The 113683-nt window shown below is 71.8% G+C and carries 105 protein-coding genes and 1 pseudogene (1 of these 106 cut by a window edge); 68 read left to right on the forward strand and 38 right to left on the reverse strand.

The window, feature by feature from the left end; all coding sequences use genetic code 11:
* The first annotated feature begins 555 nt into the window (after nt 1-555).
* The 5 genes from AB0958_RS01115 (at nt 556) to AB0958_RS01135 (ending at nt 6399) form a co-directional block, all read left to right on the forward strand.
* Nucleotides 556-2178 (forward strand): ABC transporter substrate-binding protein, encoded by a 1623-nt coding sequence (locus AB0958_RS01115; RefSeq protein WP_366888178.1) that lies wholly within the window; start codon nt 556-558, stop codon nt 2176-2178.
* A 149-nt stretch (nt 2179-2327) separates the two neighbouring features.
* Complete coding sequence (locus AB0958_RS01120) at nt 2328-3254, forward strand: ABC transporter permease (RefSeq protein ID WP_366888179.1); 927 nt, start codon at nt 2328-2330, stop codon at nt 3252-3254.
* A complete protein-coding gene (locus tag AB0958_RS01125; protein WP_366888180.1) occupies nt 3247-4185 on the forward strand; it encodes an ABC transporter permease in 939 nt (312 codons plus the stop codon). Before AB0958_RS01120 ends, AB0958_RS01125 begins: the two co-directional genes overlap by 8 nt.
* Before the next feature lie 11 nt (nt 4186-4196).
* Nucleotides 4197-5258 carry an ABC transporter ATP-binding protein gene (locus tag AB0958_RS01130; protein ID WP_366888181.1) on the forward strand — a complete coding sequence of 354 codons (1062 nt, stop codon included), beginning with the start codon at nt 4197-4199 and terminating at the stop codon, nt 5256-5258.
* The gene (locus AB0958_RS01135) at nt 5251-6399 is read left to right on the forward strand and encodes a dipeptide ABC transporter ATP-binding protein (RefSeq protein ID WP_366888182.1); all 1149 of its coding nucleotides are present in this window, start codon (nt 5251-5253) and stop codon (nt 6397-6399) included. Before AB0958_RS01130 ends, AB0958_RS01135 begins: the two co-directional genes overlap by 8 nt.
* Before the next feature lie 293 nt (nt 6400-6692).
* Here the strand turns inward: AB0958_RS01135 and AB0958_RS01140 are convergent, their stop codons facing one another.
* From AB0958_RS01140 to AB0958_RS01160, 5 genes are all read right to left on the reverse strand, one after another.
* Complete coding sequence (locus tag AB0958_RS01140; protein ID WP_366888183.1) at nt 6693-7691, reverse strand: ABC transporter ATP-binding protein; 999 nt, start codon at nt 7689-7691, stop codon at nt 6693-6695.
* Nucleotides 7688-8686, reverse strand: coding sequence for an ABC transporter ATP-binding protein (locus tag AB0958_RS01145; RefSeq protein ID WP_366888184.1), 999 nt, complete (start codon nt 8684-8686; stop codon nt 7688-7690). The genes AB0958_RS01140 and AB0958_RS01145 overlap by 4 nt, the downstream gene beginning before the upstream one ends.
* A complete protein-coding gene (locus AB0958_RS01150; RefSeq protein ID WP_366888185.1) occupies nt 8683-9597 on the reverse strand; it encodes an ABC transporter permease in 915 nt (304 codons plus the stop codon). Before AB0958_RS01150 ends, AB0958_RS01145 begins: the two co-directional genes overlap by 4 nt.
* Nucleotides 9594-10640: an ABC transporter permease gene (locus AB0958_RS01155; RefSeq protein WP_366888186.1), complete on the reverse strand. Its 1047-nt coding sequence runs from the start codon at nt 10638-10640 to the stop codon at nt 9594-9596. The genes AB0958_RS01150 and AB0958_RS01155 overlap by 4 nt, the downstream gene beginning before the upstream one ends.
* Nucleotides 10641-10916: 276 nt before the next feature.
* Entirely contained in the window at nt 10917-12788 is a 1872-nt protein-coding gene (locus tag AB0958_RS01160) for a peptide ABC transporter substrate-binding protein (protein WP_366888187.1), read from the reverse strand.
* A gap of 246 nt (nt 12789-13034) precedes the next feature.
* On the opposite strand from AB0958_RS01160, the gene AB0958_RS01165 reads away from it, so the two are divergent.
* Genes AB0958_RS01165 through AB0958_RS01185 form a run of 5 tightly spaced genes read left to right on the forward strand, consistent with a single transcriptional unit; the run spans nt 13035 to nt 18644 of the window.
* Nucleotides 13035-14657, forward strand: a complete 1623-nt coding sequence (locus AB0958_RS01165) for an ABC transporter substrate-binding protein (protein WP_366888188.1) — start codon at nt 13035-13037, stop codon at nt 14655-14657.
* Nucleotides 14658-14662: 5 nt separating this feature from the next.
* Nucleotides 14663-15586: an ABC transporter permease gene (locus AB0958_RS01170; RefSeq protein ID WP_366888189.1), complete on the forward strand. Its 924-nt coding sequence runs from the start codon at nt 14663-14665 to the stop codon at nt 15584-15586.
* The gene (locus tag AB0958_RS01175; protein WP_366888190.1) at nt 15579-16559 is read left to right on the forward strand and encodes an ABC transporter permease; all 981 of its coding nucleotides are present in this window, start codon (nt 15579-15581) and stop codon (nt 16557-16559) included. Before AB0958_RS01170 ends, AB0958_RS01175 begins: the two co-directional genes overlap by 8 nt.
* A gap of 8 nt (nt 16560-16567) precedes the next feature.
* The gene (locus tag AB0958_RS01180; protein ID WP_366888352.1) at nt 16568-17542 is read left to right on the forward strand and encodes an ABC transporter ATP-binding protein; all 975 of its coding nucleotides are present in this window, start codon (nt 16568-16570) and stop codon (nt 17540-17542) included.
* Nucleotides 17535-18644 (forward strand): dipeptide ABC transporter ATP-binding protein, encoded by a 1110-nt coding sequence (locus AB0958_RS01185; RefSeq protein ID WP_366888191.1) that lies wholly within the window; start codon nt 17535-17537, stop codon nt 18642-18644. The genes AB0958_RS01180 and AB0958_RS01185 overlap by 8 nt, the downstream gene beginning before the upstream one ends.
* A gap of 245 nt (nt 18645-18889) precedes the next feature.
* Here the strand turns inward: AB0958_RS01185 and AB0958_RS01190 are convergent, their stop codons facing one another.
* Nucleotides 18890-21010: a prolyl oligopeptidase family serine peptidase gene (locus AB0958_RS01190; RefSeq protein WP_366888192.1), complete on the reverse strand. Its 2121-nt coding sequence runs from the start codon at nt 21008-21010 to the stop codon at nt 18890-18892.
* Between the two features lie 190 nt (nt 21011-21200).
* Here AB0958_RS01190 and AB0958_RS01195 point away from each other — a divergent pair, with 190 nt between their 5' ends.
* Nucleotides 21201-21395, forward strand: coding sequence for a hypothetical protein (locus AB0958_RS01195; RefSeq protein WP_358986881.1), 195 nt, complete (start codon nt 21201-21203; stop codon nt 21393-21395).
* A 61-nt stretch (nt 21396-21456) separates the two neighbouring features.
* On the opposite strand, the gene AB0958_RS01200 is transcribed toward AB0958_RS01195, so the two are convergent.
* Entirely contained in the window at nt 21457-21669 is a 213-nt protein-coding gene (locus AB0958_RS01200) for a DUF397 domain-containing protein (protein ID WP_366888193.1), read from the reverse strand.
* Nucleotides 21666-22532, reverse strand: coding sequence for a helix-turn-helix transcriptional regulator (locus tag AB0958_RS01205; protein ID WP_366888194.1), 867 nt, complete (start codon nt 22530-22532; stop codon nt 21666-21668). The genes AB0958_RS01200 and AB0958_RS01205 overlap by 4 nt, the downstream gene beginning before the upstream one ends.
* Before the next feature lie 152 nt (nt 22533-22684).
* Between AB0958_RS01205 and AB0958_RS01210 the strand changes: the two genes are divergently transcribed.
* The 9 genes from AB0958_RS01210 (at nt 22685) to AB0958_RS01250 (ending at nt 31702) form a co-directional block, all read left to right on the forward strand.
* Nucleotides 22685-23113 (forward strand): ATP-binding protein, encoded by a 429-nt coding sequence (locus AB0958_RS01210; protein ID WP_366888195.1) that lies wholly within the window; start codon nt 22685-22687, stop codon nt 23111-23113.
* Between the two features lie 17 nt (nt 23114-23130).
* Nucleotides 23131-23511 carry a hypothetical protein gene (locus AB0958_RS01215; RefSeq protein ID WP_366888353.1) on the forward strand — a complete coding sequence of 127 codons (381 nt, stop codon included), beginning with the start codon at nt 23131-23133 and terminating at the stop codon, nt 23509-23511.
* A 99-nt stretch (nt 23512-23610) separates the two neighbouring features.
* Nucleotides 23611-24489, forward strand: a complete 879-nt coding sequence (mshB, locus tag AB0958_RS01220; protein WP_366888196.1) for an N-acetyl-1-D-myo-inositol-2-amino-2-deoxy-alpha-D-glucopyranoside deacetylase — start codon at nt 23611-23613, stop codon at nt 24487-24489.
* Nucleotides 24486-24902, forward strand: coding sequence for a DUF6113 family protein (locus AB0958_RS01225; protein ID WP_366888197.1), 417 nt, complete (start codon nt 24486-24488; stop codon nt 24900-24902). Before mshB ends, AB0958_RS01225 begins: the two co-directional genes overlap by 4 nt.
* A 156-nt stretch (nt 24903-25058) precedes the next feature.
* Nucleotides 25059-27413, forward strand: a complete 2355-nt coding sequence (locus tag AB0958_RS01230) for a hypothetical protein (RefSeq protein WP_366888198.1) — start codon at nt 25059-25061, stop codon at nt 27411-27413.
* Nucleotides 27414-28207: 794 nt separating this feature from the next.
* Nucleotides 28208-29149, forward strand: a complete 942-nt coding sequence (locus tag AB0958_RS01235; protein WP_366888199.1) for an ABC transporter ATP-binding protein — start codon at nt 28208-28210, stop codon at nt 29147-29149.
* Nucleotides 29146-29886: an ABC transporter permease gene (locus AB0958_RS01240; protein ID WP_366888200.1), complete on the forward strand. Its 741-nt coding sequence runs from the start codon at nt 29146-29148 to the stop codon at nt 29884-29886. The genes AB0958_RS01235 and AB0958_RS01240 overlap by 4 nt, the downstream gene beginning before the upstream one ends.
* 5 nt (nt 29887-29891) lie before the next feature.
* Entirely contained in the window at nt 29892-31091 is a 1200-nt protein-coding gene (locus AB0958_RS01245; RefSeq protein ID WP_366888354.1) for a histidine kinase, read from the forward strand.
* Entirely contained in the window at nt 31088-31702 is a 615-nt protein-coding gene (locus AB0958_RS01250; RefSeq protein WP_132888690.1) for a response regulator transcription factor, read from the forward strand. Before AB0958_RS01245 ends, AB0958_RS01250 begins: the two co-directional genes overlap by 4 nt.
* Before the next feature lie 33 nt (nt 31703-31735).
* Here AB0958_RS01250 and AB0958_RS01255 read toward each other — a convergent pair whose 3' ends face one another.
* Both AB0958_RS01255 and AB0958_RS01260 read right to left on the reverse strand, forming a co-directional pair.
* Nucleotides 31736-32593: a transglutaminase-like domain-containing protein gene (locus AB0958_RS01255; protein WP_366888201.1), complete on the reverse strand. Its 858-nt coding sequence runs from the start codon at nt 32591-32593 to the stop codon at nt 31736-31738.
* A gap of 59 nt (nt 32594-32652) precedes the next feature.
* Nucleotides 32653-33672, reverse strand: coding sequence for a GNAT family N-acetyltransferase (locus tag AB0958_RS01260; RefSeq protein WP_366888202.1), 1020 nt, complete (start codon nt 33670-33672; stop codon nt 32653-32655).
* Nucleotides 33673-33812: 140 nt separating this feature from the next.
* Between AB0958_RS01260 and fdxA the strand changes: the two genes are divergently transcribed.
* Together fdxA and AB0958_RS01270 are read left to right on the forward strand one after the other, a co-directional pair.
* Nucleotides 33813-34139 carry a ferredoxin gene (gene fdxA / locus AB0958_RS01265; protein ID WP_046730523.1) on the forward strand — a complete coding sequence of 109 codons (327 nt, stop codon included), beginning with the start codon at nt 33813-33815 and terminating at the stop codon, nt 34137-34139.
* 158 nt (nt 34140-34297) lie between these two features.
* A complete protein-coding gene (locus AB0958_RS01270; protein WP_366888203.1) occupies nt 34298-35392 on the forward strand; it encodes a bifunctional succinyldiaminopimelate transaminase/glutamate-prephenate aminotransferase in 1095 nt (364 codons plus the stop codon).
* Nucleotides 35393-35449: 57 nt separating this feature from the next.
* On the opposite strand, the gene AB0958_RS01275 is transcribed toward AB0958_RS01270, so the two are convergent.
* Nucleotides 35450-35872 carry an ATP-binding protein gene (locus AB0958_RS01275; protein ID WP_366888204.1) on the reverse strand — a complete coding sequence of 141 codons (423 nt, stop codon included), beginning with the start codon at nt 35870-35872 and terminating at the stop codon, nt 35450-35452.
* A 271-nt stretch (nt 35873-36143) separates the two neighbouring features.
* Nucleotides 36144-37142 (reverse strand): heavy metal transporter, encoded by a 999-nt coding sequence (locus tag AB0958_RS01280; protein WP_366888205.1) that lies wholly within the window; start codon nt 37140-37142, stop codon nt 36144-36146.
* 92 nt (nt 37143-37234) lie between these two features.
* On the opposite strand from AB0958_RS01280, the gene dapE reads away from it, so the two are divergent.
* Both dapE and AB0958_RS01290 read left to right on the forward strand, forming a co-directional pair.
* On the forward strand, nt 37235-38314 hold the full coding sequence (gene dapE, locus AB0958_RS01285; RefSeq protein ID WP_366888207.1) for a succinyl-diaminopimelate desuccinylase: 1080 nt from the start codon (nt 37235-37237) through the stop codon (nt 38312-38314).
* A gap of 122 nt (nt 38315-38436) precedes the next feature.
* Entirely contained in the window at nt 38437-39195 is a 759-nt protein-coding gene (locus AB0958_RS01290; protein ID WP_366888208.1) for a TIGR00730 family Rossman fold protein, read from the forward strand.
* A 215-nt stretch (nt 39196-39410) separates the two neighbouring features.
* On the opposite strand, the gene folP is transcribed toward AB0958_RS01290, so the two are convergent.
* Complete coding sequence (folP, locus tag AB0958_RS01295) at nt 39411-40271, reverse strand: dihydropteroate synthase (RefSeq protein ID WP_366888209.1); 861 nt, start codon at nt 40269-40271, stop codon at nt 39411-39413.
* 140 nt (nt 40272-40411) lie between these two features.
* On the opposite strand from folP, the gene AB0958_RS01300 reads away from it, so the two are divergent.
* Together AB0958_RS01300 and AB0958_RS01305 are read left to right on the forward strand one after the other, a co-directional pair.
* The gene (locus AB0958_RS01300) at nt 40412-40771 is read left to right on the forward strand and encodes a DivIVA domain-containing protein (RefSeq protein WP_366888210.1); all 360 of its coding nucleotides are present in this window, start codon (nt 40412-40414) and stop codon (nt 40769-40771) included.
* Nucleotides 40768-41355 carry a DNA-3-methyladenine glycosylase I gene (locus tag AB0958_RS01305; RefSeq protein ID WP_366888211.1) on the forward strand — a complete coding sequence of 196 codons (588 nt, stop codon included), beginning with the start codon at nt 40768-40770 and terminating at the stop codon, nt 41353-41355. The genes AB0958_RS01300 and AB0958_RS01305 overlap by 4 nt, the downstream gene beginning before the upstream one ends.
* 97 nt (nt 41356-41452) lie before the next feature.
* Here AB0958_RS01305 and AB0958_RS01310 read toward each other — a convergent pair whose 3' ends face one another.
* The gene (locus AB0958_RS01310) at nt 41453-42256 is read right to left on the reverse strand and encodes an enoyl-CoA hydratase-related protein (protein ID WP_366888212.1); all 804 of its coding nucleotides are present in this window, start codon (nt 42254-42256) and stop codon (nt 41453-41455) included.
* A 380-nt stretch (nt 42257-42636) separates the two neighbouring features.
* Here AB0958_RS01310 and AB0958_RS01315 point away from each other — a divergent pair, with 380 nt between their 5' ends.
* On the forward strand, nt 42637-42804 hold the full coding sequence (locus tag AB0958_RS01315; protein ID WP_069751535.1) for a DUF3117 domain-containing protein: 168 nt from the start codon (nt 42637-42639) through the stop codon (nt 42802-42804).
* Nucleotides 42805-42885: 81 nt separating this feature from the next.
* Here AB0958_RS01315 and AB0958_RS01320 read toward each other — a convergent pair whose 3' ends face one another.
* Nucleotides 42886-43584: an O-methyltransferase gene (locus AB0958_RS01320; protein WP_132888701.1), complete on the reverse strand. Its 699-nt coding sequence runs from the start codon at nt 43582-43584 to the stop codon at nt 42886-42888.
* Nucleotides 43585-43819: 235 nt separating this feature from the next.
* Between AB0958_RS01320 and sigE the strand changes: the two genes are divergently transcribed.
* The 4 genes from sigE (at nt 43820) to AB0958_RS01340 (ending at nt 47045) form a co-directional block, all read left to right on the forward strand.
* Nucleotides 43820-44536 carry an RNA polymerase sigma factor SigE gene (gene sigE, locus AB0958_RS01325; protein ID WP_358987361.1) on the forward strand — a complete coding sequence of 239 codons (717 nt, stop codon included), beginning with the start codon at nt 43820-43822 and terminating at the stop codon, nt 44534-44536.
* Nucleotides 44533-45483 carry an anti-sigma factor gene (locus AB0958_RS01330; protein WP_366888213.1) on the forward strand — a complete coding sequence of 317 codons (951 nt, stop codon included), beginning with the start codon at nt 44533-44535 and terminating at the stop codon, nt 45481-45483. Before sigE ends, AB0958_RS01330 begins: the two co-directional genes overlap by 4 nt.
* 217 nt (nt 45484-45700) lie before the next feature.
* Nucleotides 45701-46147, forward strand: a complete 447-nt coding sequence (locus AB0958_RS01335) for a sec-independent translocase (protein WP_366888214.1) — start codon at nt 45701-45703, stop codon at nt 46145-46147.
* A 226-nt stretch (nt 46148-46373) separates the two neighbouring features.
* Nucleotides 46374-47045 carry a hypothetical protein gene (locus AB0958_RS01340; protein ID WP_366888215.1) on the forward strand — a complete coding sequence of 224 codons (672 nt, stop codon included), beginning with the start codon at nt 46374-46376 and terminating at the stop codon, nt 47043-47045.
* 187 nt (nt 47046-47232) lie between these two features.
* On the opposite strand, the gene AB0958_RS01345 is transcribed toward AB0958_RS01340, so the two are convergent.
* From AB0958_RS01345 to AB0958_RS01355, 3 genes are read right to left on the reverse strand one after another with little or no spacing between them, the layout of a single operon-like run.
* Complete coding sequence (locus AB0958_RS01345) at nt 47233-48366, reverse strand: Mrp/NBP35 family ATP-binding protein (RefSeq protein WP_366888216.1); 1134 nt, start codon at nt 48364-48366, stop codon at nt 47233-47235.
* Between the two features lie 43 nt (nt 48367-48409).
* Nucleotides 48410-49015, reverse strand: coding sequence for a DUF1003 domain-containing protein (locus AB0958_RS01350; protein ID WP_366888217.1), 606 nt, complete (start codon nt 49013-49015; stop codon nt 48410-48412).
* Nucleotides 48999-50321 (reverse strand): CBS domain-containing protein, encoded by a 1323-nt coding sequence (locus tag AB0958_RS01355; RefSeq protein WP_366888218.1) that lies wholly within the window; start codon nt 50319-50321, stop codon nt 48999-49001. The genes AB0958_RS01350 and AB0958_RS01355 overlap by 17 nt, the downstream gene beginning before the upstream one ends.
* A 199-nt stretch (nt 50322-50520) precedes the next feature.
* Between AB0958_RS01355 and AB0958_RS01360 the strand changes: the two genes are divergently transcribed.
* Nucleotides 50521-51246 (forward strand): hypothetical protein, encoded by a 726-nt coding sequence (locus AB0958_RS01360; protein WP_366888219.1) that lies wholly within the window; start codon nt 50521-50523, stop codon nt 51244-51246.
* Nucleotides 51247-51289: 43 nt separating this feature from the next.
* Here AB0958_RS01360 and AB0958_RS01365 read toward each other — a convergent pair whose 3' ends face one another.
* The 3 genes from AB0958_RS01365 to AB0958_RS01375 all read right to left on the reverse strand — a co-directional run bounded on the left by AB0958_RS01365 (nt 51290) and on the right by AB0958_RS01375 (nt 53255).
* Nucleotides 51290-51811, reverse strand: coding sequence for a hypothetical protein (locus AB0958_RS01365; protein WP_366888220.1), 522 nt, complete (start codon nt 51809-51811; stop codon nt 51290-51292).
* 10 nt (nt 51812-51821) lie between these two features.
* Complete coding sequence (locus AB0958_RS01370) at nt 51822-52952, reverse strand: magnesium and cobalt transport protein CorA (RefSeq protein WP_366888221.1); 1131 nt, start codon at nt 52950-52952, stop codon at nt 51822-51824.
* Nucleotides 52953-53102: 150 nt separating this feature from the next.
* Nucleotides 53103-53255, reverse strand: coding sequence for a hypothetical protein (locus AB0958_RS01375; protein ID WP_366888222.1), 153 nt, complete (start codon nt 53253-53255; stop codon nt 53103-53105).
* A gap of 184 nt (nt 53256-53439) precedes the next feature.
* On the opposite strand from AB0958_RS01375, the gene AB0958_RS01380 reads away from it, so the two are divergent.
* Entirely contained in the window at nt 53440-54036 is a 597-nt protein-coding gene (locus tag AB0958_RS01380) for a suppressor of fused domain protein (protein WP_366888223.1), read from the forward strand.
* A gap of 55 nt (nt 54037-54091) precedes the next feature.
* Here the strand turns inward: AB0958_RS01380 and AB0958_RS01385 are convergent, their stop codons facing one another.
* The gene (locus tag AB0958_RS01385; protein ID WP_366888224.1) at nt 54092-55318 is read right to left on the reverse strand and encodes an MFS transporter; all 1227 of its coding nucleotides are present in this window, start codon (nt 55316-55318) and stop codon (nt 54092-54094) included.
* A gap of 159 nt (nt 55319-55477) precedes the next feature.
* Here AB0958_RS01385 and AB0958_RS01390 point away from each other — a divergent pair, with 159 nt between their 5' ends.
* The 3 genes from AB0958_RS01390 (at nt 55478) to AB0958_RS01400 (ending at nt 57848) form a co-directional block, all read left to right on the forward strand.
* Nucleotides 55478-56119 carry a DUF6758 family protein gene (locus tag AB0958_RS01390; protein WP_366888225.1) on the forward strand — a complete coding sequence of 214 codons (642 nt, stop codon included), beginning with the start codon at nt 55478-55480 and terminating at the stop codon, nt 56117-56119.
* 148 nt (nt 56120-56267) lie between these two features.
* Nucleotides 56268-57125 (forward strand): PHP domain-containing protein, encoded by an 858-nt coding sequence (locus AB0958_RS01395; protein ID WP_366888227.1) that lies wholly within the window; start codon nt 56268-56270, stop codon nt 57123-57125.
* Nucleotides 57126-57242: 117 nt separating this feature from the next.
* Nucleotides 57243-57848, forward strand: a complete 606-nt coding sequence (locus tag AB0958_RS01400) for a MarC family protein (RefSeq protein WP_366888228.1) — start codon at nt 57243-57245, stop codon at nt 57846-57848.
* A gap of 112 nt (nt 57849-57960) precedes the next feature.
* Here the strand turns inward: AB0958_RS01400 and AB0958_RS01405 are convergent, their stop codons facing one another.
* Nucleotides 57961-58113, reverse strand: coding sequence for a hypothetical protein (locus AB0958_RS01405; RefSeq protein WP_165941569.1), 153 nt, complete (start codon nt 58111-58113; stop codon nt 57961-57963).
* A 160-nt stretch (nt 58114-58273) separates the two neighbouring features.
* Between AB0958_RS01405 and AB0958_RS01410 the strand changes: the two genes are divergently transcribed.
* Nucleotides 58274-59176 carry an NYN domain-containing protein gene (locus tag AB0958_RS01410; protein ID WP_366888355.1) on the forward strand — a complete coding sequence of 301 codons (903 nt, stop codon included), beginning with the start codon at nt 58274-58276 and terminating at the stop codon, nt 59174-59176.
* Nucleotides 59177-59212: 36 nt separating this feature from the next.
* Here AB0958_RS01410 and AB0958_RS01415 read toward each other — a convergent pair whose 3' ends face one another.
* Together AB0958_RS01415 and AB0958_RS01420 are read right to left on the reverse strand one after the other, a co-directional pair.
* On the reverse strand, nt 59213-60079 hold the full coding sequence (locus AB0958_RS01415) for an alpha/beta hydrolase (protein ID WP_366888229.1): 867 nt from the start codon (nt 60077-60079) through the stop codon (nt 59213-59215).
* 77 nt (nt 60080-60156) lie between these two features.
* Nucleotides 60157-60774, reverse strand: coding sequence for a TetR-like C-terminal domain-containing protein (locus AB0958_RS01420; RefSeq protein ID WP_366888231.1), 618 nt, complete (start codon nt 60772-60774; stop codon nt 60157-60159).
* 67 nt (nt 60775-60841) lie between these two features.
* Here AB0958_RS01420 and AB0958_RS01425 point away from each other — a divergent pair, with 67 nt between their 5' ends.
* A complete protein-coding gene (locus AB0958_RS01425) occupies nt 60842-62176 on the forward strand; it encodes an alpha/beta hydrolase (protein WP_366888232.1) in 1335 nt (444 codons plus the stop codon).
* A 199-nt stretch (nt 62177-62375) separates the two neighbouring features.
* Here the strand turns inward: AB0958_RS01425 and AB0958_RS01430 are convergent, their stop codons facing one another.
* Nucleotides 62376-65165 (reverse strand): DEAD/DEAH box helicase, encoded by a 2790-nt coding sequence (locus AB0958_RS01430; protein ID WP_366888234.1) that lies wholly within the window; start codon nt 65163-65165, stop codon nt 62376-62378.
* Between the two features lie 574 nt (nt 65166-65739).
* Between AB0958_RS01430 and AB0958_RS01435 the strand changes: the two genes are divergently transcribed.
* A complete protein-coding gene (locus AB0958_RS01435) occupies nt 65740-66486 on the forward strand; it encodes a ferritin-like fold-containing protein (protein WP_366888235.1) in 747 nt (248 codons plus the stop codon).
* A gap of 55 nt (nt 66487-66541) precedes the next feature.
* Here the strand turns inward: AB0958_RS01435 and AB0958_RS01440 are convergent, their stop codons facing one another.
* From AB0958_RS01440 to AB0958_RS01455, 4 genes are all read right to left on the reverse strand, one after another.
* Nucleotides 66542-66814 carry a hypothetical protein gene (locus AB0958_RS01440; protein WP_361334590.1) on the reverse strand — a complete coding sequence of 91 codons (273 nt, stop codon included), beginning with the start codon at nt 66812-66814 and terminating at the stop codon, nt 66542-66544.
* A 174-nt stretch (nt 66815-66988) separates the two neighbouring features.
* Nucleotides 66989-67216 carry a DUF3107 domain-containing protein gene (locus tag AB0958_RS01445; RefSeq protein WP_207921709.1) on the reverse strand — a complete coding sequence of 76 codons (228 nt, stop codon included), beginning with the start codon at nt 67214-67216 and terminating at the stop codon, nt 66989-66991.
* Between the two features lie 159 nt (nt 67217-67375).
* Nucleotides 67376-68020 carry a TetR/AcrR family transcriptional regulator gene (locus tag AB0958_RS01450; protein ID WP_358984265.1) on the reverse strand — a complete coding sequence of 215 codons (645 nt, stop codon included), beginning with the start codon at nt 68018-68020 and terminating at the stop codon, nt 67376-67378.
* 179 nt (nt 68021-68199) lie between these two features.
* A complete protein-coding gene (locus tag AB0958_RS01455) occupies nt 68200-68424 on the reverse strand; it encodes a hypothetical protein (protein ID WP_366888236.1) in 225 nt (74 codons plus the stop codon).
* A 221-nt stretch (nt 68425-68645) separates the two neighbouring features.
* Between AB0958_RS01455 and AB0958_RS01460 the strand changes: the two genes are divergently transcribed.
* From AB0958_RS01460 to moeZ, 12 genes are all read left to right on the forward strand, one after another.
* A complete protein-coding gene (locus AB0958_RS01460; protein ID WP_366888237.1) occupies nt 68646-69638 on the forward strand; it encodes an alpha/beta hydrolase in 993 nt (330 codons plus the stop codon).
* Nucleotides 69639-69645: 7 nt separating this feature from the next.
* Nucleotides 69646-71007, forward strand: coding sequence for a DUF3152 domain-containing protein (locus tag AB0958_RS01465; protein ID WP_366888238.1), 1362 nt, complete (start codon nt 69646-69648; stop codon nt 71005-71007).
* Nucleotides 71008-71063: 56 nt separating this feature from the next.
* On the forward strand, nt 71064-71156 hold the full coding sequence (locus AB0958_RS01470; RefSeq protein WP_338059060.1) for an Ms4533A family Cys-rich leader peptide: 93 nt from the start codon (nt 71064-71066) through the stop codon (nt 71154-71156).
* A 166-nt stretch (nt 71157-71322) separates the two neighbouring features.
* Nucleotides 71323-73041: an ABC transporter substrate-binding protein gene (locus AB0958_RS01475; protein ID WP_366888239.1), complete on the forward strand. Its 1719-nt coding sequence runs from the start codon at nt 71323-71325 to the stop codon at nt 73039-73041.
* 4 nt (nt 73042-73045) lie between these two features.
* Nucleotides 73046-74083, forward strand: coding sequence for an ABC transporter permease (locus AB0958_RS01480; protein WP_366888240.1), 1038 nt, complete (start codon nt 73046-73048; stop codon nt 74081-74083).
* Complete coding sequence (locus tag AB0958_RS01485) at nt 74080-75078, forward strand: ABC transporter permease (protein ID WP_366888241.1); 999 nt, start codon at nt 74080-74082, stop codon at nt 75076-75078. The genes AB0958_RS01480 and AB0958_RS01485 overlap by 4 nt, the downstream gene beginning before the upstream one ends.
* Nucleotides 75075-76667 carry an ABC transporter ATP-binding protein gene (locus tag AB0958_RS01490; protein ID WP_366888242.1) on the forward strand — a complete coding sequence of 531 codons (1593 nt, stop codon included), beginning with the start codon at nt 75075-75077 and terminating at the stop codon, nt 76665-76667. Before AB0958_RS01485 ends, AB0958_RS01490 begins: the two co-directional genes overlap by 4 nt.
* 267 nt (nt 76668-76934) lie before the next feature.
* Complete coding sequence (locus tag AB0958_RS01495) at nt 76935-78665, forward strand: DUF3492 domain-containing protein (protein ID WP_366888243.1); 1731 nt, start codon at nt 76935-76937, stop codon at nt 78663-78665.
* Entirely contained in the window at nt 78662-79978 is a 1317-nt protein-coding gene (locus tag AB0958_RS01500; RefSeq protein WP_366888244.1) for a hypothetical protein, read from the forward strand. The genes AB0958_RS01495 and AB0958_RS01500 overlap by 4 nt, the downstream gene beginning before the upstream one ends.
* Before the next feature lie 169 nt (nt 79979-80147).
* Nucleotides 80148-81107, forward strand: a complete 960-nt coding sequence (locus AB0958_RS01505) for an NAD-dependent epimerase/dehydratase family protein (protein WP_366888245.1) — start codon at nt 80148-80150, stop codon at nt 81105-81107.
* Nucleotides 81095-81844, forward strand: coding sequence for a spherulation-specific family 4 protein (locus AB0958_RS01510; protein WP_366888246.1), 750 nt, complete (start codon nt 81095-81097; stop codon nt 81842-81844). Before AB0958_RS01505 ends, AB0958_RS01510 begins: the two co-directional genes overlap by 13 nt.
* A gap of 63 nt (nt 81845-81907) precedes the next feature.
* Nucleotides 81908-83086 (forward strand): adenylyltransferase/sulfurtransferase MoeZ, encoded by a 1179-nt coding sequence (gene moeZ, locus AB0958_RS01515; RefSeq protein ID WP_366888247.1) that lies wholly within the window; start codon nt 81908-81910, stop codon nt 83084-83086.
* Nucleotides 83087-83148: 62 nt separating this feature from the next.
* Here the strand turns inward: moeZ and AB0958_RS01520 are convergent.
* From AB0958_RS01520 to AB0958_RS01530, 3 genes and pseudogenes are all read right to left on the reverse strand, one after another.
* Nucleotides 83149-83253 (reverse strand): annotated as a pseudogene (locus AB0958_RS01520) (alpha/beta hydrolase); the annotation flags it as partial.
* Between the two features lie 114 nt (nt 83254-83367).
* On the reverse strand, nt 83368-84912 hold the full coding sequence (locus AB0958_RS01525; RefSeq protein ID WP_366888248.1) for an alpha/beta hydrolase: 1545 nt from the start codon (nt 84910-84912) through the stop codon (nt 83368-83370).
* A gap of 92 nt (nt 84913-85004) precedes the next feature.
* Complete coding sequence (locus tag AB0958_RS01530; protein WP_366888249.1) at nt 85005-87743, reverse strand: lysylphosphatidylglycerol synthase domain-containing protein; 2739 nt, start codon at nt 87741-87743, stop codon at nt 85005-85007.
* Nucleotides 87744-87904: 161 nt separating this feature from the next.
* On the opposite strand from AB0958_RS01530, the gene AB0958_RS01535 reads away from it, so the two are divergent.
* The 6 genes from AB0958_RS01535 (at nt 87905) to AB0958_RS01560 (ending at nt 98786) form a co-directional block, all read left to right on the forward strand.
* The gene (locus AB0958_RS01535) at nt 87905-88291 is read left to right on the forward strand and encodes an MGMT family protein (RefSeq protein WP_366888250.1); all 387 of its coding nucleotides are present in this window, start codon (nt 87905-87907) and stop codon (nt 88289-88291) included.
* A gap of 275 nt (nt 88292-88566) precedes the next feature.
* Entirely contained in the window at nt 88567-92007 is a 3441-nt protein-coding gene (locus AB0958_RS01540) for an ATP-dependent DNA helicase (protein ID WP_366888251.1), read from the forward strand.
* A gap of 45 nt (nt 92008-92052) precedes the next feature.
* A complete protein-coding gene (locus tag AB0958_RS01545; protein ID WP_366888252.1) occupies nt 92053-95661 on the forward strand; it encodes a UvrD-helicase domain-containing protein in 3609 nt (1202 codons plus the stop codon).
* A gap of 10 nt (nt 95662-95671) precedes the next feature.
* Nucleotides 95672-97075 (forward strand): dipeptidase, encoded by a 1404-nt coding sequence (locus AB0958_RS01550; RefSeq protein ID WP_366888253.1) that lies wholly within the window; start codon nt 95672-95674, stop codon nt 97073-97075.
* A gap of 150 nt (nt 97076-97225) precedes the next feature.
* Nucleotides 97226-98170 (forward strand): NAD(+) diphosphatase, encoded by a 945-nt coding sequence (nudC, locus tag AB0958_RS01555; RefSeq protein ID WP_366888254.1) that lies wholly within the window; start codon nt 97226-97228, stop codon nt 98168-98170.
* 13 nt (nt 98171-98183) lie between these two features.
* Complete coding sequence (locus tag AB0958_RS01560) at nt 98184-98786, forward strand: class I SAM-dependent methyltransferase (RefSeq protein WP_366888255.1); 603 nt, start codon at nt 98184-98186, stop codon at nt 98784-98786.
* Nucleotides 98787-98836: 50 nt separating this feature from the next.
* On the opposite strand, the gene AB0958_RS01565 is transcribed toward AB0958_RS01560, so the two are convergent.
* Nucleotides 98837-99079: a mycoredoxin gene (locus AB0958_RS01565; RefSeq protein WP_046730473.1), complete on the reverse strand. Its 243-nt coding sequence runs from the start codon at nt 99077-99079 to the stop codon at nt 98837-98839.
* A gap of 201 nt (nt 99080-99280) precedes the next feature.
* Here AB0958_RS01565 and AB0958_RS01570 point away from each other — a divergent pair, with 201 nt between their 5' ends.
* The 5 genes from AB0958_RS01570 to AB0958_RS01590 all read left to right on the forward strand — a co-directional run bounded on the left by AB0958_RS01570 (nt 99281) and on the right by AB0958_RS01590 (nt 103173).
* Nucleotides 99281-101476: an ATP-dependent DNA helicase UvrD2 gene (locus tag AB0958_RS01570; protein WP_366888256.1), complete on the forward strand. Its 2196-nt coding sequence runs from the start codon at nt 99281-99283 to the stop codon at nt 101474-101476.
* 163 nt (nt 101477-101639) lie between these two features.
* Nucleotides 101640-101960 carry a hypothetical protein gene (locus AB0958_RS01575; RefSeq protein ID WP_366888257.1) on the forward strand — a complete coding sequence of 107 codons (321 nt, stop codon included), beginning with the start codon at nt 101640-101642 and terminating at the stop codon, nt 101958-101960.
* 170 nt (nt 101961-102130) lie between these two features.
* The gene (locus AB0958_RS01580; RefSeq protein ID WP_010984500.1) at nt 102131-102499 is read left to right on the forward strand and encodes a WhiB family transcriptional regulator; all 369 of its coding nucleotides are present in this window, start codon (nt 102131-102133) and stop codon (nt 102497-102499) included.
* Complete coding sequence (locus AB0958_RS01585) at nt 102496-102822, forward strand: hypothetical protein (protein WP_132888743.1); 327 nt, start codon at nt 102496-102498, stop codon at nt 102820-102822. The genes AB0958_RS01580 and AB0958_RS01585 overlap by 4 nt, the downstream gene beginning before the upstream one ends.
* A gap of 135 nt (nt 102823-102957) precedes the next feature.
* Nucleotides 102958-103173 (forward strand): hypothetical protein, encoded by a 216-nt coding sequence (locus AB0958_RS01590; RefSeq protein WP_366888258.1) that lies wholly within the window; start codon nt 102958-102960, stop codon nt 103171-103173.
* 37 nt (nt 103174-103210) lie between these two features.
* Here AB0958_RS01590 and AB0958_RS01595 read toward each other — a convergent pair whose 3' ends face one another.
* Both AB0958_RS01595 and AB0958_RS01600 read right to left on the reverse strand, forming a co-directional pair.
* The gene (locus tag AB0958_RS01595) at nt 103211-104614 is read right to left on the reverse strand and encodes an AarF/ABC1/UbiB kinase family protein (protein ID WP_366888259.1); all 1404 of its coding nucleotides are present in this window, start codon (nt 104612-104614) and stop codon (nt 103211-103213) included.
* The gene (locus tag AB0958_RS01600; protein ID WP_366888260.1) at nt 104607-105812 is read right to left on the reverse strand and encodes a TOMM precursor leader peptide-binding protein; all 1206 of its coding nucleotides are present in this window, start codon (nt 105810-105812) and stop codon (nt 104607-104609) included. The genes AB0958_RS01595 and AB0958_RS01600 overlap by 8 nt, the downstream gene beginning before the upstream one ends.
* Nucleotides 105813-106038: 226 nt before the next feature.
* Here AB0958_RS01600 and AB0958_RS01605 point away from each other — a divergent pair, with 226 nt between their 5' ends.
* The 4 genes from AB0958_RS01605 to AB0958_RS01620 all read left to right on the forward strand — a co-directional run bounded on the left by AB0958_RS01605 (nt 106039) and on the right by AB0958_RS01620 (nt 109873).
* Nucleotides 106039-106635 carry a M48 family metallopeptidase gene (locus tag AB0958_RS01605; RefSeq protein ID WP_366888261.1) on the forward strand — a complete coding sequence of 199 codons (597 nt, stop codon included), beginning with the start codon at nt 106039-106041 and terminating at the stop codon, nt 106633-106635.
* Nucleotides 106636-106770: 135 nt separating this feature from the next.
* Nucleotides 106771-108408: a TerD family protein gene (locus AB0958_RS01610; RefSeq protein ID WP_366888262.1), complete on the forward strand. Its 1638-nt coding sequence runs from the start codon at nt 106771-106773 to the stop codon at nt 108406-108408.
* An 11-nt stretch (nt 108409-108419) separates the two neighbouring features.
* Nucleotides 108420-109100, forward strand: a complete 681-nt coding sequence (locus AB0958_RS01615; RefSeq protein ID WP_366888263.1) for an AIM24 family protein — start codon at nt 108420-108422, stop codon at nt 109098-109100.
* A 17-nt stretch (nt 109101-109117) separates the two neighbouring features.
* Nucleotides 109118-109873 carry an AIM24 family protein gene (locus AB0958_RS01620; protein ID WP_366888264.1) on the forward strand — a complete coding sequence of 252 codons (756 nt, stop codon included), beginning with the start codon at nt 109118-109120 and terminating at the stop codon, nt 109871-109873.
* Nucleotides 109874-109964: 91 nt separating this feature from the next.
* Here AB0958_RS01620 and AB0958_RS01625 read toward each other — a convergent pair whose 3' ends face one another.
* Nucleotides 109965-110486: an NUDIX domain-containing protein gene (locus AB0958_RS01625; protein ID WP_366888265.1), complete on the reverse strand. Its 522-nt coding sequence runs from the start codon at nt 110484-110486 to the stop codon at nt 109965-109967.
* Entirely contained in the window at nt 110483-111910 is a 1428-nt protein-coding gene (locus AB0958_RS01630) for a zinc-dependent metalloprotease (RefSeq protein ID WP_366888267.1), read from the reverse strand. Before AB0958_RS01630 ends, AB0958_RS01625 begins: the two co-directional genes overlap by 4 nt.
* Nucleotides 111911-112102: 192 nt before the next feature.
* Here AB0958_RS01630 and AB0958_RS01635 point away from each other — a divergent pair, with 192 nt between their 5' ends.
* Both AB0958_RS01635 and AB0958_RS01640 read left to right on the forward strand, forming a co-directional pair.
* Nucleotides 112103-113215 carry an SDR family oxidoreductase gene (locus tag AB0958_RS01635; protein WP_366888268.1) on the forward strand — a complete coding sequence of 371 codons (1113 nt, stop codon included), beginning with the start codon at nt 112103-112105 and terminating at the stop codon, nt 113213-113215.
* Nucleotides 113216-113331: 116 nt separating this feature from the next.
* On the forward strand, nt 113332-113683 hold the 5' portion of the coding sequence (locus AB0958_RS01640) for a molybdenum cofactor biosynthesis protein MoaE (RefSeq protein ID WP_366888269.1). 110 nt of this gene lie beyond the right edge of the window; only the first 352 of its 462 coding nucleotides appear in the window; its start codon is at nt 113332-113334; the stop codon falls past the right edge of the window.

A 113683-nucleotide genomic window follows, 5' to 3' on the forward strand; every position in this document is an offset into this window, starting at 1 on the left:
GAGCACGAGCGGCGCACGTTCGCGGACGCCGAGGCCGACCGCGAGGAGCGGGCCGAGAACCCCGCACCGCGGGGTGCCCGGCTCTCTTTCCTGGGGCGAGGGTAGGGAAAACCCTCGTTCTGATCGCGGAACCGCGAACAGGGACCCCCGCGGCACTAGGCTTTCTCACAGCGAGTGCTCCCCCCTGCGCCCATGCCGCAGCCGCCGGGATTCTGCAACTGGATTTTCATCCCACTCGCGTTCGGTATACGAACATTCGCGACCGATAGATGTGTAACAAGTCCGTTTCGCAGGGATCTTTCTGCTGACCGTTTGTCCGGATTTTGGAAGATGTACGCCGAAGGTGTGATCGAACCGAGACCTTGTGAGTGTGGTTCGGCCATGGCGGATGGCAGATAGTTAGGCGCGTAGAGCTCGGATCAACGGGTCATGCGCTGGACGTGGCGTCGACTTGCGAGCGCGGGGAGTGCACCTCACGGTTTCAGGCGCCGGTGACGGCGAAGTGTCGTGTGCTCCCCTCCGCGGTGAATCAATGGACTCATGAGGAGGAGCCCCATGCGTGGTGCCAAGAGCGCCAAGTGGGTTGCGATAGCTGCCGTTGTGGCGCTGGGTGCGACGGCCTGTGGTGGCGGCGGGGACGACACCAGCTCGGGCAAGGGCAAGGGCAACGGCGTGGTCTCGGTGGAGATCGGCGAACCGCAGAACAGCCTGGTTCCCACCAACACGTACGAGACCGAGGGCGGCCAGGTCATCAACGCCCTCTTCACGGGTCTGACCAAGCTTGACGCCGACAACAAGGTCGTCAACGCCATGGCCGAGTCGATCGAGACCAAGGACAACAAGGTCTGGACGATCAAGCTCAAGTCCGGCTACACGTTCCACAACGGCGAGAAGGTGACCGCCCAGTCCTTCGCCGACGCGTGGAACTACGGCGCGAACCAGACCAACGCGCAGCAGACCAACCCGCTGTTCAGCCACATCGCGGGCTACGCGGACCTGAACCCGGGCCAGGGCAAGAAGCCCAAGACCGACAAGCTGTCCGGTCTGAAGGTCGTCGACGACAACACCCTCCAGGTCACCCTGAACGGTCCGTTCTCGGCGTTCCCCTCGCAGCTGTCCTTCACCGCGTTCGTCCCGCTGCCCAAGGCGTTCTTCAAGGACCCGAAGGGCTTCGGCGAGGCTCCGATCGGCAACGGCCCCTTCCAGATGAAGGGCACGTTCAAGCACAACGAAGAGATCGACGTCACGAAGTACGCCAAGTACCCGGACGCCTCGAAGATCGAGGTCAAGGGCGTCAACTTCAAGATCTACTCGAACCTGGACACCGCCTACAAGGACGTCGTCGCGGGCAACCTCGACACCCTGCTGACGATCCCCACCTCGGGTCTCCCGACGTACCACAAGGACCTCGCGGGCCGTTACGTCGACCAGCCCGACTCGGCCGTCGGTTACATCGGTTTCCCGATCAAGTACAACAAGGCCTTCCAGAACGCGGACCTGCGCAAGGCCATCTCCATGTCGATCGACCGCAAGACGATCTCGGACAAGGTCTTCCTCGGTTCCCGTACCCCCGCGGACGACTACATCAGCCCGATCATCGACGGCTACCGCAAGGGCGCCTGCGGCGACGCGTGCACCTACAACCCGACCAAGGCCAAGGAGCTCTACAAGCAGAGCGGCGGCCTGCCGGGCAACACGCTGGAGATCGGCTACAACGCGGACGGCGGCCACAAGGAGTGGGTCGAGGCCGTCTCGAACCAGATCCAGCAGGCGCTCGGCGTCAAGGTGACGGCCAAGCCGTTCGAGCAGTTCCAGACGATCCTCAACGCCCTGGACGCCAAGAAGTACCAGGGCGCGTTCCGGATGGCCTGGAGCATGGACTACCCGGACATGGAGGACTACCTCCGTCCGGTCTTCTCCAAGGACGCCATCGCCAACGGCTCGAACTACTCCGGCTACGTCAACGAGAACTTCGAGAAGCTGCTCGTCCAGGGTGACCAGGCCCCGACGCACGAAGAGGCCGTCAAGAAGTACCAGCAGGCCGACGACGTCCTCCTCAAGGACCTGCCGTACATCCCGGTGTACTTCTACACCCTGAACACGGGCTTCAGCGACAAGATCAAGTCGATGAAGATCGCCGGTCACCAGATCCTGTGGGACACGGTCAAGCTCAGCTGACCTGGTTCTGAGCAGTTCTGACACAGAGCGGTACGGGGTGAGCAGGGGGAGGAACGACCTTCCCCTGCTCACTCCTGCTGCCGTCTCCCGTCCGACCGTGCCGATCCCCTCCGGTCGCGGTCGGGTCGAGCACCCCCTCTGGAGTACCCATGGGCCGATACGTCGTGCGCCGCCTCCTGCAGGTGATCCCTGTGGTGATAGGCGTCACGTTCATCATCTTCTGCCTGGTCTTCGCTCTGCCCGGCGACCCGATCCAGGCACTGGCCGGCGACAAGCGCGCCGACCCCAACATCGCGGCGATCATTCGCGCGCACTACCACCTCAACGAGCCGCTGTACCAGCAGTACTGGCACTACATCAGCGGCGTGTTCACCGGCGACCTCGGTGAGACGTACAACGGACGTGCCATCTCGGACATCGTCTCCCAGCGGTTCCCCGTCACCCTGAAGCTGGGTCTGACGGCGTTCGCCATCGAGGCCGTCATCGGCATCCTCGCCGGCATCTTCTCCGCCCTGAAGCGGGGCAAGTTCCTCGACAACGTCGTGCTGATCTCGACGCTCGTCCTGATCTCGATCCCCGTCTTCGTGCTCGGCAGCGTGCTCCAGCTGGAGTTCGGTGTGAACCTCAAGGCCACACCGGTCGCCGGCATCGAGAAGGGCTGGCCGCAGAGCTACATCCTCCCGGCCATCGTGCTCGCCTCGACCTCCATGGCCTACATCGCCCGCCTGGTGCGCACCAGCATGACCGAGTCCAACCGCGCGGACTACGTCCGGACCGCGGTGGCCAAGGGTCTGCCGCGGTGGCGGGTCATCGGTGTGCACTCGCTGCGCAACTCACTGATCCCGGTGGTCACCTTCCTCGGCTTCGACCTGGGCTCCCTCATGGGCGGTGCCATCATCACCGAGCGCGTGTTCAACCTGCCCGGCATCGGCGGTCAGCTGGCCCAGTCCGTGTATCTGCGGGAACGGCCGGTCGTGGTCGGTCTGGTGACCCTGCTCGTCCTGATCTACCTGGTCGCCAACCTCCTCGTAGACCTGCTGTACGCCGTGCTCGACCCGAGGATTCGCTATGAGTGAGAAGACGATAGAGAGGCCCACCACCGACGAGGCCGCCATCGCCAAGGAGATCGAGGCCGAGGAGAAGGCCGCGGCCCGGCAGGCGAGCCTGCTCAAGGACGGCTGGGCGGACCTGCGCAAGCGGCCCATGTTCCTGGTGACGGCCTTCATCATCGTGTGCCTGCTCGCCCTGGCGATCGCGCCCAGCCTGTTCACGGGCCGTTCCCCGTTCTCGGACGGCTTCTGCCAGCTCCAGAACTCCATGAACGGACCGTCGTCCGGGCACCTCTTCGGCTACGACGTCCAGGGCTGCGACATCTACACGCGTACCGTGTACGGCACCCGCAACTCGATCGTCGTCGGTGTGGTCACGACCGTGGTCACCACGCTGATCGGCGGTCTGCTGGGCATGCTGTCCGGTCTGGTCGGCGGCTGGGTCGACGCGCTGCTGTCCCGCGTCACCGAGGTGTTCTCCGCCCTGCCGCTGATCGTCGGCGGTCTGCTGATCATGTCGATCTGGGGCGGCGGCGACGTGTGGTCGGTGTCGTTCATCATGGCGATCCTCGGCTGGCCGCAGGTCTTCCGGATCATGCGCGGCGAGGTCATCGGCAACAAGTACAACGACTACGTGATGGCGGCCAGGGCGCTGGGCGCGGACTCGGGACGGATCGCCTTCCGGCACATCCTGCCGAACACACTCGCCCCCGTCATCGTCATCACCACCATGAACCTGGGCGTCTACATCGCCGCCGAGGCCGCCCTGTCCTACCTGGGCATCGGCATCCAGTACCCGAACATCTCCTGGGGCGTCATGATCAGCGACGCCCAGGACCGGTTCCTGACCAGCCCGCACGCGCTGCTGTTCCCGGCAGGTGCGCTGAGCCTCACCGTGCTGGCCTTCATCGTGCTCGGCGACGTGGTTCGCGACGCCTTCGACCCCAAGATGCGCTGAGGGAGGCGTACGTGACCATCATCGACCCGACGGACGCCGTCCCGGCCCCGCGCCCCGGCGACCCCGAGCGCACCGGCCCCCTGCTCGAAGTGCGTGATCTGCACGTCGAGTTCCAGACCCGCGAGGGCGTGGTCCGCGCCGTCAACGGCGTCAACTACTCCGTGAACTCCGGGGAGACGCTCGCCGTGCTCGGCGAGTCCGGCTCCGGGAAGTCCGTGACCGCGCAGGCGATCATGGGCATCCTCGACATGCCGCCGGCCCGCATCCCCCAGGGCGAGATCCGCTTCTACGGCCAGGACATGCTCACCATGTCCGACGAGGAGCGGCGCAAGCTGCGCGGCGCCCGGATCGCGATGATCTTCCAGGACGCCCTCTCCTCGCTGAACCCGGTGCTCTCCGTGGGCTACCAGCTCGGCGAGATGTTCCGCGTCCACCAGGGCATGTCCAAGAAGGACGCCAAGGCCAAGGCCATCGAGCTGATGGACCGGGTGAAGATCCCGGCCGCCGCGGCCCGGGTGAACGACTACCCGCACCAGTTCTCCGGCGGTATGCGCCAGCGCATCATGATCGCGATGGCGCTCGCCCTGGAACCGGACCTGATCATCGCCGACGAGCCCACGACGGCCCTCGACGTGACCGTCCAGGCCCAGGTCATGGACCTGCTCGCGGAACTCCAGCGCGAGTACCAGATGGGCCTGATCCTCATCACCCACGACCTCGGCGTCGTGGCGGACGTGGCCGACAAGATCGCCGTGATGTACGCGGGCCGGATCGTGGAGACCGCTCCGGTGCACGAGCTGTACAAGCGGCCCGCGCACCCCTACACCCGGGGCCTGCTGGACTCGATCCCGCGCCTGGACCAGAAGGGCCAGGAGCTCTACGCCATCAAGGGCCTGCCGCCCAACCTGCTCAAGGTGCCCAGCGGCTGTGCCTTCAACCCGCGCTGTGACAGGGCGCAGGACATCTGCCGCACGGACCGTCCGCTGCTGGTCCCGGTGACCGAGGCGGACGGCACGGAACTGCCGGGCCGCGCCAGTGCGTGCCACTTCTGGAAGGAGACGATCAGTGGCTGAGTCGACCAAGGCCGGCGAGCCGGTGGACGCGACGCCCAACGTCTCCGACGTGGAGGTCACGGACGTCCACTCCGAGGCCGAGGCGGTGGCCGCCCTGGACGCTCCGGTGGACCGGGGCGAGCCGATCCTCCAGGTGCGCAACCTGGTCAAGCACTTCCCGCTGACCCAGGGCATCGTCTTCAAGCGGCAGATCGGCGCGGTGAAGGCCGTCGACGGCGTCACCTTCGACCTCTACCAGGGCGAGACCCTGGGGGTCGTGGGCGAGTCCGGCTGCGGCAAGTCGACGGTGGCCAAGCTCCTGATGAACCTGGAGCAGGCGACGGCCGGCGAGATCTTCTACAAGGGCCAGGACATCACCAGGCTCTCCGGCCGGGCGCTCAAGGCGGTCCGCCGGAACATCCAGATGATCTTCCAGGACCCGTACACCTCGCTCAACCCCCGGATGACGGTCGGCGACATCATCGGCGAGCCCTTCGACATCCACCCCGAGGTGGCTCCCAAGGGTGACCGGCGCAACCGGGTCAAGGAGCTGCTGGACGTCGTCGGCCTGAACCCCGAGTACATCAACCGGTACCCGCACCAGTTCTCCGGCGGCCAGCGCCAGCGCATCGGCATCGCGCGCGGCCTGGCGCTCAACCCGGAGATCATCATCTGCGACGAGCCGGTGTCCGCGCTGGACGTGTCCGTCCAGGCACAGGTCATCAACCTGATGGAGAAGCTGCAGGACGAGTTCAACCTCTCCTACATCTTCATCGCGCACGACCTGTCGATCGTCCGGCACATCTCGGACCGGGTCGGGGTCATGTACCTCGGCAAGATCGCCGAGATCGGCTCCGACGAGCAGATCTACGAGCACCCGACGCACCCCTACACCCAGGCGCTGCTGTCGGCCGTGCCGGTGCCGGACCCGCAGGACCGTGAGCAGCGCGAGCGGATCATCCTGACCGGCGACGTGCCGTCCCCGGCCAACCCGCCGTCCGGCTGCCGCTTCCGCACCCGGTGCTGGAAGGCCCAGGACAAGTGCGTCGAGGAGGCCCCGCTGCTCGCCATCCCCGAGCGCTTCAAGGGCGTGGACTCCCCGGCGGCCCACGAGTCTGCCTGCCACTTCGCCGAGGAGAAGGACGTCGTCCACGCGGCCTGACACCCCGGCAGCACCGCCACGGTTCCCGGTACCCCCGCAGGGGTACCGGGAACCGTCGTGTTCCGGGCGGCGACCACGGGTGGGGGAGCCATCGGACCGGCGCCGACGCACGCCGTGATCCGGGACGGGGGGCCGGGTGCCGACGCATGCCGGGATCCGGGACGGGGGGCCGGGTGCCGACGCATGCCGTGATCCGGGACGGGGGGCCGGGTGCCGACGCATGCCGTGATCCGGGACGGGGGGCCGGGTGCCGACGCACGCCGGGATCCGGGACCGGGGGGCCGGGTGCCGACTCACGCCGGGTGCCCCGCCCGTGCCCAGTGGCAGGCCGCCCGGTGGGCGCCCGTGCCGGGCAGCACCTCCGGGTCCTCGCCGCGGCAGGCGTCCGCGACGCCCGCGCGGTCCGCCGCGCCGCTCGCCAGGACCTGGCAGCGGGCGTGGAAGCGGCAGCCCGGGGGGATGCGGGAGGGGTCGGGGGGTTCGCCGGTCAGCACCACGGGCTCGCCCGGCGCCTCCGGCAGTACCGACAACAGCGCCTGCGTGTACGGGTGCCGGGAAGCCGTCAGGACCTGTTCGACGTCCCCCGTCTCCACGATCCGCCCCAGGTACATCACCGCGACCCGGTCGGCGATGTTCCAGGCCAGACCCAGGTCGTGGGTGACCACCAGGGCGGCCAGGCCCAGTTCGGCGCGCAGCCGCAGCAGCAGGGCCAGGATCTCGCCGCGCACGGAGGAGTCGAGGGAGGCCACCGGCTCGTCGGCGATGATCAGTTCGGGTGCGAGGACGAGCGCGCCCGCGATCACCACGCGCTGGCGCTGCCCCCCGGACAGCTCGTGCGGGTAGCGCAGGAAGAAGCGTTCCGGCGGCCGCAGTCCCGCGTGGGCGAGGGCCTCGGCGACCGCCGCCCGCTCGTCGCCGGTACGGCCGTGGATCCGCAGTCCCTCGGCCACCGCTTCGTACACCGTGTGCCGGGGATTCAGCGAGCCGGTCGGATCCTGGAGCACCAGCTGGACCCGGCCGCGGTACGCCTTCAGCGCCCTCGTGGAGTACTCCAGGGGCTTGCCCGCGAAGGTGATCCGGCCGTCGGACGGCCGCACCAGGCCGAGCAGCGAGCGCGCCAGCGTCGTCTTGCCGCAGCCCGACTCGCCGACCAGCGCGACGATCTCACCCGGCCGGATGTCCAGTTCGACGCCGTCCACGGCCCGCGCCCCGGGGGCGCCGCGCCGTCCGGGGAAGACCACGTGCAGCCCCTGGGCGCTCAGCAGCGGCGGTGGCGGCGGTGTCGTCGTCATGGAGCGCTCCTCGTGTCCTCGGCCGCCGCGGCCGGTCCCGGCACCGCCGCCCCCACGTGCACACAGGCGGCCCGGCGCTCCGGCCCGGCGTCCCGCAGCGCCTGGTCCCGCGTGGCGCACACGTCCAGCGCCACCGGACAGCGCGGATGGAACGCGCAGCCCGCTGGTGGCGCCGCCGGGTCGGGCGGGTCGCCGGGCAGGCCGCGCGGTGCGAAGCGGGAGGCGGGGTCGCCGATCCGCGGGAACGCCGCCGACAGCGCCCTGGCGTACGGGTGCCGGGCGTCCTCGTACACCCGGCGGGCGGGGCCCTCTTCGACGACGCGGCCCGCGTACATCACCGCGAGCCGGTCGCAGGTGCCGGCGAGCACCGCCAGGTCATGGCTGATCATGATCAGGCCCACGTCCTGCTCCGCCACCAGCTGCTGGATGAGCCGCAGGATCTGCGCCTGCACCATCACGTCCAGGGCGGTGGTCGGCTCGTCGGCGACGATCAGCAGTGGGTCGCACGCCAGCGCCATGGCGATCATCACGCGCTGGCGCTGCCCGCCCGACAGCTCGTGCGGGTACGCGGCCGCCCGGGACGCCGGCAGGCCCACGTGCTCCAGCAGCTCGCCGGCCCGCCGCCGGGCCGCGGCCGCCGTGGCCCCGTCGTGCAGCAGGACCGGCTCGGCGATCTGGTCGCCGACCCGGTGCACCGGGTTCAGCGAGTGCATCGCCCCCTGGAAGACGATCGAGGCACCCGCCCAGCGCACCGCCCGCAGCCGCCCCCAGCGCATGGTCAGCACGTCCTCCCCGTCCAGCAGGACCTGCCCGGAGACACGCGTACCGGCCGGCAGCAGCCTGAGCAGCGCGAGCGCCAGCGACGACTTCCCGCAGCCCGACTCGCCCGCGACGCCGAGCCCCCGGCCCGCCGCCAGCGAGAGGTCCACGCCCCGCACCGCGGCCGCTCCGCCGGGGTAGGTCACCTTCAGGTCCCGGACCTCCAGCAGGGTCAACGGGCCACCTCCAGCCTGGGGTCGAGGACGGACTCCACCGCGCGCCCGCACAGCGTGAACGCCAGCGCGACCGCCGCGATCGCGAGGCCCGGCGGGATCAGGTACCACCAGTCCCCGGCGCTGACCGCGCCCGCCTCCCGCGCGTCCTGCAGCAGCCCGCCCCAGGAGACGACCGTCGGGTCACCGAGGCCGAGGAAGGCCAGCGTCGCCTCGGCCAGGATGGACGAGGAGATCATCAGCGTGGTCTGGGCGAGGATCAGCGGCAGCACGTTCGGCAGCACGTGCCGGGTCATGACGTGCCAGTGACCGCCGCCCAGCGCCCTGGCCCGTTCGATGTAGGGGCGGGACTCCACCGCGAGTGTCTGCGCGCGGACCAGACGGGCCGTCGTCGGCCAGGAGGTGATGCCGATGGCGAGGATCACCGTGCCCAGCGACCGGGACATCACGGTGGCCAGCGCGACGGCGAGGACCAGGGCGGGCATCACCAGGAACCAGTCCGTGATCCGCATCAGCACCGTCGCGTACGCCCCGCGGAAGTGCCCGGCGGTGATGCCGACGACCGCGCCGATCACGACGGACAGCACCGCGGCCAGCAGCCCGACCAGGAGGGAGACCCGCGAGCCCCAGACGACCAGGCCCAGCAGGTCACGTCCGAACCGGTCGGTGCCCAGCGGGAACGCGCCGCTCGGCGCCTGCAGTGGACTGCCCGGCGCGTCGGTCACCCCGGTCACCCCGGACCCCACGGTCAGCGGCGCGGTCAGCGCCACCAGGGCGAACAGGACCAGCGCGGCCAGTCCGGCCAGCCCGGCGCGACGGGTCCGGTACCGCCGGACGAACCGTACGACGGAGCGGCGCCGACGCTGCCGGAGCAGCGCGCGGGAGCCACCGGCGGGCGTGGTGTCGGCCGTCATCGGCCCACCCGGGGGTCGAGCAGGGGGTAGAGGAGGTCGGCCAGCGTGTTCATGATGATCACCGCCGAGGCGAAGAAGAGGAAAAGTCCCTGCACCAGGGGCAGGTCGGGCACGCTCAGCGCCTGGTAGAAGAGGCCGCCCAGGCCGGGCCAGGAGAAGACGGTCTCGACCAGGATGACGCCCGCGACGGTCCGGCCGAGGTTGACGAAGACCAGGGTGACCGTGGGCAGCAGCGCGTTCGGAACCGCGTGCCTGCGGCGCACCAGGTCGTCCCGCAGCCCCTTGGCGCGGGCGGTGGTGAGGTAGTCGCCGCCCATCTCGGCCAGCAGCGCCGAGCGGGTGACCAGCAGCGTCTGCCCGTACTCGACCGCGACCAGGGTGAGCACCGGCAGCACGAGGTGGTGGGCCACGTCCAGGACGCGGGCGAAGCCCTCCGTGCCGCCCGACTCCATGCCGCCCGTCGGGAAGAGCCCCGGAACGGGCCCGAGGCCCACCCCGAACACGATGACGGCCAGCAGGCCCAGCCAGAACGACGGGACGGAGTACAGGGTCAGCGCCAGACCGGTGTGGAGGCGGTCGCCGAGCCGGCCGTGCCGCCAGGCGGAGCGGGTGCCGAGGAACACACCGAGCGCGGTGTAGATCACGAAGGCCGTGCCGGTCAGCAGCAGGGTGTTCGGCAGCGCCTCGCCGATCTTGTCGACCACCGGGGTGTGGAACTGGTACGAGGTGCCCAGGTCGCCGGTGAGCGCCTTGCGGCAGTAGTCCGTGAACTGCTCCCACAACGGCAGGTCGAGTCCGAACTCCTTGCGGTATTGGGCGAGTTGGGCGGCCGAGATCGGCCGGCCGCCCGTCATGGTCCGGACCGGGTCGCCGGGGATCAGCCGGAAGAGGAAGAAGCCGGTGACGAGGACGGCGAGCAGCGACACCACGGCGCCGCCCGCCTTGCCCGCGCCGTAGCGCAGGTACGCGGCGGTCGTGCGCGCCCGCGGTCCGCGCGGCGGCGGACCGGCCGGAACCGGTTCGCCGGACGGCCCGGACGGCACGGACGGCACGGACGGCGTGGGCGGCGTGGGCGGCGTGGGCGGCCCGGACGGCGTGGGCGGCGTGGGCGGCCCGGACGGCGTGGGCGGCACGGACGGCCCGGACGGCACGGACGGCGTGGGCGGCACGGACGGCGTGGGCGGCGTGGGCGGCACGGACGGCGTGGGCGGCCCGGACGGCACGGACGGCGTGGGCGGCGTGGGCGGCCCGGACGGCGTGGGCGGCCCGGATGGCGTGTCGGGAGCGGGCGGCGGGTCGGGAGCGGTCGGCTGCACGGGCTACTCGCGGTCGTCCGCCGTGGCGCGCCGGCGCCTCGCGAGGTACACCCCGCCGCCGGCCAGGACCACCACCCCCGCGACGACCCCGACCACGACGCCGGTCGAGCCGCCGTCCGAGGAGCCCGTGGAGTCGGCCGGCACCGCCGACCACCAGCTCCAGTAGCCGTCCTGTCCGTAGATGTTGCCGGCGGCCCTGGGCATCGTCTCGATCGACTTGATCTGGTCGGTGCGGTAGGCCTCGACGGCGTTCGGGTACGCCATGACGTTGATGTACCCCAGGTCGTACAGCCGTGACTCCATCTGTCTGACCAGGGCGGCCCGTTCGGCGGAGTCGTACGCGGCGAGCTGCCGGGCGTACAGGCCGTCGTACGTCCGGTCGCAGACGAAGTCGTCGGTCGGGCCGGTGTCCTTCGGGGTGGCGGGCAGGGCGCCGCAGGTGTGGATGGACAGCACGTAGTCCGGGTCGGGGTTGACGGACCAGCCGTCGAAGGCGAGGTCGAACCGGCCGGCCAGCCAGGGGTCGGTGACGTTGTCCAGGCAGTCGAGGGTCATGCCGATGCCGAGCTTGGCCCACCACTCCTTGAGGTACTGGCCCACGGCCTTGTCGTTGGGGTCGGTGGCGTGGCACAGAACGCGGTAGTCCAGCGGCCTGCCGTCCTTGCCGACCCGCTTGCCGTCGGCGTTCTTCCGGTAGCCCGCCTGGTCGAGGAGGCGGCCGGCCGCCGCGGGGTCGTAGGCGAGTTCCTGGCGCGCGGACGGCTTCCAGAAGTACGAGGTGAAGCGCGGCGGGATGTAGCCCTGGCCCTCGGCCGCGTGTCCCTGGAACACCTTGTCGACGATGGCCTTCCGGTCGACGGCCATGAACAGCGCGTGCCGCACCCGTACGTCGAGCAGGGAGGGGTCGCCGTCGCCGAACCTCTGGCCGTTCCTCGCGCGGGCGCCGGGGTTGGTGGCGAGGGCGTAGAAGCGGCGGCCGGGGGCGTCGTTGACGTGGATGTCCTTGCGGCCCTGGAGCGAGGACGCCTGGGCGGGCGTCAGGGCCGGTGCGCCCGCGACGAAGGAGACCTCGCCCTTGCGCAGGGCGGCCACGGCGGCGTCCTGGTCCTTGTAGTACCGGAAGACCAACTCGTCGAACTTCGGGGCGCCGCGCCAGAAGTGCTTGTTGGCCCGGAACCGGACGTAGCTGTCGGCCCGGTAGCCGGTGAGGACGAACGGCCCGTCGCCGACGACGGGGAGACCGCTGTCGTTGTTGAACTTCGAGAAGTCCGAGACGTTCTTCCAGATGTGCTCGGGCACGATCGGCACGTCCAGCGCGGTCATCGTGGCCTGCGGCTTCTTCAGCGTGATGACCAGTTCGGTGGGGCTCGGCGCCGTCACCTTGCGGAAGTTGGTGACGAAGTTGCCGTTCGCGGTGGCGGCCGCCGGGTCGGTCATCAGCTTGTCGAACGTCCACGCCGCGTCCTCGGCGGTCACCCGCTGCCCGTCCGACCACCTCGCGTCGGAGCGGATCGTGTACGTCCAGGTGAGCTTGTCGGCGGACGCGGACCACCTGGTGGCCAGACCGGGGACCGGGTGCGCGTCCCCGGGGTCGTAGTCGGTGAGGTACTCGTACATCAGCCGCTGGACGCTGGTGCTGAGCAGCCGCATGGCCAGGAAGGGGCTCAGCGAGTCGACGCTCTGGGCGACCGCGACGGTGAGCACCTTGTCGCCGGTGGCGGCCGACGCCTGTTGGGGTAACGGGTCGAGCGGGGTCGCGAGCACCGCCGAGAAGGTCAGGGCCAGGGCGCCGGCGGCCGCCACCGGCCGGGGCGCACGCAGTCGGGGGCCTATCGGGTGTGAACGTCGTGCGCGGTACTGGGCTTGTGGGCTCATGGGGGGTGACCTCGCGTCATCGCTCGCACAGTTACGGCTCGTTCGGAGTCCGGGTGTGTCTATCAGCGGTCCCGAGGGTGCGTCAACGGCGCGTGGGGCTGGTGTGGCCTGCATAAAAGGCGGCACCACCCCTTCGGGTGGGTCCTGCTGCGGATGGGCGAAGCGAATATGCGGTATGCACCGTTTCTGATGATATTGACCGGTAAGGGAGCGGTAGGAGACCACCCTGCACGGAGGAGGCACGCCATGCGTTCAGCGACGCACGCCCGGGGGGCGGTCTGCGCGGTGGTGGTGGCGCTGACCGCCACGGCCTGCGGGGGCGGCGGCGGTGGCGGCGGCCAGAGCGGCGTGCTGAGCTCCTCCTGGGGTGACCCCCAGAACCCCCTGGAGCCCGCCAACACCAACGAGGTCCAGGGCGGCAAGGTCCTCGACATGATCTTCCGGGGGCTGAAGAAGTACGACCCGAAGACCGGCAAGGCCCAGAACATGCTCGCCGAGAAGATCGACACGAGCGACTCGCAGAACTACACGATCACCCTCAAGGACGGCTGGACCTTCTCCAACGGCGAGAAGGTGACCGCCAAGTCCTTCGTCGACGCCTGGAACTACGGGGCGAGCCTGCGGAACAACCAGAAGAACGCCTACTTCTTCGGCTACATCCAGGGCTACGACAAGGTCCATCCGGACAGCGGCTCGCAGAGCGCCGACACCCTCTCCGGACTGAAGGTCGTCGACGACAGGACGTTCACCGTCAAGCTCAACCAGAAGTTCTCCAGCTTCCCCGACACCCTCGGCTACGCGGCCTTCGTGCCGCTGCCCCGGGCCTTCTTCACCGACCACGCCGGCTGGCTGAAGCAGCCGGTCGGCGACGGGCCGTACGCCATCGAGTCGTACACGAAGGGCTCGCAGATGAACCTGAGGAAGTGGGCCCTGTACCCGGGGGACGACAAGGCGCGGAACGACGGCGTGACCCTCAAGGTCTACACCGACAGCGACACCGCCTACACCGACCTGATCGCCGGCAACCTCGACCTCGTCGACGACGTGCCCGCCACGCAGCTGAAGAACGTCAAGGCCGACCTCGCCGGCCGCTACATCAACACCCCGGCCGGCATCATCCAGACCCTCGCCTTCCCCTACTACGACGGCGCCTGGAACAGGAGCGGCGCGGAGAAGGTCCGCACCGGCCTGTCCATGGCCATCGACCGCAAGCAGATCACCGACACCATCTTCCACCACACCCGCACCCCCGCCAGCGACTGGACGTCGCCGGTGCTCGGCGCCGAGGGCGGCTTCAAGGAGGGGCTGTGCGGGAGCGCCTGCGACTACGACCCGGCCCAGGCCAAGAAGCTGGTCCAGGAGGGCGGGGGGCTGCCGGGCGGCCAGGTCAAGATCACGTACAACGCCGACACCGGTTCGCACAGGATGTGGGTGGACGCCGTGTGCAACTCCATCAACAACGCGCTCGGCAACGACAAGGCGTGCGTCGGGAACCCGGTCGGCACGTTCGCCGACTTCCGCAACCAGATCGGGCAGCACAAGATGAGCGGCCCGTTCCGTGCGGGCTGGCAGATGGACTACCCGCTCATCCAGAACTTCCTTCAGCCGCTCTACTACACCAACGCCTCCTCCAACGACGGCAAGTGGTCCAACAAGGACTTCGACAAGCTCGTCGACCGGGCGAACGCCGAGACCGACACCGCCAAGGCCGTCTCCACCTTCCAGCAGGCCGAGGGGGTCGTCCGGGACAACATGGCCGCCATCCCGCTCTGGTACCAGAACGGCAGTGCCGGCTATTCGGACCGGCTGTCGAACGTCGCGCTCAACCCGTTCAGCGTCCCCGTCTACAACGAGATCAAGGTCAGCTGACCGGCATGGGGCGCTACGTGGTCCGGCGGCTGCTCCAGATGATCCCGGTGTTCGTCGGGGCCACGCTGCTGATCTTCCTGATGGTCAACGTCATGGGCGACCCGATCGCCGGACTGTGCGGCGAGCGCGCCTGCGATCCGGCGACCGCCGCCCAGCTGAAGAAGGAGTTCGGACTCGACAGGCCGGTGTGGCAGCAGTACCTGACCTACATGGGGAACGTCTTCACCGGTGACTTCGGTACGGCGTTCAACGGGCAGCCGGTCACCGAGCTGATGGCCACCGCGTTCCCCGTGACCGTCCGGCTGACGGTCGTGGCCATCGTCTTCGAGGTCGTCATCGGCACCACGCTGGGCGTGCTCACCGGGCTGCGCCGCGGCCGGCCCGTCGACACCGGCGTCCTCCTCGCCACCCTGGTCGTGATCTCCGTACCGACCTTCGTCACCGGCCTGCTGCTCCAGCTCCTCCTCGGAGTGGAATGGGGCTGGATCAGACCCTCCGTCTCGCCGGACGCCGGCTTCGGCGAGCTGATCGTGCCCGGTCTCGTGCTCGCCTCGGTGTCCCTCGCCTACGTCACCCGGCTGACCCGGACCTCCATCGCCGAGAACAGACGCAGCGACTACGTCCGTACGGCCGTCGCCAAGGGCCTGCCCCGGCGCCGGGTCGTCTCCCGGCACCTGCTGCGCAACTCCCTCATCCCCGTCGTCACCTTCATCGGCACCGACGTCGGCGCGCTGATGGGCGGCGCCATCGTCACCGAGCGGATCTTCAACATCCACGGCGTCGGCTACCAGCTCTACCAGGGCATCCTGCGGCAGAACACCCAGACGGTGGTCGGCTTCGTGACCGTGCTCGTCCTGGTGTTCCTGGTGGCCAACCTCCTCGTGGACCTCCTCTACGCCGTACTCGACCCGAGGATCCGCTATGCCTGAGCAGCCGTTCGAGCCCGACCGGGCCATCGCGGGCACCGGCGCGGGCGGGGCGATGGACCTCGCCACGACCGAGGCGCGGACGCTGGAGCGGACACCGGGCGGCCCCCTCGGCACCGGCCCGGCCGCCCGCCCCCGCTCGCTGTGGTCCGACGCCTGGCGGGACCTGCGCCGCAACCCGGTCTTCGTCATCTCCGCCCTGGTCATCCTCTTCCTGGTCGTCATCTCCCTGTGGCCGTCCCTGATCGCCTCCGGCAGCCCCCTCCAGTGCGACCTCGCCAAGGCCCAGGAGGGCTCCCAGCCGGGCGCCCCCTTCGGGTACGACGGACAGGGCTGCAACGTCTACACACGGACCGTCTACGGGGCCCGTACGTCCGTCACGGTGGGCGTCTGCGCCACGCTCGGGGTCGCGCTGCTCGGGTCGGTGCTCGGCGGGCTCGCCGGGTTCTTCGGCGGGGGCTGGGACGCGGTCCTGTCCCGGATCACCGACGTCTTCTTCGCGATCCCGGTCGTCCTCGGCGGTCTCGTCCTGCTGTCCGTGGTGACCAGCAACACGGTCTGGCCGGTCATCGGCTTCATGGTGCTGCTCGGCTGGCCGCAGGTCTGCCGGATCGCCCGCGGCTCGGTGATCACCGCCAGACAGAACGACTACGTGCAGGCCGCCCGCGCCCTCGGCGCCTCCCCCTCGCGCATCCTGCTGCGGCACATCGCGCCCAACGCCGTGGCACCCGTGATCGTGGTGGCGACCATCGCGCTCGGTACGTTCATCGCGCTGGAGGCGACCCTGTCGTACCTCGGCGTCGGCCTGAAGCCGCCGAGCGTCTCCTGGGGCATCGACATCTCCGCCGCCTCCCCGTACGTCCGCAACGCGCCGCACGCGCTGCTGTGGCCCTCCGGGGCCCTCGCGATCACCGTCCTGGCCTTCATCATGCTCGGCGACGCGGTGCGCGACGCCCTCGACCCGAAGCTGAGGTGAGCGCCGCCGTGCTGCTCGAAGTGCGGGACCTGCACGTGGAGTTCCGGACCAGGGACGGGGTCGCCAAGGCGGTCAACGGGGTCTCGTACGCCGTCGGCGCGGGCGAGACGCTGGCCGTGCTCGGCGAGTCCGGGTCCGGGAAGTCGGTGACCGCCCAGGCCGTGATGGGGATCCTCGACATGCCGCCGGGGCGGATCAGCGGCGGCGAGATCCTCTTCCAGGGGCGGGACCTGCTGAAGCTGAAGGAGGAGGAGAGGCGGCGGATCCGGGGCGCCGGGATGGCGATGATCTTCCAGGACGCGTTGTCGGCGCTGAACCCCGTGCTGAGCGTGGGCGACCAGCTCGGCGAGATGTTCGTCGTGCACCGGGGCATGTCGAAGAAGGAGGCGCGGGCCACGGCCGTCGAGCTGATGGACCGGGTGCGGATCCCCGCCGCCGCCCAGCGGGTGCGGGACTACCCGCACCAGTTCTCCGGCGGCATGCGCCAGCGCATCATGATCGCCATGGCGCTGGCCCTGGAACCGGACCTGATCATCGCCGACGAGCCGACGACCGCCCTGGACGTCACCGTGCAGGCCCAGGTGATGGACCTGCTCGCGGAGTTGCAGCGCGAGTACCGGATGGGGCTGATCCTCATCACCCACGACCTGGGCGTGGTCGCGGACGTCGCCGACCGCATCGCCGTCATGTACGCGGGACGGATCGTCGAGTCCGCGCCCGTGCACGACCTCTACAAGGCGCCGGCCCACCCCTACACCCGGGGACTGCTCGACTCGATCCCGCGCCTGGACCAGAAGGGCCAGGAGCTCTACGCCATCAAGGGCCTGCCGCCCAACCTCATGGACATCCCTCCGGGGTGCGCCTTCCACCCGCGCTGCCCCATGGCCCAGGACGTGTGCCGCACCGACGAGCCGCCGCTGTACGAGGTGGACCGGCACCGGGGCAGCGCCTGTCACTTCTGGAGGGAGTGCCTCCATGGTTGACGAGGTGGTGGAGCCGATCCTGGAAGTGCGTGGACTGGTCAAGCACTACCCGTTGACCCAGGGCATCCTCTTCAAGAAGCAGGTCGGTGCGGTCAGGGCCGTCGACGGGGTCGACTTCGTGCTCCACAGGGGAGAGACCCTCGGGATCGTCGGGGAGTCGGGCTGCGGCAAGTCGACCCTCGCCAGGATGCTCGTCCATCTCGAGCGGCCGACGGCCGGGTCGATCCTGTACAAGGGCGAGGACATCACCAGGTTGAGCGGGCGGGCCCTGAAGGCGGTCCGCCGCAACATCCAGATGGTCTTCCAGGATCCGTACACCTCGCTCAACCCCCGGATGACCGTCGGCGACATCATCGGCGAGCCCTACGAGATCCACCCCGAGGCCGCCCCCAAGGGCGACCGGCGCAGACGCGTCCAGGAACTGCTGGACGTGGTCGGCCTCAACCCCGAGTACGTCAACCGCTACCCGCACCAGTTCTCCGGCGGCCAGCGGCAGCGCATCGGCATCGCCCGGGGGCTGGCGCTGCGCCCCGAGGTGATCGTCGCCGACGAGCCCGTCTCCGCGCTGGACGTCTCGGTCCAGGCCCAGGTGATCAACCTGCTCGACCGGCTCCAGAACGACTTCGACCTGTCGTACGTCTTCATCGCCCACGACCTGTCGATCGTGCGGCACATCTCGGACCGGGTCGCGGTGATGTACCTCGGGCGGATCGTGGAGACCGGCAGGGACGAGGAGATCTACGACCACCCCACCCACCCCTACACCCAGGCGCTGCTCTCCGCGGTGCCGGTACCGGACCCCGAGGCGCGGGAGCACCGGGAGCGGATCATCCTGAGCGGGGACGTGCCGTCGCCGACGAACGTGCCCTCGGGGTGCCGGTTCCGCACGCGGTGCTGGAAGGCGCAGGAGCGGTGCGCGCGGGAGGTCCCGGCGCTCGCCGTGCCCGCCGCGTTCCGGTCCGCGTCGGGGCCGGCGGCGCACGACTCGGCCTGTCACTTCGCCGAGGAGAAGAGGGTGGTGCCACCGGAGGAACCAGCAGAGGAACCGGCGGAGGAACCGGTGGAGCGGGCGCCGGACGATCTTGTCGACGGGGGTGCATAGCGGGACGTACGGGGTGCAATCGCGTTAACACACAGGCAACTTGGCCGACCCGGTCCCGATATACGGACGCGGCACGCTGAACAGCGTACGGCCGTGCGGGTGCCGTGAACGGGCCGGGACGCGCCATGTCGTCCCGGCCCGTTACCCTTTTTTGCGCCTAAACCGGCGCCGCTCTCGCGGACCTGGCCGGTGCTTCGTCGTGGTTCCTCAATTATTGGTTGCGGTGCTCGGTGGAGGGTATTCGCTCAGGCCAGTCCGAGAGCGCGCCGGAGGAAGTCCAGCTGGAGCAGCAGCAGGTTCTCCGCCACCTGTTCCTGCGGGGTCATGTGCGTGACGCCCGACAGGGGCAGCACCTCGTGCGGGCGGCCCGCCGCGAGCAGCGCCGAGGACAGCCGCAGCGAGTGCGCCACCACCACGTTGTCGTCGGCGAGGCCGTGGACGACCATCATCGGGCGGTGCGGTTCGGCCGCCTCGGTCAGGCCGTCGTCGTCGATCACCGAGTTGCGGCGGTACACCTCCGGCTGCTCACCGGGGTCACCGAGGTAGCGCTCCTGGTAGTGGGTGTCGTACAGGCGCAGGTCGGTCACCGGGGCGCCGACCACCGCCGCGTGGAAGACGTCCGGGCGGCGCAGGGCCGCGAGGGCGGCGAGGTAGCCGCCGAACGACCAGCCGCGGATCGCGACCCTGGTGAGGTCGAGGGGGAAGTCCGCGGCGAGCGCCTGGAGCGCGTCGACCTGGTCCTGGAGGACGATCGCGGCGACGTCGTCCTTGATGGACTTCTCCCAGGCGGGGGAGCGGCCCGGGGTGCCCCGGCCGTCGGCGACGAGCACCGCGAAGCCCTGGTCGGCGAACCACTGCGAGGTGAGGTGGGCGTTGTGCGCGGCGACCACCCGCTGACCGTGCGGGCCTCCGTAGGGGTCGAGCAGCACCGGAAGGGGAGTGTCCCCGTGGTAGTCCCGTGGCATAAGCACGGCGCACGGAATTCGCCGTGCGCCCCCCTGGGTGAGCGTCACGCGCGGGGACAAACCGGGATCTTCGGCGTACGAGGCGAGAGTCGCCACGTGCTTGCCTTCGCGCAGTACCTGGACACGGGCGCCGGGGCGGTCCAGCGTGGCGGACACCAATACGGTCACGCCCCCGGCGCGAACCGCAGTGTGCACGCCGGGCTCCTGCGACACGCGCTCCACGCCGAGCTCGCTGACCCGGTAGACGTGCACCACGCCGATCTCGGGGGACTCGGCCTCCTCGCCGGCGGACGCCGTGACCAGCACGTCGTCGCTGGTCACGTCCAGTACCGCCCGGATGTGCAACTGGGCTCCGGTGAGCGGCCGTTCCCCCACCGCGAGGACCCGGGCCCCGCCCTCGTCGGCGATCCGCACGAGCCGCCCAGAGGGGCTCCAGCAGGGCACTCCGGCGAAAAGTTCAAGCCAAGTTGGATCTTCGTCGGCGTGCACCATCCGGGTCGCCCCCGACTCCGGGTCCACCGCCAGGAACAGCTGACTGCGCTGGTCGCGCGCCTGTACGAGCAGCAGCGGTGCACCCGCGTCTGACCAGTGCACATGCGCCACGTACGGATAGCGTGCCCGGTCCCACGAGACCTCCGTGCGCTCCCCGTCGAGGCCGTACAGAAACAGCCGTACGTCCGCGTTCGCCGTCCCCGCCGCGGGGTACGCGACGTGGTGTGGGTCACGCGCGGGGTGGGCGGGGTCGGCGATCCACCACCGCTGCACCGGCGTGTCGTCCACCCGCGCCACGAGCAGCCGGTCCGACCCGGGCGACCACCAGAAGCCGCGCGAACGCCCCATCTCCTCGGCCGCGACGAACTCGGCCAATCCGTAAGTGACCTGATCCGACTCCGGCTCCGCGAGCGCCCGGTCGCCCCCGCCCTCGGCGCCCACCACGCGCAGGGCGCCCTGCGCGACGTACGCGACCTGGCGGCCGTCGGGGGAGGGGCGGGGGTCGATCACCGGCCCGGGGACGGTGAGTTCGCGGGCCGTGCCGACCCTCAGCTCGACCGTGAAAAGCCGCCCTGACAAGGCGAAAGACGCCAACTCCAGGGCCGCGTCGGCGGCGTAGCCGACGATGCCGGCACCGCCCTCACGGCTGCGTTCGCGGCGGGCGCGTTCCTGCGGCGAGAGGTGCTCCTCGGCGCCGCCGAGCAGCGTGCGCGGGTCCGCCGCGAGGTGCTCCTCGCCGCTCGACACGTCGAGGACCCACAGGGAGTTGGCCCGGTCCGTACCGGAGCCGGAGCGCAGGAACGCCACCCGGGAACCGTCGGGGGCCACGGAGAACGCGCGCGGCGCGCCGAGCGTGAAACGCTGGGTGCGGGCGTGCCGGCGGGGGAATGAGACAGCCTCGGTCGTCATGCCCTGACCATATTGGCCATGCGCCCCCTTGTGCGGCCGTGCGCCGAGCGATGCGCGAGCACGCATAGTTATGATCACTACCGCTGGGTGGGTATGAACCTGCTGGCGTGAGCATGGAACTGCTGTACCGATCTACAACCCCCATAGTCCGAACCCCCCGCGTCCCTGGGATCTTTGGAGGTGAGCCGCCGTGGCACTCTCGATTTCGGCGGTGGTGCTGCTGGCGATCATCGTCTTCTTGTTGATCAAGAAGTCGGGTCTGAAGGGCGGTCATGCCGTGGTGTGCATGCTGCTCGGTTTCTATCTCGCCTCCTCGACCGTCGCCCCGACGATCCACGACCTGACGACCAACGTCGCCAGCATGATCGGCAGCATCAAGTTCTGAGGGGCGCGTCCGCGTATCCGGCGCCCCCGCCCGTGTGGGGCGGGGGCGCGTGGAGCGGCGGTCAGCTCCCGGACGCGTACGGCACGAAGTCGGCCCAGGCCTTGGGCGAGAGCGCGAGGCGCGGGCCGGCTCCGGCGTGCTTGGAGTCGCGGACGCGGATGGTGGAGGGGGCGACGGCAACCTCTACGCAGGAGTCGCCCTCGGTGCCGTCGCTATAGCTGCTCTTGAACCACAACAGGTCGTGCACATCGCCGACCGATGTCTTGCGGATCATGTTTCTCCCAGCACCTGCTCGATGAAGGCAACCGACTCCCCTGGAGTGAGAGCCTGGGCCCGAATGGTCCCATACCGCAGTTCGAGGATGCGAAGTTCCTTCGGGTCCGCAGTCGGGCGGCCGTTGAAGGCGCCGTCGGACCGTCCAACCGCCGTGCCGTCCCCGAACTTCAGCAGCTCGATCTTGCCGTCGACGCCAGGATGGGCCACGGCATCGGTGGGCATCACCTGGAACGTCACGTTGCGCAACTGCGCCACTTGCAGCAGGTGTTCCAGCTGCCGACGCCGGACCGCGGTGCCTCCGACTCGGCGGCGCAGCGCTGCCTCCTCCTGCACAAAGCTGAGCGCTACGGCAGGTGACTTCTCGAAGATCGCCTTGCGTGCCATCCTGGCCGCCACCAGACGTTCGACCTCCTGCTGCGAGTACGGCGGCTGGCGTGCCTCGAACAGGGCGCAGGCATGTTCCTCGGTCTGCAGCAGCCCGTGGACACTGAGGCCTACGTAGACCCCGATCTCAACTGCCCGCCCCTCCAACTTCGCCAGATCCCGCACCTTCTTCGGGTACCGGACCTTCTCCACGTCTTCCCTCATCGCGGCGATCAACCCGTCCGCCCGCAACACCTGGTCGGCCTTGTCCAGGAACTCCGGTCTGGGAATCCGTTTGCCCGCCTCGATCTTGTAGATGAGGTCCTCGCCGTAGCCGACGGCCTTGGCGAACTCGGGGACCCGCATCCCCCCGGCCTCGCGCCGCAGCCGCAACTGCCGCCCCACCGTGGTGATGACCGCGAGCCCCCAGTCGTCGTCCGGGTCCACCTCCCACCCCGGCTCGTCCGCCTCGCTCACGACCTCGACGTCCGTCGCCATCCCGCACCCTTCGTCGTTCGGTCCTGCAACGACGCCCTACCCGTGCGGTCCCGGTCGACAGGGTGGACACCGCTGGACAACCCGTGGACAGTGACCCTACGCAACTGCGTCGTCACTGTTCACGGTAGGCGAGTGCCGCCACGCTGAGTGACGTGATTCGAGAAACGGCCCCCTCCGAGGCCTGTCCCGCCACCCCGGTGCGCAACTTCAGCGTGCTGCTGTCGCCCACACCCCGCGGCGCGCGTCTCGCCAGGCTGCTCGCCACCGAACAACTCCGGTCCTGGGGACTTCCCTCGGATCCGGCGGCGCACCTCGTGGGCGAGCTGGCGGCCAACGCGGCGAACCACGGCCGCGTACCCGGCCGGGACTTCCGGCTCACCCTCTACGTCGTCGGCGACACCCTCCGCATCGAGGTCACCGACACGTGCGGCGACCGGCTTCCCCGCGTCCGGCATCCAGACCCCGACTCCGAATCCGGCCGAGGCCTCCTCCTGGTCGACGCGCTCGCCGACCGCTGGGGCGTCACTCACGGCCCGTACCCGCGCAAGACCGTCTGGGCGGAAGTGAAGGTGCCGTCGTGACGGGGGAGAGCGTGCCGTTGAACGCCCCCGCCGGCCTCCGTGCCGTCCGGCGGCTCCTCCGGCGGCCCCAGGGCGATGAGGTGATTCCCCGCCCCGAGCTGACGCCGGACGCCCTGCGTGAGGCTCTCGCGGTCGTCGCTCCGGGGCGTCTCGACGAGATGCAGGCCAGGAAGGACGAGGCCTTCGCCAAGGCCGTCGAGTGGCAGTCCCTCAGCCCGGTGCGGAGCTGGGTCCTGATCTGGGCCAAGGAGATCGAGATCGCCCGTCGGCCGGACCTGTCCGCCCGGTACGCCTGGGCGCAGGATCACCTGGAACACGAGGATCCGGCCGTCGCGTGGGAAGCCCTCCGCGAGCTGAGCGCGGTCCTCGCCGAGGCACTGGAAGCGGTTCGCGTGTAAGCGGGCCACTGAAGAGGCGGTGCGGAGTGCTCGACGAGGAAGGGTGACAGTCGGCGGGGAGGTGGCCTGGTGGCAGGTGTTGTTTCGTAGGGTGGGGACATGACGGAAGTCCCTGCCCGACGGCTTCTCCTCGTGCACGCGCACCCGGACGACGAGTCGATCAACAACGGCGCCACCATGGCCCGCTACGCGGACCAGGGTGTCCACGTGACGCTGGTCACCTGCACCCTCGGTGAGGGCGGCGAGGTCATCCCGCCCGAGCTGAGGCACCTGACCGGCCCCGCGCTCGGTCAGCACCGGCTGGGTGAGCTCACCGCCGCCATGCGCGAACTCGGCGTCGACGACTTCCGGCTGCTCGGCGGCGCCGGCCGCTACCACGACTCCGGGATGATGGGCCTGCCCGACAACGACGCGCCCGGTTGCTTCTGGCAGGCCGACGTCGACGAGGCCGCCGCCCACCTGGTCGAGGTCATCCTCGAGACCCGCCCCCAGGTCGTCGTCACCTACGACGACAACGGCGGCTACGGCCACCCGGACCACATCCAGGCCCACCGCGTCACCATGCGGGCCGTCGAGCTCGCCGCCGAGGCCGGCCACCGCATCCCCAAGGTCTTCTGGAACCGCGTCCCGCGCACGGTCGCCGAGGGCGCCTTCGCCCGGCTCCAGGAGGACCTTCCGACGCTGCCGTTCGACAAGGCGGCCGCGATCGACGACGTGCCGGGCGTGGTCGACGACCACCGGGTCACCACCGCGATCGACGGCACCGCGTACGCCACCGCGAAGACCGCCGCGATGGCCGCGCACGCCACCCAGATCGAGGTGGCACCCGGCGCCGTGCCCTGCTTCGCGCTCTCCAACGAGCTGGCGCAGCCCGTGTTCACCACGGAGTACTACGAGTTGGTGGCCGGAACGCCGGCCGCCGCACCCGAGACCGACCTCTTCGCCGGCCTCGACGCGGCGACGGAGGTGGCCTCATGAGCTCCGCCGGACGCGGCTCGATGCTCGCGCAACCGTTGCAGCGGCCCTCCGCCGGGCGCGTCGCGGCCCTGCTCGCCCTGGTCGTGCTCGGCGCCCTGGTCGGCCTCGCCGGGACCCTGGTGCAGGCCGGCTGGTTCCCCGGCGGGCTGCTGCTCGCCCTGGCCGGTGCCGCCGGGCTCTTCCTCGGCGGGTCGCGGGCGACGGGCAGCCGTTCCGGGGCCGTGGCGCCCGCGTTCGGCTGGGTCGTCGCCGTCATCTTCCTCACCGCCGGCCGGCCCGAGGGCGACTTCCTGTTCGGCGCGGGCGGTGGCTCGTACCTCTTCCTGCTCGGTGGTATGGCATTGGCTGTGATCTGCGCCACATTGGGTTTGGGGCGGCAACCTCACGCGGACGGCGCCCGACTTGGGAAGTGACGTACCACTTCGCCGTGGGGCGCGCGTGCGAGTCCGGTGTGGGTTTCCCCAGCGGTCGTGGGATAAGCGTCAGAAGTGGCCAGTATGGTGGTGCGCGCCGCCGAGCCGCCCGAGAAAGGTCGCCACGGGCGGTGGAGCCAACCGGGAGAACCTGCCTTGAGTCGTGAAACTGACACTCCGTCCTCCGGGCCCAACGGGCGCGGCGGAGCCGCATACCCCTCGGGCACGCCGCCGTACGGGACCCCCATGGCTTCCGACGACGCCGCGGGCGCGGGCCGTTCGGCCGCGCAGCCGGAGGAACGCAAGACCGAGACCACGCTGACGACCCGGATCCGGATCAACATCCCCGGCTCCCGGCCGATTCCGCCCGTGGTCGTCCGCACGCCCGTCACGGACACCGATTCCGTCCCGAGCGAGGAGACCGGCACCCACGCGCTGCCGACCGGCGCCGCCGCGCCCACCGGCACGGTCGAGCCGCCCGCCGCGGAAGCGGGGCCCGCCCCGGGCGCCGCGAACAGCGACTGGTTCGCGCCACGCAAGTCCGGCCCCGCCAAGGGCGGTCAGCGCGGACCCGCCACCAACGGGGCCGGGACGCCCGGCGGTTCGCCCGCCGCCGCGCCCAACCCGCCGGCCGCGCCCGGCACCCCGGGTGCCCAGGCCCCCTCGGGCGGCGCACGTGCCAACGGCGGCCGTCCCGGCGGTGTCGTCGGCTCCATGACCGCGCCCGGCGGCGCCAGGCCCGGCTCGACCAACGGTTCCGGTCTGCCCACGGGCGCCACCGGCGGCCCGGTGGCTCCCGGACACGGCGGCGGCACCGGCTCCTTCGACGTGACCGAGGCGCTCGCCGCGGGCCCGCTCGGCGGCTCCCGGGGCGGCGCCAAGGAGGGCGGCGAGGCACGCCGCGACGACCTGCCGTACTTCTCCGACAACGGCGGCCAGAACGGCGCCCAGGGCGGTCCCGGCACCCCCGGCGGCGGCCCGGCCGGTCCCGGCGGCCCCAACGGCTTCAACGGGCAGGGACTGCCCGGCGGCCCCGGCGGTCCGCAGGGCCCCGCGGGCCCCACCGGCGGACCGGTCACCGGCGACGGCCCCTTCGTCCCGCCGGTGGGCGGCGGCGAGCCCTTCGGCGCCCCGGGCGGTCCCGCGGGCCCGGGCGGCGCCCCGGGCAGGCCCACCGGCCGCACCGCACCCGGCCCCACCGGCCGCACCGCACCCGGCCGTGGCGCCCAGGCCCCCGCCGGACGTGGCGCCCAGGCCGGACCCGGCGCGCGTACCGCCCCCGGCGGTCCCGGACTCGCCGTCCCCGGCGGCGGTCTGAGCGACGACACCGCGATCCTCACCCCGCAGAAGCCCGCCCCCGAACCGGGCACGCCCGGCTACGGCACCCCGGCGGACAACGTCTCCGGGCACACCGTCACCAGCGGCATCCCGGTCGTACCGCCGGGTCCCAACTCCCCGTTCGCGCCGGGCGCCCCCGGCACCACCGGGCCGCAGGCGCACACGCCGCCGAAGCTGCCCGAGCCGGTCTCGCCGCCCCCGGCCGAGTCCAAGGGCAAGGCGAAGGCCAAGAAGAAGCGCGGCAAGCTGCCGCTGCTCGGCGGTGTCGTGGTGGTCGCGGGCCTCGGTGTCTACGGCGCCGGGCTCCTCATGAACCACTCCGACGTCCCCAAGGGCACCACCGTGCTCGGCGTCGACATCGGCGGCGGCACCCGCGACGACGCGGTCAAGAAGCTGGACGACGTCTTCGGCAGCCGCGTCGGCAAGCCGCTGAAGCTGTCGGTCGACGGGAAGACGGTCTCGCTGCCCCCGGACCAGGCGGGCCTCCAGTTCGACTTCCAGAAGACCGTCGACGCGGCCGCCAAGAGCGACTACAACCCGGTCTCCGTGATCGGCGCCCTGTTCGGCCAGAAGCGGGTCGTCGAGCCCGCCATGCCGGTCGACGAGGAGAAGCTCCAGGCCGCCCTCAAGGACCTCGGCGGCAGCTCCGGATCCGTCACCCAGGGCACGATCGAGTTCAAGTCCGGGAAGGCCGTCGCCGTCTACGGCAAGGCGGGCAAGGGCATCGACGCGGCGGCCTCCGCCAAGACGGTCGAAGAGGCGTTCAAGACCATGGTGGAGACCGACACCGCCACCACGGTGAACGTGCCGACCACCACCCAGCAGCCGACGGTCTCCAACGCGGAGGTCGACCGCGAGATGAAGGCGTTCGCGGAGCCGGCGATGTCGGGACTGGTCACGGTCAAGGCCGACACCGGCACCCCGGTGTCGTTCAGCCCGCAGAACTCCCTGTGGAAGTTCCTCCGGGTCAAGGCCGTCGACGGCAAGCTGGTCGACAGCCCCGACCTGAACGCGCTCCAGAAGCTCTACGGTGGCGCCTTCGCCGGCGTCAAGATCACCCGAGCCACCGGTGAGAAGACGGCGGTCACCCCGCAGGACGTCTATGTCGCCCTGCGCCAGGCCCTGCTGAGCAAGACGAACCGGGTGGGCGTCATCCAGACGAACCCGAGCTAGCTGGACAGCAATCCGAGAGGGCACCCGGTGATTATCGGGTGCCCTCTCTTGCATGTGCGCCACGGTCGGAGTGCATTGCAACTCCTGCTAAATCGGGGTCTGTTAGCCGCGTGGATGGTGATACCGTGACCCGGCTCGCTGCAAGATCCATCTCGTCGGCATTCGACTTGGACAGGAATCTGCATGCACGTGATCCGTCGCACCATGGTCTCCTTCTCCAGCCTGCTCATGCTCGCCGGAGCTGGCCTGTTCCTCGCCTCCCCGGCACAGGCCGCCACCTCGTGCTCCGGCACCATCACCTACGACGCAACCGTCTCCCGTAGCGGGAGCGTCATAGGTGAGCTGGTCATCTACTACAACAGCAGCAACGGCGGCACCAACAGCGCCTGCTTCTATCATCGGGGAGTTTCCTACGGCGTTGCCGCTCCCACCGACATCCAGATTACCGTTGCTCGCAGACATCGGGTACAGGGAAGCTCTGCACCCCGACCCAGAACTCCCCCGTGGACAGTGGTTCCTACTCGTACCAGGCGGGTCCCGTCGCCGTGACCGGCACGGCGAACCACTGCGTTTCGGCGATCGGCGGAATTACGTGGGCCGGTACAAATTACTCTATAGAAACCGGCACGCGAGGATGCTGACCAGCGTGTCCTGAGGAATGCAGTCGAGGGGGCGCCCGGCACTCGTCGGGCGCCCCCTCTTCGCGTGTCACGCCCCGTTCGTGACATCTGTCATGCGGCTCTCCGGACGGTCGGCACTGCCCCGGAGCAGGGGCTCGCCGCCAGCATGGAGGCATGACAACGACAGCGGCGACGACGGCCACCGGCACCCCGGTCGTCGGATTCGACCAAGTGAGCAAGACCTACGGGGAAGTGCGGGCCGTCGACGGACTCTCGCTGCGGCTGCACCCGGGGGAGACCGTGGCCCTGCTCGGGCCCAACGGCGCCGGCAAGTCGACCACGCTCGACCTGCTGCTCGGCCTCAAGCACGCCGACGCCGGCACGGTCAGCGTCTTCGGGATGAGCCCGCGCGAGGCCATCGTCGCCGGACGGGTGGGCGCGATGCTGCAGAGCGGCGGCCTGATGGACGAGGTCACCGTGCAGGAGCTGGTGAAGCTGGCCTGCGCCCTGCACCCGAAGCCGCACAAGGTCACCGACGTCCTCGCCCGCGCGGGCATCTCGGGGATCGCCGACCGCAAGGTCAACAAGCTCTCCGGCGGCCAGTCCCAGCGCGTCCGCTTCGCCCTCGCCACCGCCGGCGACAGCGACCTGATCGTCCTGGACGAGCCGACCACCGGCATGGACGTCTCCGCCCGCCAGGCGTTCTGGGCGACCATGCGCGAACAGGCCGACCAGGGGCGGACGGTCCTGTTCGCCACGCACTACCTGGAAGAGGCCGACGCCATCGCCGACCGGGTGCTGGTGCTGCACCGGGGGCGGCTGCTGGCCGACGGGACGGCCGCCGAGATCAAGGCCAAGGCCGGAGCGCGGCGGATCTCCTTCGACCTGGAGGGCGAGATCGACGAGGCTCCGCTGCGGGCGCTGCCCTTCCTCACCGCGGTCGACATAAGCGGCCAGACGATCCGCATGCAGTCGTCCGACGCCGACGCCACCGTCCACGCCCTGTACGGCCTCGGCGTCTACCCCCGCAACCTCGAAGTCGCCGGGCTCGGCCTCGAGCAGGCGTTCGTCGCCATCACGGAGGCCGAGGAGGCCAAGGAGGTCACGCAGTCATGAACGCCCTGATCAAGCTGGAGCTCGCCCGCGCCCTGCGCAACCGCAAGTTCCTGTTCTTCTCGGTGATCTACCCGTCGATCATCTTCCTGCTGGTCGCCAGCCAGGGCGGCACGAGCAAGTCCGTCGACGACTCCGGGCTGTCCGTCGCCGCGTACGTCATGGTCTCCATGGCCTCCTTCGGCGCCCTGACCGCCGTCCTGATGGGCAACAGCGAACGCATCGCCAAGGAGCGCGAGAGCGGCTGGGTGCGGCAGCTGCGGCTGACCACCCTGCCCGGACGCGGCTACGTCCTCGCCAAGACCGCCAGCGCCGCCGTGGTGAGCCTGCCCTCCATCGTGGTCGTCTTCCTGGTCGCCGCGGCCGTGAAGCACGTACGCCTCGACGCCTGGCAATGGCTCGCCCTCACCGGCGCGATCTGGGCCGGCAGCCTGGTCTTCGCCGCGCTCGGCGTCGCCATCGGGTACCTGGCGAGCGGCGACGCGGTCCGCCCCATCACGATGATCACCTACTTCGGCCTGTCGATCCTCGGCGGCCTGTGGTGGCCGTCCTCCTCCTTCCCGACCTGGCTCCAGGACATCGCGAAGTGGCTGCCCACGCACGCGTACGCTGCACTCGGGCGGGCCATCGAGCAGAGCCAGGCCCCCAAAGCCCAGGACATCGCCATCCTCGTCGTCTTCTTCGCCCTCTTCGTCGGCGGCGCGGCCTGGCTGTACCGGAAGGACACGCTGAAGGCGTGAGCACGATGACGGAAGACCTGCGGTCCGAGGACGAAGTACGGGCGGACCGGCTGGTGCGGATCGGCCGGCCGCCGCGCAACCGCGCCGAGGCGCTGCGGAAGCTGATGTGGGTCCTGCCGTGGCTGGTGTTCCTGGGCTCCCCGGTGGACGACCTGACCTCCGGCCACCACACCACCGGGGCCACCGCGGCCGGCTGGGCGGGCCTGGCGGCCTTCGTCGGGATCTACCTGACCATCGTCTTCCGCCAGATGGGCCGGCCGTTCCGCGGCGGTGTCGTCGTCGCCGCGGTCGCCGTGGAGTGGACGCTCGCGGTCGCCCTCGCCTTCGGCCTCGGCAGCTCCTGGCTCGGCCTGTTCGTGTACGTCTCCGTGATGTGCGGAGTCACCTTCCCGCTGCGGATCGCGTACTGGACGGTCCCGGCCGCCACCGGCGCCATGATGCTGGCGGGCTGGCACGCGCGCGCCCTGGACGACGCCTGGGGTCTGTTCCTGGTGGTCCTCCTGGTCGGCTACTCCATGACCGGCGTACGTCAACTGGTCGCCACGACGATCGAGCTGCGCAAGGCCCGCGCCACCGTCGCCCAGCTGGCCGCGAACGAGGAGCGGTTGCGGCTCGCCCGGGACCTGCACGACCTGCTGGGCCACTCGCTCTCGCTGATCACGCTGAAGAGCGAGCTGGCGGGCCGGATGCTCCCCGGGCACCCCGAGAAGGCGGCCCAGCAGGTCTCCGACATCGAACAGGTCAGCAGGCAGGCCCTGGTGGACGTCCGCGAGGCGGTCACCGGCTACCGGCGGCCCCGGCTCGCCGCCGAACTCGCGGGCGCCCAGGTGGCGCTGACCGCCGCCGCGGTCACCGCGGAGGTCCCGGCCGACCCCGACCTGACCGGGGTGCCGGAGGACGGCGAGGCGGCCCTCGCCTGGGCACTGCGCGAGGCGATCACCAACGTCGTACGGCACAGCGGCGCGAGCGCCTGCACGGTGGAGCTGCTGCGCCGCCAGACCCTGGACGGGCCGGTCCTCGAACTCGCCGTCGAGGACAACGGTTCGGGCGGTTCGGGCAAGGGCCCGGGCAACGGTCTCACCGGCCTCACCGAGCGGCTGGAGAAGGCGGGCGGCACGCTGGAGGCGGGCCGCACGAAGCACGGTTTCCGGCTGGTCGCCCGGGTCCCGCTGCCCTCCGGCGTGGCCGTAGGATCCGGTGCATGAGCAGCACGATCAAGGTCCTCCTCGCCGAGGACCAGTCGATGGTCCGCGAGGCACTGGCCGCCCTGCTGGGCCTCGAGGACGACATCGAGGTCGTGGCCCAGGTCGCCCGCGGCGACGAGGTGCTGGCGGCGGCCCGGGCGAACGACATCGACGTCGCGCTGCTCGACATAGAGATGCCGGGCTGTACGGGCATCGAGGCCGCGGCGCAGCTCCACAAGGCGCTCCCGGCCGTCCGGCTGGTCGTCCTCACCACCTTCGGCCGCCCCGGCTACCTGCGCAGCGCGATGGAGGCGGGCGCCGACGCGTTCCTGGTCAAGGACGCCCCCGCCGCCCAGCTCGCCGAGGCCGTCCGCAAGGTCCTGGCCGGCGAACGCGTCATCGACCCCACCCTCGCGGCGGCGGCCCTGGCAGAGGGCGCCAACCCGCTGACCGACCGCGAACGAGAGGTCCTGCGGGCGGCGGCCGACGGCTCCACGAACGCGGAACTGGCGACGGCCCTGCACCTCTCCCAGGGGACGGTGCGCAACTACCTCTCGACGGCCATCCAGAAGCTCGCGGTCCGCAACCGGGCGGAAGCGGTACGGATCGCGCGGGAGAAGGGCTGGCTGTGACCGCTCCCACGGCGAACGGGCGGCCCGGACGCCTCAGTTGAGACGAGCCCGCGCGGCCCGTGCCTCTCCCCGCACCTTCTCCGCCGCCCCCTCGTCGACCACCTCGATCAGCTCCGCGTACCGCTCGAACTCCTCGGCCGCGCCGGTGAAATCGCCCCGTTCCACCAGCAACCGCGCCCGTTCGTACCGCAGTCGCGCCGGATGCGACGGCAGCAGCAGCGACAGGTCCACCGACCACAGGCCCACGTCCGACCGCTCCGGACGGGCCGCCGCCCACGACCGCACGTTGTTGAGGATGCGCCGTACGACGTCCAGCGGGTCCGCGGGTTCCAGCATCGCCGGCTCCAGCGGCACCCCCGCCGCCCCCGCCACCAGCAGCTCCGCGTCCGCCCCGCTCAGCACCCGCCCCCCGTCGAACGGATCGGCCAGCACCCGCTCCGCCGCGGTCCCGAAGCCGACCACGAAGTGCCCCGGCAGCGCGACCCCGTACACCGGCGCCCCGGCCCGGCGCGTCACCTCCAGCCACACCACGGACAGCAGGATCGGCAGCCCGCGCCGCCGGCGCAGCACCTCGTGCAGCAGCGAGGACTCCAGCCGTTGGTAGTCAACGGCGGTGCCGTGGAAGCCGAACCGCTCACCCAGCACCCGCTGCGCCGCCGTGGCCCAGGCGAGCGGTCCGCCCGGCCGGTACGGCAGCTGCCCCGCCAGCCGGTCCAGTTCCAGCTGCGCCGCGTCGATCCCGGCCTCGTCAAGGCCGCCGTCGGCCACCGCGCCCAGCAGCAGGCACAGCGTCGCCAGATCGGGCCGCTCGGACCGCGCCTCCTCGGCGAACCGCCGCCGCACCTCGGCGGCCCGCTCCGGCGAAGGGGGTGGGGGATGAGGGGGACGCATAGCTGTTTCGTGCCCTTCCGGAATGATCCGTACCGTCCTTGAGGTGGCCCGTCCGCTTCTCAGCGGCCCGCCGGCTCCGGCTCCGGCTCCCGGTAGTGGTGGTACGTGTGGTGCGCCGTGAAGCCGAGCCGCCCGTACAGCGCCCGCGCCCCCGCGTTCTCCGTCTCCACCTGCAACCAGGCCGCCGACGCGCCCTCCGCCAGCGCCCGCCGGGCGAGCGCGGCCATGACCTCGGTGGCCAGCCCCCGCCGCCGCAACCGAGGATCCACCTCCACCGCGGCGAACCCGGCCCACCGCCCGTCCACCACACACCGCCCGATGGCCGCGGGCGCGTCCCCGGCGGCCTCGCCGGGCACGGTCGCGAACCACACCGACGCTCCGGCGCCCAGCACCTCCAGCGCGACCTCGCTCACGCCCTTGCGCTGGTAGCGGGCCAGCCACGCCTCGTCGGCCGTGCGGGAGAGCGCCACCGCGGCCCCCGCCGCCCGGTCCGCCACCGGCGCCAGCGCCCCGGTCCACAGCTCGGCGCTCACCTCACGCACCCACCCGCGCCGCTCCAGCTCCGCGCAGAGCACTTCCTGCGTGCCCTCCGCGCCGGTCGCGGTCTGTATGTACGCGGGCAGCCCCCGCTCGCCGTACCACCGCCGCACGGCGTCCAGCGCGGCGTCCAGCGGCAGTCCGGGATCGCCGAGCGGCAGCACGCTGTTGGCCCGCCGGGTGAACCCCGCGGCAGCCCGCAGCTCCCAGGCTCCGAGCCGCTCGCTCTCCACCGGCCGCCAGGCGCGCGACGCGACCCGGGCCAGCTCCCCGTAGGTCGCGGCCGGTCCCCGGCGGCGCGCCGGAGCGGCCGGCACCACCTTGGCCGCCACCAGCGCGGACTGCGCTATCCGGACGACCTCACCGGCCCGTCGTGTGATCGTCAGCACGCCGTCGTCGTCCCATGATGTGAGAACACCCACCGTGTCGGTGAACTTCTCCGTGGTGGCCCCATGTCCGGTCAAACGCCGTACGGAGACACGTTTGCCCACGTCAGCAGCGGTGATACGGACCTCGAAGCGTCCCGCGGCAGAGATTTCCACTGGTCAGTTCACCCCTCCTGTTCGGATCATGCCCCAGAACGGAGATACTAGGGGCGGGCATCGACGACGCCGCGCTCCCGCGCGCCAGGCGGCGGAGCCTACGGAGGCCCGCCAGCGCCCAATCGAGGAGGAACGACAGCGTGACCTACGTCATCGCGCAGCCTTGTGTCGACGTCAAGGACAAGGCGTGCATCGAGGAGTGCCCGGTCGACTGCATCTACGAGGGCCAGCGGTCCTTGTACATCCACCCGGACGAATGCGTCGACTGCGGTGCCTGTGAACCGGTCTGCCCGGTCGAGGCGATCTTCTACGAGGACGACACTCCTGAGGAGTGGAAGGACTACTACAAGGCCAACGTCGAGTTCTTCGACGACCTCGGCTCGCCGGGCGGCGCCAGCAAGCTGGGCCTGATCGAGCGCGACCACCCCTTCATCGCCGCGCTGCCGCCGCAGGCCGAAGCCGAGTAACCGCACCGGCGGCCCGCCGCAACACCGTGCCGCCTCGGTCCCGTACGGCCTGATCACGTCCGATCGGTGCCGTACGGGACCGAGGCGTTTGCCGTACCGGGCGTACCCGGCTGTACCCGGTCGCACCCGGTTGTACCGAAGAAAGCGAGCAAGTCACCGTGTCCGCAGTCTCCGACCGTCTGCCCACCTTCCCCTGGGACAAGCTGGAGCCGTACAAGAAGACGGCAGCGGCACACCCGGACGGCATCGTCGACCTGTCGGTGGGCACCCCGGTGGACCCGGTCCCCGACCTGATCCAGAAGGCCCTGATCGACGCGGCGGACTCGCCCGGCTACCCCACCGTGTGGGGCACCCCGGCGCTGCGCGACGCCATCACCGGCTGGGTCGGCCGCCGCCTCGGCGCCCGCGACGTCACCCACCGCCACGTCCTGCCGATCGTCGGCTCCAAGGAACTGGTGGCCTGGCTCCCCACCCAGCTGGGCCTCGGCCCCGGCGACCGGGTGGCGTACCCGCGCCTCGCGTACCCCACCTACGAGGTCGGCGCCCGTCTCGCCCGCGCCGCGTACGAGGTCTACGACGACCCGCGCGACCTGGACCCGGCCGGACTGAAGCTGCTCTGGCTCAACTCCCCGTCCAACCCGACCGGCAGGGTGCTGCCCCAGCAGGAGCTCACGGAGATCGTCGCCTGGGCCCGCGACCACGGCATCCTGGTCTTCTCCGACGAGTGCTACCTGGAACTGGGCTGGGAGGCCGACCCGGTCTCCGTCCTGCACCCGGACGTCAACGGCGGCTCGTACGACGGCCTCGTGGCCGTGCACTCCCTCTCCAAGCGCTCCAACCTCGCGGGCTACCGCGCGGCCTTCCTGGCGGGCGACCCCGCGGTCCTCGGCCCCCTCCTGGAGATCCGCAAGCACGGCGGGATGATGACCTCGGCTCCGACCCAGGCGGCGGTGGTGGCGGCCCTCTCCGACGACACCCACGTCCAGGAGCAGCGCGAGCGGTACGCGGCCCGCCGTACGGCCCTGCGCGAGGCCCTGCTGTCCCACGGCTTCCGCATCGAACACAGCGAGGCGAGCCTCTACCTGTGGGCGACGCGGGACGAGTCCTGCTGGCAGACGGTCGCCCACCTCGCCGACCGGGGCATCCTGGTGGCGCCGGGCGACTTCTACGGCGAGGCCGGCGAGAACTTCGTCCGCGTGGCCCTGACCGCGACGGACGAACGCGTACGAGCGGCCGTACAGCGCCTTTCCTGACGAGAAGGGGCCCGGGAGAACCCCGGGCCCCTTCTCGACTCACCGGCGCCGGCGGCGTCAGCCGCCCAGCGGCAGCCCCTTCACGGGCAGCCCACCCGCCGGCAGCCCACCCTTCGTCGCGGTGGCCGCCGTGCCGCCCAGCAGCCCTCCGGCGGACCCGGCGGCCTCACCGGCGGCGCGCTGCACCACCGGCGCCGCCGTGTTGACGGCCTTGCCGCCGGTCCGGCCCGCGGCCGGCACCGCCGACTGGACCGCCGCGCCGCCGGTGTGGCCGAGGACCCCGGTGACGTGCTGCGCCGCACCGTCGGCGGTGTGGGCGGCGCTCGCCCCGTCCAGGGCGGTCAGACCGCCCAGGTTCGGGGTGGTGGCCGGCAGCGTCTGGGCCGCGCCGGCGGAGCCGGCCGCACCGACCCCGGCAGCCGCTCCCGCTGCGACGAGCAGCGCGGCACGGGCGATCCGGCGGGTCAGAGGGAGGGACATGATGCTCCATTCGACGGGAGGGAACGTGATCGCCGTGACTACCGCTCGAAGCCCGCGAAGGTTGCGGAGACCCTCGGTAAAGAATTGATAACGCGTCGCATTATCGGGTGTGGATAAAAACGGGCAAAGAGCTCCGGGGTCGTGGCCCCGCAGAATCCTTACGGCCCCGCGTTCCCAAGGCATTTCACCCATGCGCGAGCGACCGCGCGGAAACGTGGGCACACCACGTACGCGTCCCGTCCCGGCTGACCCGCCGGAGTGAGGTCCCGAACTACTGCCCGGTCACGATCCGGACCGCCCCCGCGGACTGCTCCGCGCCGCCCGCCCCCTGCGAGGAGGTCGACCGCCACTGGCTGTCGGTGCTCCCCGCGGCCCACTCCCGGCCGGCGTACGACACCCGCTGGATGTGCAGCGCCGAGGCGTTGGCGACCGCCCAGTGCGCCAGCTGCCAGCCGCGCTCGCTCTCGGTCCGCCCCGACCTGTCCTTCTTCTTCCCCTCGGGCACCGGCACGGTCACCGTCCGCCCGTGCGCCGTGGCGGTCACGCTCGGCGTCGGAGCCGGCGACTTCGCGGACGTCCCGCCCACCTCCGCGCCGGCCTCCTCCACCGCGTCCCGTCCGAAGTCCCGCACCAGCGCGGTCCGTACCGCGTCCGGGCCCGTCGCCGCCGCGTCCACGGTGGCCGCCGGACGCCCGTCGCAGGTCAGCGTGGCCGCCGCCTGCCCGGTCAGCGCCGCCGCGAGCAGCGAGGCGTCGGTCTCGTGCTTGGCGTACGCCTCCGGGTAGCCGCTGCGCTGCACGCGCTGCGCGGCCACCGTCAACGGCAGGGACTGGTAGTCCGGCACCTTGGCCAGGTGGGCGTAGAACATGCCCGCCGCGTACGCCGGGTCCAGGATCTGGTCCTTGGTGCCCCAGCCCTGCGAGGGGCGCTGCTGGAACAGGCCCAGCGAATCCAGGTCGCCGTGCTGGATGTTGCGCAGCCCCGACTCCTGGATCGAGGTGGCCAGGGCGATGGCCACCGCGCGCTCGGGCATGCCGCGCCCGGTGCCGACGGCGGCGATCGTCGCCGCGTTGACCGCCTGCTCGGGCGTGAACTCGTACGACGTGTCGTCGCTGCGGCCCGAGACGACCTTGCAGCCCTCGGCGCCACCGCCTCCGGTGACGTACTGGACCACGAGGTAGGCGCCGACGGCGCACAGGATGAGCAAGCCCGAGACGAAACGCAGGACACGGCCGCGACGCTTGGGGCGGATGGGGGACGGCTCTGGCACGCGTACAACATACTGGAGAGTACGAGCCGCCCACCCCGGGGACCGGAAGCTGTGAAACAGCCCTCAGGGTGGCGCGCGCTAGGGTCGGGGCCATGGCCGACACCTCGCTTGACCTCACGCTGGACGCCGCCGCGCTCACCGCGCGGCTCGTCGACTTCCGTTCGGAGAGTGGTACCGAGAAGCCGCTGGCGGACGCGATCGAGAGCGCGCTGCGCGCGCTGCCGCACCTGACCGTCGACCGGTACGGCAACAACGTGGTCGCGCGGACGGACCTGGGCCGTTCGGAGCGGGTGATCCTGGCCGGCCACATCGACACGGTCCCGATCGCCGGCAACGTCCCCTCCCGTCTCGACGAGGACGGCGTGCTGTGGGGCTGCGGCACCTGCGACATGAAGTCGGGCGTCGCGGTCCAGCTGCGCATCGCGGCCACCGTCCCGGCCCCCAACCGCGACCTGACCTTCGTCTTCTACGACAACGAGGAGGTCGCCGCCGACCTCAACGGCCTCAAGCACGTCGCCGAGGCCCACCCCGAGTGGCTGGCGGGCGACTTCGCGGTCCTCCTCGAACCGTCCGACGGCGAGGTCGAGGGCGGCTGCCAGGGCACCCTGCGCGTGCTGCTGAGGACGAAGGGGGAGCGCGCGCACTCGGCGCGCTCCTGGATGGGCTCCAACGCGATCCACGCGGCCGCCCCGATCCTGGCCCGCCTCGCCTCGTACGAGCCCCGCCACCCCGTCATCGACGGCCTGGAGTACCGCGAGGGCCTCAACGCGGTCGGCATCTCCGGCGGGGTGGCGGGCAACGTCATCCCCGACGAGTGCGTGGTGACCGTCAACTTCCGCTACGCGCCCGACCGGTCGCAGGACCAGGCCGTCGAGCACGTCCGCGAGGTGTTCGCGGACTGCGGGGTCGAGGAGTTCGTGGTCGACGACCACAGCCCCGGCGCGCTGCCCGGCCTCTCCCACCCGGCCGCGGCGGCCTTCATCGAGGCGGTCGGCGGCACCCCGATGCCCAAGTACGGCTGGACCGACGTCTCCCGTTTCTCGGCCCTCGGTGTTCCGGCGGTCAACTACGGCCCGGGCAACCCGCACTTGGCGCACAAGCGGGACGAACGGGTGGAAACCGGGAAGATCCTGACCGGTGAGGAGCGGCTGCGCGCCTGGCTGACGAGCTGAGACGAGCCGGGAGGCCGGGCGGCACAGGAGCGCTCCGCACCCGACACGCCGACGTCCCGCGCATGTAACCCGCGTGGATCTACGCTGAAGCAGGTACACCTGCAAGCGGAGGGAGCGCATATATGCCTACCGGGAACCCCGAGGGGAAGAAGGTGCCGCCGGACGAGCAGCGCCTGGGACCGGTCCTCCGACGGCGCGGCCAGGTGACCCCGAGCACCACGGACCAGCGGCTGCTGGACGCCGGAGGTCCCTCCGACTGGGTCCACACCGACCCCTGGCGGGTGCTGCGCATCCAGTCGGAGTTCATCGAGGGCTTCGGCACGCTCGCCGAACTCCCGCCCGCGATCAGTGTGTTCGGCTCCGCGCGGACGCCGGTGGACTCCTTCGAGTACGACGCGGGGGTGCGGCTCGGCCGCGGTCTGGTCGAGGCGGGCTGGGCGGTGATCACCGGCGGCGGCCCGGGTGCGATGGAGGCGGCCAACAAGGGCGCCCTGGAAGCGGGCGGCGTCTCCGTCGGCCTCGGCATCGAGCTGCCCTTCGAACAGGGACTCAATCCCTACGTCGACATCGGCCTCAACTTCCGCTACTTCTTCGTGCGGAAGATGATGTTCGTCAAGTACGCGCAGGGCTTCGTGGTCCTGCCCGGCGGTCTCGGCACCCTCGACGAACTCTTCGAGGCGCTCACCCTCGTCCAGACCCAGAAGGTCACCCGCTTCCCGATCGTGCTCTTCGGCAGCGCCTACTGGGGCGGTCTGGTCGACTGGCTCACCAACACCCTGGTCGCCCAGGGCAAGGCGGCCGAGAAGGACCTGCTCCTGTTCCACGTCACGGACGACGTGTCGGAGGCGGTGGCCCTGGTCTCGAAGGAAGCGGCCCGGTAGCCACCGCGGCCTCCCCCCACCCGGCCCGGCCGGCTCACAGGCCGGCCCGGCCGGCCTCTCGACCGGCCGAGTCGTGTGGGGGCCCGGGACGGAGCCGCCGGTCCCGGGGCACCGCGGCCTCCGCCATCCGGTGAGGCCGACTCGGCCGGCCTCTCGATCGGCCGGGTCGGTCGGGGGCCTGGGGCCGGAGGCCGAAGCGTCGGTCCGGGCCTGGCCTACGCGAGCCCGCGGCGGGCCACCGCCGGAGGGCGGTGGCCGGCGATCGACGCCACCATGTCGAGCACCTGCCGCGTCTCCGCCACCTCGTGCACTCGGTACACCTGCGCCCCCAGCCACGCCGACACCGCCGTCGTGGCCAGCGTGCCGATCACCCGCTCCTTGACCGGCCGGTCCAGCGTCTCGCCCACGAAGTCCTTGTTGGACAGCGAGACCAGCACGGGCCAGCCGGTCGCGACCAGCTCCCCGAGCCGCCGCGTCGCCTCCAGGCTGTGCCGGGTGTTCTTGCCGAAGTCGTGCCCGGGGTCGATCATCACGGACTCCCGGGGCACGCCCAGGGCGACGGCCCGCTCGGCCAGTCCCAGGGTCACCCGCAGGATGTCGGCGACCACGTCGTCGTACGTCACCCGGTGCGGCCGGGTACGCGGCTCGGCCCCGCCCGCGTGCGTGCACACCAGCCCCACCCGGTACCGCGCCGCGACCTCCGCGAGCTTCGGGTCGACCCCGCCCCACGCGTCGTTCAGCAGATCCGCCCCGGCCTCGCAGACGGCCTCCCCGACCGACGCCCGCCAGGTGTCCACGCTGATCACGACGTCCGGGAAGCGCCGGCGCACCTCCGCGACGAACCCGACGGTCCGCCGTGCCTCCTCCTCGGCGCTGACCTCCTCGCCGGGCCCCGCCTTCACCCCGCCGACGTCGATGATCGCGGCCCCCTCGGCGACCGCCTGCTCCACGCGCGCGAGGGCCGGCTCGTCGCGGAAGGTCGCCCCCTGGTCGTAGAAGGAGTCCGGAGTCCGGTTCACGATGGCCATGATCACCGGCTCGTTCGGCCCGAATTCCCGCCTGCCCAGCCTGAGCATCCCCTGTGACCTCTCGTAGTGAGTGCCTCGGTACGGCCGCCTGCGACCCTAACTGTCAGCCTCGCATGGCACGATCGGACCCAGACACATTCGACACCGAGCTTCATCGAGCCGCTTCATCGAGCCTGGGGGCCACCGCGATGGTTATGTTCCTGTTCCTGGTCGTCGCGCTGGCGGTCGTGGTCGCCGCGGTCACGCTCTCCGTGGTCGGCGGCGGCGAGAGCGGACCGTTGCCCGAGGTGGCGCCCGAGCGCCTGCAGGATCCGCTGCCCCCCGACCGCCCGGTGCACCGCGCGGACGTGGAGAGCCTGCGCTTCCCGCTCGCCCCGCGCGGCTACCGCATGGCCGACGTCGACGACGCGCTCAGCCGCCTCGGCGCCGAGCTCGCGGAGCGCGACGCCCGGATCGCCGACCTGGAGACCGCGCTGGCCGGTGCCCAGGCCGCGCCGCGCACCCCGGGCACCTCCCTGGACAAGCCGGAGCCGGAGGACCGGTCGTGACCGACGGAGCCGCCCTGGCCGGCCCGGACGGCAAGCTGCGCTGCCCGTGGGCCCTGTCCACCGAGGACTACGTGGCGTACCACGACGAGGAGTGGGGCCGCCCGGTCCACGGCGACGACGCCCTCTACGAACGCCTCAGCCTGGAGGCCTTCCAGTCGGGCCTGTCGTGGATCACGATCCTGCGCCGCCGCCCCGGCTTCCGGGCCGCGTTCGCGGGCTTCCAGATCGACAAGGTGGCCGCCTTCACCGACGAGGACCGCGCACGCCTCCTCGCCGACCCCGGCATCATCCGCAACAGACTCAAGATCGACGCGACGATGGCCAACGCGCGGGTCCTCGCGGAGTGGGCACCGGGCGAGCTGGACGAACTGATCTGGTCGCACGCCCCGGCGCCGGGGACCTATCCGGCCCCGACGACCCTGTCCGACGTCCAGGCGGTCACCCCGGAATCGACAGCCCTGTCGAAGGCCCTGAAGAAGCGCGGCCTGCGCTTCATCGGCCCGACGACGGCCTACGCCCTGATGCAGGCCTGCGGCCTGGTCGACGACCACCTGGAAAGCTGCGTGGCGAGGGGCGCCCTTTAGGGGCGCCGGGGGTACCCCCGGCCGAAGGCCGGGGGAGGAACTGCGCGCTCAGCCCCCCCGCACCCGCAGTCCGCGACGGCGCTCCCCGCCCCCTCTCTCACCGCCCCAAGTACTTCGGCTTCTCCTTGTTCACGAACGCCTGCACGGCGATCCCGTGATCCTCGGAGGCCCCGGCCCGATTCTGCAGCTCGTCCTCCTTGTCGAGCGTCTCGTCCAAGGAGTGCGTGAGCCCGAACGCCACCGCCTCCTTCAGCGCCGCGTACGCCACCGTCGGCCCCTCCGCCAGCCGCCGCGCGACCTTCTCCCCCTCGGCCCGCAGTTCCGCCGACGGCACGACCTTGTTCGCGATGCCCAGGTCGTACGCGTCCTGCGCACTGATGCTCCGGGGGAAGAGCAGCAGATCGGCGGCCCGACCCGGCCCCACCACCCGCGGCAGCGTCCAGGACACCCCGGAGTCCGCGGTCAGCGCCACCCCCGCGAACGACGTGTTGAACGCGGCCGTGTCGGCGACCACCCGGTAGTCCGCGGCGAGCGCGAACCCGAACCCGGCCCCCGCGGCGACCCCGTTGACGGCGGCGACCACCGGCTTCGGCGCCCCGGCCAGCGCCCGCACGACGGGGTTGTAGTGCTCCCGCACCGTCGTCATCGTCTGCCCCGCCCCCGTCTCCCGGTCGGACGCGAGCAGCGTGATGTGCTCCTTGAGGTCCTGGCCCACGCAGAACGCCCGGTCCCCGGCGGCGGTCAGCAGGATCGCCCGGACGGCGGTGTCGGCCGCCGCCTCCTGCGCGGCCTCCCGAAGGGCGACCTTCGTCGCGATGTTCAGCGCGTTCATCGCCTCGGGGCGGTTCAGCGTGATCGTCGCGAGCCCGTCGGTCACCTCGTAGAGCACGGTGTCGGTCATGGTGCGTCCCCTCCGTCGTCTGCGTCCTCGCGGCTGACGTACCGCTCGGTACGTCGAGGTCCGAAGGACAGCATGGCGGAGATCGCCGTGCGCGGCCCGGACCCGGCGTGTGACCTGCGTCAAAGAAAACCGGAGCCGACTCGGTCGGCGTAAGGACACCCGGCGGCGAAGTATCGCAGCCACATCGCCGAATTGAGTGGTTTTGCTCGCGTGCGTTGCCCAAGCGATGCCGACTGATGTTGGTCATCGGGTCCTGAGATGCGGGATAATGGCTTGGAAGCAATCTGTTCGATGCCGGTGTCGCGTGTCCCCGTCAGGATCACGCGTGCCCTCCAGGGCCGTCGGTAGCCGATGAGCTGTTGTCAGGAAGGGGAACGAGCATGGCGGCCATGAAGCCGCGGACGGGTGATGGCCCGCTCGAGGTGACCAAGGAGGGGCGGGGCATCGTCATGCGCGTTCCGCTCGAAGGCGGCGGTCGGCTCGTCGTCGAGCTGACCCCTGACGAGGCCGCGGCGCTCGCCGACGCCCTCAAGAACGTCGTCGGCTGAGCGTCAGCGACCATACCCTTTCGGGCGCCCCGGCATCGTCAGCGGATGCCGGGGCGTCGTCGTACCCGGTCCCTGTGGACGCTACCGCTTGACCGCGCACAGCAGCCCGTCGCCCACCGGCAGCAACGACGGCACCAGCTCCTGGGTCTCCCGGACGGTGCGCAGCAGCTCCCGCAGCCGCAGCACCTCGGTGGGCTGCGGGCCGGAGTCGACAGTACGGCCGTTGGCGAAGACGCCCTCGAACACCACCAGGCCGCCGGGGCGCAGAAGGCGCAACGATTCAGCGAGATAGTCGGAGTACTCCTGCCGGTCGCCGTCGCAGAAGACCAGGTCGTAGCCGGCGTCCGCGAGGCGGGGGAGCACGTCGAGGGCGCGGCCGGGGATGAAACGGGCCCGGTTGCTGGCGAAGCCGCAGGCGCGGAACGCCTGCCGGGCGAACTGCTGGTGCTCCGGCTCGGGATCCACGGTGGTCAGCACGCCGTCCGGCCGCATGCCGTGCAGCAGGTGCATCCCGGACACCCCGCAACCCGTGCCGATCTCGGCGACCGCCTTGGCGTCCACGGAAGCGGCGAGCATGCGCAGCGCGGCGCCCGTGCCGGGCGACACCGAGCGCAGCCCTGCCTCGCGGGCCCGGTCCCGGGCCCAGCGCAGTGCTTCGTCCTCGGCGACAAAGGCGTCGGCGAACGCCCAGCTCGTCTGCCGGTTGCCGGTAATGACCCTCTCCTGTCCCCGTGGTTGCCTGGGCGTGACTGTATCCGTTGGCGCCGGGAACCTGCTGATGGGACCAGGCGTTTAGAGGGATGGAAGACAGGGCGGGGAGACACGAATGGATCACGACGGCGAGACGGTGGCCGATCACTCCCTGGTGCGGCAGGACAGGCCCTGCCAGCGCGGATCAAATTCTCGTAAAACCGCTTATCCGGTGCTAACGGGCGAGGTGGCTATGGTAGGGGCTCCACTGGACACCACCAGAGCCGACAGGGGAGGTGCGGCCGCGCCTGAGGACCGGGGCGGAGTGCTGAAGCGCTTCCTCGGGTCGGCGGGCAGGCCGAAATCCGTGAACGACACCGCTGCTGACCCCAGCCACGCCGACGCGCTCGCCATGGGCGAGGACCGTACCGCGACCTTCTCGACCGACGCGGACGGGCAGGCATGGACTCCGCCCACGTGGGAGGAGATCGTCAGCACGCACAGCGGCCGCGTCTACCGCCTGGCCTACCGCCTCACCGGCAACCAGCACGACGCCGAGGACCTCACCCAGGAGGTCTTCGTCCGCGTCTTCCGCTCCTTGTCCACCTACTCGCCCGGCACCTTCGAGGGCTGGCTGCACCGCATCACGACCAACCTGTTCCTCGACATGGTCCGGCGCAAGCAGCGCATCCGCTTCGACGCCCTCGGCGAGGACGCGGCCGAGCGCCTGCCCAGCCGCGAGCCCACCCCCTCGCAGGCCTTCAACGACGCGCACTTCGACGCCGACGTCCAGCAGGCCCTGGACACCCTGGCGCCCGAGTTCCGGGCCGCCGTCGTCCTGTGCGACATCGAGGGCCTGTCGTACGAGGAGATCGCCGCGACCCTCGGCGTCAAGCTCGGCACCGTCCGCTCCCGCATCCACCGTGGCCGCTCCCAGCTGCGCAAGGCCCTCGCGCACCGCTCGCCGCAGGCCCGCAAGGCGGAGCGCCGCTCCTTCGTGCCCCGGGTTCCCGCACTGGGAGGAGGGGGCGCGACCGCGTGAGTGGATCACGACCGAAATCCGCCGGGCGACAGCTGGCGGAGCAGCATCTGGGAGACCGACTCTCCGCCCTCGTGGACGGAGAGCTCGGCCATGAGTCGCGTGAGCGCGTCCTGGCCCATCTGGCCACCTGTGCCCGGTGCAAGGCGGAGGCGGACGCCCAGCGCGCCCTGAAGAACGTCTTCGCCGAAGCCGCCCCGCCGCCGCCCTCGGAGAGCTTCCTGGCGCGCCTTCAGGGGCTGCCCGGGGGAGGCGACGGCGACGGCGGCTCGCCGTTCGGCGTCGGGGGCCCCTCGGGGCGCCGGTCCGACGGCGGGGTCTTCGGCGTGAGCCGGGACGACCGCTTCGAGTTCGGCTACGTCCCCGCCCGCCCGCACGACCCGGCGGCCGCCGGGCGGGGCTTCCGCGTCCACCCCGTAGGCCGCCCCGACCACGACCGCTCCGCGTCGTTCGGTGTGCGGTTCGCGTTCGTCGCCGCCGGCGCGGTCTCGCTGGCCGCCGTCGCTCTCGGCGGTGTCACCGCGGGCCTGCCCGGCTCCCCGGCCGCCGACGCCCGCTCCACCGGCGGCGGCAACGTGGCCCCGGCCGGCACGGCGGGCGCGGGCACGGCCGGTACCGCCGACTCGCAGCGCCGCCGCTCGGCCGGTCCCCTGCTGTCCTCCGGGGCCCTGCTCGGTGACGCCACCGCCGCGCCCACCTCGGTGTCCGCACCGCTGCTGCCCGGCGTGCCCTCCCCGGCCGCCGCACAGCAGGCGCTGCGGGAACTGACCGCACCGGTGATGGCCGGCGCGGCCGCGGTCTCCCCGCTGATACGACCGCTGACCGCCGCCTCGCCGTTCTCCCTCACCTCGTGGACCGCCACCCCCGAGGCGACCGGCGCCGCCCTGCTCGCCGCACCCGTCCCCGACACGACCTCCGCTCCCTCGCCCTCCTCCCACGGGGCCCACTGACCGCCTGGCGACGTCCCGCGCGCTCGTCCTCGGGGCACTCTTCGTGCCCTTCCGTAGGCAAACAACCCGGAAAACCGGTCGTACACACGGAGTCGGACACCTCGGGACGGTACCGGTCGGACAGGTCCGCCGGGTACCGTGGACCCGGCCCGGACCACGGAAGACACGCAACAGCGACCGGAGGGCCGAGGACCGAGGACATCGCAAGGAGCTTCAGGTGTTCAATGACATAGGACCACTCGAGCTGGTGACCATCGTCGTCATCGCCGTGCTCGTCTTCGGTCCGGACAAGCTCCCGAAGGTCATTCAGGACGTCACGCGGACCCTCCGCAAGATCCGGGAGTTCTCGGAGAGCGCCAAGGAAGACATCCGGCAGGAACTCGGCCCGGAGTTCAAGGACTTCGAGCTGGAGGACCTGAACCCCAAGACCTTCATCCGCAAGCACCTGGACGCCGACGAGCTGGGGCTGAAGGAGATCCGCAACGGCTTCGACCTGAAGAAGGAGATGGCCGAGGTCACGGACGCGGTGAACAGCCGCGAGGCCGAATCGTCCCCTGCCGCCTCGGGCAGCGGCTCTTCGGCGGGCGGCCGGATCGACATGACGAAGAGGCCGGAGGGCCCCGGCGGGGACGAGCGTCCGCCGTTCGACGTGGACGCCACCTGACCAGGACCGGACACCCGGACACGGGTGGCGCACGTGACGCGTCTCATAGCGCGCACGCGCCGCTCACGGCTTGATCCGGATGCCCGCGCGACCCACCCGCCGGGCGGTTTCGCCGCTGGTTGCAGCGGTGTCGATATGCTGCCGAGTTGTTGTGCGGACCGGACGAGTGCGCCCGAAGGGGGGCGGGCCGCTCCGGACCGACGAGAGCTAGGAGGCGTCCGGGCAGATGGAGACGACAAGTCAGGTGGACGGACAGGCACCGGCCGCCGCGGGCGGACAGCAGTCCCTCTCCGCCCGCCGCACGGCGGACGGCTACCTGGAGGCGCCCTTCCCCTGGTACGGCCTCGACGAGGCGTTCACGGGGCCCCGCTGGCTGATGCAGGTGGGTACGGCGGCCGACGGTGCGGTGGAGCACGGGTCGATCGGGCACGGGGACGAACCCTCGGTGCGCAACGAGCATCTGGCCGCGTCCGTCGGTGAGCCGCGGGAGAAGTTCGCGGTCGTGGTGACCGTCGCGGCGAGTCCGTCCCGGCGCAGCGCCGACGGGACCGGGCTCCTCGAGGCCACGTCCGTGTCGTCGGCCGCGTGGCTGGCGGGTGTCGGGCTGCTGTCCTTCACCTGGCCGGGGCAGATGGACCACAGCCTGCGGGACGACTGGCTGGAGCAGCAGACCGAGACGGCGTGGGAGCTGGCCGACGAGTTGAGCGGGCCGGAGTGGTCGACGCTGTCGCTGCCGGTGGACGGGGTGGCCACGCCGTTCCACTACCGGGAGTCGGAGTTCGGGTGGGTGCTCGCCGGGTCGACCGAGGTGGGGGTGCATCTCGGGGCGTACGGGCGGGGGATGTCGGCCTATGGGCTGGGGTTCGCCGTGATCAAGGACATTGCCGAGTACGTGTGAGTTTGAGGGGGCGCCGGTGGGATGGGCGCCCCTTCGCCGTAGCGGGTTGCGGGCGTCGTGCGACTGCGGGTGCGTGGTGGTTGCTCGCGCAGTTCCCCGCGCCCCTGACGGGGCGCAGTTCCTCCCCCAGCCTTCGGCCGGGGGTACCCCCAGCGCCCCTGAAGGGGCGCGCTGCAAGAGGCCTCTTTTAGAACTTGTTGCGGGGTGTGATGCCCAGGGACATGCCTGAGAGGCCGCGCTGGCGGCCGCCCAGCTTGCCGGCGATGCCGCGCAGGGCGGCGGCCGCCGGGCTGTCCGGGTCCGTCAGGACGACCGGCTTGCCCTCGTCGCCGCCCTCGCGGAGGCGGACATCGATCGGGATGTTGCCGAGGACCGGGACCGTGGCGCCCGTCGTGCGGGTGAGGCCGTCGGCGACCAGCTGGCCGCCGCCCGTGCCGAAGACGTCGACCATCTCGCCGCAGTGCGGGCAGGGCAGCCCGGACATGTTCTCGACCACGCCCACGATCTTCTGGTGGGTCTGTACGGCGATGGAGCCGGCCCGCTCGGCGACCTCGGCCGCCGCCTGCTGAGGCGTCGTCACGACCAGGATCTCGGCGTTCGGGACCAGCTGGGCGACCGAGATGGCGATGTCACCGGTGCCCGGCGGCAGGTCCAGGAGGAGGACGTCGAGGTCGCCCCAGTAGACGTCCGCGAGGAACTGCTGGAGGGCGCGGTGCAGCATCGGGCCGCGCCAGACCACCGGGGCGTTGCCCGGGGTGAACATGCCGATGGAGATGACCTTCACGCCGTTCGCCGACGGCGGCATGATCATGTTCTCGACCTGCGTGGGACGGCCGTCGGCACCGAGCATGCGCGGGACGGAGTGGCCGTAGATGTCGGCGTCGACGACTCCGACCTTCAGGCCGTCGGCCGCCATCGCCGCCGCCAGGTTCACCGTCACCGACGACTTGCCGACGCCGCCCTTGCCGGAGGCGACCGCGTAGACCCGGGTCAGGTTGCCGGGCTTGGCGAAGGGGACCTCGCGCTCGGTCTGGCCGCCGCGCAGGGCGGACGCCAGCTCCTTGCGCTGCTCGTCGCTCATCACGTCCAGGGTGACGTCGACGCGGCTGACACCGTCGACCCGGGAGACCGCCTCGGTGACACGCTGGGTGATCGTGTCGCGCATGGGGCAGCCGGAGACCGTCAGGTACACGGTGACCGCGACCGCGCCGTCCTCCCCGATCTCCACCGATTTGACCATCCCCAGTTCGGTGATGGGTCGGTTGATCTCCGGGTCGTTCACCGTCGCCAGTGCCTCGCGCACCGCGTCTTCGCTAGCCATACTGACGATGGTACGGCGAGGCGCAGCGCCTCTATAACGCCCCTCACCGGTCGTCTACGTCACGTCCCGCCGACCGTTCTGCCGGGAATACGGCACCTTCGTGGTGGTGGTGCCCGTCCCGCCGTTCGTCCATCTCCTTGAGCAGGTCCTGCAGCTCGGAGCGGATCCAGTCCCGGGTCGCCACTTCGCCCAGGCCCATCCGCAGGGCCGCGATCTCCCGGGTCAGGTACTCGGTGTCGGCGATGGACCGCTCGTTCTGCTTGCGGTCCTGTTCGAGGTTGACCCGGTCGCGGTCGTCCTGCCTGTTCTGCGCCAGCAGGATCAGCGGGGCGGCGTAGGAGGCCTGCAAGGACAGGGCCAGGGTCAGGAAGATGAACGGGTACTCGTCGAACCGGAACCTGCCGGGCGCCGCGATGTTCCACAGCACCCACGCGATGATCACGAACGTCATCCATACGATGAACCGTCCGGTGCCCAGGAACCGGGCGATGCGCTCGGACAGGCGGCCGAAGGCCTCCGGGTCCCACTCCGGCAGCAGCCTGCGCCGCGGCGGACGCGGCTGGTCCAGCCGGTAGGCCGCGCGTGGCCTACCGGCCGCGGTGGCACCGGCCGGTGTCCGCTCGCGGCCGCTCTCACGCTCGGGCGCCATGGCCCCCCACCCCCTTGTGCGCCTCGTTCTGCGGCGCCTGCTCCTCCTCGGCCAGGTGGAACTCGGTCTCCCGCCAGTCGTCCGGCAGCATGTGGTCCAGTACGTCGTCCACGGTCACCGCGCCGAGCAGCGACCCCGTCTCGTCCACCACGGGCGCCGCGACCATGTCGTAGGTGGCGAAGAACCCGGCGATGATCGGGAGGGTGGCGTCCGGGTCGAGTGGTTGCAGGTCGTCGTCGATGACGAGCGAACTGACCAGGGTGTACGGGGGGTCGCGCAGCAGCCGCTGGAAGTGGACGGTGCCCAGGTACTTGCCGGTCGGGGTGTCGTCGGGCGGCCGGCAGACGTAGACCTGGGCGGCGAGAGCCGGGGACAGGTCGGGGTTGCGGACCCGGGCGAGGGCGTCGGCGACGGTGGCGTCCGGCCGCAGGACGATGGGCTCGGTGGTCATCAGACCGCCCGCCGTGTGCTCCTCGTACGACATCAGGCGCCGCATCTCGGCCGCGTCCGCCGGCTGCATCAGGCTCAGCAGCCGTTCCTTGTCCTGTTCGGGGAGTTCGGCGAGCAGGTCGGCCGCGTCGTCCGGGTCCATGGCCTCCAGGACGTCCGCCGCCCGCTCCTCCTGCAGCTTGCCGAGGATCTCGATCTGGTCGTCCTCGGGAAGTTCCTCGAGGACGTCGGCGAGGCGGTCGTCGTCGAGGGCGGCGGCCACCTCGGCGCGGCGCTTGGCGGAGAGGTGGTGCAGCACGTTGGCGAGGTCGGCGGGGCGCAGCTGCTCGAAGGTGGCGAGCAGGCTCTCGGCGCCCTGCCCGTGTTCCTCCAGTGCGAAGCCGCTGACCTGTGACCAGTCGACGGTCAGCGTCTCGCCCCTGGCCCGCCGGAAGGTGCTCTTGCGTCCCTTGCGGACGAAGACCCGGTCGGCCTCCCACTCCCGCCGGGCCGGCCGCTGCATCACGCCCAGGTCCAGGACGGTGACGTCCTCGCCGGTCTCGGTCAGCTGGACGCGGCGGTCGAGGAGTTCACCGAAGACCAGGCGTTCGGTGGGGCGCTGTTCGAAGCGGCGCACGTTGAGCACGCCGGTGGTGATGACCTGGCCGGACTCGATGCTGGTCACCCTGGTCATCGGCAGGAAGATGCGGCGCCGGGTGGAGAGTTCGACCACCAGGCCGAGCAGGCGCGGGGGTTTGCGGCTGACGCGCAGCATGACGACCAGGTCCCTGACGCGGCCCACCTGGTCGCCGTTGGGATCGAAGACGGCGACACCGGCGAGGTGCGAGACGAAGATGCGGGGAGCGCCGGCTGCCATGGCTTCGCTTCCTTTGCCTGGTGAGGTGGCGATGGACGAGTTTCCTGCCGTTCGGGCCCGCCTGATGGGCTTCAGGCTAGCCCGTACCGATTGGATACGCCCTGGTGGGCGGTCCGGACGGACTGGCTCCGCCGGGTGGGCGGGGCACCGGTACGCTGCGGTACGCCGTGCCGGACCCGTCTGAAAGGTGGCCCTGCCCGTGACCGCGATTGCTCCGGGCCGTACTCGCCGCGCCGCGCTGGTGACCGCGCTGTGCGCTCTGGCCGTCCTGACGGGATGCAGCGAGGATCCGGACGCGGGTACGAACGGGGTCGGCAAGCTGTCGCCGGGCGCGATCCAGTCGAGGACGCGGGCGGCGGCGGCCTCGGTGGCGACGGTACGGATGGCGGGGACGGTGGTCACCAGCGGGCGCACGTACCAGCTGGACATGCGCCTGAACGAGGACGGCGGGACCGGGTCGGTCACGTCGAAGGGGTCGACGTTCCAGCTGCTGCGGGTGAACGACACCCTGTATCTGCAGGCCGACGCGGGGTTCTGGAACCACGCCGACGGCAGTGACACGGCCGCCGCCTCCAAGCTCGACGGCAAGTACGTGAAGGTGCCTCGGACGGATCCCGCGTACAAGAAGTTCAGCGGCTTCACGGACAAGGACGTCCTCCTCTCGGGCCTGCTGACCCTGCACGGTTCTCTCGCGACCGACGGCCACCACGAGCAGTCGGGTACCCCCACGATCCGCATCACCGGTGACAGCGGTTCCGGTGGCACGCTCGACGTCTCCCTCGAAGGCAAGCCGTACCCCCTTCGCCTGCAACGCGGCGGCGGCGCGGGCACCCTCACCTTCTCCGACTGGGGTAAGGACTTCAGCGTGGCCGAACCGGAGAAGGGTGAGACGGTGGACTACGGGAAGCAACTGCCCTCGTCGTAGGGGTGGGACGGGACGAGGACCTGCGTGCTTCGGGCCGTCGCCGTCACGCGGACCGTTCGCTCTTTCTCCGTCTGCCGAGCAGGCGCGGCAGACCTGCGGGGACCGGGCGCCGGGTCGTCGCCGTGGACGGCACGGGCGCTTCGGCCAGGCTGTCCTCGGGCAGGGGCGACAGCGTCCCCGTCGGCCGCAGGCGCAGCACCCGGCACTCGCGCGCCCAGCGGTCCGTCATGGCCTCGCCGTCGGGGGCGTTGAGGCGTTTGCCCTTGAGCTCGGCGACCGCGGCGTCCCATTCGGCGGAGCCGGCCGGCAGTTCCGCGACCGTCGCCGTCCAGGTGACCAGCCGGCCGCCCTTGTCCTTGCTGCGGACGGTGACCTCCGCCGCCCCGCCGTCGGCCAGCCCGGTCAGCGGCTGCTCGGCCCCGTCGCCGACCAGGAACACGCTCCCGTCGGCCCACGCGTGCCACATCGCCCGGGCGGCCGGTGCCCCGGCGGCCCGCACCCAGATGAGGCCGGACTTCTTGGTGGCCTCCTCGACGAGGGCCTGGTCGAGCAGCTCGCTTGTCATGGCGCTCACCCTAGAGCCAGCCGTTGCGCTTCAGCGTCCGGTGGATGCCCAGGCAGATGCAGACGGTGATGCCCATGATCACCGGGTAGCCGTACTTCCAGTGCAGCTCCGGCATGTACTTGAAGTTCATGCCGTACACCCCGCACACCATCGTCGGCACGGCGATGATCGCGGCCCATGCCGTGATCTTCCGCATGTCCTCGTTCTGCGCCACGGACGCCTGCGCGAGGTTGGCCTGGAGGATGGAGTTGAGGAGTTCGTCGAAGCCGACCACCTGCTCCTGGACGCGGGCGAGGTGGTCGGCGACGTCCCGGAAGTACTTCTGGATGTCGGGGTCGACGAGCCGCATCGGGCGTTCGCTCAGCAGCTGCATCGGGCGCAGCAGCGGCGACACCGCACGCTTGAACTCCAGCACCTCGCGCTTGAGTTGGTAGATCCGCGCGGAGTCGACACCGCGGGACACCCCGCCCTTGCGGCCCGGTGTGAAGACCTCGGTCTCCACCTCGTCGATGTCGTCCTGCACGGCGTCGGCGACCGCGACATAGCCGTCGACGACATGGTCGGCGATGGCGTGCAGCACGGCTGAGGGGCCCTTGGCGAGCAGCTCGGGATCGTCCTGGAGCCGGTGCCGCAGCGCCCGTAGCGAGCCCTGGCCACCGTGCCGGACGGTGATGAAGAAGTCCCGGCCGGTGAAGCACATGACCTCGCCGGTCTCCACGACCTCGCTGGTGGCGGTGAGCTGGTCGTGCTCGACGTAGTGGATGGTCTTGAAGACCGTGAAGAGGGAGTCGTCGTAGCGCTCCAGCTTGGGGCGCTGGTGGGCCTGGACCGCGTCCTCCACGGCCAGCGGGTGCAGCCCGAACTCGCTCGCGATGCCGGCGAATTCGGCCTCCGTCGGCTCGTGCAGGCCGATCCACACGAAGCCGCCGTCCCGGCGCACCAGCCGCATCGCCTCGTGCGGGGTCAGCGGCTTCCCCGTCTCGACGCGGGCGCCGTCGCGGTACACCGCGCAGTCGACGACGGCCGAGGGCGTACCGGGGTCGCGGGTGGTGTCGTACGCCCCGTTGTCCGGCCGCAGGCTCTTGCGCAGCGAGGGGCGGGACGGACGGACCACGGCGCGCAGGTCGCGGATCATCGACATGGGCAGGCTCCTTCGCGACAGGCAGCGAAAGATCGCCGGCGAACGGGTGGAACTACCCGGAATGAGGACGTCCTGACTGCGGATGTTTGGCGCGTCCACAAAGCGGGGAGCACCGCACCGTTGCGGTGGCGACTTCGCTACTGATTCGGATCAGACGAACAAATCCCGACGGATCCGGAAGGGATCGGTCAGCGGGATCAGGCAAGCGGAGACGAAGTGCTCTTCCGAACGACGACGCGCACGAAAAGGCGGTAGCCAGCCAGAGACGAGATTCAGCGGCAGGAAGAGCGAGTGGTACTGCACGGGTGACTTCGATCCATGACAGCCCCACCTCCTCCAGCCGGTCCCTCGTAAGGGAGTCCTGTCGGCGTCGGGGTCTGACCGCGACGCTCAGCGTGCTGCCCCGAACCACCGCGGCCAGACTAGCAGCAGCCCTTGGTGTCAAGCCGCCGCTTTGCCCGGTGCTGACGAGTTCTATGCTCACGACATGGCTGATGTTCTTCCTCTGGTCGAGGCCCGGTTGACCACCGCACTGGGCGAACCGGACGCGCGCGCCGCGGTCACCTTCCTCGGCACGGACCGCATCGAGGTGCTCCGTTTCCACGAGGACCTCCAGGGTGAGGACGTCGTCCGCTACGCCACGCTCGGCATGTCCGCGCACCCCATGACCGACCCCACGGCGATGGTCGCGGACCCCGTCAAGGGGCCCCGCGCCGAGCTGGTGCTGTCGGTCCGGGCCGGCCGTGCCGAGACCGACGAGGTGCTCCGCGCGCTCGCTGTCCTCGCCGCTTCCCCGCAGGTGGAGGGGCTGGTCGTGGCCCCCGGCGCGTCCCTCGACGTGGGCGAGCCGCTGTGGCCGGGCGCCCCCTTCACCTCGGTCCTGGTCGGCGAGCCGGGCGGTCTTGTCGAGGATCTGGAGCTGGACGGGCCGCTCGATCCCGTACGGTTCCTGCCGCTGCTGCCGATGACGCCGAACGAGGCCGCCTGGAAGCGGGTGCACGGCGCCCAGGCGCTCCAGGAGCGCTGGCTCGCGAACGGGACGGACCTCCGAGACCCTGCCCGGAGGTCCGTCCCGCTGGACTGACCCGTCAGCCGGCCGCGCCGGGTGAGCAAGCTCACGAAGCGCGGCCCGGAGGGCGTCAGCCGGCGAACACCGTGACGCCGTCCTCGCTGAGGTGCTTCGGCTCCAGTTCCTCGGCCTCGTGGTTGAGCGCCCTGCGCCGTACCAGCACCACGGCCGCGCCCAGCACGGCGGTGACCGCCGCCACCAGGAACGGGACGTGGATGTCGCTCCACTCCTCGATCTTCGGCGCGAAGTAGGGCGCGGCGGCCGCCGCGAACCAGCGGACGAAGTTGTAGCCCGCGCTCGCCACCGGGCGCGGCGCGTCCGACACGCCGAGCGCCAGTTCGGTGTACACGGTGTTGTTCACGCCGATGAACGCGCCGGACAGGATCGTGCAGACGATCGCGGCGGTGTGGCCGCCGTAGCCGAGCACGAGGACGTCCGCGGCGAGCAGCACCAGCGAGCCGCCGAGCACCTTCAGGGAGCCGAACCGCTTCTGCAGGCGCGGCGCCACGAGCACCGAGAACAGCGCGAGCAGCACACCCCAGGCGAAGAACACCGCACCCGAGCGGTACGGGGTCATGTTCAGCACGAACGGGGTGAAGGCCAGCACGGTGAAGAACGTGTAGTTGTAGAAGAACGCCGACGCCGCGGCGGAGGCGAGGCCGCCGTGCCCCAGTGCCTTGAGCGGGTCGAGGATCGACGTCTTGCGGGCCGGCTTCGGCTGCTCCTTCAGGAACGCGGTGATGCACAGGAAGCCGACCGCCATCAGGGTGGCGGTGCCGAAGAACGGGTAGCGCCAGCTGAGGTTGCCGAGCACCGCGCCCAGCAGCGGGCCGCAGGCCATGCCGAGGCCGAGCGCGGACTCGTAGAGCAGGATCGCGGCGGCGCTGCCGCCGGCCGCCGCGCCGACGATGACCGCGAGGGCGGTCGAGACGAACAGGGCGTTGCCGAGGCCCCAGCCGGCCCGGAAGCCGACCAGCTGACCGACGGTGTCCGAGGTGCCGGCCAGGCCCGCGAAGACGACCACGAACGCGAGGCCGAGCAGCAGCGTCCTGCGCCCGCCGATCCGGCTGGAGACGAACCCGGTGAGCAGCATCGCCACGGCGGTGATCAGGAAGTACGAGGTGAAGAGCAGGGAGACCTGGCCGGCCGTGGCGTCCAGGCCCTTGGCTATGGACGGCAGGATCGGGTCGACGAGTCCGATGCCCATGAAGGCGACCACGGACGCACCCGCCGTCGCCCACACGGCCTTCGGCTGCCGCAGGATGCCGCCTGCTCCCGCGTCGAATGGGTCGGCCATGCGCTTCCTCCGCTCCTACAGATTTGGTTGGTGTTTACACATACTAAGTTAGGTCGGCTAATAAATGCAAGATGCATGTAGTTCCGTCCGGTGAACGGTTCGGTCCGGACGGGTGATCGTCCTTGACGTGGGGGATTCCGGGTAGGACCGTGGGGCCCTATGAGGGGCGAACCCAGTTGCCCGAAGTGTGGTGGCCGGGTCAGGGCTCCCGGACTTTTCGCCGACACCTGGCAGTGCGATCTGCACGGGACCGTGTACCCGGTGCAGCCCGTGATCCCGCCCAGCGTCGAGGCGCTCGACGTGGTGGTGCACCGCACCCAGGTACCGGTGTGGATGCCCTGGCCGCTGCCGGTCGGCTGGCTGTTCACGGGCGTGGCCTGCGCCGGCGACGACCGCAGCGGCGGCCGGGCGACCGCCGTCGCCTGCTCCGGGCCCGCACCGCTCGGCGGGATAGGGGAGATGATCCTGGTCGCCGAGGAGCTGGGCGTCGGCCTCGGTGCACGGTACGCGGGCATCGACGGGCCGGATCCCGGGCCGTACATGAGCGTGGAGAAGCCGCCGCAGGCGAAGGTGCTGGCCGCGGGGCGTCCCGCGCCGTTGTGGCATGTCACCGGGCCGCCCGACGACCGGGCCGTCTTCGCGGGTGAGGCCCGGGGGCTGTGGCTGTGGGCCGTGGTGTGGCCCGAGCAGACCGGGCTGCTGATGTACGACGAGCTGGTGCTGACGGATCTGCGGGACGCCGGGGCCGAGGTGGACCTCGTGCCCTGCGGGGCGCTGTCGCCCAGGTTGCTGGAGCCGTAGGACCGGGCGGGTTCCTCGCCCCTCGGGGCGCGCCTCCTGCGCGTCGCCTGTACGGGGTGCCCCCGGCTTTCGGGTGTGACAGGACACCCTCTTCCGGCGGCTATCCTTGACGCGTCCCCATCCGTATCGCCCCGCTGGAGTCCGTGTCGTGCGCATCGATCTGCACTGCCACTCCACCGCGTCCGACGGTACGGACACCCCCGCCGAGCTGGTGCGCAACGCCGCCGCCGCCGGGCTCGACGTCGTGGCGGTGACCGATCACGACACCACCCGCGGGTACGCCGAGGCCGTCGCCGCGCTGCCCGCGGGGCTCACCCTCGTGACCGGGGCAGAGCTGTCCTGCCGGGTCGACGGCGTCTCCCTGCACATGCTGGCCTACCTCTTCGACCCCGAGGAGCCGGCGCTGCTCGCCGAGCGCGAGCTGGTCCGGGACGACCGGGTGCCGCGCGCCCAGGCCATGATCGCCAAGCTGAACGCGCTGGACGTGCCGGTGACCTGGGAGCAGGTCGAGCGGATCGCCCGGGGCGGGTCCGTGGGGCGGCCGCACGTCGCCTCCGCGCTCGTCGAGCTCGGTGTCGTACCGACCGTGGACGGCGCCTTCACCGAGAAGTGGCTGGCCGACGGCGGCCGCGCCTTCGTGGAGAAGCACGAGACCGACCCCTTCGAGGCGATCCGGCTGGTCAAGGGCGCCGGTGGGGTGTGCGTGTTCGCGCATCCGGCAGCCGCCAAGCGCGGGCGCACGGTGCCCGAGTCGACGATCGCCGCGCTGGCCGCGGCCGGTCTCGACGGCATCGAGGTCGACCACATGGACCACGACGAGGCCACCCGGGCACGGCTGCGGGGTCTCGCGGCGGAGCTGGGTCTGCTGGTCACCGGGTCCTCGGACTACCACGGCAGCCGCAAGACGGTGGCGCTCGGCGCGTACACGACCGACCCCGAGGTGTACGGCGAGATCACGCGCCGGGCGACGGGCGCGTTCCCGGTCCCGGGGGCCGGCGGGGCCTGAGGCCCGGCCCTCGCCCGTCCGGTCTCCCTTCCCGGGCTTTCCCCTCACGCTTTCCTCCCCCCAGCTTCCTTCCCAAGCTTCTTCGCAAGCTCCTTCAGCAAGGCCTGTAGCTCACCCATGTTCGACCTCGCCGTGTTCGGCTCCCTCTTCCTGACCCTTTTCGTCATCATGGATCCCCCCGGGATCACCCCGATCTTCCTCGCCCTCACCGCCGGCCGGCCCGGCAAGGTGCAGAAGCGGATGGCCTTCCAGGCGGTCTGCGTGGCGGGCGGTGTCATCACCGTCTTCGGCCTCCTGGGGCACCAGATCCTGGACTACCTCCACGTCTCCGTGCCCGCGCTGATGATCGCGGGCGGGCTGCTGCTCCTGCTCATCGCCCTCGACCTGCTCACCGGCAAGAACGACGAGCCGAAGCAGACCAAGGACGTCAACGTGGCGCTCGTACCGCTGGGGATGCCGCTGCTGGCCGGGCCCGGCGCGATCGTCTCGGTCATCCTCGCCGTGCAGAAGGCCCACGGCGTCGCCTCGCAGATGTCCGTGTGGGCCGCGATCCTCGCCATCCACGTCGTGCTGTGGCTGGTGATGCGCTACTCGCTGCTGATCATCCGCGTCATCAAGGACGGAGGCGTGGTCCTGGTGACGCGCCTCGCGGGCATGATGCTGTCCGCGATCGCCGTGCAGCAGATCATCAACGGCGTCACCCAGGTCATCAAGGGCGCCTGAGCCCCGCAGGCCCCGGCAAGCGCGGAGCCCCCGCACGGCGTGAGTGCCGTGCGGGGGCTCCGAAGACTCTGCGGTGTTCCGCGTGTCGGTGTGGCTCGTCTCTCGTATTCCGTTACGACGTCTGGTTCTCGGCCGGTCGGATCCACAGGCGCTGCCCGACGGCGGCGGCCTGCTGCACGATCCTGTTGACGGAGGCGGCGTCCACGACAGTGCTGTCCACGGTGGTGCCGTCGACCTCGTCGAGTCGCATGATTTCGAAGCGCATGGCCTCTCCCTTCGTCTGGTGTTCCGTTCCATCCAACGACTTGCGTGTTACAAACATTCCCTACGCTAAATAAATTTTTCGAACGTCTAACTACTGACCGGTACGAGTATCGACGAGACTGACCGGGACCGGTTGTGTTCGCAGCGTGACCGCCGGGACAATGGAGGTGATGAACGACGACCTCCCTGCCCTCCAGGCCCGTATCGACCGCACGAACGAGCTGCTCACCCGCATGCTCGCCGAAGTGGCCAAGACGCCCTCGACGCACGCGATCTTCGTCGACGCGGGCTACCTCTACGCGGCCACGGGCCGGCTCGTCGCCGGTACGGAGGACCGCCGGGCCTTCGACCTCGACGCCGAAGGGCTGATCGAGGCCCTCATCGACAAGGCCCGCCAGATCTTCGCGGACAGCAGGCTGCTGCGCGTCTACTGGTACGACGGCGCCCGCCGCCGCATCCACACCGCCGAGCAGCAGGCCATCGCCGAACTCCCCGACGTCAAGGTCCGCCTCGGCAACCTCAACGCCAACAACCAGCAGAAGGGTGTCGACTCCCTGATCCGCACCGACCTGGAGTCACTCGCCCGGCACCGCGCGATCAGCGACGCGGCCCTGCTCGGCGGCGACGAGGACCTGGTCTCCGCGGTCGAGGCCGCCCAGGGGTACGGCGCCCGCGTCCACCTCTGGGGCATCGAGTCCCCCGAGGGCCGCAACCAGGCCGAACCGCTGCTCTGGGAGGTCGACAGCCAGCGCACCCTCGACCTCCAGTTCTTCAAGCCGTACGTATCCCGGCGCGCCGCCCCCGGCTACGACGCCGGCGCCACCAGACCCACCCGCGAGGACGTCCGCTTCGTCGGCGCGCAGATCGCCGCGAAGTGGCTGTCCGCGCGGGGGCGCGAGGCGCTGGTCGAACTGCTGCCCGGCCACCCCTACCTGCCCGGATCCGTCGACCAGGACCTGCTCGTCGAGGCCGAGAGCCTCCTCCAGTACTCGCTGCGCGGCCAGGCCGACCTGCGCCGCGCCCTGCGGGACGGCTTCTGGGACCACCTCCAGACGCAGTACTAGGGGCGCGCGTCCGGGGTGTGCGAGGCGCGTCGTGCCCTAGCCTTCCGTGCTCTCCCAGAAGGCGGCGATCGCCTCGGCGGTGGGTGCCGGCCGATCGGTGTTGGGGGAGTGCTCCGCGCCGTCGACGACCGTACGGCGGGCGCCCAGCCGCAGTGCCATCTCGTCCAGCAGCGGCACCGGCCAGGTGTCGTCCCTCGCACCCGACAGGACGTGGTACGGCAGCGCGACGGCGGCGAGTTCGGCGACGCGGTCCGGCTCGGTGCACAACTGGCGGCCGGTCGCGAGGAGTTGGGCCGGCTTGTTGTGCAGCCAGCGGCGCCGCAGATCCTCGCGGTCCACCGGGCCCTCGTCCAGTTCCTCCGGCGCCTCCAGGGCCTGCATCGCCTCCCACACCTCGGCCATCGACATCACGGCGAGGGCGTCCCGCAGCAGCTTCACGCGCTGCTGCTGGGAGGGGGAGATCTGGGCCGGGCCCGAGGCCATGAGCGTCAGCGACCGGAACGGCGTGGGGTCGAGCAGCACGGCCGCCCGGGCGATCTGACCGCCCAGGGAGTGGCCCAGCAGATGCACCGGCCGGCCGTCGCCGACGGCCGCCGCCTGCGCCAGTACGTCCCGTGCCAACTCCTCCTGGGCGTAGGCCGATTCGTCGTCCTGCGGTCCGTCCGACTCGAACTGCCCACGGCCGTCCACCGCGACGGTCCGGTACCCGTGGGCGCCCAGAGCCGGGTGCAGGAGGTTGAAGTCCTCCTTGCTGCCGGTGAACCCGGGCAGCAGCAGCGCGATCCCCCGCGGCTCCACCCCGGCCGCCACGGGCGCGTCGACGACGGCGAACTCACCGCGCGCGGTGGCGAGCGCGTACGCACGAGCACCGGCGGGCGGGACGAAGGAAGAGGGCCTGCTCATGGGGGAGAGCGTAACGGTCGGCGGGCGACGCACCGGGGGACGGTGGGTGAATCCGGGCGGTTGACCGGACGATCCTGTCACCGAGCGAGTTCGGCTTGGCGAAGACTGCGGAACACCTCCGGGGTCGTCCATCCGCGCAGCGTGGCGTGAATCGACGAGTGGAATGCGGCCTCGGCTGCGGTGGCGTTCAGGGCCCCGGCCAGTTCAAGAGTCACCAGCCCGTGCAGGGTGGCCCAGATCGACAGGGCGATCGCCGTCGCGTCGCCGGTGAGGACGGCCGCCGTCAAGGCGCGATCGATCGCCGCGAGGAGCGGAAGGATCGGGTCCCTGGCACCGGCCTCCCCCGACGGGTCGAAGGACTGCACACCACCGAACAGCACCGTGTACAGGTGGCGGTGTCCGCGTCCCCAGCGACGGTAGGCGACGGCCAGCGCGTAGAGGTCGGCGAGAGGGTCCGCGGAGGTCTGCGCCGCCGACAGGTCCTGGAACAGGCCGGTGACGGCTCTGTCGCGCACCGCACCGATCAGCCCGTCCTTACCGCCGAACAGGGAGTACACCGCCGTCGTCGACGCCTCGGCGGCAGCGGCCACGGCGCGGACCGTGAGCGACTCCCGCGGACGGGTGGCGAGCATCTCGGTCGCGCACTCCACCAGCCGCTCTTTGACGGCCTCGTCGTTTGTTCTCGGTCTACCCACGGTCGGCAGCCTACCCCTCTGATAACGTCGTTTTGAAACAGCGTTCTGAAACTGTGGGAGGCCTGCCGTGCCCCTGTCCGCCATACGCCTCGTCCGCTTCACCGGACGCTTACTGCCGGCCCTGGCCGCCGCCACGATGCTGGTCGTCGTGTTTCTCGCACTGATCGCCCTCACCGATGGGGCAGGCTCGGGCCTCGCCGCATGGTTGACAACCCTTGGAGTCGGAGCCGTCCTCGCGCTGTGGCGGGGTCGGCACCGCACCTGGCCGGCGCGGCTCGTGCCGTTCCTGCCGATGGTCGTCGCGGCGGCGTTGACGGCGACGGTCTGCATCCCGACCGTGCCGACGGCCCGGCGGTACCCGCCCGCCCTGCCCTTCGTGGCCACGCAGCACTGGAGCCTGACCACAGGCAGCCGGGTAGCGGTGTACCACTACCCGGCCGCCGACCCCGGCACCCGGCACCCCGTCCCGCTCGTGTACCTCAACGGCGGACCGGTCCGTGGCATCTCGGTGCTCGACCACCGGTTCCTGCAACTCCTGGCACGCCAGGGCTACGACGTCTACGCCTACGAACAGGCCGGTGGCGGACGAAGCGACCTGCTCCCCATGGGCCAGTACACGATCTCCAGGTCGGTCCGCGACCTCGCCGCCTTCATTGACCGCCTGGACCAGGGCAAGGTCGACATCCTGGGATTCTCCTCGGGCGGAGCCGTGCTCACCCGAGCCCTGGCTGACCCGAGCGTCGCCGCCCGCCTGCACCGGGCGATCATCGCCGAGCCCGGCCCCATGGACGGCCCTACCGCACACATCGCCGGACACCAGGGCCGAAAATCCGCGCGCGGCCTCGCGCCGGCCCTGACCGGGCCGCGATCGACACACGTTCCCCGGTACGCCGTGGCCTTCGGCCTCATGCGGCTCGGACTCCTCAGTCCCGACACCGGACTGATCGGACAGGCCGAAGGCGTCAACGCCTTCACCGCCGCAGATCTCGGCAGCGACACGTCATCCGCCTACTGCGCGCGTGACGCGCACCGCATCCCCGCTGAGGACACCGCACAGAACTTCTCCTTCAGCCCCGCCGCCAGCCTCCGCATCCAGCAGACGGTCAAGGACTCACCCTCCGTCGCACCGCAACTGAGGCGCTCCCGGACCCCCGCGATGCTGATGATCGCCGAGTGCTCCTCCCAGGTCCGTCAATGGGAGACCACCGTCCTCGCCGATGACCCCGCCATCCAGCGCACGCAGTACATGCCAGGAGTCGGACACCACATGTGGAACGGCATCGACGACAACAACGACCGGGCCGTCGCCGTCATCACCGCGTTCCTTCAGGGCGAGCGAGCACCCCTGCCGAACTACCCGACCCGCGACGAGATCCCTGCCTTCCTGCGCGACCGCAAATGAATACGGTTCAGCCGTGGCCGGCAACGGCGGGCGCAACCCCGAAGCTGCCCCGGCCCTGCGGCAGGTACAGCCAAGGGCGATCTCCGTGGTCCGGAAAAGGGCACTGTGTGGGGCGGGTGTGGCGCCCGGCACGGGGGCGGGAACGCCGACGGCCCGGCCCACGCGGGGTGGGCCGGGCCGTCGTGGTGGCTCGGTCGGCTCAGGCCTCGGGAGCCGTGGCCGTCGCCTTCCGGGTCCGGCGGACCTTCGGCTTCGCCTCGGTGTCGGCCGCCTCCGCGGACTCGGCCGCCTTGCGGGTGGTCCGGCTCCTCGGCTTGACCTCCGGCTCGCCGCTGGCCTGTGCCGGAATCTCCGCGGTGGCGGCGGCTGCCGTCTTCCGGGTCCGCCGCGGCTTGGCCTCGGCGGCTTCCGCGGTGTCCACGGCGGTCTCCGCGGCGGCGGCCGTCTTGCGGGTCCGGCGCGGCTTCGGCGTGGCCTCGGCGTCCGCCACGGCGGTCTCCGGGGCGGCGGCTGTCGTCTTCCGGGTCCGGCGCGGCTTGGCCTCGGCGGCTTCGACGGTGTCGACCGCGGCCTCGGCGGCCTTGCGGGTGCGGCGCGGCCTGGGCGCGGGGGCTTCGGCCTCGACGGTCTCCGGGGCGGCGGCGACCGTCTTCCGGGTCCGGCGCGGCTTGGCTTCCGCTTCCGTGGCCTCGACCGGCTCGGTGGCGGCGGCTGCCGTCTTCCGGGTGCGGCGGGGCTTGGCCTCGGCGGCTTCCGCGGTGTCCACGGCGGTCTCCGCGGCGGCGGCCGTCTTGCGGGTCCGGCGCGGCTTCGGCGTGGCCTCGGCGTCCGCCACGGCGGTCTCCGGGGCGGCGGCTGCCGTCTTCCGGGTCCGGCGCGGCTTGGCCTCGGTGGCGTCCGCCGTGTCGACCGTTGCCTCCGCCGTGTCGACCGCGGCCTCGGCAGCCTTGCGCGTCGTACGGCGGCGCGGCTTGGCCTCCTCCGTGGCCTCCTCGGCGACGACCGGGGCGGTGGCAGCCGTCTTGCGGGTGCGGCGGGGCTTGGTCTCGGTGGCCTCGGCGGTGTCCACCGCGACCTCCGCGGCCGCCGTCGCCTTGCGCGTACGGCGCGGCTTCGGCTCGGCGACGGCCTCCGGCTCCGGCGTGGTGGCGACCTGCTCGACCTGCTCGACCGGCTCGGCGGCCTTGCGGGTGCGGCGGCGGGCCGGGGTCACCGGGGCCTCGACGGCAACCTCAGGGGTCACCTCCGCGGTCTCGGCCGCCGGGGCGGCGGCTGCCGTCTTGCGGGTCCGGCGCGGCTTCGGCTCGGCGACGGCGGTGGCCGTCTCCACGGCCGCGGGGGCGGCCTCGGGAACCTCGGTCACCGGGGTCGTCACCGGGGCGGTCACCGCAGTGGCCTCCGCCGGCGGCGCGGTCTCGGCGGTGCGGCGGGTGCGGCGGCGGCGCGGCTTCTCCGGCGCGTCCTGCTCCGGCACGGCCTCGACCGTCTCCACGACGGCCTCGGGCGTCACGGTCACCGGCGCGGCGGCCGTCACCGGCTCCTGCGACGCCCCGCCGCGGGTACGGCGTCGGCGGCGCGGGGTCCGGGGGGCCGGGGCCTCCTCGGCGGCGGGGGCCGCGGACTCGGCGGCCGGCGACGTGGCCGTCGTACCGGCTGCCGGTTCCATGGCCGAACCGCCGCGTGTGCGACGACGGCGACGCGGGGTACGGGCCGGACGCTCGCGCTCCTCGGTGCGGGACTCGGTGCGGGACTCGTTGCGACCGCCCCGGCCCGCGCGGCCGCGGCCACCGCGGCCGCCGGTCTCGCCCAGGTCCTCCAGCTCCTCCGCGTCGAGCCCGGCGCGGGTGCGCTCCGCGCGTGGCAGGACACCCTTGGTTCCCGCGGGGATCTTCAGGTCCTCGAAGAAGTGCGGGGACGTCGAGTAGGTCTCCACCGGCTCGGGGAACTTGAGGTCCAGCGCCTTGTTGATGAGCTGCCAGCGCGGGATGTCGTCCCAGTCGACGAACGTGATCGCCGTACCCGACGCGCCCGCGCGGCCGGTACGGCCGACGCGGTGCAGGTACGTCTTCTCGTCCTCGGGGGACTGGTAGTTGATGACGTGGGTGACACCCTCGACGTCGATGCCGCGCGCGGCGACGTCGGTGCAGACGAGGACGTCCACCTTGCCGTTGCGGAAGGCGCGCAGCGCCTGCTCGCGGGCGCCCTGGCCGAGGTCCCCGTGGACGGCGCCGGAGGCGAAACCGCGGTGCTGGAGCTGCTCGGCGATGTCGGCGGCGGTGCGCTTGGTGCGGCAGAAGATCATCGCGAGCCCGCGGCCCTCGGCCTGCAGTATGCGCGCGATCATCTCCGGCTTGTCCATGGAGTGCGCGCGGTAGACGAACTGCGCGATGTTCGCGACGGTCGCGCCCTCGTCGTCCGGCGCGGTGGCGCGGATGTGGGTGGGCTGGCTCATGTACCGGCGTGCGAGGCCGATGACCGCGCCCGGCATGGTGGCCGAGAACAGCATGGTCTGGCGCTTGGCCGGAAGCATGCCGATGATCTTCTCGACGTCCGGCAGGAAGCCCAGGTCGAGCATCTCGTCGGCCTCGTCGAGGACGAGCGACTTGATGTGCTTGAGGTCGAGCTTGCGCTGGCCCGCGAGGTCGAGGAGGCGGCCCGGCGTGCCGACGACGACGTCGACACCCTTCTTCAGGGCCTCGACCTGCGGCTCGTAGGCCCGGCCGCCGTAGATGGCGAGAACGCGTACGTTGCGGACCTTGCCGGCCGTCAGCAGGTCGTTGGTGACCTGGGTGCACAGCTCGCGGGTGGGGACGACCACGAGCGCCTGCGGGGCGTTGGTGAGGGCCTCGGGGGCGGCGCGGCCGGCCTCCACGTCGGCGGGGACGGTCACGCGCTCCAGGAGCGGCAGACCGAAGCCGAGGGTCTTGCCGGTGCCGGTCTTGGCCTGGCCGATGACGTCGGTGCCGGACAGGGCGACCGGGAGTGTCATCTCCTGGATGGGGAAGGGGTTGATGATGCCGACGGCTTCCAGGGCCTCGGCGGTCTCGGGGAGGATCCCGAGTTCTCGAAACGTCGTAGTCAGGGTGCTGCCTCTTCTGTGTGGCGCGGCACGAGGCGAGCGCGGGGGTCTTTGACGGACCGTGCCGGGGACGTCGGCTGCCTTACGGACGGGCTGTGGGGGGCACGCCGTAGTGCACGGGACCTCTGCCGACGCTCTAGCGCTCGTACCGCTGAGGGTGTCTCCCTCCGGTCGACGTACGCGATGTGCCGTACGCGCCGGGAGGGCTGGCGGTTCGGAGCCGATCGGGCCACCGACCGGGCATCCTCATACGTGCGGCCTGTCGAGGCACGTCTGAAACAGACGGCGTACCAGCAGGCGCATTACCACCATACCCCGGAATCGTGCACATGCGATGGCCGATTTGGTCACGTCGTGGTACTCGCGGTGGCTGACCAGGAGCTTCCCCCAGGACTTCCGTGACTTTCCGGGACTCGTGAGGGGGCGCCCGGGGACCGCTCGGGGAGTTCCCCCAGCGCTTCCCCGAGGCGGCGAGCGGGCTATTGTGCGCTTCATGACGAGCTCTGACAAGCCTGAGACCGCCTCCGCCGTACCGACCGGTGTCGCCGCCCAGGACTGGGGGCAGGCGGCCGCCGACCCGCAGTACCGAGCCGCGGTCGTGGACCTGCTCGGCGCGCTCGCGTACGGCGAGCTCGCGGCGTTCGAGCGCCTCGCGGAGGACGCCAAGCTGGCGCCCACGCTGGCCGACAAGGCCGAGCTGGCGAAGATGGCGTCGGCCGAGTTCCACCACTTCGAGCGGTTGCGGAACCGGCTGACGGAGATCGGCGAGGACGCGGCACAGGCCATGGACCCGTTCGTCGCGGCCCTCGACGGCTTCCACCGGCAGACGGCGCCGTCGGACTGGCTGGAGGGCCTGGTGAAGGCGTACGTCGGCGACTCGATCGCCAGTGACTTCTACCGGGAGGTCGCGGCCCGGCTGGACACCGACACGCGCGAGCTGGTGCTGGCCGTGCTCGACGACACGGGGCATGCCGGGTTCGCGGTGGAGAAGGTACGGGCCGCCATCGACGCCGATCCCCGGGTGGGGGGCCGACTGGCGCTGTGGGCGCGGCGGTTGATGGGGGAGGCGCTGTCCCAGTCGCAGCGCGTCGTCGCTGACCGGGACGCGTTGTCGACCATGTTGGTGGGCGGGGTCGCCGACGGCTTCGATCTCGCCGAGGTGGGGCGGATGTTCTCGCGGATCACCGAGGCGCACACGAAGCGGATGGCCGCGCTGGGCCTGGCCGCCTGACGCCCGTCGCGGGGGCTTCGGTCCGGGGGCGGCCGGGGGTCCTCGGCGTCGGGAGCTACGCCGGGATCGATCGTCGGCGCAGGCGGCGGCCCGTGGGCCGCAGCAGCAGGGAGAGGGACGCCGCCGAGACGACCGCCGCTCCCACGAGGCTCACGAAGGCCGTGCCGGGGCCCAGCGCGCTGTGGGTGACGAAGTCCCCGAACAGGGCTCCCGCGACTCCCGTGGAGAACACCAGCGGGCGGGCCGGAAGACGGTGGGACAGGCGGCTGTTCGCGGCCCACGCCAGGGCCAGGCCGAGCAGGGCGGATCCAAGGACTTCCAGGAACATCACGGGGGGTCCCTCCCACGGCCGGCCGGTGCTTCACGGTCGTAGCCCGTCATACCCGTGACCTGCGGAATGCAATCCTCCTCTGTGGGGGACGTGTGGGCCGCACGGGGAGGACGGACACGACGCAGGGGCCCGGCGGACACGTGTCCGCCGGGCCCCTGCGTCGTGCTGTGGCTAGAGCGCGCTGAAGCCGACCTTGCGCACGGTCGGTTCGCCGAGCTCGACGTACGCGAGGCGGTCCGTCGGGACCAGGACCTTGCGGCCGCGCTCGTCCTCCAGGGACAGCACCTGCGACTTGCCCGACAGCGCGTCGGCGACGAGGCGTTCGACCTCTTCGGCGTTCAGACCGCTCTCCAGAACGATCTCGCGAGGCGCGTGCTGCACGCCGATCTTGACCTCCACGGCTATGTCCCTCCGACGGTCAGTGAAGTGCGCGACCTTACGCGCCGTACGCTGCACACATTAGCCCGGTGAGGGGACGTACACGCTGCGGGCGTGCACGCCAGGAGCGAACAGCGATCGGGAATGCGGCGCGACCGGCGCCCGCGGGCGCCGGTCCGGTCAGTGGTGGGAATCGATGCCGTGCAGCGGGAAACCGGCGATGCCCCGCCAGGCCAGCGAGGCCAGCAGCTGAACCGCCTGGTCGCGCGGGACGCTGCGGTCGCTGTGCAGCCAGGAGCGCGCCACCACCTGGGCGAGACCGCCGAGGCCGGAGGCCAGCAGCATCGACTCCGCGCGCGAGAGCCCGGTGTCCTCGGCGATCACGTCGCAGATCGCCTCGGCGCACTCCGTCGTCACCTTGTCGACGCGCTCGCGCACCGCGGGCTCGTTCGTCAGGTCGGACTCGAAGACCAGCCGGAAGGCACCGCCGTCGTCCTCGACGTACGCGAAGTAGGCGTCCATGGTCGCGCGGACGCGCTGCTTGTTGTCGGTGGTCGACGCCAGCGCGCCGCGTACCGCCTGGATCAGGGCGTCGCAGTGCTGGTCCAGCAGCGCCAGGTACAGGTCGAGCTTGCCCGGGAAGTGCTGGTAGAGAACGGGTTTGCTGACACCGGCGCGTTCGGCGATGTCGTCCATCGCGGCCGCGTGGTACCCCTGTGCGACGAAAACCTCCTGGGCGGCGCCCAGCAGCTGGTTCCGTCGGGCACGGCGCGGCAGGCGAGTGCCCCGCGGGCGTGCCGCCTCTGTCTGCTCGATAGCTGTCACGCCGCCTCCCAAAGTCGTCCACGTGCGGATCGCGCCGCCCGGCCATCGTACTTTTCGGTAACCGTGATGTGCGCGGTGCGAGCGCAGAATTTCACGTACCGGACGGCGGCGAAAGCCGCACCCGGAAATGCGCCGGGAAATACGGACTGAGCAGGTGGGCCCGCCGGAGACCGGTCGCGTCAGCGGTAGTCGTCCTCGTCGTGCGAGACCACGCGTGCCTGCTCGACCAGATCGGCCTCGTTCCCGCGGTCCGGGTCCACCGCGGTGAGCGGATCGTCGTCGGACGGTGCGAGGTCCGTGTGCTGCTCGGCTGCGTCGCCTTCCGGGGCCTCGACGTCGATCTCGGGGGCGTCCTCCGCCTCCAGATCGTCGAGCGCGTCGGGGTCGGTCGGGTCATAGGTCATGGTGGGGCTCCCTTCCTTCGAACGTCCCTGGCTGAGCAGGGGGCCACAAACGGGTGCCCTGTTTACGAGCGTAGGAGACACCGGATGCGGACGCTATGTCACGGGGGCCGTTCGCCTGCGCGTGTCCGGTGCCGTGCACCCGGGCCGCCGCACGGCACGCCCGGTCGATCTGTGACGGCGAACACACGAACCACTGTGTGATCGTCTCGTAACATTGGCCCATGTCTTCGACCGAGCTGCCGTCCGTACCGCCCACCAGCGTGCTCCCGAAGGCAAAGGCCGTCAGGGTCGCCGAGGGCGAGCGGCTGCGGTCGGTGGGACTGCCCGGCGTCACCCTGTCGATCCGTTCCCGGCCACCCGCGCGCGAGGGCCTGCCGCCCGCGCTGTACGTCCACGGACTCGGCGGTTCCTCGCAGAACTGGTCGGAGCTGATGGAGCGGCTCGAAGGCGTCGTGGACGGCGAGGCGGTCGACCTTCCGGGCTTCGGCAACTCTCCGCCGCCGGACGACGGCGACTACTCCGTCACCGGGCACGCGCGCGCGGTCATCCGTTATCTCGACGCGGCCGGCCGCGGCCCGGTCCACCTCTTCGGCAACTCGCTCGGCGGCGCGGTCTCCACCCGGATCGCCGCCGTCCGCCCCGACCTCGTCCGCACGCTCACCCTGGTCTCGCCGGCGCTGCCCGAGCTGCGGGTGCAGCGCACCGCCGTGCCGACGATCCTGATCGGCCTGCCCGGCATCGCCGGACTCCTCACCCGTGCGACCGGCAGGTGGACCGCCGAACAGCGCGTACGGGGCGTTCTGTCCCTCTGTTACGGCGATCCCGGACGGGTGACGCCCGAGGCGTTCGAGTACGCGGTGGAGGAGCTGGAGCGGCGGCTGCGGCTGCCGTACTTCTGGGACGCGATGGCGCGGTCCGCGCGCGGGATCGTCAACGCGTACACCCTGGGCGGCCAGCACGGGCTGTGGCGCCAGGCCGAGCGCGTCCTCGCCCCCACACTGCTGATCTACGGAGCCCGGGACCAGCTCGTCGGCTACCGCATGGCCCAGCGGGCCGCGCGCAGCTTCCGCAACTCCCGCCTGCTGTCCATGCCGGACGCCGGGCACGTGGCGATGATGGAGTACCCGGGGGTGGTGGCCGGGGCGTTCCGTGAACTCCTGGCGGACGCCGAGAGGTCCGGCGGCGGCACCGCCGCTGCGGGCACGGGGAGCTGAGGGAAGGGTGGGACGCCACAGCCGCCGCGGCCCGGCACCCAAGGACGATGCGGCGGACCCGGCCGGCGTGGGCGCGGTGCGTTCTCCCGACGGCACCCGGGCCGACGGCACTGCGGCCGACGGCACTTGGGCCGACGGCCCTGCGGTCGGCGGCACCCGGGCCGACGGCCCTGCGGTCGGCGGCACCCGGGCCGACGGCCCTGCGGTCGGCGGCACCCGGGCCGACGGCCCTGCGGTCGGCGGCACTGCGGCTCACGGCACCCCGGCAGCCGGTGTTCCCCGGGTCCGTGGCGGGCAGGCCGGGCAGCGGGAGGCGGGCGCAGGCCGGCCGGGCGGGGTGTCGATACCGCGACAGCGGCAGGGTTCGTTCGGCGGCCCCCGGCAGGACCACCTCGACGCCTTCGACGGGGACGTCGACGTCTTCACGCCCCGCCCCGGCATCGGCACCCGGCGTGCGGAAACGTATCCGCCGGTCCCCGGCCCGCGTACCTCACCGCTCGCCTCCGAGCCGTACGGCGACGAGGACCAGGCGGCGCCCACCGGTGAACCCGCGCAGCCCAAGGGCGGCAGGGGCCGAACCTTCACCGGCATCGCGGCCGCCGCCGTCACCACCGTGCTCGCGGTGATCGTCGCCGGGCAGGTCGCCGACGGCCGTGCCGGGGGCGTACGGGCCGGGTCGGGCGCCGACGCGCGGGCCACCGACGGAGCCGCTGCGCGCGGCGACGGCCGGACCACGCCGTCCGCGTCCGCCTCGCCGAGCCTGGCCACCCTGTCGTACGCGCAGGCGATGGACACCAAGTACCCGCTCAGCGCCGAGCTGGCCGGCTCCGGGAAGTTCACCGCCGTGCCCGGCGGCGCCAAGGCGCCCGGCACGGGCCGGAAGTACACCTACCGCGTCGACGTGGAGCAGGGACTGGGCCTGGACGGGCAACTGTTCGCCGACGCCGTGCAGAAGACGCTCAACGACGACCGCAGCTGGGCCCACGACGGCGCCCGCACCTTCGAACGCGTCTCCTCCGGCAGGCCCGACTTCGTGATCACGCTGGCCAGCCCCGGCACCACCGCCAAGTGGTGTGCCAAGTCGGGTCTGGACACGACCGAGGACAACGTGTCCTGCGACTCGGCGTCCACCCAGCGCGTGATGATCAACGCGTACAGGTGGGCCCAGGGCAGCAAGACGTACGGCGACGAGATCCACGCCTACCGGCAGATGCTGATCAACCACGAGGTGGGCCACCGGCTCGGCTACGGCCACGTGACGTGCGACAAGAACGGCGAGCCGGCGCCGGTCATGCAGCAGCAGACCAAGTTCCTCGACCACGACGGAATCCACTGTCTCCCCAACCCCTGGCCCTATCCCAGGAGTTGACAGGTGGCGCATACATCACATTGACATGCGCAGAAAGTTCCTCCATATTTTTGGGCATGTCGTCCCCCCACGCCTCTTCGCGCGCCGCCATCGAGCTGGCGCTCATCGGCGTGACCGCGCTCTGCGTGGCCGACATCCACTGTCGCTGACCGTCGCCCTCCGGTGTTCGTGTCGCGATTCTCCTTTTTCGCCGTGACCTGGGTCACGGCTCTTTCGACGACCTGACGCCCGGGCGGACGTCTGTTCACTTTCGTCTCACTCCTCGTCAATCTGTCTCACCAATTGAGACACGTCTTCCGAGAGGTCGTCATTCCGATGCGTCAACCGTCCGCCAGAGCGCGCCGTGCGGCCGTGGCAACCGTCAGCCTGGTCGTGGCAGCGGGTGCCGCCGCCTGCGGGCCGAAGGACAACGATGCCAAGGGCTCAGGTGGCGACTCCGCGCCGCACAAGGGCGGCACGCTGACCGTGCTGAACTCCGACCCCCAGTCGGACTTCGACCCGGCCCGCCTGTACACCTCCGGCGGCGGCAACGTCCCCTCCCTGGTGTTCCGCACGCTCACCACCCGCAACCGCGCGAACGGCGCCGCCGGCACCAAGGTCGTCCCCGACCTGGCCACCGACACCGGCCGTCCCAGCAAGGACGCGACCGTGTGGACGTACACCCTGAAGGCGGGCCTCAAGTACGAGGACGGCACCGCGATCACGTCCGCCGACATCAAGTACGGCATCGAGCGCTCCTTCGCCCCCGAACTCTCCGGCGGCGCGCCCTATCTGCGGGACTGGCTGGTCGGCGCGGCCGACTACCAGGGGCCGTACAAGGACAAGAAGGGGCTGTCGGCGATCGAGACGCCGGACAGCCGCACGATCGTCTTCCACCTGAACAAGCCCGAGGGCGAGTTCCCCTACCTGGCCACGCAGACGCAGTTCGCGCCCGTCCCGAAGGCCAAGGACACCGGCACGAAGTACGAGGAGCACCCGGTCTCCTCAGGCCCGTACAAGGTCGTCGAGAACGACAACGACGGCGAGCACCTGGTGCTGGAGCGGAACACGTACTGGTCGGCGTCCGTCGACGACCAGCGCAAGGCCTACCCGGACAAGATCGACGTCCGCTCCGGGCTCGACTCCTCCGTGATCAACCAGCGGCTGTCGGCGTCCCAGGGCGCGGACGCGGCGGCCGTCACCACGGACACCAACCTCGGCCCGGCCGAACTCGCCAAGGTGACCGGCGACAAGGAGCTGGCAGCGCGGGTCGGTACCGGCCACTTCGGCTACACGAACTACATCGCGTTCAACCCGAAGGTGAAGCCGTTCGACAACCCCAAGGTGCGACAGGCGATCTCCTACGCCGTCGACCGGTCCTCCGTGGTCAACGCCGCGGGCGGCAGCGCGCTGGCCGAACCCGCGACCACCTTCCTGCCGGACCAGAAGTCCTTCGGCTACACGCCGTACGACCTCTTCCCGGCCGGTGCCACCGGCAACGCGGCCAAGGCCAAGGAGCTGCTGAAGGAGGCGGGCTACCCGAACGGGCTCACGGTCACGCTCACCCACGACAACGCCCAGAACTTCAAGACCAGCCCCGAGATCGCGACCGCCGTCCAGGACGCCCTCAAGAAGGCCGGCATCACCGTCAAGCTCCAGGGCCTGGAGGACAACAACTACTCGGACACCGTCCACAGCGTGAAGACCGAGCCGGGCTTCTTCCTCTCCGCCTGGGGTGCCGACTGGCCCTCCGGTGGCCCCTTCCTCGCCCCGATCTTCGACGGCCGGCAGATCGTCAAGGACGGCGCCAACTTCAACTCCGGTCTGCTCAACGACGCATCGGTCAATGCCGAGATAGACGCGATCAACAAGTTGACCGACCTTGACGCCGCCGCCGAGCGGTGGGGCGCGCTGGACAAGAAGATCGGCGCACAGGCGCTGACCGTCCCGCTGTTCCACCCCGTCTACAAGCGGCTGGTCGGCAAGGACATCAGGAACGTCGTGATCAGCGACTGGACCGGTGTCCTGGACATCTCCCAGGTCGCGGTGAAGTAGCGACGTGAGCGAGGCACTTGTCGCTCCCCAGGCCCCCGAGGCACTCGCCTCGGGGGCTTCGGGGGCCCGTCGGTTCTGGCGGCGGCTGCGCGCGCAGCGGGCCGCCATGGTCGCGGCGGGGATCGTCGCGCTGCTCGTCCTGGTCGCGCTCGCCGCGCCGCTGCTCACCGCCCTGGAGGGCCAGGACCCCACCACCTACCACCCCGCCCTGGTGGACTCCGCGCGCGGGGGCGTGCCCATCGGCTCCCTCGGCGGCATCGGCGCCGACCACTGGCTCGGCGTCGAACCGGGGACCGGCCGGGACCTGTTCGCGCGGCTCGTCTACGGCGCACGGGTCTCCCTCGGCGTCGCCCTGGCGGCGACCACCGTGCAGGTCTTCCTCGGTGTCGTCGTCGGTGTCACGGCCGGACTCGGCAACCGATGGGTTGATCAACTGTTGAGCCGGGTCACCGACATCATCGTCGCCATGCCGTTGATCATCATGGCCCTGGCCCTGCTGGCCGTCGTGCCCAGCGGCTTCCCCAGGCCGGTCCTGGTCTCCCTCATCATCGGCTTCGTCGCCTGGGGCACCATCGGCAAGATCGCGCGCGCCGCGACGCTCTCCCTGAAGAACCTCGACTACGTGGCCGCCGCCCGGCTCAGCGGCTGGAGCACCTGGCGGATCGCCCGCCGGGAACTGCTGCCCGGCCTCGCCGCGCCCGTCATCACGTACGCCGCCCTCATGGTGCCGGCCAACATCGCCATCGAGGCCTCGCTGTCCTTCCTGGGCGTCGGAGTGAAGCCCCCGACCCCGTCCTGGGGCCAGATGCTCACCTCGGCCAACGTCTGGTACCAGGCGGCCCCGCAGTACCTGCTGCTGCCCGCGGGCGCCCTCTTCGTCACCGTGCTCGCGCTCACCGTGTTCGGCGACGGCGTCCGCACCGCCCTCGACCCGCGCTCGGCCTCCCGGCTGCGCGTCGGAACCGGCCGCAAGCGGGAGACGAAGGCGGACGCCGGGCCGCGGACGGCACAGCCGGACGCCGCGAAGGAGGGCCGGTCATGAACGGCTTCGCCGGATTCGCGCTGCGCCGCGCGGTGGGCGCGGTCATCACCCTGCTGGCCATCTCGGTCATCGTCTACGTCGTCTTCTACGTCACCCCCGGCAACGTCGCCCAGATCACCTGCGGCCCCCGCTGCTCGCCGGAACAGGTGCACCAGGTCGCCCAGCAACTCCGGCTCGACGACCCGTTGTACGTGCGCTACTGGCACTTCCTGCAGGGCATCGTCGCCGGTCAGGACTACTCCACCGGCACCTCCGTCGCACACTGCGCGGCCCCCTGCCTCGGGCTCTCCTACCAGAGCGACCAGCAGGTCATGCAGATCATCCTCACCAAGCTGCCGGTCAGCCTGTCGCTGGTGATCGGTGCGATGGTGCTCTGGCTGCTGCTGGGCGTCGGCACCGGCATCCTCTCCGTCTGGCGGCGCGGCCGGTTCACCGAGCGCGCCCTCACCGGCCTCACCCTGGCCGGAATCTCCACGCCGGTCTTCGTCATCGGCCTGGTCCTGATGATCGTGGTCTGCGGGCAGCTGGAGCTGCTGCCGTTCCCGGAGTACGTCTCCTTCTCCGACGACCCCGAGCAGTGGGCCTGGAACCTGCTGCTGCCCTGGGTGACCCTCGCGGTCGCCGAAGCGGCCTACTTCGCCCGGCTGACCCGGGCGTCGATGCTGGAGACCCTCGCCGAGGACCACATCCGCACCTTCCGCGCCTACGGCGTCGGCGAGCGGGCCATAGTCGGCCGGCACGCGCTGCGCGGCGCGCTCGCGCCGATCATCGCCCTGAACGCCAACGACGTCGGCAGCGCGGTCGGCGGAGCCGTGCTCATCGAGACCCTCTTCGGTCTCCCCGGCATCGGCCAGGAACTGGTCCACGCCGTCACCGTGGTCGACCTGCCCGTGGTCGTCGGCATGGTTCTGGTCATCGGTTTCTTCGTGGTCCTCGCCAACGCCGTCGCGGACGTGCTGTACGCGCTGGCCGACCGACGGGTGGTACTGACGTGAGTCTGGTCCGAGTCACTGATCTGACCGTGGAGTTCGGCGACCTGCGGGCCGTGGACGGGCTCTCGTTCACCCTGGCGCCGGGCGCCGCCCTCGCGCTGGTCGGGGAGTCCGGCTCCGGCAAGTCCACGGTCGCCTCGGCCCTGCTCGGCCTGCACCACGGCACGGGCGCGCGGGTCGGCGGCTCGATCGAGGTCGCCGGTGTCGACGTGCAGGCCGCCTCCGACGACGAACTGCGGCGACTGCGCGGCGCGAAGGCGGCGATGGTCTTCCAGGACCCGCTGTCCTCCCTGGACCCGTACTACGCGACAGGCGACCAGATCGCCGAGGTGTACCGCGTGCACGCGCGCGTGTCACGGCGAGCCGCACGCGCGCGTGCCGTGGAGGTGCTCGACCGGGTCGGCATTCCGGACGCCCCGCGCCGGTCCCGGTCCCGCCCGCACGAGTTCAGCGGCGGCATGCGCCAGCGCGCGCTGATCGCCATGGCGCTCGCCTGCGAACCCGACCTGCTGATCGCCGACGAGCCGACCACGGCTCTCGACGTGACCGTCCAGGCCCAGATCCTCGACCTGCTGCACACGTTGCGCGAGGAGACCGGCATGGGCCTGCTGCTCGTCACGCACGACGTGGGCGTCGCCGCCGAGAGCGTCGACCAGGTGCTCGTCATGCGGCACGGCCGGGCGGTGGAACAGGGCCCGGTCACCGGCGTGCTCGGGGCCCCCACCCAGCCGTACACGCGTGAACTTCTGTCCGCCGTCCCGCGGGTGGACGCGGCGCGTACGCCCTCTGAGGCGTCCGACGAGGTGGTCCTGGAGGCGACGGGTCTGCGACGCGAGTTCGGGCGCGGCAAGCGGGCGTTCACGGCCGTGGACGACGTGTCGCTGACCGTCCGCCGGGGCGAGACCCTCGGCGTCGTCGGCGAGAGCGGCAGTGGCAAGACGACGCTCGGCCGGATGCTGGTCGGACTGCTGGAGCCGACGGCGGGCGAGGTCCGCTACGACGGGCACGCGCGCGTGGGCGTCGACCCGGCCCTCCAGATGGTCTTCCAGGACCCGGTCTCCTCGCTCAATCCCCGCCGCAGCGTGGGCGAGTCGATAGCCGACCCGCTCCGCGCCCGCGGCGACAGGGACGAGGGGCGCATCCGGAAGCGCGTGGTCGAACTGCTGGAGCGCGTAGGGCTCGAAGGGGCGCACTACGACCGCTACCCGCACGAGTTCAGCGGTGGCCAGCGCCAGCGCGTGGGCATCGCGCGGGCGCTCGCGGCCGACCCGCGTGTCATCGTCTGCGACGAGCCGGTCTCCGCGCTGGACGTCACCACCCAGGCCCAGGTCGTCGCCCTGCTCGGCGAACTCCAGCGCGAACTCGGGCTGGCGCTCGTCTTCGTCGCCCACGACCTCGCCGTCGTCCGCCAGGTCAGCGACCGGGTCGCGGTGATGCGCCGCGGCCGGATCGTGGAGACCGGGCCCGCCGACGAGGTGTACGACAGCCCCAGGGACCCGTACACCCGCCAACTCCTGGCCGCCGTACCCGCCCTCGACCCCGAGGCCGCGGCCCGGCGCCGGGCCGCCCGCCGGGAACTGGCGTCGGCGTGACGTTTCCGCTGTTCCCCGGGGCGCGGTGAGGTGACGTCGCGCTGTCGAACGATCTCTTAGCGCGACAGAACGCGGTCCGCACGCGAAAGTTACGACCGTTCACCCCTTTTGGTGGCGCGATGGACAACCGTCCGTCGCGCCACCGCCTTGTCCGCATACGTTCGTCCCGCTGCGAGCCGTCGACGCGTAGGCGGCTCCCCACACGGGAGATCGATCGGGGGTGCACACGTGCGCATCGGACTGGTTACGGAGGGTGGTTATCCGTATGTGGGCGGTGACGCCGGACTCTGGTGCGACCGGCTCGTGCGCGGGCTCGGGCAGCACGAGTTCGATGTCTACGCCCTCACCCGCAGCCGCCGCCAGGAGGACGAGGGCCGTCTCGAGCTGCCGCCGCACGTCAGCCGGGTGCGTACGGCTCCCCTGTGGACCGCCGAGAAGGACGGCAGGGCGTACGGCAGGCGCGCACGCCGACGCTTCGCCGAGAGCTACGGGGAACTCGCGGAGGTACTGAGCGCCGGGCCCGCCGGCGTGCGGGGCGCGGATCCCCCGGCGGGCCTGGGCGGCGCCGGACGCGAGGATGACTCGGACACCGCGCCCGGTCATCTGGCGGACCGTTTCGGCAGCGCGCTCTACGGGCTCGCCGAACTCGCCCGCGACGAGGGCGGACTGGCCGGCGCTCTCCGCTCCGACACCGCCGTACGCGCGCTGGAGCACGCCTGCCGTACCCGCGGCGCGCACAGTCTCGCGCGTGAGGCACGGGTGCCCGACCTGCTCACCGTCGCCGCACACCTCGAACGCGCCCTGCGCCCCCTCTCCCTCGACTGGTACGGCGACGACGGTCTGGGCGCGGCCGACCTCTGCCACGCCACCGCCGCCGGTCCCGCCGCCCTGCCCGGCCTGCTCGCCGGGCACTTCTCGGACGTCCCGCTGCTGGTCACCGAGTACGGCGTGCACCTGCGCTCGCACTACCTGGCCGTCGGCCCGGACGCCGTCACCCCGGCCGTGCGCACCCTGCTCGCCGCCTTCCACGGCCGGTTCGCCGCCGAGGTCTACGACCGCGCGGCGATCATCACCCCCGGCAACGCGCACGCCCGACGCTGGCAGGAGCGCTGCGGCGCCGACCGGTCCCGGATCCGTACCGTCCACCCCGGCATGGAGGCAGCCCGGTTCACCGAGGTCGGCGAGGCACCCGACCGCGCCGACCCGGGCACGCTCGCATGGGTCGGCCGTATCGAACCGTCCAAGGACCTGGTGTCGCTGCTGCACGCCTTCGCGGAGGTCCGCAAGGAGGAACCCACAGCGCGACTGCGGGTGCTGGGCGCCCCCGTGGGGTCGGAAGGCGCGACCTACCTCGGCCACTGCCGGGCGCTCGCCGCCCAGCTCTTCCCCGACGAGGCCGAGGGCGTGCACGCCGTCGGCGACAACCCGGTCTCCTTCGAGGAGATCGGCGGCCCCGAGGCGCCCACCCTCGCCGACGCCTACGCGTCCGGCGCGGTCGTCGTTCTCTCCAGCGTGGTCGAGGGCTTCCCGGCCGGGCTCGTCGAGGCGATGCTCTGCGGCCGCCCGACCGTCTCCACGGACGTGGGCGCCGTGGTCGAGGTCATCGGCGGCACCGGTCTCGTCGTACCACCGCGCAATCCGCGGGCGCTCGCGGAGGCGTGCGTGGCGCTGCTGCGCGACCCCGTGCGCCGTGAGCGCCTCGGAGCCGCCGCGCGCGCCCGGGCACTCGAACTGTTCACCGTCGAGCAGAACATCGCGGCGTTCCACACCCTCTACCTGGAGATCGTCTCGCACTGCCCGGTCCGCCGGGTCGTCCTCGACGAGGCGGGGAAGCCGCTGCCGTTCGCCGTCCCGGCCGAGGCCCATGTGCCCGGCCGCTGGACCCGCCCCACGGCCCGTGGCGTCCACCGGGGCGGCCCCGGCCGGACACCGGGCACCACGCCGGGGCCCGTCCCGGCACCGGCCACCGCGTCGGCGGCGACCGAGGGGGCGCTGTGAACGGCGGCGAGGGCGGCGCGCCGAGCGGTGGTCCGGGCGAGCTCGACCGGCCAGGACGGCCGAGCCGGGCCGACGCGTGGGACACACGGTCGGGGGAGTGGCTCCTGGGCGCCGCCGACGGCGCCGCCGCCCCGCCCGGGAGCGGACTGCCGGAACCGACCGCGGGTGCCAGGGACGCCCGGGACACCGCGGGCGGCCGCGGCGCCACCCCACGGCGGGGCGCCGTCGACCCCGTGAAGACACTGCTGCACCGGCACCGCGCACTCTGCGAGCGGGCCGTCGACCCGCTGGAGATCGCCGCCGGTCTCGAAGCGCACGGGGTCACCGACCGGGCCGCCGCCCGCTTCCGGCACCGTGACGTCTTCTCGCTCGCCGAGGAGCTCTACGCCCGCGTGCCCCGCGGCGAGGACCACCGTCCGCGCCCCGAACCGGCGCCCGCGCCCCGCGTACGCGCCGACTGGGCGCTGCTCACGCTCCTCCCGGGCACCGTCGGCGCCGCGGCCGTGACCGGGGTGCGGCTCACCGAGGGCCGTCCGCGTCTCCTGGTGGCAGCCGCCGGTGTCCTCGCCGTCGCCCTGGCCGTCCACCTCGCCCTGCGACGCGGCCCCCTGGCGGTGCTGTCCCGTACGCCCGCCCGGCCCACCGCCACCGGCACGCGCGCGTGGACCTGCTGGCTCCTCGGTTACGCCCTGCTCGGCAACGGCCTGCTGCGCGCCGTCCTGGACGGCGGCCCCGACGGCCCGCCGACCGGCGCCGCGCACGGCCCCTGGCCGGTCACCGCCGCACCCGCCCTCGCGCTCACCCTGGCCACCGCCCCGGCGGCCTGGAGCACCCACCTCTTCACCACCGGCGCCCACCGCCGCCTCACCCGCAGCCGTGGCCTGGACGAGTTCACGGCGGCCGTGCAGCCCCTGCTGCTCGGCACGTTCGCCCTCTTCCTGGGCGCCCTCACCGCCCTGCTCGCGCTGTGCGGCACCGCCCTGGGCGAACCCGCCGGCTACCCGGAGGCGCTCACCCTCGGCGCCCTCCTGCTGGCCGCCCGCCTCCTGACCGTCCACGACGCCGCACGGGAAGCCCGCCGCGCGCTTGCCGCCGCCGCCGTCACGGAAGCGGCGGCCATGGCCCTGGTCCTCCTCGGCAGGCTGCCCGGCTGCGCCGTCCTGGCAGCCCCCGTCGACGCCCTGGCCGACGCCTGGGGCCCGGGCGGCGTCCAGGCCCTCGGCTGTGCCGCCGCAGCCCTCGCGCTGCTGTTCACGGCCACGCGCACCCTCACCCGGGCCTCGGCCCACGCGCCGACGGGAGACCCCGAGTGAGCCACCTCTTCCCGGGCCACGCCGCGCCGTCCCGGCGGCCGGCGCCCGGCGCCTCACCCGAGGCAACCGCACCCCCAGAAGGAGACCACCAGATGACCATCTCCCGACCCGGACCCGGAGCGTCCGGAACCACCGGAGTCGCCGGAGCGCACACCCCGGGAGCCGCACGATGAGGGTTCTGCTGATCGGAGCCAACGGATACCTCGGCCGCTTCGTCGCCGACCGGCTGCTCGCCGACCCGGCCGTCCAGCTCACCGCGCTGGGCCGCGGCGACGACGCCGACGTCCGGTTCGACCTCGCCACCGGCAGCCCCGGCGCCCTCACCCGCTTCCTCGACGCCGTCCACCCGGGCGTCGTCGTGAACTGCGCGGGCGCCACCCGCGGCGGCGCCCGGGAACTCACCCGGCACAACACCGTCGCCGTCGCCACCGTCTGCGAGGCCCTGCGCCGCAGCGGCTGCGGCGCCCGCCTGGTGCAGATCGGGTGCAGCGCCGAGTACGGCCCGAGCCAGCCTGGCTCCTCCACGGCCGAGGACGCCGTGCCCCGCCCCGGCGGCCCGTACGGCGTCAGCAAGCTCGCCGCCACCGAACTGGTCCTCGGCTCCGGACTCGACGCGGTCGTCCTGCGCGTCTTCTCGCCCGCCGGACCCGGCACCCCGGCCGGCTCCCCGCTCGGCCGGCTCGCCGAGGCGATGCGCCGCGCCATGCAGTCCGGCGACGGCGAACTCAAACTCGGTGGCCTCGGCGCCCAGCGCGACTTCGTCGACGTCCGTGACGTCGCCCGCGCCGTCCACGCGGCCTCGCTCTCCGCGGCCCAGGGCGTCATCAACATCGGCTCCGGCCGCGCCGTCCGGCTCCGCGACGCCGCCGGTGTCCTCGCCCGGGTCGCCGGATACGGCGGCGCCCTGCACGAACTCGACGGTCCCCCCGGCCCGCTGCGCGGCGCCATCGGGCACCCCCGCATGGACCCCGACAACGCCGCCCCGGTCGCGTACCCGTACCCGGACGGCTGCGGCAGCTGGCAGCAGGCAGACGTCCGCTGCGCCCGCGACCGGCTCGGCTGGCGGCCCCGCATCAACCTGGAGGAATCTCTCGCGGACATCTGGATGGAGGCGGCGTGCCGCATCTGACCAGCACGCGGGCGGGCGCCGCGACCACCGGCGTCCGCACCGCGGTCGGCATCCCCGGCTACGCCCATCCCCTCCTCGTGCCCGCCCAGTGGGCGGAGCTGACCCGCCCCGGCACACCCCTGCACTGGGTCGTCCTCGACGTGGCGAACGGCCCCGGCAGCCGTCCCGACCCGCACTGCCTGGAAGCGACCGGCCGGCTCCGCAACGCGGGCGTCCGCGTCCTCGGCCACCTGGACGCCACCTACGGCGCCCGTCCCCGTGGCGACCTGATCACCGACGCCCACCGCTTCCACGACTGGTACCACGTCGACGGCTTCCTGCTGGACCGCTGTCCCGCCGAGCGCGCCGCGCTCCCCGAGGTCCGCCGCGCCGTCGCCGCGCTCCGGGACGTCGGCGACGGCCCCCACATCGTCCTCGGCCACGGCACCCACCCCCACCCGGGCTACGCGGAGAACGCCGACCAGCTCGTGACCTTCGCCGGTCCCTGGAGCGACTACCGCTGGTCGCAGGTGGCCGAGTGGACCGCGGACTACCCGCCCGACCGCTTCTGCCACTTCGTCCACGGTGTACCCCTCGGCCACCTGGACGAGGCGCTGCGCATCGCCCGCTGGCAGGGCGCCGCCACGATCTACATCACCGACCGGACCGACCGCGGCGGGCGGGCGGATCCCTGGGAGGCGATGCCCGGTTACTGGGACGAGATCGTCTCGCGGATCGGAACAGGTGTCTCGGAATGAAGAAGCCCGTGGCAGTGTTACAAGGAGAACAACCGTAGTGATTGACCGATCAACGGAGTCCCCGTGTCGCTGCCACCCCTGGTTGAGCCAGCTTCTGAGCTCACCGTAGACGAGGTCCGCAGGTACTCCCGCCACCTGATCATCCCGGACGTCGGGATGGACGGGCAGAAGCGGCTGAAGAACGCCAAGGTGCTCTGTGTGGGCGCCGGCGGCCTGGGCTCGCCGGCGCTGATGTACCTGGCCGCCGCGGGCGTCGGCACCCTCGGCATCGTGGAGTTCGACGAGGTCGACGAGTCGAACCTGCAGCGTCAGATCATCCACAGCCAGTCCGACATCGGTCGTTCCAAGGCCGAGTCCGCCCGTGACTCCGTCCTCGGCATCAACCCGTACGTGAACGTGATCCTTCACGAAGAGCGGCTCGAGGCCGAGAACGTGATGGAGATCTTCAGCCAGTACGACCTGATCGTCGACGGCACGGACAACTTCGCGACCCGCTACCTGGTCAACGACGCCTGCGTGCTGCTGAACAAGCCGTACGTGTGGGGCTCGATCTACCGCTTCGACGGCCAGGCCTCGGTCTTCTGGTCCGAGTACGGCCCCTGCTACCGCTGCCTCTACCCGGAGCCGCCGCCGCCGGGCATGGTCCCCTCCTGCGCCGAGGGCGGCGTTCTGGGCGTGCTGTGCGCGTCCATCGGCTCCATCCAGGTCACCGAGGCCATCAAGGTTCTCACCGGCACCGGTGAGCCCCTCGTCGGCCGTCTGATGATCTACGACGCCCTGGAGATGCAGTACCGCCAGGTCAAGGTCCGCAAGGACCCGGACTGCGCGGTCTGCGGCGAGAACCCGACCGTCACCGAGCTCATCGACTACGAGGCCTTCTGCGGCGTCGTCTCCGAGGAGGCCCAGCAGGCGGCCGCCGGCTCGACGATCACTCCCAAGCAGCTCAAGGAGTGGATCGACGACGGCGAGAACATCGAGATCATCGACGTCCGCGAGCCGAACGAGTACGAGATCGTCTCCATCCCGGGCGCCAAGCTGATCCCGAAGAACGAGTTCCTCATGGGCACCGCCCTGGAGAGCCTGCCGCAGGACAAGAAGATCGTCCTGCACTGCAAGACGGGCGTCCGCAGTGCGGAGGTCCTCGCGGTTCTGAAGTCCGCGGGCTTCTCCGACGCCGTCCACGTGGGCGGCGGCGTGATCGGCTGGGTCAACCAGATCGAGCCGGCGAAGCCCGTCTACTGAGCACGGACTCCGCGACGGGCGGGGGCTTCGGGCACGGCAGACGCCCGGAGCCCCCGCCTTCGTCATGAGCAGACCGTGCCGTCCTTCGGGACCGTGCCGGCCACGAGATAGGCATTCACCGCCGAGTCCACGCAGTCGCTGCCACTGCCGTAGGCGCCGTGGCCCTCGCGGATAACCCCTTGACCTGCGGTTTCGCAGCGTCTCTGCAAGGATCGCGGGGCTATCCCGACATGCGGCCGCGCCGGGTGGGCGCGATCAGCCACGGCGGCGCCGCGGCCGTCTCACGCGCACACGGCCCCCGCCTTCGGCACCGTCCCCTCCAGCAGATAACCGTTCACCGCCGACTGGACGCACCGGTTCTTGCTGTCGTACGCCCCGTGTCCCTGCCCCTTGTACGTCAGCTCGACCCCGACCCCCTTGCCGAGCGCCTCGACCATCTTCTTCGCACCCTCGTAGGGCGTGGCCGGATCCCCGGTGTTGCCCACGACCAGGATCGGCGCCGACCCGGGCGCGCTCACGTCGGGGTGGTCGGCGGCGCCCGGCACCGCCCAGTCGGTGCAGCTGATCATGCCCCAGGCGAGGTAGTCGCCGAACAGCGGGGAGGCGGCCCGGAACTCGGGCAGCTTCTGCTGGACGTAGTCGGCGGTGTACCGGGGCTTCTCGTCGGCGCAGTTGATGGCGATGTTCGCCGCCGTGATGTTGCTGTACTCGCCGTTCTCGCTCCGGCCGTTCATCGAGTCGGACAGCAGCATCAGGACCTTCCCGTCACCGTCGTAGGCCTCCTCCAGCCCCTCGGTGAGGTACTCCCAGAAGTCCTTCGAGTACAGGGACTGGGCGATGCCGTTGGTGGCGGCGGTCTGGGTCAGCATGCGGGGGAGGATGCCGGGGATCGGTTTGCGGTCGAGGTCGGTGAGGAGTCTGGCGATACGGTTCTTCACGTCCTGCGGGGTGTCGCCGATCGGGCACGGCGTCTTCTTCGAGGTGCAGTCCTCGGCGAAGTTGTCGAGCGCGAGCTGGAAGCCCTTGGCCTGCCCGAGCGAGCTCTGTTCCGGGTTCTGGGTGGGGTCGACGACGGCGTCCAGAACGGCGCGGCCGACGTGCTTCGGGAACAGGTGGGCGTAGACGCCGCCGAGTTCCGTGCCGTACGAGATGCCGAAGTAGTGCAGCTGCCTGTCGCCCAGGACCTGGCGCATGAGGTCCATGTCGCGGGCGGCGTCGGTGGTGCGCACGTGCGGCAGGACGGCTTTGGAGTTCTTCTCGCAGGCGGCGTTGAACTGCTGGGTCCGCTTGATCAGTTGGGTGCGTTCGGCGCTGGTGTCGGGCGTCGCGTCCTGCTGGAAGTAGTCGTCGAGCTGGGCGTCGTTCTCGCACTCGACGGGGTCGCTGCGGCCGACTCCGCGCGGGTCGAAGCTGACGAGGTCGTAGCGGGTGCGCAGGGCCGCGTAGTCCTCGCCGAACGCCGGCAGGGTGGTCACACCGCTGCCGCCCGGCCCGCCGAAGTTGAAGATCAGGGAGCCGATCCGGCTGCTCGGGTTGCCGCTGGCCCTGGCCCGGATCAGCGCGAGCCCGATGGTGCCGCCCTTCGGCTTCGACCAGTCCAGCGGCGCCTTCATGGTGGCGCACTGCCAGGTGGCGCCGCCCGGCAGCGGAGACGGCGCGCCGCCGCCGCCCTCGGCCTCGTCGGGGGCCGGGCACGCCTTCCAGTCCAGCTTCTGTGCCGTCAGGTCCCCGTCCCCGGATCCGCCGCCGCTGCACCCGGTCGGCACGAAGGCCAGCACCAGGGCGGTGGTCAGGGCGGCGAGACGGATCCGGCTGGGCTTCGGCATACCTCCATCCTGGGGTCGCACTCGACCACGCGCGCGGGGCGCGAGCCGTACGAGGTACGACGCGCGCGGTGCTAGCCGTACCAGGCGGGCCCCTAGAGCGCGCCCTTGCGGGTGAGGTGGTTGAAGGCCAGCCAGCCCGGCAGGACCGGCAGCCACAGCGTCAGCAACCGGTACAGCAGGACGGCGGGGGCCGCGACCTCCTTGGGGAGGCCGACGGCGATCAGGCCGACGGTCAGCGTCGCCTCGACCGCGCCGACGCCGCCCGGGGTGGGTGCCGCGGAACCGAGCGCGTTCCCGGCGAGGAAGACGACGGCGACGCTGGCGATGCTCAGTGAGGTCGACTGGTCGCCGAACGCCCGGATGGAGGCGTCCAGGCACATCACGAAGCAGGCGGTCAGCAACAGCATGCCGCCGATGCCGGTGACGAGCTTCTGCGGCCGCTGGAGCACGTCCAGCATGCGCGGCACGACGCCCGCGAAGAGCGACCGCACGCGCGTGACGACGAATTTCCGCATGAAGGGCACCGAGGTCACCACGAGGACCAGGACCGCGACCGTCAGCAGGCCCGCGATGACCGTGCGGGACGGTGACAGGGAGGGGGTCTTCTCGGTGCCGGTCAGATAGCCGAAGGACAGCAGCATCAGGATGTGGCAGCCGAGTCCGAACAGCTGGGAGGCGCCCACGCTCGCCACCGCGCCCCCGGGGCGCACGCCGGCCCGCTGCAGGAAGCGGGTGTTGAGGGCGACACCGCCGACGGCGGCGGGGGCCACGATCTTCACGAAGGAACCGGCGACCTGCGCCGCCACGGCCCGTACGAACGGCACCCGCTCGGGCACGAACCCGAGCAGGGCCATGGCGGCGGCGACGTAGCTGAGCGCGGAGAACGCCACCGCGGCGATCACCCAGCCCCACTGGGCCTGCGCGAACAGCGTGTTGAACTCGATGTGGGTGAGCTGCGTGAGCAGGTAGTACGCGCCGATCGCACCGGCCATGAAGCTGATCAGGGTGCGCGGCCGCACCCGCTCCAGGCGGGCGGGTTCGACCGGTGCCTGCGGCCTGATCAGCAGCACCTGGTGCCGGATCTGGGTGAGCAGGTCCTCCTCGCGGGCCTCCTCCAGCGCGTCGTCCAGCGCCCGCTTCTCGGCCCGCTGCTCGGCGCGGACCGTCTTCTTGTCGGGCTTCTCGGCCTCGTCCGCGCGGGCCTGCTTGGCCTGCCGGGACGCCTCCAGGACCGCGTCGCGCTCCCGCTGGGCGCGCTCCCTGGCCAGTCGGCGCAGCGTCGCGCGCGTGGAGCGGGTGAGCGCGATGGGCTGGAGCATCGGCAGACAGTCGGCCACGGCGTCGGGCCCGAGGACGCCGACCGCCGAGGCCACCGCCCGTTCGGCGCCGACCCGCAGGCCGAGTGTGGTGACCAGCTGGGCGACGTCCATGCGCAGCAACAGTTCACCGGCCGCGATCTCGCCGCCGCGCAGGTCGGTGAGGATCACCCTGCCGGAACGATCCACCAGGATGGCGTCACCCGCGAGCCTGCGGTGCGCGATCCGGCGCGACTGCAGGGCCTGCACCTGATGCCAGGTGTTGCGCAGCAGTTCGTCGGTGATCTCCTCGTCGGCCAGCGAGTCGAGGCTACGACCACCGGTGTGCTCGTAGACCAGCATCACGGCGTCGGGGCCGAGTTCCGAGGTGGCGATCAGCTTCGGGGCGTTGGCACCGGCCGCGATCGCCGCGTACGCCAGCAGCGCCTCCTGCTCCAGGGCCTGGCGCAGCGACTGAAGGCTGGAGCGGGTGGCGAAGCCGCGCAGCGTGAGGTTGCGCCACGCGCGGTAGAAGAAGCCCTGGGCCTGCTGTTCCCGGTCGACGACGGTGACGTCCAGCGGCGGGCCGTCCTCCAGGGTGACGAAGTAGCGCCTGCCCCGGTCGCCGTTCTCGGACTCCAGGACCTCCTCGCGGGCCGCGCCGACCGGGTGGAATCCGACGTGCCGCAGGCCCGCCAGCAGGGTCCGTCCGGTGGGGCGGACGTTGGGCGAGCCGACCGCGTACAGCGTGCCGTAGGCGACGGTCCAGCCGATCAGCACCGTGAGGATGATCGAGAACGGTGTGGTGTAGCCGGTGACCAGCATGGAGAACGCGTCGAGCAGCAGCACGATCCACAGGACCGAGCGCCATCTCGGCCGCCGGGACATGCCGACGGCCGTCATGTAGGCGATGACGGGCGCGAGGTAGCCGTGCACCGGGTCGGTCAGCGCGTGGAGGTCACCGGGGGAGGGCTGGGTGAGCGCCTCCTGGATCGAGCCTGGAGCGGCCCTGGCGACCCACAGGTCCGTGGCGAGTGTCACTCCGTGGGCGAGGACCGCCGCGAGCACGCCGTCGGCGATCCGCAGCCCGTCCCGCTTGATCAGCCGCTCGATCGCGAACGCGACCGGCACCAGGAGGATCGCGATGCTGGAGGCCAGCCCCGCGAACCTGATCAGCAGGTCCGGCGCCTGGCCGGTGCCCTTGTTGATGTCCTGTTCGAGCCCGGAGGTGGTGCCGTGCGCGAAGGCGGCGATGCCGAGCAGCACGACGACGGCCAGCACCCCGACCATGAGACGCATGAGGTCGGAAGGGCGGTGCACGCGCGCGGGGAGCAGCGGTTCGTCGCCCTCCACCTCGTCGGCGTGTGTCTCGTCGGGCACGTGTTCCGCCTCGCCGGCGTCGGTGTCGGCGACCGTCTCCGGGCGCGCGGGGGCGGGTTCCCCGGAGTCCGGGCGCGCGCCGGCGTCAGGGGTGCCCGCCGCGCCGTCGGGGTGCACGCCCTGCTGCTTGGTCGTCTCTTCTTGATCTCGTATCACCAGTCACCGCCCGCACGATGGTGGCATGCCCCACCGACACACGACGGCATCAGGGTGCAGATGCGGGGGCGCACAGTCTGCCGCAGGCGCCGCCGCGGGGCGAGGCGGAGCCCGACCGCGGACCGCGCCGGTTGTCGGTGGGGTGCGGCAGGATGGGGCGAATGAGCGAGCAGAGCCATCCCGAGGCCACCCGAGAGGGGTACGCGGACGAGCTGCCCGAGTACGCCGAGCGGGTCCTGGAGGTCGCCGAGCGGATCCCGCCCGGGCACGTGATGACGTACGGCGACGTCGCGGAGTGGCTGGAGGAGGGAGGCCCGCGTCAGGTGGGGCGGGTGATGTCCCTCTACGGCAGCGCCGTCCCGTGGTGGCGCGTGGTGCGCTCCGACGGGGTCCTGCTGCCCGGGCACGAGCTGAGCGCACTGGACCACTACCGCGCTGAGGGCACTCCGCTGAGGGCGGCGAGCAGGGCCGCGGAGGGCCATCTGCCGCGGCTGGACATGAGGCGGGCGCGGTGGGACGGCGGCGTGGACACAGGGGCTCACACCTGACAGCTTCCGCCATCCGGGGTCCCCGTGGGGAGCCCGTGGCCCGTACGAGGGACATCGGGGACGTCCGTGGCATGACGTACGTTCGTGGGGTGCGAGGTGCGTGTGCCGCGGGCGACGCCCGGGGCGGACGGGGCTGCCGGGAAGAATCGGAAGCCCTGCTTCCGTCCGGTGCGCCGGCGTAGCGTCGGCTGCGCGTGTCCCGCTCACCCCGCGCCCACCACCGCGCCCGCGCGACCACGAGCCAACCAGCACACCCACCAGGACCGGCGAACCACGTGAGCTCCTCTTCCTCCACCAGGCGCCTGCCGCACCCCCAGGTGCGCCAGGGGAGCCGTGGCGCTTACCGACTGGTCCGTACCCCGCCGGCCGACGTGCACCCCCCTCATCTGGACGCCGCACAGCGCGCCGTGGTTGACCATGAATCCGGCCCATTGCTCGTCCTCGCCGGCCCCGGTACCGGAAAGACCACCACCCTGGTGGAGTCCGTCGCCGCGCGGATCGCCCGCGGCGCGGATCCCGAGCGGATCCTGGTCCTGACGTTCAGCCGCAAGGCCGCCGTCGAACTGCGCGACCGCATGGCCCTGCGGGTGGGCGCGGCCCGTGCGCCCCGGGCGACCACCTTCCACTCGTACTGCTACGCCCTGGTCCGCGCCCACCAGGACAGCGGCCTGTTCGTGAACCCGCTGCGGCTGCTGTCCGGCCCCGAACAGGACGTCACCGTCCGCGAGCTGCTGGCCGGCGAGGCCGAGCTGGAGCGGCTCGGCCTCGACCCCGTGCGCTGGCCGGACGAACTGCGCGCCTGCCTGACCACCCGGGGCTTCGCCGACGAGGTCCGCGCGGTCCTCGCCCGCAGCCGCGAACTGGGACTGGATCCGGCCGCCCTGGACGCCTTCGCCCGCCGCATCGGCCGCCCCGACTGGCGGGCCGCGGCCGCCTTCCTCGCCGAGTACCTCGACGTCCTCGACCTCCAGGGCGTCCTCGACTACGCGGAACTCGTCCACCGGGCGGTGCTGCTCGCCCACCGCCCGGAGGTGGCCCTGGACCTCGCCGGCCGCTACGACGCCGTGTACGTCGACGAGTACCAGGACACCGATCCGGCCCAGGTGCGCCTGCTGCGGGCTCTGGCCGGCGGCGGACGCACCCTCGTCGCGTTCGGCGACCCGGACCAGTCGATCTACACGTTCCGGGGCGCCGACGTGAACGGCATCCTGGAGTTTCCGCACACCTTCACGCGCGTGGACGGCCGCCCCGCGCCGACGGAGGTGCTGCGGACGTCCCGCAGGGCCGGCGCCGGCCTGCTGGCCGCCACCCGGCTGCTCACCCGGCGGATGCCGCTCACCCGGCTGCCCGCCGACAAGGTGCGCGCCCACCGCGAACTCGCCCCCGCGCGCGACGGCGGCCACGTCGAGGTCTACACGTACCCGACACCCGGTACCGAACTGGACAACATCGCCGACATCCTCCGGCGCGCGCACCTGGAGGACGGCGTCCGCTGGAGCGACATGGCCGTCCTGGTGCGCGCCGGGTCCAGCACCCTCCCGACGGTCCGCCGTGCCCTCACCGCGGCGGGCGTCCCCCTGGACATCGACGGTGACGACGTTCCGCTGCGCCACGAACCGGCGGTGGCGCCCCTGCTGACGGCGCTGCGGGCGGTGGCTGAGGCGGAGGCGGCACACCTCGGGGCGAGCGTGGCTGCGAACTCGGTCGCGGACTCCCTCGCGGGACCGGCCGCGGACACGGTCGCGACCCCGGACGCGGGCTCCGGCGCGGGACCGGCCGCGGACACGGACGCGGGCTCCGGCGCGGGCGAGGGCGCGGGCGACGGCGCCGAGGAAGCCCCCTGCTGGCTCGGCACCGAGACCGCGCTCACCCTGCTCACGTCGCCCCTCGCCGGCATGGACGCGGCAGACCTGCGCCGCCTCGGCCGGGCCCTGCGCGACGAGGAACGGGCGTCCGGCAACGCGCTCCCGCCGCCGTCGGACGAACTGCTCGCGCGGGCCCTCGCCGAGCCCGAGCGCCTGGCCGTCCACGACCCCGGGTACGCGCGCGGTGCGCAGCGGCTCGGCGGGCTGCTCAGGAAGGCCCGCGAGCGTCTCGCGGGCGGCGGTACGGCCGAGGAGGCGCTGTGGGACCTGTGGAACGGCACCCCCTGGCCCTCGCGCCTGGAGCGCGCCGCCCGGCGCGGCGGCGCGGCCGGCCGCAACGCCGACCGTGACCTGGACGCCGTGTGCGCGCTGTTCGCCACCGCCGCCCGCGCGGAGGAGCGCAGCGGCGGCCGGGGCGCGCTGAACTTCCTGGCGGAGATCGAGGCCGAGGACATCGCCGCCGACACCCTGGCCGGCCGCGCGGTACGGCCCGACGCCGTTCGCCTGATGACCGCGCACCGCGCCAAGGGACTGGAATGGCGGCTGGTCGTCGTGGCCGGCGTGCAGGAGGGGCTCTGGCCCGACCTGCGCCGCCGCGGCTCCCTCCTGGAAGCCGACCGCATCGGCCGCGACGGACTCGCCGAACCCCTCACCCCGGGCGCGCTGCTCGCCGAGGAACGCCGGCTGTTCTACGTCGCCGCCACGCGCGCGCGTGAGCGTCTGGTCGTCACCGCCGTGAAAGCCCCCGCGGACGACGGCGACCAGCCCTCCCGTTTCCTCACCGAGCTGGGCGTCGAACCCCAGGACGTCACCGGGCGGCCGCGCCGCCCGCTCGCCGTGGCCGCCCTGGTCGCCGAACTGCGCGCGACCACGGTCGACCCGCGCGCGTCCGACGCCCTGCGCGAGGCGGCCGCCCACCGCCTGGCCAGGCTGGCCGCGCTCGCCGACGAGGACGGCCGCCCTCTGGTGCCGGCCGCGCACCCCTACCGCTGGTGGGGCATGTTCGAGCCGACCGAGAGCAAGGTGCCGCTGCGCGACCGTGACCAGCCCGTGGTCCTCTCCGGGAGCGCCCTCGACCAGCTCGCCAACACTTGCAGCCTGCAATGGTTCCTGGGCCGCGAGGTGAAGGCCGACGCACCCGCCACCACCGCCCAGGGCTTCGGCAACGTCGTGCACGTCCTCGCCGACGAGGTCGCCTCCGGCCGTACCCCCGCCGACCTGGCCGTCCTCATGGAGCGCCTGGAATCGGTGTGGAACGCGCTCGCCTTCGACGCGCCCTGGAAGTCCGCCCAGGAGAAGGACAACGCGCGCGTGGCGCTCGAACGCTTCCTGAAGTGGCACGTCCTGGACCGCGCCGGACGCACCCCGGTCGCCAGTGAGCAGGACTTCGACGTCACCCTGGGCGCGGGCGACTACGAGGTGCGCATCCGCGGCCAGATGGACCGCGTCGAGACGGACGGCGAGGGCCGCGCGTACGTCGTCGACTTCAAGACGGGCAAGCAGGCGCCCAGCTCGGCCGAGGTGGCCCGGCACCCCCAGCTCGCCGTCTACCAGCTCGCGGTCCGCGAGGGAGCCGTCGACGAGGCCTTCGACGGCGTACGGCCCGAACCGGGCGGTGCCGAACTGGTCCACCTCCGGCAGGGTGCCGCCCGGCGCGACGGCGGTGAGACGTTGCCCAAGGTGCAGGCCCAGGACCCGCTGGAGGGGGAGTGGGTCGGCGAACTGCTGGCCACCGCGGCCGGGAAGGTCCTCGACGAGCGGTTCACCCCGACCACCGGCCAGCACTGCACCCACTGCGCCTTCCGGGCCTCGTGCAGCGCCCGGCCGGAGGGGCGGCACGTGGTGGAGTGAGCGCTCCGTCCCGTTTGTCAGTGGCCGCCGCTAGCCTCTTTCCTTGTGCCCGCACGTATCAGCGACCCCGAGCAGCTCAAAGAGCTCCTCGGCATCCCCTTCACCCCGGAGCAGACGGCCTGCATCACCGCGCCGCCCGCCCCGCAGGTGATCGTCGCGGGAGCCGGGTCGGGCAAGACGACGGTGATGGCGGCCCGCGTCGTCTGGCTGGTCGGCACCGGCCAGGTCGCCCCCGAACAGGTCCTCGGCCTCACCTTCACCAACAAGGCGGCCGGTGAACTCGCCGAACGCGTCCGTAAGGCGCTCGTCCGGGCCGGGGTCACGGACCCCGACGTCATCGACCCGGACAACCCGCCCGGCGAGCCGGTCATCTCGACGTACCACGCCTTCGCGGGCCGCCTGCTGACCGACCACGGTCTGCGCATCGGCCTCGAACCCACCTCGCGGCTGCTCGCCGACGCCACCCGCCACCAGCTCGCCGCGCGGGTACTGCGCGAGGCCCCTGGCCCCTACCCGGCCCTCACCCGCTCCTTCGCCGACCTGGTCAGCGACCTGCTCACCCTCGACTCCGAACTCTCCGAACACCTCGTGGGCCCCGAGGCACTGCGCACCTGGGACGCCGGACTGCTGCACACCCTGACCGGTGTCAAACTCGGCAACGCCGACCTGCGCAAGGTGCCCGAGGCGGCCGCCGCACGCCGTGAACTGGCCGGCCTCGTCCTGCGGTACCGGGCCGCCAAGCGCGAGCGTGACCTGCTCGACTTCGGCGACCAGATCGCGCTGTCCGCCTCGCTCGCCCGGATGCCCGAGGTGGGCCGGCTGCTGCGCGACGAGTTCCGGGTCGTCCTCCTCGACGAGTACCAGGACACCTCGGTCGCCCAGCGCGTCCTTCTGGCCGGGCTGTTCGGCGGCGGCACCGGCCACCCCGTGACCGCGGTCGGCGACCCCTGCCAGGCCATCTACGGCTGGCGCGGCGCCTCCGTCGCCAACCTGGACGACTTCCCCGAGCATTTCGCGCACGCCGACGGCCGCCCCGCCACCCGCCAGGCGCTCAGCGAGAACCGTCGCAGCGGCGGCCGTCTCCTGGACCTCGCCAACGGCCTGGCCGAACCCCTGCGCGCCCTGCACGCGGGCGTGGAGGCCCTGCGCCCGGCCCCCGGCGCCGAACGCGACGGTTCGGTCCGCTGCGCCCTGCTGCGCACCCACGCCGAGGAGATGGACTGGATCGCCGACTCGGTCGCGCATCTCGTCCGCACGGGCACCGCGCCCGGCGAGATCGCGGTGCTGTGCCGTACGGCGACCGACTTCGCCCAGATCCAGGGCGCCCTCGTGGCCCGCGACGTCCCCGTCGAGGTGGTCGGCCTCTCCGGACTGCTGCACCTGCCCGAGGTGGCCGACCTCGTCGCCGTCTGCGAAGTGCTCCAGGACCCCGGGGCCAACGCCTCCCTGGTCCGGCTGCTGACCGGCCCCCGCTGGCGCATCGGCCCCCGCGACCTCGCCCTCCTCGGCCGCCGCGCCCGGCTGCTGGTGGCGCACGCGCGCGTGGGCGACGCGGACGACCCGGACCGCCGCCTCGCCGAGGCGGTCGAAGGCGTCGACCCCGCCGAGGTGATATCACTCGCGGACGCCCTGGACACCTTCCTGGAGCTGCCGATCGACACCGGGCCGACGGGGCAGGAGGACGACGGGCTGCCGTTCTCGCCGGACGCGCGCGTGCGCTTCGCCCGGCTCGCCGCGGAGCTGCGCGAGCTGCGCCGGGCCCTGTCCGATCCGCTGATGGACGTCCTGCACCGCGTCCTGGCGGTCACCGGCCTCGAGGTCGAGCTGTCTGCGTCCCCGCACGCGCTGGCCGCCCGCCGCCGCGAGACCCTGTCCAACTTCCTGGACGTCGCCGCCTCCTTCGCGGCCGGCGACCAGGAGGCGAGCCTGCTCGCCTTCCTGGGCTTCCTGCGCACCGCCGCCCAGTACGAGAAGGGCCTGGACAACGCCCTGCCCGGCGGTGAGAACACCGTCAAGGTGCTCACCGCGCACAAGTCCAAGGGCCTGGAGTGGGACGTCGTCGCCGTCCCCGGACTGGTGCAGGGCACCTTCCCGAGCAGCCAGGGCCGGGAGAAGTGGACCGCTCAGGCCAAGGTGCTCCCGCACGCCCTGCGCGGCGACCGCGACACCCTGCCCGACGTGGAGAGCTGGGACTCGCGGGGCATGAAGGCCTTCCACGAGGCCATGAAGGACCACCAGCACACCGAGGAACTCCGCCTCGGCTACGTCACCTTCACTCGCCCCCGCTCCCTGCTCCTCGGCTCCGGCCACTGGTGGGGCCCCAGCCAGAAGAGACCGCGCGGCCCCTCCGACTTCCTCCAGGCTCTGTACGACCACTGCGCTGCCGGGTACGGCGAGATCGAGGCCTGGGCGGACGAGCCTGAGGAGGACGAGGAGAACCCGGCGCTGCACACGCAGAGCGCCGACCAGGTGTGGCCGCTGCCCCTGGACGAGGGTGCCCTGGCCCGCCGTCGCGCGGCCGCCGAGACCGTGCTCGCCCACCTGGACACCCTCGCGACGGCCGGATCCGACGGCGGCCGGCCCGCCGACCACGATCCCACCACCCACGAGGACCCCGACTGGCCCCCACCGCCCGAGGACGACGAGCCGGATCCCTACCAGGACGGGCTCTACCAGGGCGGACCCTACGAGGACGGACCCTACGAGGACGGGCCGGACCCCTACGAGGACGGGCCGGACCCCTACGACGACGGGCAGGGCCCCTACGAGGACTTCCCGGACGGCGACTTCCCCGACCCCGAGCGGACCTCCGCCGACTGGGACTCCCTCAGCACCGGCCGCCCCACGGTCCCCCACCAGGCCACCTCCGCCGAGCACCCACCCCGGCGCGCCGCCGAGCCCGGCCGGGCCCCCCTCACTCGCCTCACCCCCGAGGAGGCCCGAGCCGTCGCCTCCTGGGACCGTGACCTCGACGCGCTCGCCGGTGAGCTGCTGCGCGCCCGCCGGAGCGTCACCGACGTGCCACTGCCGGCCGCGCTCTCCGCCACCCAGCTGATGCGGCTCGCCGAGGACCCGGACGGGCTCGCGCAGGAACTCGCGCGCCCCATGCCACGCCCTCCGCAACCGGCCGCACGCCGGGGCACCCGGTTCCACGCTTGGGTCGAGGCGCGTTTCGAAGAGCTCACGCTGCCCATGCTGGAGCCCGACGAGCTGCCCGGCGGCGACGCCGAGATCGCCGACGAACGCGACCTCGAAGCCCTCAAGGAGGCCTTCGAGCGCACCGAGTACGCCCACCGCACGCCCTACCGGGTGGAAGCCCCCTTCCAGCTCGCCCTCGCGGGCCGGGTCGTACGGGGCCGGATCGACGCCGTCTACCGGACCGGCAGCGGCGACCAGGTGTCGTACGAGATCGTGGACTGGAAGACGAGCCGCACCCGGCCCGCCGACCCGCTGCAGCTGGCGATCTACCGGATCGGCTGGGCGGAGCAGCAGGGTGTGCCGCCCGAGTCGGTGACGGCCGCGTTCGTGCACGTGCGCACCGGCGAGGTCGAACGGCCGCAGGGGCTGCCGGACCGCGCCGCCCTTGAAAAGCTGATCGTCGGACAAGCTGAGTGTGACGAACCGCCCGCCGAGGATGTCCGTCCGGGCCGATAGGCTCGTGACCATGAGCCAGACCCCGGACAGCGCTGTCCGTACGTACATCGAGCAGCACCGCGCCGCCTTCCTCGACGACCTCGCCGAATGGCTGCGCATCCCCTCCGTGTCGGCCCAGCCCGACCACGGCCCCGATGTGCGCCGCAGTGCCGACTGGCTCGCCGCCAAACTGACCGAGACCGGCTTCCCGACCGCCGAGGTATGGCGGACACCGGGCGCCCCGGCCGTCTTCGCCGAGTGGCCCGCGGGCAACCCCGAAGCGCCCACCGTCCTCGTCTACGGCCACCACGACGTACAGCCCGCGGCCCGCGAGGACGGCTGGGACAGCGAGCCCTTCGAACCGGTCGTCCGGGAGAACCGCCTCTACGCGCGCGGGGCGGCCGACGACAAGGGCCAGGTGTTCTTCCACACACTCGGCGTCCGCGCCCACCTCGCCGCCACCGGCCGCACCGCCCCCGCGGTCAACCTCAAACTGCTGATCGAGGGCGAGGAGGAATCCGGCTCCCCGCACTTCCGCGCCCTCGTCGAGGAGCACGCCGAGCGGCTCGCGGCCGACGCCGTGATCGTCTCCGACACCGGCATGTGGTCCGAGGACACCCCCACGGTGTGCACCGGCATGCGCGGCCTCGTCGAGTGCCAGATCGTCCTGCACGGCCCCGACCAGGACATCCACTCCGGAGCCTTCGGCGGCGCCGTGCCCAACCCGGCCACCGTCGCCGCCCGCCTGGTCGCCGCCCTGCACGACGAGCACGCGCGCGTGGCGATCCCCGGCTTCTACGACGGCGTCGTGGAGCTGAGCGACCGCGAGCGGCAGTTGTGGGCCGAGCTCCCCTTCGACGAGGAGAGCTGGCTGCGCGAGGCGCATTCGTACGCCACCGAGGGCGAGGCCGGTTACACCACCCTGGAGCGCGTCTGGGCCCGCCCCACCGCCGAGGTCAACGGCATCGGCGGCGGCTACCAGGGTGCCGGGAGCAAGACGATCGTGCCGTCCTCCGCCCTGCTGAAGCTGTCGTTCCGGCTGGTCGCGGGACAGGACCCGGACCACATCGAGAAGATCGTCCGCGCCTGGGCCGAGGAGCGGATTCCCGCCGGTGTCCGGGCCGAGACCACCTTCCTGCCGGCCACCCGCCCCTGTCTGACCCCCCTCGACCACCCCGGTCTCCAGTCGCTGGCCCGAGCCATGGAAAGGGCCTTCGAGGGGCCGGTCCGGTTCACCCGTTCGGGTGGCTCGGGGCCGGCGGCGGACCTCCAGGACGTCCTCGGCGCACCCGTTCTCTTCCTGGGCATCTCCGTCCCCTCCGACGGCTGGCACGCCCCGAACGAGAAGGTCGAGCTGGACCTCCTCCTCAAGGGGGTCGAGACCAGCGCCTACCTCTGGGACGACCTCGCGGAGAACTGGCGCCGTGCCCCCTGAGCCGTCGGCGCCGTCCGGAGCGGCGCCGCGCGCGGGGCACACTGGGAGGACCGCCCCGCCCGGCCCCGCCCGGCCCGGTTCCCTCCCGCCCTTCGTACCGCTGAACCACCCGCTGAGACATCCGTTGCACTGGGGGAGTTGGAAGCACCCGTGACCACCTGGACCGACCACACCGCTGACCGACCCATCTCGCTCACCGCCCCGAGCGGCATCGACCGCGCCGCCCACCACCGGCTCGACGAGGCCTGGCTCGCGGCGGCGTGGAGCCACCCCGACACCCGCTGCTTCGTGGTCTCCGGCGGTCAGGTCCTCATCGACGAGACGCCCGACGGCCGCACCGAACTCGTCATGACCCCCTCCTTCGAAGCACCCCTCACCGAGGCGCACCGGTACTTCCTGGGCACGGACGAGGACGGCGTCAGCTACTTCGCCCTGCAGAAGGACGCGCTGCCCGGCCGCATCGACCAGTCCGCGCGACCCGCAGGACTGCGCGAGGCCGGGCTGCTGCTCTCGCCGCGTGACACGGGCCTGATGGTGCACGCGGTCGGCCTGGAGAACTGGCAGCGCACCCACCGCTTCTGCTCCCGCTGCGGCGAGCGCACGGCCATCGCCGCCGCCGGCCACATCCGCCGCTGCCCCGCCTGCGGCGCCGAGCACTACCCGCGCACCGACCCCGCCGTGATCATGGCCGTCACCGACGAGGACGACCGCCTCCTGCTCGGCCGCCAGGTCCACTGGCCCGAGGGCCGCTTCTCCACGCTCGCCGGTTTCGTCGAGCCCGGTGAGTCCATCGAGCAGGCCGTGCGCCGCGAGGTCTCCGAGGAGGTCGGGGTCACCGTCGGCCCGGTCGAGTACGTCGCCAGCCAGCCCTGGCCGTTCCCGTCCAGCCTCATGCTCGGCTTCATGGCCCGCGCCACCTCCACGGAGATCGACGTGGACGGTGACGAGATCCACGAGGCCCGCTGGTTCTCCCGCGACGAACTGGGCGCCGCCTTCGATTCCGGCGAGGTCCTGCCGCCGTACGGCATCTCCATCGCGGCCCGCCTGATCGAGATGTGGTACGGCAAGCCGCTGCCGACGAGGAGCTTCGTCTGACCAGGCGGACACGATGACGACCGGCACCTACTGGAACCACAACGTCCACTACCACCCCGTGGTGCTGGACGCGGTACCGGCCGGCTGCCGCACCGCTCTGGACGTCGGCTGCGGCGACGGTCTGCTGGCCGCCGGGCTGGCGAGCAGGGTGGAGTCGGTGACCGGCGTGGACCGGTCGCCGGAGATGATCCGGCTGGCCGGCAAGCGGGAGGCCCGGAACGTCACCTTCCTGGAGGGCGACTACCGGGACGGCTCCCTCCTCGACGAGTGCGCCTACGACTTCGTCAGCGCGGTCGCCGTCGTCCACCACGTCCCCTTCGACGACGCGATCGACCGGCTGGTGCGGCTGCTCGCCCCCGGCGGCCGGCTGGTCGTCGTGGGACTGGCGCACGACCGCACCCTCCTGGACCGGGTGGTCAGCGCCTGCGCGGTCCCCGTGAACCTGCTGGCCGCGCGTCGGCACGGCGGCGAGCGGAGCCCGGCCGGCATGCCCGCGGCAGATCCGATCATGAACTGGCGGGAGGTCCGGCGGTCCACCGCCCACCTGCTGCCGGGCCGCCGATACCGGCGCCGGCTGCTGTGGCGCTACACCCTGACGTGGGACAAACCGGCCTGAACATGCGAAGGCGGCCCCTGACCGGGTCAGGGGCCGCCTCGTCGGAGGGGCTACGCGCCGATCTTCTGCTTCACCTGGGCCAGCGAAGGGTTCGTCAGCGTCGAACCGTCGCCGAAGAGGACGGTCGGCACCGTCTGGTTTCCGCCATTCGCCTTCTCCACGAACGCGGCCGACTCCGGGTCCTGCTCGATGTTGATCTCGGTGTACGCGATGCCCTCGCGGTCCATCTGGCTCTTCAGCCGACGGCAGTAACCGCACCACGTGGTGCTGTACATCGTCACAGTGCCCTGCATCTCGCTCGCGCTCCTTCTGGCAGCTGGGGAAGGTCGTCCAGAGAAGGAACGTATGCGACCCACCCGCCATTCCCACACGCGTCCCCGCCCCCGTCCCCGCAGCACCGGCCCGACACGGCGCCCGCCGCATTGGTACGACCGCGGGTGGCTGCCTGTGGACAACCGGCACGACCGTCTCGGGCGACCTGGCAGCATGGCTGTGTGACAGCAGCAACGCACTCCTCCCTCTTCCCGCCGGTACCGGACTCTGCCGACGCGGTGCTCGAAGGGCTCGACCCCGAGCAGCGCGAGGTGGCGACCGCCCTGCACGGTCCGGTGTGCGTGCTGGCCGGAGCCGGCACCGGCAAGACGCGGGCGATCACCCACCGGATCGCCTACGGGGTGCGGGCCGGCATCCTCCAGCCGTCCAGCGTGCTCGCCGTCACCTTCACCAACCGCGCCGCCGGGGAGATGCGCGGCCGGCTGCGCCAGCTCGGCGCGCAGGGCGTGCAGGCCCGCACCTTCCACTCGGCCGCGCTGCGTCAGCTCCAGTTCTTCTGGCCGAAAGCGATCGGTGGCTCGCTGCCCCGGCTCGTCGACCGCAAGGCGCAGCTCGTCGCCGACGCGGCCGCCGCCTGCCGCATCCGCCTCGACCGGGGCGAGCTGCGGGACGTGACCGCCGAGATCGAGTGGTCCAAGGTCACCCAGACCGTCCCCGCCGACTACCCGCTCGCCGCACTGAAGGCCGGCCGGGAGACCCCGCGCGACCCGGCCGAGATCGCCCAGCTCTACTCCGTCTACGAGGACCTCAAGCGCGACCGCGCGGTCATCGACTTCGAGGACGTGCTGCTGCTGACGGTCGGCATCCTGCAGGACCGGCACGACATCGCCGAGCAGGTGCGCGCCCAGTACCAGCACTTCGTCGTCGACGAGTACCAGGACGTCAGCCCGCTCCAGCAGCGCCTGCTGGAGCTGTGGCTGGGCGAACGCGACAGCCTCTGCGTCGTCGGCGACGCCAGCCAGACCATCTACTCGTTCACAGGAGCAACCCCCGACCATCTGCTCGACTTCCGCACCCGTCACCCCGGGGCCACCGTCGTCAAGCTGGTCCGGGACTACCGCTCCACCCCTCAGGTCGTCCACCTCGCCAACGGTCTGCTGGCCCAGGCCAGCGGCCGGGCCGCCGACCACCGGCTGGAGCTGGTCTCCCAGCGCCCCGCGGGACCCGAGCCCGTCTACACCGAGTACGCCGACGAACCCGCGGAGGCGGAGGGCGCCGCCCGCCGCATCAGGGAGCTCATGGACGCCGGCGTCCCGGCCGCCGAGATCGCCGTCCTGTTCCGGACGAACTCCCAGTCCGAGATCTACGAGCAGGCCCTCGCCGATGCCGGGGTGTCCTACCAGCTGCGCGGTGCCGAGCGGTTCTTCGACCGGCCCGAGGTCCGCAAGGCGGGCGTCGCCCTGCGTGCAGCGGCCCGTTTCGGCGGCAACGACGCGCTGCTCGACGCCGCCGTGGACCTGCCCTCCCAGGTGCGGGCGGTCCTCTCCGGCGAGGGCTGGACCACCGAGCCCCCGGCCGGCTCCGGCGCCGTCAGGGAACGCTGGGAGTCGCTGGCCGCCCTGGTCAACCTCGCCCACGACGTCGCCGCCGCCCGGCCGGCCGTCACCCTCGCCGACTTCGTCGCCGAACTCGACGAGCGTGCGGGCGCCCAGCACGCCCCGACCGTCCAGGGCGTCACGCTCGCCTCCCTGCACTCGGCGAAGGGCCTGGAGTGGGACGCCGTCTTCCTGGTCGGTGTCGCCGAGGGCATGATGCCGATCACCTATGCGAAGACCGACGAGCAGATCGAGGAGGAACGCCGTCTCCTCTACGTCGGCGTGACCCGAGCCAGGGAACGGCTCCATGTCTCCTGGTCCCTCTCCCGCAGCCCTGGCGGGAGACCCAACCGCAGGCCGAGCCGCTTCCTTGACGGCCTGCGTCCGGGCTCCACCGCCACCGTCGGCCGCGGCACGGGCACCGGCGGCGGGGGAGTCGAACGCGGCTTCGGCGGCGGCCCCGTCGCCGCGCCCCGGCGTACCCGGCGCACCCCGGCCCGCTGCCGGGTCTGCGGACGCACGCTGACCGACGCGGGCGAGATGAAGCTGATGCGCTGCGACGACTGCCCGTCCGACATGGACGAGGGCCTCTACGAACGGCTCCGTGACTGGCGCGCCGACCAGGCGCGGCTCAGCGGCCAGCCCGCCTTCTGCGTCTTCACCGACCGGACGCTGATGGCCATCGCGGAGAGCGCTCCAGAGGACGATCGCGAACTGGCTCGCATCCCGGGCGTCGGCACGCGTAAGCTCCACCGTTACGGTCCCGATGTTCTGGCCATCTGCGCAGGTCGGCAGCCTGACGGAGCGGATGCCGACGACTGACCGGAACTCGTCGAAAAAATAGTTTGCGCATGCGCCAGCAATCCCCATAGGTTCTAAGCACGGAAGCGGCGGCCTTCTCGAAGGCCCGGTTCCGTGTTGTACTTGCATATCCGAGTGGGCTGGTTCATCCCAGTCCCCTAGACGCCGAGAGGAGGCGAGTTCAGTGATCAGCATCAAGACCAACATCAGCGCGGCCAAAATGACCGATCTCTCGGCCGTCTCCGTGTGCATGCTCGGCGTCTCGAACCTGGGCACCGGTCTGTCCGGCATCTCCGCCGTGCGTCCGGCGTCCTCCGTTGTCTCTCTCGCGGGTCTTCCCGTCCGTGAGGGCAACGAGCGACCGACCGAGGCACTGGAAGCAGTAGTGGCACGGGCCAAGGCCTATGCCTTTACGGCAGCCGGTGCCGATGACCGGAAGCAGACGACGCAGCACCACCTGATGTGGGCCTTCCGTGGGCCAGAACCCTGGAGTGATCCAGCCTGATCGATCAGGCCGGCGCCTTCAGGGCCGCGGAACCCCATCCGGGATCCGCGGCCCTTCTGTTTTCCCCGAACGGGGAGAGCGGAGCGAAGGGGCCTCGGGGCAAGAGCAGAACCCGGTACCAGCCGCCAACCGGTCCACCGACCGGAACGACCAGACGAGGAAGAACATCCGTGCAACTCGAAGCGCACGCCCCGTCCGTACCGCCTTCCGAAACGATCCCCCCGCCCGGCCTCACGGAGGACTCCACCTTGATCCCGCTCACTGCGCTCACCGCGCTCGACGACGCCATCGAGAACCTCGGCGTGCCCGTCCCCTGCCGCTCCTACGACCCGGAGGTCTTCTTCGCCGAGTCGCCGGCGGACGTCGAGTACGCCAAGTCCCTCTGCCGCACCTGCCCGCTGATCGAGGCCTGCCTCGCCGGTGCCAAGGAGCGGCGTGAGCCCTGGGGCGTCTGGGGTGGCGAGCTGTTCGTCCAGGGTGTCGTCGTCGCCCGCAAGCGGCCGCGTGGCCGCCCGCGCAAGAACCCGGTCACGGCATGAACATCCTCGGAACGATCGACCGTCCCCTCACGCACGACCCCAAGAAGCAGGCCCCGATGAAGCCGTCCACCAGCGAGCCCGCAGGCTCCGCGACCCCAGACTTCACCACTGCCGGTGCTGCCACCGGCTCGCGTCAGAACAGGACCCGAGAGATGCAACTCATCCCAGAAGCCTTGGCTCGCGCGCATATGCGCGAGCGACTGCAGGAGGCCGAGCGGGAACGCCAGGCCGTGCGCCTGGCGACCGCTCGCCGGATGCAGCGCAGGGCGGAGCGCGCCTCGCGGCGTGCCCGGCGTGCGCTCGCCATCGCCGTGATGCAGTGATCCCGAACACCTGAAGCGGTGGCTCCCCGGCCTAGGGGGGGCGAAGCTCTCCCGCGGGGGCCGGTCCGGCCGAACGGACCGGCCCCCGCGGTGCGTTACCCGGGGATCGGCGCACGGCGGAGTTATCGTCGCCGGGTGACAAGTCTTCGCGGAGGCAGTGATCACGGCGGCTCCACCGTGGAGCGCCACCCGCCCGGGTGCGCCCGCTGCGGCACTCCGGTCGTCGACGGCCTCCAGCCCACCACCTGGACCTGTTCCGTGGAGAACGGCGTCCGCAGGTTCTTCTGCGACACCTGCTCCAGGGAGAACCTCAGAGCGATCGAGGGCCGGCTCGACTCGTCCTGGTGGTGACCACCGGCTCCCCGGCCCGGACAGGCTCCCCTCCTGGCTACGCCTCGCCGACCGCCTCGACCGCCTCGACCGCCTCGACCGCCTCGGCTTCCTCGACCGTCTCGATCTCTTCGGGCACGAACCCCGGTAGCCACGCCTCCAGTTCGTCCCGCAGCCGTACCGTCGCGCCGAGTTGGCACAGCACGCCGATGGTGCTCAGTGTCACCCGGTGGATCAGGAGGTAGGCAGGCGGCAGATTGAGCTGTTTGCCCAGCTGATAGGCGGGGTTGCGGGGGTCGGCGATGCGGGCGGCCTGGCTGCGCATCCAGTTGCGGGTGAAGGTGAACTCATCGACCTGGGCCGGTTCGATGATCGGCAGCAGGTAGTCCAGGACGGCATCCGGGTCCAGCTCTATGGACTCCCGGACGAACCCCTCCCTGCGCAGCAGTTCGTAGACCGCCTCGGCGTCACCGTCCAGCGTCATCCGCAGGGAGTCGCCGATCGGGGTGGGCAGGCCGCCCACGAGCCGGTCGACCGTGCCGAAGTCCAGCACGCCGAGGCGCCACTCCTCCTCGTCCTCCGGCCCACCGGGCAGCAGGCGGAAGTTGCCCGGGTGCGGGTCGGCGTGCAGCAGGCCGGTGCGGGCCGGGCCCGAGAACAGGAAGCGGGCCAGCAACTGGCCTGCCCGGTCGCGCTGCTCCTGGGTGCCGCCGGAGATGACCTCGGAGAGCGGTATCCCGCCGATCCACTCGGTGACCAGTACCTGGTCGCACTGGTGCACCACCGCGGGGACCACCACGTCGGGATCGTCCTCGAACTCCTCGGCGTGTGCCGCCTGGGCCTGCGCCTCCAGGGCGTAGTCCAGCTCCTCGGAGACCCGGTCGCGCAGCTCGGCGATCAGCGGCTTGATGTCCATGCCAGGGATCAGGGGACCCAGGAGTCGCGCGAAACGGCTCAATTGCCCCAGGTCGGACAGAAGTGCCTCGCCGGCTCCCGGGTACTGCACCTTGACCGCGACCACCCGGCCGTCGTGCCACACCGCCCGGTGCACCTGGCCGATCGAGGCGGCCGCCGCGGGTTTGTCCTCGAACTCCAGGAACAGCTCCCGCCAGTCCTCCCCGAGCCGCTCGGCGAGCACCGCGTGCACGGTGCGGGTCGGCATCGGGGGCGCGGCGTCCTGGAGTTTGGTGAGGGCCGCCCGGTAGGGGCCCGCGACCTCCTCCGGCAGGGCGGACTCGAAGACGGACAGGGCCTGTCCGAACTTCATCGCCCCGCCCTTCAACTCTCCGAGCACCTTGAAGAGCTGCTCCGCCGTGCGCTGTTGCAGCTCGCGGCCGACGATCTCCGCCGACTCGCCGACGATGCGCTTGCCCAGACCCCAGGTCGCGCGGCCGGCGAAGCCGAGCGGGAGCGCGGCGAGCTTGGCGGTCCGGGTGACCGCCTTGCGGGGAAGATCAGACATGCGCCCTCCAAGTCCCAGTCGGCCGCGCCGCGTCTGCCGCTTGTCGTGGCTCTGCCGACGGCCGTTGCACCACCATTGTCTCGTGCCCGGTGCCGTTGGTTGAGGGGTGTTCCCCCTCAGCTTTCTCCGCCGCCCCGCACGGGCACGCGGGGTGCGGCCACACCGGTCGCGCGTGCCAGTGCAGAGCCGGCAAGGACGCCTCCCAGCGCACCCCCGTACCGGACGGCGACTCGCCGTCGAGGAAGGCCAGGGCGTGCGCGGCGGCCAGCCCGGCCACGGCCGCCGCCAGGGTCAGATCACAGGCGCCCACCCGTCTGGCCTGCCCGGACCCCCATTGCGCGACCAGACGCGGCCAGGCCGGGTCCCGGTCCGTGCGGTGCTCGTGCAGACAACGGGCACAGCCGGTCGCGCCGGGCAGGACGAGCGGGCCGACGCTACCCGTCCCCTCCGCGACACCGGTGTAGAGGTGGGGCGTCCCCGAGGCCAGCAGCGGCTCGGCGGCGCGGGCGCAGGGGGCGTGCACCAGGACGTCGTCGCGCGGGGCGATGATCACCAGTGCCAGCCCGGGTTCCTCCGCGTCCGGACCCGGGCGGCGCGGCGGCCGGTCCGGGGCCGCCCGGCGCACCACTGCGCGGGCGGCCTCGGCGCGCCGGTCACCGACCGAATCCGCGGGCAGCCCGCCGGGCGCCACGTCCCACGGCTGGACCCGGCCCACGTCCCGTACGTCGACCTCGCCGACGCCCGCGCCCGACAGCAGCGCGGCCAGCGCGACACCCACCCGGCCCGCGCCCCGGACCTGTACCCGCAGCGCCCGCCGGGCCGCCAGCCTGCCGAGGGCGCCGCCCGGTTCCGCAGTGGTCAGGGAGAGCGACGCCAGATCCGGACCCAGCCGGTCCAGTACCCCCTTCTTCTCGCGCAGCGCCTGCGCCGCGGGCCCGCCGCCGCGTGCGTCGTCGACGAGTCCGGCCCGGGACAGCCGCTCCACCAGTGCGTCGACATGTCCGTCCGGCAGGTCCATGCGACGCCCCTCCTCGCGTAGCAGGGCGAGGCCCCGGGCCCCGTCGAGCAGGTCCAGGAAGCTCCCGGTCGCCAGGTCCATCGGCCCGAGGGTCATGGCGTGCGCCGGAGTCATTCCGAACTGCACGGTGTTGAGATCGCGCCAGCCGCGCCGGAGCGCGGGCTTCACCAACGGATGCATGACAGGCCCCCGTAGCTGTCGAATGGTCATGGAACATCCCCGCCCGTCGGCACAGCCGGTCACGCTCCGCCGACGAGTGCCAGCATGCCCGGCCCGCTCGGCGGGCGCCGAAAGTTGTCCACAGGCGGTGGATATTCGTCGTACAAATCAGACGCATGGTGGGGGATCGGAGCCGAACCGTCCCGGACCCGGGACTTCCCGTGTGTGCAGCGGGTAACGTCGGGGCGTGCCCGCCGACCCACTGCACCGCGCCGGAAAGCCACAGCGCAGCACGACGAGCCAGCCGCCCGGCGGCCCGGGGGCGAGCGCGATCGAGGTTCGCAGGAGCGCCCGGCGCCGCCGGACCGTTTCCGCGTACCGCGAGGGCGATCGCACCGTCGTGCTGATCCCTGCCCGGATGTCCGAGGCGGAGGAGAAACGCTGGGTGACCGTCATGCTCAACAAACTCGCCGCCCAGGAGAGCAGGCGGGTGCTGGGCGACGCCGAACTCGCCGAGCGCGCCCAGCGGCTGTCGGAGCAGTACTTCGACGGACGGGCCCGTCCCGCGTCGGTGCGCTGGGTCACCAACCAGAACACCCGCTGGGGTTCCTGCACTCCGGCCGAGGGCAGCATCCGTCTCTCGCACCGGCTCCAGGGCATGCCCGAGTACGTCGTGGACTACGTGCTCTGTCATGAGCTGGCGCATCTGCTGGTGCCCGGGCACGGCCCCCGCTTCTGGCGGCTCCTCGAGGCGTACCCGCGCACCGAGCGGGCCCGGGGCTACCTCGAAGGGGTGGTCGCCGCCGACCGGCTGCCGCCGGTGCCCGGCGTACGTGACGAGTGAGACGCCCCGGCGGTGTCCCCCGGGGCCGCTCAGCGCGGTTGTGTACCGGGTCTGTACCGACTTCGTCCGATGTCCGAGTTAGCCGTTAGCCTGGCGCGACGCACTCGCATTCGGGATGGGGGACGGTCGTAACGCATGGCCAGGGAATTCCAACGCGGCCACAAGGCCAGGATCAGTGACCTCACGGCCGGCACGGACCTGTACGTAGGGGTGCAGATCTCCGGGCCCGGTCTGACGTTCGACATCAGCTGCTTCGGCCTCGACGCCGACGAACGGCTCTCGGACGACCGCTACTTCGTCTTCTTCAACCAGCCGAAGTCCCCCGAGGAGTCCATTCAACTGCTCGGCGCGCAGGCGGGCGACACGGAGTCCTTCCGGATCACGTTGGACAGGATCCCGCAGCGGATCCAGAAGCTGTCGTTCACGGCGACCATCGACGGCGCCGGGCAGATGTCGCAGGTCGCCCCCGGATACATCCGTATCGTCGCGGGCGGTGAGGAGGTGGCCAGGTACTCCTTCACCGGCTCGGAGTTCTCCACCGAACGCGCCGTGATGCTCGGTGACCTCTACCTGAAGGACGTGTGGCGCTTCGCCGCCGTCGGCCAGGGATTCGACGGCGGTCTCGAGGCGTTGCTGAAGAACTTCGGCGGCGAGGTGCTGGAGGAGGAGGCGCCCGCCGCGCCGGCGCCGCCGCAGGCGTCCGCGCCGGGCTTCGCGCCGCCCCCGTTCGCCGCCCCGCCCGGACCCGCCCCCGCATCCCCGGCACCCGCCCCGGCCCCCGCGCCCCAGGGCTTCACCCCGCCCCCGGCCCCCGGCCCCGCGTCCGCCCCGAACGTGCACGCCGCGCCCACCCTCATCGCCCCGATGACCCCGCCCGGCACCGTGCCGCCCCCCTCCCCGGCGCCGTCGTCCTACGGCCAGCCGCCCGCCCCGGGCGCGCCCGTGCCACCGCCCGGCTACGGCCTGCCCCCGGCGCCCCCGCAGGCTCCCACCCCGCCGCCCGGCTACGCCCAGGCCCCGCCCCCGCCGCCCGGCTACGGTCAGCAGCCGCCGTTCGGGCAGGTCCCCGGCCAACAGCCCTACGGGGTCCCACAGGGCGCTCCCCAGGGCGGTGCCGGGGTGGGCGCCGCGCTCCAGAAGTTCAAGGAGACGCCCACCGGGCAGCGCTGGACCCCGCAGAACAGCAAGCTCATCCGCGCCGACCTCGGCATGGACGGCCAGCCGGTGCTGGCCCGGCAGGGCAGCATGGTCCTCTACCAGGGCAAGGTCGACTTCAGCTACAAGGGCGCCGGATTCGCCGGCCGGATCGTGGGCAACGCCACCGGCCAAGAGATGCAGCTGATGCGCTGCACCGGCCAGGGCCAGGTGTTCTTCGCCGAGAACTCCGCCCATCTGCACCCGATCGAGCTCCAGGGCGACGCGATCTGCGTCTCCGCCGAGAGCGTCCTCGCCTTCGACGAGAGCCTCCAGCACGAGGTCCGCCGCATCGAGGGACACGGCATTCCCGGCGGCGCGCTGTTCACGATGCAGTTCCAGGGCACCGGCACGATCGTCGTCAAGACCCACGGCACGCCCGTCGTGCTGCCGGTGACCCCCACGACGTTCGCCGACTGCAACGCGGTGGTCGCCTGGTCGGCGGCCTCCCAGGTGATCGTCTCCAGCCAGGTCCGGATGCGCCGCAACGCCTACCCGGGCGACACCGGCGAGAGCGTCAACCTGCAGTTCCGGGGCGCGCCCGGCAACTTCATCGTCGTCCAGCCGTACGAGGTCTGAGGGAGCCCGTCATGAACCAGCCGCTCGCGGGCTACGCCCCCGCACCCGTCACCGCCCGTATGGAGAACCACGGCGACCACATGCTCAAGGTCGCCATGCAGACCGGGAACGACCTCCTCGCGCGCGTGGGGTCGATGGTCGCCTACGAGGGCTTCGTCCAGTACGAGCCCAACCCGCCGGCCGTGCGCCAGATCGCCCGTGACTGGGTCACCGGCGAGGGCGCCCCGCTGATGAAGTGTTCCGGGGACGGCCTTCTCTACCTCGCCGACTACGGCGCGAACGTCGTCGTCATCAACCTCAACGGCGACGGCATCTCCGTCAACGCCACCAACCTGCTCGCGTTCGACGCCCACCTCACCTGGGGCGTGGAGCGGGTGAAGGGGCTGGCGAAGTTCGCCGGGCAGGGCCTGTGGAACACCAGGATCTCCGGACAGGGCTGGGTCGCGCTGACCTCCCGGGGCAAGCCCATCGTCGTCGACTGCGGCGGTGGCGAGGACGAGACGTACGTCGACCCGGACGCGCTGGTCGCCTGGTCCCCGAACCTCAAGGTGAAGGGCAAGCGCAGCTTCAAGGCGCAGTCGCTGATCGGCCGGGGCAGCGGCGAGGCCTACCAGATGGCCTTCTCCGGCCAGGGCATCGTCGTCGTCCAGCCCAGCGAGGACAGCACCGACCGCCTCCGGTTCCGGGGCTGAGGGGGAGTCAGGAAACCATGCAGAGCCCGCTTTTCGCCTTCAACGACTCCCAGGCCCGGGACCGCTACAGCCTGCAGAACAAGCAGATGCTGCGGGTCGTCCTGGAGGGCCACGACGACGTCCTCGCCCGCAAGGGCACGATGGTCGCCTACCAGGGACTCGTCGAGTTCGACGCCGAGTACACGACCAACCAGCAGGCACGCGCGCGTGCGTACACCGGCGAGGGCCTGGACCTGATGCGCTGCCACGGACAGGGCACGGTCTACTTCGCCAACCTCGCCCAGCACATCCACGTCCTGGACGTCGAGCCGGACGGACTGACCGTGGACAGCGGCTACGTCCTCGCCATGGACTCCTCGCTGCACCACGAGGTCGTCGCCGTCGACAGCCTCTACGGCATCTCCGGGTCCGGGAAGTACCAGCTGAACATCACCGGACGCGGCAAGGTCGCCCTGATGACCTCCGGTTCCCCGCTGCTGATGCAGGTCACGCCCGACAAGTACGTCAACTGCGACGCCGACGCCATCGTGGCCTGGTCCACCGGACTGCGGGTCCAGATGCAGGCCCAGACGCATTCCTCGGGCGTCTGGCGGCGCCGCGGCAGCACCGGCGAGGGCTGGGAGCTGAGCTTCATGGGAAGTGGCTTCGCGTTGGTCCAGCCGAGTGAGCTGCTGCCCCCGCAGAACGCCCAGATCGGCCAGGGCCTCGCCGCCCAGTTCGGTATGGGCCAGCAGGGAGCGCGCGGGATGAACCAGGGCAACGTCTGGAGCTGACACCCGCTGACACCCCGAAGCAAGGGGCGCCCGCTGCGGCGAGCGCCCCTTACCCGTCAGCGCCCCTTGCTTCGTCAGCGCCCCTCACCCGTCAGAGCCGCGCGCGGGCTCCTGCCAGCAGCTGGACGACCGAGTCGTCGGCGACCTCCGGAACCTCGGCATAGGCGAACCAGCGCAGGTCGAGGGACTCGTCGCTGATCGCGTGGGCCGCGCCGGGCGGCGCGAGGGCCGCGTACTGGACGTCGAAGTGCCAGTGGCACGGCGCGGGGATCGGATGCCGGTCCAGCCGCACCGGCCCGCCCGGCAGCAGCGTCAGGCCGGGGATCCCGGACTCCTCCGCCGCCTCCCGCAGGGCCGCCTCCGCGAGCGTGGCGTCCCCCGGCTCGCAGTGGCCGCCCATCTGCAACCACATCCGCAGCTTCTTGTGCAGGGTCAGCAGCACCCGGCCGCGCTCGGGGTCGATCACCAGCGCGCTCGCCGTCACATGGCCCGCGTGACAGGCCTTCCACAAGCCGTCCGGACGGGCGGCGAGATGATCCAGATAGGCCTGGCGCAGCTCTTCCTGGCCCTCGTACCCCTTGAGGACGAGGACCGCGTCGTCGTACAGGCTCACTCGGTGTCGTCGCCCTCTGCCCGGTCGTCCTTCTTGCGCAGGTCGGGCTTCTCCGCCGCCTCGCCGAGCATCTTGTCCAGCTCCGAGAAGTCCAGCTGCTCGCGGTGCACGAAGCCGTCCGGGTCGTCCAGGTCGGACGCCGTCGGCAGCATGTCCGGGTGCGCCCACAGCGCGTCCCGCCCGTCGACCCCGCGGGCGTCCGTGAGCGAGGCCCACAGCCGGGAGGCGTCGCGCAGCCGGCGCGGGCGCAGCTCCAGGCCGATCAGCGTGGCGAACGTCTGCTCCGCGGGACCGCCCGTGGCCCGGCGCCGGCGCAGCGTCTCGCGCAGCGCGTCCGCGGACGACAGGCGCGGCTTCGCGGCCGCGTGCACCACCGCGTCGACCCAGCCCTCGACGAGCGCCAGAGCCGTCTCCAGACGGGCCAGGGCCGCCTTCTGCTCGGGGGTGTCCTCCGGCTGGAACATGCCCTGCTGAAGGGCGTCCTGCAGCTGCTCCGGGTTCTGCGGGTCGAACTGGCCGACCACGTCCTCCAACTTGGCCGTGTCGACCTTGATCCCGCGCGCGTAGCCGTCGACTGCGCCGAACAGGTGCGAGCGCAGCCACGGCACATGCGCGAACAGGCGCTGGTGGGCCGCCTCGCGCAGCGCGAGGTACAGCCGCACCTCCTCCTTGGGCACACCGAGGTCCTTGCCGAACGCCTCGATGTTCACCGGCAGCAGGGCGGCCTTGCCCGGCGGGTTCAGCGGCAGGCCGATGTCGGTCGAACCGACAACCTCACCCGCGAGCACCCCCACGGCCTGCCCGATCTGGGTGCCGAACATCGCGCCGCCCATCGAACGCATCATGCCGATCAGCGGGCCCGCCATGGCCTGCATCTCCTCCGGCAGGACGTCGCCCATCGCGGCGCCGACCCGCTCGGCGACCGGGTCGACCAGCTCCTGCCAGGCGGGCAGCGTCGCCTCGACCCACTCCGCGCGGGACCACGCCACCGCCGAGCCGGACCCGGACGGCAGCGACGTCGCGTCGTCCAGCCACAGGTCGGCCAGCCGTACGGCCTCCGCCACGGCGGTGCGCTCGGCGGGACCGACGCTCGCGTCCTTGACGCCGTCCGAGGTGCCCTGGGAGACCGTCTGGCGGGCGATCTGCTTGGCCATGTCCCAGTTCACCGGGCCGCCCTCGTACGAGAGCATCTGGCCCAGCTGCTGGAAGGCCGCGCCCAGGTCGGTGGGGTTCAGCGAGCCGAACATGGCAGCGAACGGATTGTCGGCGCCGGGGCCGCCGAAGCCGCCGGCGCCGGGCGTACCGAAACCGAACGGGTTGGCCGGTCCCTGCCCACCACCGCTCTGCTGGTCCTTCTTCTTGCCCTCGTCGCCGTCTTCCGGCTCCTCCGGCGGAAGGCCGAAACCGAATGGGGTGTCACTCACGGGAATCCTCGGCTGGTAAGGCCACCGGTTCTCTCCGGCGGCGCGGCTGCCCGACAACACCACCCAGCGTAGACACCCCGACCCGATAGGGCCTCGGTGCTTCGCCGACAGTCGGCCTGCGGCAGGATGGATGGCACCTGGTACGAACGCGTCACTCGCGCCCGTACTGAAGACAACCGCTGGAGACGCCCGGTGAGTTCCCCAGATCCGCAGGTTCGCGCAGCGCGAAACCCGTCAACCCCTCCCGTCATGCGCGGGCCCGTCGTCGCCGTCACCGGCGCCGCGACCGGGGTCGGCGCGCTGCTCACCGAGCTGCTGGCCGCGTCCGAGGAGATCAAGCAGGTCATCGCCATCGACGAGCGGCGCGGGGAGTGCGCGGACGCCCAGTGGCACATCCTCGACGTGCGGGATCCGGCCATCGCGGACAAGCTGCGCGGGGCCGACGTGGTGGTGCACCTCGCGCTCGACCTGGATCTGGAGACGGATCCGGCGGCGCGTACGGCGTACAACGTGCGCGGCACGCAGACCGTGCTGACGGCGGCGGCCGCGGCCGGGGTGCACCGCGTGGTGCTGTGCACCTCCGCGATGGTCTACGGAGCGCTTCCGGAGAACGAGTTGCCGTTGTCCGAGGACGCGGAGCTGCGGGCGACCGCCGAGGCCACGGGCGTGGGCGACCTGCTGGAGATCGAGCGGCTCGCGCGCCGGGCGCCGCGCGCGCATCCCGGCCTCAATGTCACCGTGGTGCGCCCCGCGGTCCTCGTCGGTGGCACCGACACCGCTCTGACCAGGTACTTCGAGTCCCCGCGTCTCCTTGTCGTCGCCGGTTCCCGGCCCGCCTGGCAGTTCTGCCATGTCGAGGATCTGTGCAGCGCCCTGGAGTACGCCGTCCTGGAGAAGGTCGACGGGGAACTCGCCGTCGGCTGCGACGGGTGGCTGGAGCAGGAGGAGGTCGAGGAGCTGAGCGGAATCCGGCGGATGGAACTGCCGTCGGCGGTCGCGCTCGGCGCCGCGGCCCGGCTGCACCGGATCGGGCTGACGCCGTCACCGGCCGGGGACCTCGCCTACACGATGTACCCGTGGGTGGTCAGCGGGAGCCGGCTGCACGACGCCGGGTGGCGCCCCGGCTGGACGAACGAGGAGGTGCTCGCCGAGCTGCTGGGGGAGGTGGCCGGGCGGCACACCGTCGTCGGGCGGCGGCTCGGGCGCAAGGACGCGACGGCCGCGGGTGCCGCGGGCGCCACGGTCGCGCTGCTGGGTGCGGCGGCCGTGGTGCGGCGCGCCCGGAAGGCCCGGCGGCGCATCTGACGCCTTCCGTCCCCGCACCGGGAGGGCGGTGCTGTAGAAGTCTCCGAACGGCCACCCGCGCGTGCCGGGTGTTGGTCGTATTCCGTGTGGTCGCGGGCGTGCGGCACCATGGAGGCATGGCTGCTGTGAATGATCACCCCGGTGAGCCGGGTGGCGACGATCCGGTCCGGCTGATCGCGATCCGGGAGAGCGCGCTCAGTGTGGACGAGGTCTTCGCGGCCCTCGGGGACGACGCGGCCGGCGGTGTCGCGCTGTTCGTGGGGACCGTGCGGAACCACGACGGGGGCGCCGACGTCGACGCGCTCGGGTATTCGTGCCACCCCAGCGCCGAGAGCGAGATGCGGCGGGTCGCCGAGAAGGTCGTCGCCGAGTATCCGGTGCGGGCGCTGGCCGCCGTGCACCGGGTGGGGGACCTGCGGGTGGGTGATCTCGCCGTGGTCGTCGGTGTGTCGTGCCCGCACCGGGGGG

It is taken from the genome of Streptomyces sp. NPDC006655, from assembly GCF_040703965.1.
Lineage (GTDB): Bacteria > Actinomycetota > Actinomycetes > Streptomycetales > Streptomycetaceae > Streptomyces.

What these genes read in the sequence shown, in the direction of transcription:
- AB0958_RS01160 (WP_366888187.1), bottom strand. Translation starts at nt 12,788, where the DNA reads ATGAGCCCACAAGCCCAGTACCGCGCACGACGTTCACACCCGATAGGC.
- AB0958_RS01290 (WP_366888208.1), top strand. Translation starts at nt 38,437, where the DNA reads ATGCCTACCGGGAACCCCGAGGGGAAGAAGGTGCCGCCGGACGAGCAG.
- AB0958_RS01125 (WP_366888180.1), top strand. Translation starts at nt 3,247, where the DNA reads ATGAGTGAGAAGACGATAGAGAGGCCCACCACCGACGAGGCCGCCATC.
- AB0958_RS01620 (WP_366888264.1), top strand. Translation starts at nt 109,118, where the DNA reads ATGCAGAGCCCGCTTTTCGCCTTCAACGACTCCCAGGCCCGGGACCGC.
- AB0958_RS01165 (WP_366888188.1), top strand. Translation starts at nt 13,035, where the DNA reads ATGCGTTCAGCGACGCACGCCCGGGGGGCGGTCTGCGCGGTGGTGGTG.
- AB0958_RS01300 (WP_366888210.1), top strand. Translation starts at nt 40,412, where the DNA reads ATGGTTATGTTCCTGTTCCTGGTCGTCGCGCTGGCGGTCGTGGTCGCC.
- AB0958_RS01200 (WP_366888193.1), bottom strand. Translation starts at nt 21,669, where the DNA reads ATGATCCGCAAGACATCGGTCGGCGATGTGCACGACCTGTTGTGGTTC.
- AB0958_RS01150 (WP_366888185.1), bottom strand. Translation starts at nt 9,597, where the DNA reads ATGACGGCCGACACCACGCCCGCCGGTGGCTCCCGCGCGCTGCTCCGG.
- AB0958_RS01190 (WP_366888192.1), bottom strand. Translation starts at nt 21,010, where the DNA reads ATGACGACCGAGGCTGTCTCATTCCCCCGCCGGCACGCCCGCACCCAG.
- AB0958_RS01470 (WP_338059060.1), top strand. Translation starts at nt 71,064, where the DNA reads ATGTCGTCCCCCCACGCCTCTTCGCGCGCCGCCATCGAGCTGGCGCTC.
- AB0958_RS01565 (WP_046730473.1), bottom strand. Translation starts at nt 99,079, where the DNA reads ATGCAGGGCACTGTGACGATGTACAGCACCACGTGGTGCGGTTACTGC.
- AB0958_RS01405 (WP_165941569.1), bottom strand. Translation starts at nt 58,113, where the DNA reads ATGCGCTTCGAAATCATGCGACTCGACGAGGTCGACGGCACCACCGTG.
- AB0958_RS01615 (WP_366888263.1), top strand. Translation starts at nt 108,420, where the DNA reads ATGAACCAGCCGCTCGCGGGCTACGCCCCCGCACCCGTCACCGCCCGT.
- AB0958_RS01370 (WP_366888221.1), bottom strand. Translation starts at nt 52,952, where the DNA reads ATGTCGATGATCCGCGACCTGCGCGCCGTGGTCCGTCCGTCCCGCCCC.
- AB0958_RS01355 (WP_366888218.1), bottom strand. Translation starts at nt 50,321, where the DNA reads ATGGCAGCCGGCGCTCCCCGCATCTTCGTCTCGCACCTCGCCGGTGTC.
- AB0958_RS01275 (WP_366888204.1), bottom strand. Translation starts at nt 35,872, where the DNA reads ATGTCCCTCCCTCTGACCCGCCGGATCGCCCGTGCCGCGCTGCTCGTC.
- AB0958_RS01585 (WP_132888743.1), top strand. Translation starts at nt 102,496, where the DNA reads ATGAACATCCTCGGAACGATCGACCGTCCCCTCACGCACGACCCCAAG.
- AB0958_RS01440 (WP_361334590.1), bottom strand. Translation starts at nt 66,814, where the DNA reads ATGTTCCTGGAAGTCCTTGGATCCGCCCTGCTCGGCCTGGCCCTGGCG.
- AB0958_RS01390 (WP_366888225.1), top strand. Translation starts at nt 55,478, where the DNA reads ATGAGGGGCGAACCCAGTTGCCCGAAGTGTGGTGGCCGGGTCAGGGCT.
- AB0958_RS01140 (WP_366888183.1), bottom strand. Translation starts at nt 7,691, where the DNA reads ATGACGACGACACCGCCGCCACCGCCGCTGCTGAGCGCCCAGGGGCTG.
- AB0958_RS01310 (WP_366888212.1), bottom strand. Translation starts at nt 42,256, where the DNA reads ATGACCGACACCGTGCTCTACGAGGTGACCGACGGGCTCGCGACGATC.
- dapE (WP_366888207.1), top strand. Translation starts at nt 37,235, where the DNA reads ATGGCCGACACCTCGCTTGACCTCACGCTGGACGCCGCCGCGCTCACC.
- AB0958_RS01175 (WP_366888190.1), top strand. Translation starts at nt 15,579, where the DNA reads ATGCCTGAGCAGCCGTTCGAGCCCGACCGGGCCATCGCGGGCACCGGC.
- AB0958_RS01385 (WP_366888224.1), bottom strand. Translation starts at nt 55,318, where the DNA reads ATGGCCGACCCATTCGACGCGGGAGCAGGCGGCATCCTGCGGCAGCCG.
- AB0958_RS01240 (WP_366888200.1), top strand. Translation starts at nt 29,146, where the DNA reads ATGAACGCCCTGATCAAGCTGGAGCTCGCCCGCGCCCTGCGCAACCGC.
- AB0958_RS01560 (WP_366888255.1), top strand. Translation starts at nt 98,184, where the DNA reads ATGACGACCGGCACCTACTGGAACCACAACGTCCACTACCACCCCGTG.
- mshB (WP_366888196.1), top strand. Translation starts at nt 23,611, where the DNA reads ATGACGGAAGTCCCTGCCCGACGGCTTCTCCTCGTGCACGCGCACCCG.
- AB0958_RS01595 (WP_366888259.1), bottom strand. Translation starts at nt 104,614, where the DNA reads ATGTCTGATCTTCCCCGCAAGGCGGTCACCCGGACCGCCAAGCTCGCC.
- AB0958_RS01340 (WP_366888215.1), top strand. Translation starts at nt 46,374, where the DNA reads ATGGAGACGACAAGTCAGGTGGACGGACAGGCACCGGCCGCCGCGGGC.
- AB0958_RS01205 (WP_366888194.1), bottom strand. Translation starts at nt 22,532, where the DNA reads ATGGCGACGGACGTCGAGGTCGTGAGCGAGGCGGACGAGCCGGGGTGG.
- AB0958_RS01410 (WP_366888355.1), top strand. Translation starts at nt 58,274, where the DNA reads ATGGAGGTGATGAACGACGACCTCCCTGCCCTCCAGGCCCGTATCGAC.
- AB0958_RS01120 (WP_366888179.1), top strand. Translation starts at nt 2,328, where the DNA reads ATGGGCCGATACGTCGTGCGCCGCCTCCTGCAGGTGATCCCTGTGGTG.
- AB0958_RS01365 (WP_366888220.1), bottom strand. Translation starts at nt 51,811, where the DNA reads ATGACAAGCGAGCTGCTCGACCAGGCCCTCGTCGAGGAGGCCACCAAG.
- AB0958_RS01345 (WP_366888216.1), bottom strand. Translation starts at nt 48,366, where the DNA reads ATGGCTAGCGAAGACGCGGTGCGCGAGGCACTGGCGACGGTGAACGAC.
- AB0958_RS01250 (WP_132888690.1), top strand. Translation starts at nt 31,088, where the DNA reads ATGAGCAGCACGATCAAGGTCCTCCTCGCCGAGGACCAGTCGATGGTC.
- AB0958_RS01245 (WP_366888354.1), top strand. Translation starts at nt 29,892, where the DNA reads ATGACGGAAGACCTGCGGTCCGAGGACGAAGTACGGGCGGACCGGCTG.
- AB0958_RS01225 (WP_366888197.1), top strand. Translation starts at nt 24,486, where the DNA reads ATGAGCTCCGCCGGACGCGGCTCGATGCTCGCGCAACCGTTGCAGCGG.
- AB0958_RS01455 (WP_366888236.1), bottom strand. Translation starts at nt 68,424, where the DNA reads ATGACCTATGACCCGACCGACCCCGACGCGCTCGACGATCTGGAGGCG.
- AB0958_RS01430 (WP_366888234.1), bottom strand. Translation starts at nt 65,165, where the DNA reads ATGACACTCCCGGTCGCCCTGTCCGGCACCGACGTCATCGGCCAGGCC.
- AB0958_RS01315 (WP_069751535.1), top strand. Translation starts at nt 42,637, where the DNA reads ATGGCGGCCATGAAGCCGCGGACGGGTGATGGCCCGCTCGAGGTGACC.
- AB0958_RS01535 (WP_366888250.1), top strand. Translation starts at nt 87,905, where the DNA reads ATGAGCGAGCAGAGCCATCCCGAGGCCACCCGAGAGGGGTACGCGGAC.
- AB0958_RS01380 (WP_366888223.1), top strand. Translation starts at nt 53,440, where the DNA reads ATGGCTGATGTTCTTCCTCTGGTCGAGGCCCGGTTGACCACCGCACTG.
- AB0958_RS01485 (WP_366888241.1), top strand. Translation starts at nt 74,080, where the DNA reads ATGAACGGCTTCGCCGGATTCGCGCTGCGCCGCGCGGTGGGCGCGGTC.
- AB0958_RS01475 (WP_366888239.1), top strand. Translation starts at nt 71,323, where the DNA reads ATGCGTCAACCGTCCGCCAGAGCGCGCCGTGCGGCCGTGGCAACCGTC.
- AB0958_RS01550 (WP_366888253.1), top strand. Translation starts at nt 95,672, where the DNA reads ATGAGCCAGACCCCGGACAGCGCTGTCCGTACGTACATCGAGCAGCAC.
- AB0958_RS01185 (WP_366888191.1), top strand. Translation starts at nt 17,535, where the DNA reads ATGGTTGACGAGGTGGTGGAGCCGATCCTGGAAGTGCGTGGACTGGTC.
- AB0958_RS01600 (WP_366888260.1), bottom strand. Translation starts at nt 105,812, where the DNA reads ATGCATCCGTTGGTGAAGCCCGCGCTCCGGCGCGGCTGGCGCGATCTC.
- AB0958_RS01460 (WP_366888237.1), top strand. Translation starts at nt 68,646, where the DNA reads ATGTCTTCGACCGAGCTGCCGTCCGTACCGCCCACCAGCGTGCTCCCG.
- folP (WP_366888209.1), bottom strand. Translation starts at nt 40,271, where the DNA reads ATGCTCAGGCTGGGCAGGCGGGAATTCGGGCCGAACGAGCCGGTGATC.
- AB0958_RS01255 (WP_366888201.1), bottom strand. Translation starts at nt 32,593, where the DNA reads ATGCGTCCCCCTCATCCCCCACCCCCTTCGCCGGAGCGGGCCGCCGAG.
- AB0958_RS01525 (WP_366888248.1), bottom strand. Translation starts at nt 84,912, where the DNA reads ATGCCGAAGCCCAGCCGGATCCGTCTCGCCGCCCTGACCACCGCCCTG.
- AB0958_RS01400 (WP_366888228.1), top strand. Translation starts at nt 57,243, where the DNA reads ATGTTCGACCTCGCCGTGTTCGGCTCCCTCTTCCTGACCCTTTTCGTC.
- AB0958_RS01505 (WP_366888245.1), top strand. Translation starts at nt 80,148, where the DNA reads ATGAGGGTTCTGCTGATCGGAGCCAACGGATACCTCGGCCGCTTCGTC.
- AB0958_RS01170 (WP_366888189.1), top strand. Translation starts at nt 14,663, where the DNA reads ATGGGGCGCTACGTGGTCCGGCGGCTGCTCCAGATGATCCCGGTGTTC.
- AB0958_RS01415 (WP_366888229.1), bottom strand. Translation starts at nt 60,079, where the DNA reads ATGAGCAGGCCCTCTTCCTTCGTCCCGCCCGCCGGTGCTCGTGCGTAC.
- AB0958_RS01115 (WP_366888178.1), top strand. Translation starts at nt 556, where the DNA reads ATGCGTGGTGCCAAGAGCGCCAAGTGGGTTGCGATAGCTGCCGTTGTG.
- AB0958_RS01235 (WP_366888199.1), top strand. Translation starts at nt 28,208, where the DNA reads ATGACAACGACAGCGGCGACGACGGCCACCGGCACCCCGGTCGTCGGA.
- AB0958_RS01350 (WP_366888217.1), bottom strand. Translation starts at nt 49,015, where the DNA reads ATGGCGCCCGAGCGTGAGAGCGGCCGCGAGCGGACACCGGCCGGTGCC.
- AB0958_RS01610 (WP_366888262.1), top strand. Translation starts at nt 106,771, where the DNA reads ATGGCCAGGGAATTCCAACGCGGCCACAAGGCCAGGATCAGTGACCTC.